Annotated in this window: 90 protein-coding genes and 2 pseudogenes (1 of these 92 running past the window's edge); 54 read left to right on the top strand and 38 right to left on the bottom strand. The window is 66.3% G+C overall.

The features are described from left to right. Positions 1-176 precede the first annotated feature (176 nt). Positions 177-1724 carry an adenylate/guanylate cyclase domain-containing protein gene (locus U0177_RS12460; RefSeq protein ID WP_409570960.1) on the bottom strand — a complete coding sequence of 516 codons (1548 nt, stop codon included), beginning with the start codon at positions 1722-1724 and terminating at the stop codon, positions 177-179. 298 nt (positions 1725-2022) lie between these two features. Between U0177_RS12460 and U0177_RS12465 the strand changes: the two genes are divergently transcribed. From U0177_RS12465 to U0177_RS12480, 4 genes are all read left to right on the top strand, one after another. Further along, entirely contained in the window at positions 2023-2148 is a 126-nt protein-coding gene (locus tag U0177_RS12465) for a hypothetical protein (RefSeq protein WP_409570961.1), read from the top strand. Between the two features lie 3 nt (positions 2149-2151). After that, on the top strand, positions 2152-2940 hold the full coding sequence (locus tag U0177_RS12470; protein ID WP_409570962.1) for a DUF5317 family protein: 789 nt from the start codon (positions 2152-2154) through the stop codon (positions 2938-2940). Between the two features lie 109 nt (positions 2941-3049). Further along, a complete protein-coding gene (locus U0177_RS12475; protein ID WP_409570963.1) occupies positions 3050-4204 on the top strand; it encodes an ATP-binding protein in 1155 nt (384 codons plus the stop codon). 150 nt (positions 4205-4354) lie between these two features. Next, positions 4355-5209: a YecA family protein gene (locus tag U0177_RS12480; protein WP_409570964.1), complete on the top strand. Its 855-nt coding sequence runs from the start codon at positions 4355-4357 to the stop codon at positions 5207-5209. 135 nt (positions 5210-5344) lie between these two features. On the opposite strand, the gene U0177_RS12485 is transcribed toward U0177_RS12480, so the two are convergent. Continuing rightward, entirely contained in the window at positions 5345-6445 is a 1101-nt protein-coding gene (locus tag U0177_RS12485) for an aminopeptidase (RefSeq protein WP_409570965.1), read from the bottom strand. 558 nt (positions 6446-7003) lie between these two features. On the opposite strand from U0177_RS12485, the gene U0177_RS12490 reads away from it, so the two are divergent. From U0177_RS12490 to U0177_RS12505, 4 genes are all read left to right on the top strand, one after another. Next, positions 7004-8860: an adenylate/guanylate cyclase domain-containing protein gene (locus U0177_RS12490; RefSeq protein ID WP_409570966.1), complete on the top strand. Its 1857-nt coding sequence runs from the start codon at positions 7004-7006 to the stop codon at positions 8858-8860. Then, the gene (locus tag U0177_RS12495; protein ID WP_409570967.1) at positions 8850-9707 is read left to right on the top strand and encodes a hypothetical protein; all 858 of its coding nucleotides are present in this window, start codon (positions 8850-8852) and stop codon (positions 9705-9707) included. The genes U0177_RS12490 and U0177_RS12495 overlap by 11 nt, the downstream gene beginning before the upstream one ends. A 275-nt stretch (positions 9708-9982) precedes the next feature. Then, positions 9983-11557, top strand: coding sequence for an HD domain-containing phosphohydrolase (locus U0177_RS12500; protein WP_409570968.1), 1575 nt, complete (start codon positions 9983-9985; stop codon positions 11555-11557). A gap of 174 nt (positions 11558-11731) precedes the next feature. After that, positions 11732-13330: an amidase family protein gene (locus U0177_RS12505; protein WP_409570969.1), complete on the top strand. Its 1599-nt coding sequence runs from the start codon at positions 11732-11734 to the stop codon at positions 13328-13330. Positions 13331-13488: 158 nt separating this feature from the next. Here the strand turns inward: U0177_RS12505 and U0177_RS12510 are convergent, their stop codons facing one another. The 6 genes from U0177_RS12510 to U0177_RS12535 all read right to left on the bottom strand — a co-directional run bounded on the left by U0177_RS12510 (position 13489) and on the right by U0177_RS12535 (position 19017). After that, complete coding sequence (locus U0177_RS12510) at positions 13489-13848, bottom strand: hypothetical protein (protein WP_409570970.1); 360 nt, start codon at positions 13846-13848, stop codon at positions 13489-13491. Next, the gene (locus U0177_RS12515; protein WP_409570971.1) at positions 13845-14315 is read right to left on the bottom strand and encodes a hypothetical protein; all 471 of its coding nucleotides are present in this window, start codon (positions 14313-14315) and stop codon (positions 13845-13847) included. The genes U0177_RS12510 and U0177_RS12515 overlap by 4 nt, the downstream gene beginning before the upstream one ends. A gap of 82 nt (positions 14316-14397) precedes the next feature. Then, on the bottom strand, positions 14398-15000 hold the full coding sequence (locus U0177_RS12520) for a hypothetical protein (protein ID WP_409570972.1): 603 nt from the start codon (positions 14998-15000) through the stop codon (positions 14398-14400). Between the two features lie 132 nt (positions 15001-15132). Beyond that, positions 15133-15684: a DUF4405 domain-containing protein gene (locus U0177_RS12525; RefSeq protein WP_409570973.1), complete on the bottom strand. Its 552-nt coding sequence runs from the start codon at positions 15682-15684 to the stop codon at positions 15133-15135. Between the two features lie 258 nt (positions 15685-15942). Continuing rightward, a complete protein-coding gene (ettA, locus tag U0177_RS12530; RefSeq protein ID WP_409570974.1) occupies positions 15943-17616 on the bottom strand; it encodes an energy-dependent translational throttle protein EttA in 1674 nt (557 codons plus the stop codon). A gap of 546 nt (positions 17617-18162) precedes the next feature. Then, the gene (locus tag U0177_RS12535; RefSeq protein WP_409570975.1) at positions 18163-19017 is read right to left on the bottom strand and encodes an aldo/keto reductase; all 855 of its coding nucleotides are present in this window, start codon (positions 19015-19017) and stop codon (positions 18163-18165) included. A 164-nt stretch (positions 19018-19181) separates the two neighbouring features. Here U0177_RS12535 and uraD point away from each other — a divergent pair, with 164 nt between their 5' ends. The 7 genes from uraD (at position 19182) to U0177_RS12570 (ending at position 25996) form a co-directional block, all read left to right on the top strand. Then, positions 19182-19703 carry a 2-oxo-4-hydroxy-4-carboxy-5-ureidoimidazoline decarboxylase gene (gene uraD, locus U0177_RS12540; protein WP_409570976.1) on the top strand — a complete coding sequence of 174 codons (522 nt, stop codon included), beginning with the start codon at positions 19182-19184 and terminating at the stop codon, positions 19701-19703. A 9-nt stretch (positions 19704-19712) separates the two neighbouring features. Then, a complete protein-coding gene (uraH, locus tag U0177_RS12545) occupies positions 19713-20072 on the top strand; it encodes a hydroxyisourate hydrolase (protein ID WP_409570977.1) in 360 nt (119 codons plus the stop codon). Between the two features lie 12 nt (positions 20073-20084). After that, positions 20085-21437, top strand: a complete 1353-nt coding sequence (locus U0177_RS12550) for an allantoinase (protein ID WP_409570978.1) — start codon at positions 20085-20087, stop codon at positions 21435-21437. A 245-nt stretch (positions 21438-21682) separates the two neighbouring features. Then, positions 21683-23518, top strand: a complete 1836-nt coding sequence (locus U0177_RS12555; protein WP_409570979.1) for a phosphoenolpyruvate carboxykinase (GTP) — start codon at positions 21683-21685, stop codon at positions 23516-23518. Between the two features lie 165 nt (positions 23519-23683). Beyond that, positions 23684-24109: a hypothetical protein gene (locus tag U0177_RS12560; RefSeq protein WP_409570980.1), complete on the top strand. Its 426-nt coding sequence runs from the start codon at positions 23684-23686 to the stop codon at positions 24107-24109. Between the two features lie 230 nt (positions 24110-24339). Next, positions 24340-25752 (top strand): hypothetical protein, encoded by a 1413-nt coding sequence (locus U0177_RS12565; RefSeq protein WP_409570981.1) that lies wholly within the window; start codon positions 24340-24342, stop codon positions 25750-25752. Positions 25753-25831: 79 nt separating this feature from the next. Then, a complete protein-coding gene (locus U0177_RS12570; RefSeq protein WP_409570982.1) occupies positions 25832-25996 on the top strand; it encodes a hypothetical protein in 165 nt (54 codons plus the stop codon). 56 nt (positions 25997-26052) lie between these two features. Here the strand turns inward: U0177_RS12570 and U0177_RS12575 are convergent. Next, positions 26053-28869, bottom strand: a pseudogene (locus tag U0177_RS12575) (CHAT domain-containing protein). Between the two features lie 250 nt (positions 28870-29119). On the opposite strand from U0177_RS12575, the gene U0177_RS12580 reads away from it, so the two are divergent. From U0177_RS12580 to U0177_RS12595, 4 genes are all read left to right on the top strand, one after another. Then, positions 29120-29905: an RNA polymerase sigma factor gene (locus tag U0177_RS12580; protein WP_409570983.1), complete on the top strand. Its 786-nt coding sequence runs from the start codon at positions 29120-29122 to the stop codon at positions 29903-29905. Then, a complete protein-coding gene (locus U0177_RS12585; protein WP_409570984.1) occupies positions 29877-30545 on the top strand; it encodes an anti-sigma factor in 669 nt (222 codons plus the stop codon). Before U0177_RS12580 ends, U0177_RS12585 begins: the two co-directional genes overlap by 29 nt. Before the next feature lie 254 nt (positions 30546-30799). Then, complete coding sequence (locus U0177_RS12590) at positions 30800-31603, top strand: sigma-70 family RNA polymerase sigma factor (RefSeq protein WP_409570985.1); 804 nt, start codon at positions 30800-30802, stop codon at positions 31601-31603. 427 nt (positions 31604-32030) lie between these two features. Further along, positions 32031-32732, top strand: coding sequence for a hypothetical protein (locus U0177_RS12595; protein WP_409570986.1), 702 nt, complete (start codon positions 32031-32033; stop codon positions 32730-32732). 32 nt (positions 32733-32764) lie between these two features. Here the strand turns inward: U0177_RS12595 and U0177_RS12600 are convergent, their stop codons facing one another. From U0177_RS12600 to U0177_RS12615, 4 genes are all read right to left on the bottom strand, one after another. Continuing rightward, positions 32765-34696 (bottom strand): glycoside hydrolase family 127 protein, encoded by a 1932-nt coding sequence (locus U0177_RS12600; RefSeq protein WP_409570987.1) that lies wholly within the window; start codon positions 34694-34696, stop codon positions 32765-32767. A gap of 72 nt (positions 34697-34768) precedes the next feature. Further along, on the bottom strand, positions 34769-35344 hold the full coding sequence (locus U0177_RS12605; protein ID WP_409570988.1) for a cysteine hydrolase family protein: 576 nt from the start codon (positions 35342-35344) through the stop codon (positions 34769-34771). A gap of 116 nt (positions 35345-35460) precedes the next feature. After that, positions 35461-36174, bottom strand: coding sequence for a Type 1 glutamine amidotransferase-like domain-containing protein (locus U0177_RS12610; protein WP_409570989.1), 714 nt, complete (start codon positions 36172-36174; stop codon positions 35461-35463). 4 nt (positions 36175-36178) lie between these two features. Next, complete coding sequence (locus tag U0177_RS12615) at positions 36179-36982, bottom strand: N-acyl homoserine lactonase family protein (RefSeq protein WP_409570990.1); 804 nt, start codon at positions 36980-36982, stop codon at positions 36179-36181. A gap of 437 nt (positions 36983-37419) precedes the next feature. On the opposite strand from U0177_RS12615, the gene U0177_RS12620 reads away from it, so the two are divergent. Next, positions 37420-39735: a hypothetical protein gene (locus tag U0177_RS12620; protein WP_409570991.1), complete on the top strand. Its 2316-nt coding sequence runs from the start codon at positions 37420-37422 to the stop codon at positions 39733-39735. Positions 39736-39808: 73 nt separating this feature from the next. Here the strand turns inward: U0177_RS12620 and U0177_RS12625 are convergent, their stop codons facing one another. The 6 genes from U0177_RS12625 to U0177_RS12650 all read right to left on the bottom strand — a co-directional run bounded on the left by U0177_RS12625 (position 39809) and on the right by U0177_RS12650 (position 47855). Beyond that, the gene (locus U0177_RS12625; RefSeq protein ID WP_409570992.1) at positions 39809-40237 is read right to left on the bottom strand and encodes a DUF1801 domain-containing protein; all 429 of its coding nucleotides are present in this window, start codon (positions 40235-40237) and stop codon (positions 39809-39811) included. 253 nt (positions 40238-40490) lie between these two features. Next, positions 40491-40847, bottom strand: a complete 357-nt coding sequence (locus U0177_RS12630; protein WP_409570993.1) for a VOC family protein — start codon at positions 40845-40847, stop codon at positions 40491-40493. A gap of 139 nt (positions 40848-40986) precedes the next feature. After that, positions 40987-41922 carry a GNAT family N-acetyltransferase gene (locus tag U0177_RS12635; protein WP_409570994.1) on the bottom strand — a complete coding sequence of 312 codons (936 nt, stop codon included), beginning with the start codon at positions 41920-41922 and terminating at the stop codon, positions 40987-40989. 445 nt (positions 41923-42367) lie between these two features. Further along, positions 42368-42757 (bottom strand): VOC family protein, encoded by a 390-nt coding sequence (locus U0177_RS12640; protein WP_409570995.1) that lies wholly within the window; start codon positions 42755-42757, stop codon positions 42368-42370. A gap of 474 nt (positions 42758-43231) precedes the next feature. Next, positions 43232-45832 carry an NACHT domain-containing protein gene (locus tag U0177_RS12645; RefSeq protein ID WP_409570996.1) on the bottom strand — a complete coding sequence of 867 codons (2601 nt, stop codon included), beginning with the start codon at positions 45830-45832 and terminating at the stop codon, positions 43232-43234. 436 nt (positions 45833-46268) lie between these two features. Beyond that, the gene (locus U0177_RS12650; protein WP_409570997.1) at positions 46269-47855 is read right to left on the bottom strand and encodes a DUF262 domain-containing protein; all 1587 of its coding nucleotides are present in this window, start codon (positions 47853-47855) and stop codon (positions 46269-46271) included. A gap of 1048 nt (positions 47856-48903) precedes the next feature. Here U0177_RS12650 and pgi point away from each other — a divergent pair. Next, the gene (gene pgi, locus U0177_RS12655; RefSeq protein ID WP_409570998.1) at positions 48904-50538 is read left to right on the top strand and encodes a glucose-6-phosphate isomerase; all 1635 of its coding nucleotides are present in this window, start codon (positions 48904-48906) and stop codon (positions 50536-50538) included. A 229-nt stretch (positions 50539-50767) separates the two neighbouring features. Continuing rightward, on the top strand, positions 50768-51376 hold the full coding sequence (locus U0177_RS12660; RefSeq protein WP_409570999.1) for a trimeric intracellular cation channel family protein: 609 nt from the start codon (positions 50768-50770) through the stop codon (positions 51374-51376). A gap of 147 nt (positions 51377-51523) precedes the next feature. Here the strand turns inward: U0177_RS12660 and U0177_RS12665 are convergent, their stop codons facing one another. Next, positions 51524-53260, bottom strand: a complete 1737-nt coding sequence (locus U0177_RS12665; protein ID WP_409571000.1) for a PAS domain-containing sensor histidine kinase — start codon at positions 53258-53260, stop codon at positions 51524-51526. A gap of 304 nt (positions 53261-53564) precedes the next feature. On the opposite strand from U0177_RS12665, the gene U0177_RS12670 reads away from it, so the two are divergent. Next, a complete protein-coding gene (locus U0177_RS12670; RefSeq protein WP_409571001.1) occupies positions 53565-54110 on the top strand; it encodes a hypothetical protein in 546 nt (181 codons plus the stop codon). Between the two features lie 66 nt (positions 54111-54176). On the opposite strand, the gene fdhD is transcribed toward U0177_RS12670, so the two are convergent. The 7 genes from fdhD to U0177_RS12705 all read right to left on the bottom strand — a co-directional run bounded on the left by fdhD (position 54177) and on the right by U0177_RS12705 (position 62325). Continuing rightward, positions 54177-55025, bottom strand: a complete 849-nt coding sequence (gene fdhD / locus U0177_RS12675) for a formate dehydrogenase accessory sulfurtransferase FdhD (protein WP_409571002.1) — start codon at positions 55023-55025, stop codon at positions 54177-54179. A 158-nt stretch (positions 55026-55183) separates the two neighbouring features. Further along, complete coding sequence (locus tag U0177_RS12680) at positions 55184-56050, bottom strand: formate dehydrogenase accessory protein FdhE (RefSeq protein WP_409571003.1); 867 nt, start codon at positions 56048-56050, stop codon at positions 55184-55186. Positions 56051-56368: 318 nt separating this feature from the next. Next, complete coding sequence (locus tag U0177_RS12685) at positions 56369-56707, bottom strand: hypothetical protein (protein ID WP_409571004.1); 339 nt, start codon at positions 56705-56707, stop codon at positions 56369-56371. Between the two features lie 25 nt (positions 56708-56732). Beyond that, the gene (locus U0177_RS12690; protein WP_409571005.1) at positions 56733-56909 is read right to left on the bottom strand and encodes a hypothetical protein; all 177 of its coding nucleotides are present in this window, start codon (positions 56907-56909) and stop codon (positions 56733-56735) included. A gap of 16 nt (positions 56910-56925) precedes the next feature. After that, on the bottom strand, positions 56926-57855 hold the full coding sequence (gene nrfD, locus U0177_RS12695; protein ID WP_409571006.1) for an NrfD/PsrC family molybdoenzyme membrane anchor subunit: 930 nt from the start codon (positions 57853-57855) through the stop codon (positions 56926-56928). Between the two features lie 78 nt (positions 57856-57933). Further along, positions 57934-58791, bottom strand: coding sequence for a 4Fe-4S dicluster domain-containing protein (locus tag U0177_RS12700; RefSeq protein WP_409571007.1), 858 nt, complete (start codon positions 58789-58791; stop codon positions 57934-57936). Positions 58792-58869: 78 nt separating this feature from the next. Beyond that, a complete protein-coding gene (locus U0177_RS12705) occupies positions 58870-62325 on the bottom strand; it encodes a molybdopterin-dependent oxidoreductase (RefSeq protein WP_409571008.1) in 3456 nt (1151 codons plus the stop codon). A gap of 484 nt (positions 62326-62809) precedes the next feature. On the opposite strand from U0177_RS12705, the gene U0177_RS12710 reads away from it, so the two are divergent. Further along, on the top strand, positions 62810-63010 hold the full coding sequence (locus U0177_RS12710; RefSeq protein WP_409571009.1) for a helix-turn-helix domain-containing protein: 201 nt from the start codon (positions 62810-62812) through the stop codon (positions 63008-63010). Position 63011: 1 nt separating this feature from the next. Here U0177_RS12710 and U0177_RS12715 read toward each other — a convergent pair whose 3' ends face one another. Continuing rightward, the gene (locus tag U0177_RS12715) at positions 63012-65063 is read right to left on the bottom strand and encodes a molybdopterin biosynthesis protein (RefSeq protein WP_409571010.1); all 2052 of its coding nucleotides are present in this window, start codon (positions 65061-65063) and stop codon (positions 63012-63014) included. Positions 65064-65190: 127 nt separating this feature from the next. Then, the gene (gene glp, locus U0177_RS12720) at positions 65191-66423 is read right to left on the bottom strand and encodes a gephyrin-like molybdotransferase Glp (RefSeq protein WP_409571011.1); all 1233 of its coding nucleotides are present in this window, start codon (positions 66421-66423) and stop codon (positions 65191-65193) included. 104 nt (positions 66424-66527) lie between these two features. On the opposite strand from glp, the gene U0177_RS12725 reads away from it, so the two are divergent. From U0177_RS12725 to U0177_RS12750, 6 genes are all read left to right on the top strand, one after another. Then, positions 66528-67211, top strand: a complete 684-nt coding sequence (locus tag U0177_RS12725; protein WP_409571012.1) for an O-methyltransferase — start codon at positions 66528-66530, stop codon at positions 67209-67211. Continuing rightward, entirely contained in the window at positions 67201-67590 is a 390-nt protein-coding gene (locus tag U0177_RS12730; RefSeq protein ID WP_409571013.1) for a hypothetical protein, read from the top strand. Before U0177_RS12725 ends, U0177_RS12730 begins: the two co-directional genes overlap by 11 nt. 224 nt (positions 67591-67814) lie before the next feature. Continuing rightward, positions 67815-68609, top strand: a complete 795-nt coding sequence (locus U0177_RS12735) for a DUF4397 domain-containing protein (protein WP_409571014.1) — start codon at positions 67815-67817, stop codon at positions 68607-68609. 515 nt (positions 68610-69124) lie between these two features. After that, positions 69125-70987, top strand: coding sequence for a peptide ABC transporter substrate-binding protein (locus U0177_RS12740; protein ID WP_409571015.1), 1863 nt, complete (start codon positions 69125-69127; stop codon positions 70985-70987). A 155-nt stretch (positions 70988-71142) separates the two neighbouring features. After that, positions 71143-72090, top strand: coding sequence for an ABC transporter permease (locus U0177_RS12745; protein WP_409571016.1), 948 nt, complete (start codon positions 71143-71145; stop codon positions 72088-72090). Continuing rightward, complete coding sequence (locus tag U0177_RS12750; protein ID WP_409571017.1) at positions 72087-73013, top strand: ABC transporter permease; 927 nt, start codon at positions 72087-72089, stop codon at positions 73011-73013. Before U0177_RS12745 ends, U0177_RS12750 begins: the two co-directional genes overlap by 4 nt. Before the next feature lie 1094 nt (positions 73014-74107). Here U0177_RS12750 and U0177_RS12755 read toward each other — a convergent pair. The 5 genes from U0177_RS12755 to U0177_RS12775 all read right to left on the bottom strand — a co-directional run bounded on the left by U0177_RS12755 (position 74108) and on the right by U0177_RS12775 (position 79045). Continuing rightward, on the bottom strand, positions 74108-74989 hold the full coding sequence (locus U0177_RS12755) for a TRM11 family SAM-dependent methyltransferase (RefSeq protein ID WP_409571018.1): 882 nt from the start codon (positions 74987-74989) through the stop codon (positions 74108-74110). 279 nt (positions 74990-75268) lie between these two features. After that, positions 75269-76741 (bottom strand): phospholipase D-like domain-containing protein, encoded by a 1473-nt coding sequence (locus U0177_RS12760; RefSeq protein ID WP_409571019.1) that lies wholly within the window; start codon positions 76739-76741, stop codon positions 75269-75271. Between the two features lie 20 nt (positions 76742-76761). Then, complete coding sequence (locus U0177_RS12765; protein WP_409571020.1) at positions 76762-77172, bottom strand: hypothetical protein; 411 nt, start codon at positions 77170-77172, stop codon at positions 76762-76764. A gap of 38 nt (positions 77173-77210) precedes the next feature. Next, complete coding sequence (locus tag U0177_RS12770) at positions 77211-77807, bottom strand: peroxiredoxin family protein (protein ID WP_409571021.1); 597 nt, start codon at positions 77805-77807, stop codon at positions 77211-77213. Then, entirely contained in the window at positions 77804-79045 is a 1242-nt protein-coding gene (locus tag U0177_RS12775) for an MFS transporter (RefSeq protein ID WP_409571022.1), read from the bottom strand. The genes U0177_RS12770 and U0177_RS12775 overlap by 4 nt, the downstream gene beginning before the upstream one ends. A 294-nt stretch (positions 79046-79339) precedes the next feature. On the opposite strand from U0177_RS12775, the gene U0177_RS12780 reads away from it, so the two are divergent. Then, positions 79340-80446 (top strand): glycosyltransferase, encoded by a 1107-nt coding sequence (locus tag U0177_RS12780; protein WP_409571023.1) that lies wholly within the window; start codon positions 79340-79342, stop codon positions 80444-80446. A gap of 22 nt (positions 80447-80468) precedes the next feature. On the opposite strand, the gene U0177_RS12785 is transcribed toward U0177_RS12780, so the two are convergent. Next, complete coding sequence (locus tag U0177_RS12785; RefSeq protein WP_409571024.1) at positions 80469-81350, bottom strand: tetratricopeptide repeat protein; 882 nt, start codon at positions 81348-81350, stop codon at positions 80469-80471. A 469-nt stretch (positions 81351-81819) separates the two neighbouring features. Between U0177_RS12785 and U0177_RS12790 the strand changes: the two are divergent. From U0177_RS12790 to U0177_RS12840, 11 genes and pseudogenes are all read left to right on the top strand, one after another. Further along, positions 81820-81936: pseudogene (locus U0177_RS12790) on the top strand (transposase DNA-binding-containing protein); the annotation flags it as partial. Between the two features lie 20 nt (positions 81937-81956). After that, positions 81957-82376, top strand: coding sequence for a hypothetical protein (locus tag U0177_RS12795; RefSeq protein ID WP_409571113.1), 420 nt, complete (start codon positions 81957-81959; stop codon positions 82374-82376). Next, complete coding sequence (locus tag U0177_RS12800; RefSeq protein WP_409571111.1) at positions 82315-83208, top strand: IS4 family transposase; 894 nt, start codon at positions 82315-82317, stop codon at positions 83206-83208. Before U0177_RS12795 ends, U0177_RS12800 begins: the two co-directional genes overlap by 62 nt. Positions 83209-83368: 160 nt before the next feature. Beyond that, positions 83369-84631, top strand: coding sequence for an ArgE/DapE family deacylase (locus tag U0177_RS12805; protein WP_409571025.1), 1263 nt, complete (start codon positions 83369-83371; stop codon positions 84629-84631). Between the two features lie 670 nt (positions 84632-85301). Continuing rightward, positions 85302-87719, top strand: a complete 2418-nt coding sequence (locus U0177_RS12810) for an immune inhibitor A domain-containing protein (RefSeq protein WP_409571026.1) — start codon at positions 85302-85304, stop codon at positions 87717-87719. Between the two features lie 457 nt (positions 87720-88176). Continuing rightward, positions 88177-89985 carry an ATP-binding protein gene (locus U0177_RS12815; RefSeq protein WP_409571027.1) on the top strand — a complete coding sequence of 603 codons (1809 nt, stop codon included), beginning with the start codon at positions 88177-88179 and terminating at the stop codon, positions 89983-89985. Between the two features lie 98 nt (positions 89986-90083). Then, a complete protein-coding gene (locus U0177_RS12820; RefSeq protein ID WP_409571028.1) occupies positions 90084-90521 on the top strand; it encodes a gluconate 2-dehydrogenase subunit 3 family protein in 438 nt (145 codons plus the stop codon). Then, a complete protein-coding gene (locus tag U0177_RS12825; RefSeq protein ID WP_409571029.1) occupies positions 90518-92146 on the top strand; it encodes a GMC family oxidoreductase in 1629 nt (542 codons plus the stop codon). Before U0177_RS12820 ends, U0177_RS12825 begins: the two co-directional genes overlap by 4 nt. Before the next feature lie 81 nt (positions 92147-92227). After that, entirely contained in the window at positions 92228-93130 is a 903-nt protein-coding gene (locus U0177_RS12830; protein ID WP_409571030.1) for an MBL fold metallo-hydrolase, read from the top strand. Further along, on the top strand, positions 93127-93576 hold the full coding sequence (locus tag U0177_RS12835) for a hypothetical protein (RefSeq protein ID WP_409571031.1): 450 nt from the start codon (positions 93127-93129) through the stop codon (positions 93574-93576). Before U0177_RS12830 ends, U0177_RS12835 begins: the two co-directional genes overlap by 4 nt. Positions 93577-93731: 155 nt before the next feature. After that, positions 93732-94937 (top strand): MFS transporter, encoded by a 1206-nt coding sequence (locus tag U0177_RS12840; RefSeq protein WP_409571032.1) that lies wholly within the window; start codon positions 93732-93734, stop codon positions 94935-94937. Positions 94938-94979: 42 nt separating this feature from the next. Here U0177_RS12840 and U0177_RS12845 read toward each other — a convergent pair whose 3' ends face one another. After that, on the bottom strand, positions 94980-95264 hold the full coding sequence (locus tag U0177_RS12845) for a hypothetical protein (protein ID WP_409571033.1): 285 nt from the start codon (positions 95262-95264) through the stop codon (positions 94980-94982). Between the two features lie 378 nt (positions 95265-95642). On the opposite strand from U0177_RS12845, the gene U0177_RS12850 reads away from it, so the two are divergent. The 6 genes from U0177_RS12850 (at position 95643) to U0177_RS12875 (ending at position 102523) form a co-directional block, all read left to right on the top strand. After that, positions 95643-98045 carry an Ig-like domain-containing protein gene (locus U0177_RS12850; protein ID WP_409571034.1) on the top strand — a complete coding sequence of 801 codons (2403 nt, stop codon included), beginning with the start codon at positions 95643-95645 and terminating at the stop codon, positions 98043-98045. 221 nt (positions 98046-98266) lie between these two features. Then, on the top strand, positions 98267-99274 hold the full coding sequence (locus U0177_RS12855; RefSeq protein ID WP_409571035.1) for a 2-hydroxyacid dehydrogenase: 1008 nt from the start codon (positions 98267-98269) through the stop codon (positions 99272-99274). Positions 99275-99289: 15 nt separating this feature from the next. Continuing rightward, a complete protein-coding gene (locus U0177_RS12860) occupies positions 99290-99823 on the top strand; it encodes a shikimate kinase (RefSeq protein WP_409571036.1) in 534 nt (177 codons plus the stop codon). A gap of 199 nt (positions 99824-100022) precedes the next feature. Next, on the top strand, positions 100023-100409 hold the full coding sequence (locus tag U0177_RS12865) for an SWIM zinc finger domain-containing protein (protein WP_409571037.1): 387 nt from the start codon (positions 100023-100025) through the stop codon (positions 100407-100409). A gap of 116 nt (positions 100410-100525) precedes the next feature. After that, positions 100526-101623 (top strand): 3-dehydroquinate synthase, encoded by a 1098-nt coding sequence (gene aroB, locus U0177_RS12870; protein WP_409571038.1) that lies wholly within the window; start codon positions 100526-100528, stop codon positions 101621-101623. 558 nt (positions 101624-102181) lie between these two features. Continuing rightward, a complete protein-coding gene (locus U0177_RS12875; RefSeq protein WP_409571039.1) occupies positions 102182-102523 on the top strand; it encodes a hypothetical protein in 342 nt (113 codons plus the stop codon). A gap of 7 nt (positions 102524-102530) precedes the next feature. Here U0177_RS12875 and U0177_RS12880 read toward each other — a convergent pair whose 3' ends face one another. Then, positions 102531-103382, bottom strand: coding sequence for a carbohydrate ABC transporter permease (locus U0177_RS12880; RefSeq protein ID WP_409571040.1), 852 nt, complete (start codon positions 103380-103382; stop codon positions 102531-102533). Next, positions 103375-105576 carry a carbohydrate ABC transporter permease gene (locus U0177_RS12885; protein WP_409571041.1) on the bottom strand — a complete coding sequence of 734 codons (2202 nt, stop codon included), beginning with the start codon at positions 105574-105576 and terminating at the stop codon, positions 103375-103377. Before U0177_RS12885 ends, U0177_RS12880 begins: the two co-directional genes overlap by 8 nt. Positions 105577-105812: 236 nt before the next feature. Here U0177_RS12885 and U0177_RS12890 point away from each other — a divergent pair, with 236 nt between their 5' ends. The 6 genes from U0177_RS12890 to U0177_RS12915 all read left to right on the top strand — a co-directional run. Further along, positions 105813-108005 carry a glycoside hydrolase family 15 protein gene (locus U0177_RS12890; RefSeq protein ID WP_409571042.1) on the top strand — a complete coding sequence of 731 codons (2193 nt, stop codon included), beginning with the start codon at positions 105813-105815 and terminating at the stop codon, positions 108003-108005. Positions 108006-108293: 288 nt separating this feature from the next. Then, positions 108294-111194, top strand: a complete 2901-nt coding sequence (locus tag U0177_RS12895) for an exo-alpha-sialidase (protein ID WP_409571043.1) — start codon at positions 108294-108296, stop codon at positions 111192-111194. Between the two features lie 437 nt (positions 111195-111631). After that, the gene (locus tag U0177_RS12900; RefSeq protein WP_409571044.1) at positions 111632-112525 is read left to right on the top strand and encodes an alpha/beta hydrolase; all 894 of its coding nucleotides are present in this window, start codon (positions 111632-111634) and stop codon (positions 112523-112525) included. 35 nt (positions 112526-112560) lie between these two features. Beyond that, positions 112561-113451: an alpha/beta fold hydrolase gene (locus tag U0177_RS12905; protein WP_409571045.1), complete on the top strand. Its 891-nt coding sequence runs from the start codon at positions 112561-112563 to the stop codon at positions 113449-113451. A 244-nt stretch (positions 113452-113695) separates the two neighbouring features. Beyond that, positions 113696-114283, top strand: coding sequence for an ECF transporter S component (locus U0177_RS12910; RefSeq protein WP_409571046.1), 588 nt, complete (start codon positions 113696-113698; stop codon positions 114281-114283). A 138-nt stretch (positions 114284-114421) separates the two neighbouring features. After that, positions 114422-115343 carry the 5' portion of an energy-coupling factor transporter ATPase gene (locus U0177_RS12915; protein WP_409571047.1) on the top strand. The gene runs 854 nt beyond the window's last position, so 922 of the gene's 1776 nt are visible here — the first part of the coding sequence; its start codon is at positions 114422-114424; the stop codon falls past the right edge of the window.

The following is a 115343-nucleotide window of genomic DNA, read 5'->3' on the forward strand; positions in this document are numbered from 1 at the left end:
CAAACCCCCACCAAGGCACCAAGGCACCAAGCGGTACGATGCGGAGAAGCACCAACACGACAGACACGATCTTGGTGTCTTCGTGTCTTGGTGGTTACTTCTCAGACAATTGCTAAGAGCGAGGGGGCACATGGGCTTGGGGCGGGGTGGCAGTGGCTAGCGGCGGGTTCGTGCCGCTATGCATCGGCGCGGCTGCTGGCGGCCAGCGCGTTGTGGCGGCCGAGCACCTTGTAGGTGTGCACCAGCTGGGCCTTGCCCTTGAGCTGGAACTCGCCCATCGCCTGCAGCTGGAAGGCATCGCCGACCAGCCGGCGCGTGGCCTCGCTGATCAGCGTGCTGTTGAGGTCGGCCTTACCCTCGAGCCGCGAGGCGGTGTTCACGGTATCGCCCATCACGGTATACTCGAGCCGCTGGCGCGTGCCGAAGAAGCCGGCGTACACCGGGCCGCTGTTGATGCCGATGCGGAACGCGAAAGCCTTGGCCGGGTCGAGCCGCTCGATCAGCCGCTGGTGTGCCGCGACCATGTCGAGCGCGGCGTTAACCGCCTGCGTGGCCGATTCCTCGGGGTCGATCGGCTTGGTGAGCTGCGGCGCGCCGAACACCGCCATGATCCCGTCGCCGATGTACTTGTCGAGCGTGCCATTGTGCCGGAAGATCACCTCGGTCATCTCGTGGAAGTACTCGTTCAGCAGATCCTGCACATCGCGCGGCGAGAGCCGCTCGGAGAGCGCGGTGAAGTCTTTCACGTCGGCGAATAGCACCGTCACGATTAGCTCCTGCGGCTCCCACAGCTGGCCGTGCTGCACGAAGTAGCTGGCCATCAGCTGGGCGACATTCGGCGACATAAAGCGCTCGAAGTTCTGGCGCAGCTGGGCCTGCTCGCGCAGCGCGTCGGTGAGCCGCGCGCGCTCGATGTGCGTGGCCGCCAGGTTCGCCACCGCCGCGAGCATGTCGCGCTGCTGCTCGTTGAACTGGTCGCGGCCGGCCGAGTCGACATAAATCAGGCCGCTAGCCGTGCCCTCGCTGATCAGCGGGGCGCAGATCGCCGAGCGGATGTTAGCGCTGATAATGCTCTGCGAGCCGGCGAAATCGAGCCGGGCGTCGCGCGTCAGCACCGCCTCGTTGGCGTCGACGGCCTTGCGCGTAATCGTCGAGCTGATCGCGAGGTCGCCCTGGCTGGCCGGGTGGATGATCATCGGCACCAGCTCGGTGCCTTTGCGCAGCAGCAGAATGCCGCGCTGGGCCGGAACCGTGCGCAGAACCTCTTCCATCACGGCGTCGAGCAGGCTGTGCAGATCGAGGATGCTGTTGAGGCGCTTGCTAATGCGGTAGAACTCGCGCAGGTCGATCGCCATATCGGGCAGCTCGCCCGATTTTATCTCGCGCGCTTCCGAGGCCAGCGGGAAGTACTGGTTATCGTCGAACACCACGCTCTGGGCGGCACGGTCCTCGTAGCGGATCTCGAACGGCCCGATCTGCAGCATGTCGCCGTCTTGCAGCTGCTCTTCTTTCACCCGCAGCCGGTTCACCGATATGCCATTGCGGCTGCCCAGGTCGATCGCCCAGGCCTCGCGCCCGCGCAGCGACACGTGCGCGTGGTGCCGCGAGACGATCACGTTGTTCAGCACAATGTCGTTGTCGAGCGCGCGGCCGATCTGGATGCCGCGTTCGGTGAGCGGGTAGTTGCGTTTTTCGCCGTTGATGGCGACGGACAGGCGAGCCATGCGCCGCTCCTTGGACGATATGCGTGGGCCATTGGTGTGCTGCGGGTCTGATTCAGTATAGCAGACGCGCTAGGCCGCGGCAAGCTACGCCCGCCGGCGGCGATACTATCGCCAAGAGCAGAGATAGCGATCCGGCGTGCGGATCCGGGCGTATCACGATGGCCGAGCGCTCTCGCTCCGCGCGCGCTATTGTGCGCCGCGCAGCCTGCGCGAGTCAACCGTATGTCAACGCTGAGTCAACGCCGGCCAGTATTGTGGCCCTAGTGCAGAAACATGTAGCGAAACAGGAGAAACACCAATGAAGACCAAGATCATGCGCGCAATTGCGGCGGCCCTGGTGATTGGCGGTTTGCTGCTGGCCGGCACCGCGCCGTACGGCCCTCCTGGAGTGCGCGGCTCGGCGCTGACGCTGAGCGGCAAGTAGCATATGGCCGTGCTGCTGCTGTACCTGGGCTGCGCGCTGGCGGGCGCGGTGCTGGCCGCCTGGCGCCCGCCGCGGATGCCGCGCTATAACCTGCTGCTGGCGATCGCCGCGGTGCCGCAGCTTGGCACGCTGCTCGACGTGCGCATTCCTGGCATGTTCTGGGTATCGGTGGCCGCCGTGCTGCTCTGGTGCTGGTCGAACCGCGCGATTGCCGGCGTGCCGGCCGCGGCGATCGGCGTGGCGATGAACCTGCTGGTGATGGCGCTGCACGGCGGGGCGATGCCGATACACAGCGCCACGCTGGCGCGGATCGGCATCGACGCCGCGCCAGGCATGCTGCTGAGCGGCTCGAAGGATGTGGTGGTGCAGACAGCGCTGCTGGGCCTGCTGGCCGACTGGATGGTGCTGCCGGCCGGCGCCGCGACGTTTGTGCTCAGCCCCGGCGATATTGTTGTGGCGATCGGCGTACTCTGGTGGCTGCTGTTCAGCCGCCATGAAAGGGTTAAATCGATGCTCAGCTTTCGTGCCGCCGCGCCAGAAGCGCGCGCGCGGCTCATCCCAGGGCAGAGCGCGCGGCCTGCCCTGACGCGCCTGGCGCTGCTGGCCGCCGCGAACCCATCGGTGGCCGAGTGCCTGCTGCGCGACCCGCTCGACGCCGAGGTGCTGCACCCGCACTATGCCTTCGCGCTTGACGCGCGCGACCGCGCCACGCTGGCCGATATCCGCGCGCGCGCCAGCACGGTCGGCGAGTTCCTGGCCGATCTGGCCGACGTGGTCGACGGCGCCGCCTGAAGCCGCGCAGCCCGCGCCGACCGGCGGCTGCGTTGGCTGTTACGATCGGAACTCTATGACAACCAGCTCGCACACACATACGTCCCGTGCTTTGGCCGATGTGGTTTCCTTGCTGAATGCGCTCGCCGAGGCGCCCGACAGCCGGGCGTTTTTCGCCGTGCTCTGCCGCGCGCTGCCGCGCCGGCTGCCCGCAACGCGCGTCGATCTGCTGGTGCGCGACTGGGCCGACGGCATGTGCCTGCCGCTGGCGGGCGACGCCGATGCGCCGGACGCGCCGGCCGACGCCGGCCAGGACGCGAATGTGTTTGCCGAGTGGCTGGCCGGCAGCGGCTATGCCTCGGTGGCCATGCAGCCGCTGAACGCGGCCGGGCAGCACCTGGGCTGGCTGGTGCTGGCGCGCCGCACGGCGGCGCTTGGCGCCGATGCGCTGGCGCTGGCCGGGCAGATCGCGCCGCTGGTGGCGCTGCGGCTGCTGCACGACCGATCTCGCGACGAGGTTGCCGCGCGCGACGATGCGATCGCCGCGCTTGAGCGCCAGCTGCGCTCGCACGAGGAGCTGCGGCTGCGCGCCACCATGGCGATCGGCACCGCCCACGATATCGGCAACCTGCTGGCGGCGGTGGTCGGGCACGCGCAGATGGTGCAGCGCGAGGCGCCCTCGGCGCTGCAGCGCGACCTGCAAACCATCCTGCGCGCCGCGCGCGACGGCAATGTGCTGCTGCGGCGGCTGATCGCGCTGAAATCGGGCGTCCACGCCGTCGCGATGCAGGCGCTCTCGCTGCCGGTGCTGGCGCGCGACGCCGTCGATCTGACCAGGCCGTTCTGGGATGCGCGCCAGGATATCATGCTGCGCCTGCAGCTTCAGCCAGTGCCGCCGGTGCGCGGCTCGGCCGCCGACGCGCGCGAGGTGCTGGTGAACCTGATCCTCAACGCGATCGGCGCGATGCCCGGCGGCGGCGTGCTGATACTGCGCAGCTTCAGCGACGACACGTACGGCTACCTCGAGGTGATCGATACGGGCCAGGGCATCGCCCCCGAGCAGCAGTCGCGGATCTTTCAGACGCTTGCCAGCTCGCGCGAGGAAGGCCACGGCCTGGGCCTGAGCATCAGCCGCGCGCTTGCCGAAAGCCACGGCGGCATGCTGACGGTGCGCAGCGCGCCTGGCGAGGGCGCCACCTTTACGCTGGCGCTGCCGCTGGCGCAGCCAGGCGAGCGCACCCTCGGCGAGCCGGTGGCGGCGGCTGCGACGCGCGCCGCCTGGTAGCCACCGCGCAATACCGGCGCTTTCGCCTCTCTCCCGCGCGCGGGAGAGAGTTTTTTTGTGCGCGGCTCCGGCGAGCCGCAGGGCATTTGCACGCGCGAAAAACCCTTGCTATTATGTACCCGGTTCCGCCCCGGCCACAATGGAGGTTCCATGCCCAAGATCGGACGAAACGACCCCTGCCCGTGCGGCAGCGGCAAAAAGTACAAGCACTGCCACCTGCCGATCGAAGAGGCTGCCCAGGCCGAGCAGCTGCGCCTGCGCCGCGCCGTCGATACGCTGGTGCCAAAGATCGCGGCGGCGGCTGAAGAGCAGACCGAGGCTATTCCTGCGGCGTACCAGCGCTTCTGGGACGGCAAGTATACGCTCGAGCAGATGGCCGAGCTGGATGACCTTGAGGGCCGCGGGGCCGAGCGCTTCCTGACATGGTTCGCGTTCGATTACCAGCTGGAGGGTGGCGCGACGCTGGTCGAGCGACTGGCGGCCGAACCCGAGCTGGGCGACTTCACGCCCGAAGAGCGCGCGCTGCTGGCCGAGTGGTCGGCAGTGCGGCTGCGGCCGTTTGTCGCCCAGGCCATCCACAAGGGCCGCGGCATCTCGGCGGCCGATCTGATCGACGGCACGCCGTTCGAGATCGTCGACCACGCCGCGTCGCTGCGCGTCGAGCAGGACGAGGTGGTGGTGGCCCACCTGCTGCCGGCCGGCAGCGGCTACTTCTTTGGCGGGGCGGCCGCGCACCTCACCGAAGACACGCGCTCGAAGCTGCGCGAGTTTATCGGCCTGCATCTCGAAGCCTTGCAGCGCGATCAGCCCGACGCCGAGTGGCGCGATCTGCTGCTCGCGCGCTCCGAGGTGCTGAACCACTTCGTGATGCAGCTGCCCGTCGAGGCGCCCAACCCTACGCTGCTCGAGAACATTATTATGCAGACGCGCGCGTCGCTGAAGCTGGCCGGCGAGTCGCTCGGCATCGGCCGAGGGCACGACGAACCGCCAGAAGAACACGAGTGATACCAATTTCGGCCGATGGCGTGCGTTCAGCCATCCTGGGCGAAGGCTGAAGCCAACCGCTGCTTTGCTGCCGCTCGGCATGGCAGCTCGCGTAAGCACCTACCCGAATAACGGATGTGCAGGCTGGCCCGCTGCTCAGTGGGCCAGCGCCAGCGCGTTCAGCAGGTATTCGCCCTGGTACACCAGCTGGTAGCGCCCCTGGTTGCCGTCGAACAGCGTTAGCTCGGCCACGTGGATCGGGCTTTCGCGGGCGTACACAAAATCCTGGTGCCAGATATGCCGCGGATCGTCGAAGGCATCCGGCCCGACGACGCCCCCCAAGTGCTCGCTGCGCCCCAGCGCGATATGCGGGCCGGCCTTTTCATCCTCGAGCACATTGCCCCACACGCGCGCGAGCGGGTTGCAGCCAAGCCCAAGCTCGGCCACATTGCGGCGCGCGCCGTCGAGCGTCAGAAAGTTGCGCAGATCGGCGGCGGCCTCGGTGCGCCCGAGGATCTCGACAATGCGGTTCTGGGCGACTTCGAGCCGAACAATGTCGTTGCGCCAGAACACCGGCAGCACGCCGCGCGTCTGGCTGGGGATGCCCTCGCGCTCGCCCTCGTAGGGGGCGATGTATGCCTCGCCGCTTGGCAAGTTCACGATCCGCGCACTGGCCTTATTCGGCCGCAGCTGGCCGTCGTCGACGCGCGGGCTGCGGAAGCGCAGGTCGAGCAGCAGCGTGTCGCCGTTCGAGAACTTGATCCGCGCGTACTGCGCGCCCTCGAGGTGCTGCCGCAGCGCCGCGCACGAGCGCGCGATCTCGCTGTAGTCGGCCGCTAGCGCGGTTTCTTCCATCGACGGCGCGATCAGGGGCATGGAGGCCACGCGCAGCCGTGGCAGGCGCTCCGTCCAGGCCACTAGCGGCGCCGAGGCCGAAAATTGCGTCAGCGCCAGCACCAGCGTGGCCTGCTCGGCCAGCTGATCGAGCGCGACAGCCTGGCCGTCGATGCTGGCTTCGGCCGGCAGCTGGCGGTTGTGTGCGCCGGTGGCGAGGTAGCTTGCCAGCGGCAGCACCTCGAAATGCCGTTGGGTGCCGAAATCTCGTAGCGCCGCATGCCACCTACGCGCCATCTCGCGTCGCTGGGCCCATTCTGGTGTGTCGAAGAGTTGATCGTGCGGTAGATCGATCAGTACCAGTGCGGTTTCGCCCGGTTGTGGGTCAAAGACGTCGGCGAAGAGCTTGCGCAAGTTAATCATGATCCATCCTCACAGGCCGTCGACGAGACAGTTTTCAAACGCCAGGAATCCAGGAAAAACAAGACACACCAGAGCAAGTTGCCCTGGTGTTTCAGCATGGACATCCCTCGGCGATACGAGCTAGTATAGTGCCTCATGCATGCGCCGTCAATGCGGACATTATTCATAGGCGCGGATGCAAAGGTTACAGTTTTTTCAGTTTTTGAAATGTCAGCGCGCCTCCGCTGGCAGCTTGGGGCAGGCCCGGCGACGTGCGCTCGCGCCTAGGGCGCACGCAAGGCGCGGGTGAGGCGTTATCGGCGCGGCGCATTGCGCCCGGCAAAACTACGATGCCCGAAACTGCCGGGCCACGAAAGTTTAAATGTCGAAAGACTTTCTTAACCGGCCGGAAAAGTTCATACCTTTCTCATATTCATTTACGACCATGTAACCAGCCAGTAATCAAAAGCGATTGCCCGGCATTCTGCTGGCGAGTACACTACATTTGGCAGAACACACTAGTCTCGATAGCAATAGTGCTGCGCCCGCAGTACAGCACTGGCCAGAACCGGAGTTTGTATGGTTGTGTCGCAACGCCGCATCTTCGCGCCGCGCCTGAGCTTTAAGATCACGCTGCCGTATGTGGCGCTGGCCATGGTGCTTGCCCTTGCGACGATCTACATCGTCGCGCGCGGCCAGGCGGATAAGGTGACGACCGAGTTTAGCCGCCAGCTGGCCGACGCGCGCGTGCGCGTGAGCGATAGCGTCGTGCAGACCGAGCGCGAGCAGATCGATAATGTGCGCACGCTGGCCCGCCTGAGCGGCCTGCCGCAGGCGCTGCGCAGCGGCGACACCCAGGCGTTGAAAGATTTGCTCTCGCCATTCGCGGTGAGCCAGCGGATCGAGCGGATTGTGCTGGTGAACGCCGCCGGCGAGCCGCTGGTGGGGATCATCAACCAGGGGCAGAATGTGCAGCCGCTGCCGCTCGACCCGAAGCTCGCCAGCCGGCCGGGCGTGGCGGCGGTGCTGCGGGGCGCGAGCGACACCAAAGGCGATAAGTATATCGACCTTGCGAACGACCCGGACGCCACCGTGCTGTATACGGTTGCGCCGGTGTACGATGGCGATGCGCTCGCCGGCGCGCTGCTGATTGGCTCAAGCGCGGGCGCGCTGGTCGAGCGCTGGCGCGGCGCGACGCTGGCCGACGTGACGCTGTACGGCACCGACGGCGCGCCGCTGGCTACGTCGCTCGGCTCGCAGCTGCCCAGAGGGCTGGACGAAAGCATCCGCGACGGGCGGCCGCAGTACCGTACGGTGGCGCTTGGCAGCCGCGATTACGGCGAGGTTGTGTCGCCGCTGCTGCTGCGCGGCGAGCTGCAGCCGCAGTTCATCGGCGTGGCGATCTCGACCGCCGGGCAGGCCGATCTGTTCGAGCAATCGCAGCTCAGCCTGCTGCCGATCTTCGGCCTGGGCCTGGTGGCGACGTTCCTGCTGGGCATTCTCCTGTCGCAGCGGATCACGCGCCCGATCACCGCGCTGGTTCACGCCGCCGAGGGCGTCGCCTCGGGCGATCTGAACCACGTGCTGCCGGTGACGACCACCGACGAGATCGGCGCGCTGACGACATCGTTCAACACCATGATCGATGGCCTGCGCGAGCGCGAACGCATGCACGACGTGTTTGGCCGCTTCGTGAGCCCGACGATCGCGCGCCTGGTGCTGAGCCAGCCGCTCGACCTGCGCGGCGAGACCAAAGAGCTGACCATTCTGTTCACCGATCTGCGCGATTTTACGGCGATGTCCGAGCAAGAAGACCCGGCGGTTGTCATTCGCGGCCTGAACGACTACTTTCAGATTGTCGTTGAGGCGGCCGACCGGTTTGGCGGCATTGTGAATAAATTCGGCGGCGACTCGACGCTGGTGCTGTTTGGCCTGGCCGATATTCAGACTGCTCAATCGAGCGCCGAGGCGGCTGTGCGCGCCGGGCTGGCCATCCGCGACGGCCTGCGCGAGCTCAACGCGCGCCGGCGCGACGAGCACCTGCCGCCGCTGATTGCCGGCATTGGCATCAACACTGGCGCGGTGATGGCCGGCCTGATCGGCACCCAGCGGCGCATGGAGTACACCGCCATTGGCGACGCGGTGAATTTGAGCGCGCGCATCCAAACGCTCAATCGCAGGCTCGGCACCGATATCCTGCTGAGCGAGGCCACGTATCTCGCGCTTGGCCAGGCCGAGTGGCTGCGCGTGGCCGATCAGGGTCTGCGGCGCTTTAAGGGCAAAAGCGTGCGCGTGCGGGTCTACTCGATCGAGAGCGATGTCGCGCAGGCGACCGAGGCGCCGGCCGAGACGCCAGCCGCCGACGCTGCCGCCGAGCCCGAGCCCTGGTTCGCCGAGCGCAGCCGGGCGCTTGGGGAGGTTCCCGATGCGGCGTGAATCAATGTGGATCAGCCCGCTGGTGTGGCTCGCTATGCTCGGCCTGGCGTTCGTGTGTGGCCTGGTGGTGATGAGCCAGGCGTTCGAGACGCACGTGTTTCTGCTCGACGACCGGGCGCTGCGCGTGAGCGCCGACTATGGCGCCGACCCGCGGATCGTGCAGGAGGCGCAGATCCCGCCGGTCGATAGCGCGGTGATCAGCGACACCGTGCGCGACCTGATTGCCGAGCAGGCCCAGGCGCCCCTGCTGAGCATGTTCCTCTCGACGCCAACCGTTGTGGCGTCGCCGAGCCCGGGCCGCACGCCAACTACAATGCTGGCACACCAGCCCAGCGTTACGCCCGTGGCTGCTCCGGTGACGGCAGTGGCAGCTTCGCCAACCAACACCGATCTGGGGCCGGGCCAGCTGCCCGCCGCCACGGCGACGCGCTCGGTTAATCGGCCGACGCGCACGCCGTTGCCAACCAGCACGCCGCTGCCGACGCGCACACCGCGCCCAACCAGTACGGCAACCCCGCGCCCGAGCGCGACGCCGACCGATGTGCCGACGGCGACGCCGACCGATGTGCCGACGGCGACGCCGACCGATGTGCCGACGGCGACGCCGACCGATGTGCCGACGGCGACGCCGACCGATGTGCCGACGGCGACGCCGACCGATGTGCCGACGGCGACGCCGACCGATGTGCCGACGGCGACGCCGACCGATGTGCCGACGGCGACGCCGACCGATGTGCCGACGCCGATACCAACCGACGCGCCGACGCCGATACAGGAAGCGCCGACAGCCGTGGCCTCGCCTCAGCAAGGGCCGACGCCCGCCGCGCCGCCAGAAGCGGGCGGGTAGCGCCACACGCGGGCCGATATAGCAGATCCATGCGGGAGGTTTGGGGGCATAGTACTCCAAACCTCTTTTCTTTTTGGCCAGTCGCGGCTGGTATTACGCCTGGGGGATACTACCAAATCCGGCTGATCACGTGCGCTATAGTGGAGGTTCGGGGCGGCAATGCCGCCCGAGATTTCGTTTTGTGATGCCCCGCCCAGCGAAGCTGGGCGCATCACAAAACGAAAGCGATCACACGAGCTGGTATAATGGCGAGCATCGTAGAAGGCAGGTAACGAGTGCAAGAGCAGCGCACACATGGCGACGCCATTGGCCTTGCCGAGCTTATGGCGGCGCTCTCGGTGGCGACCGACCTAGCCATGGGGCAGCCGCTCGAATATGCGCTGCACGCATGCGTAGTGGCTATGCGGCTCGCTGATGCGCTAGGCATGGGCGGCGGCGAGCTTGCCGAGGTGTACTACCAGGCGCTGCTGCGCTACATCGGCTGTAACGCCGAAACGTCGATGCTTGCCGCGATCGTCGGCGACGAGCTGGCGCTGCGCGCCGACTATGTGGCGATCGACAGTGCCAACCCGGCCGAGGTGATCGGCACGATTGTGCGGTTCATCCGGCAGGCCAACGCCGGTGCGACCGCGCTGCAGATGGCCCAGGCGGTGGTGAGCGGCGTGCTGGCATCGGCCCGAACCGTAGACGATTTCCTTGGCGGGCACTGCGAGGTTGCGCGCCGGCTGGGCGAGCGGATGGGGTTTGGCGAGCGGATTACGCGCGGGCTTGGGCAGCTGTACGCCCGCTGGGATGGCAAAGGCACACCGTCGATCAAAGGGCACGAAGTGATGCCGGCTGTGCTTGTGGTGACGCTGGCGCAGGACGTGGTGACGTTTCACCGGCTCGGCGGCCTCGAGGCGGCGGTAAAAGTGGCGCGCGAGCGCCGCGGCGCGGCCTACGCCCCCTGGATGGCCGACTGTTTCTGCGCCCGCGCCGCGCAGCTGCTAGCCGGGCTCGACGATCTGGGCTGGGCCGATGTGCTGGCGCTCGACCCTGAGCCGCGCGCGCAGCTGAGCGGCGCGCAGCTGGACGCGGCCTGCCTGGCGATCGCCGACTTTGCCGACATTAAGTCGCCGTATACGCTGGGCCACTCCAGCGGCGTGGCGCAATTGGCGGCCGAGGCCGCACGGTACGGCCGCCTGACCGCGCCCGACGTGGCTACAATCTACCGCGCCGGCCTGCTGCACGACATTGGTCGCGTCGGCGTGTCGGCCGGAGTGTGGGGCAAGCCCGGCCCGCTGTCGGATCGCGAGCGCGAAAAGGTGCGGCTACATACCTACTACACCGAGCGCGTGCTGGCACGCCCAGCAGGGCTGGCGCGGCTAGGCGCGCTGGCAGCGCTACACCACGAGCGGCTGGATGGCTCGGGCTACCATCGTGGCCTGCCTGCCACGCTACTCTCTCCGTCCGCGCGCCTCCTGGCCGCCGCCGATGTATACCACGCCCTATGCGAGCCGCGCCCGCACCGCCCGGCATTCGCGCCCGAGGCTGCAGCCGCCGAGCTACGGCGTGAAGTACGCGCTGGCCGCCTCGACGGCGACGCGGTGCAGTGTGTGCTGGCGGCGGCAGGCCACGCCACCGGCTCGGCTCGGCCCGAGCGCCCGGCAGGGCTGAGCGAGCGCGAGATCGAGGTGCTACGCCTGCTGGCGCGTGGCCATACCATGCAGCAGATCGCCGAGCGCCTGGTGATCTCGAAAAAAACCGTCGACAGCCATATCCAGCACATCTACACCAAGATCGGCGTTTCGACACGCGCCGGAGCCACGCTGTTCGCTATGGAGCAGCTGCTGCTCGATGCGACCGATTAAGGGTGTGCTGGCGGCAATCCGCCCGGGTGCCTCCCAACTTGCTCTTTGCTGGTCGCAGCCAAAAAAAGAAACAAAAACACTGCGGCTGATCAGGTGATCTCCCGATGCGCCATGCGCCTGGCTCGGGTATCGTAGCGCCAGAGCATACAGCACTATGGCGAAAGGAGATAGGCTATGACACCCGAGATGATCGCGACCGACCGCGTGGCCCGCCAGGTCGCCACGCCCACCCCCGCCGACCTTACCTCGATGCCAGCCACCGTGCTCGCCGCGCTCATTGCGCGCGGCGAGGTGTCGGCCAGCGAAGCCGTGGACGCGCATATCGAGCGGATCGAGCAGGTGAACCCGCAGCTCAACGCCGTGGTGTTGAAGCGCTACGATACCGCCCGCGCCGAGGCCCGTGCCGCCGACACGCTGCGCGCCCGCGGGATGGCGCTCGGGCCATTGCACGGCCTGCCGGTGACGGTGAAAGAAACGCTCGATCTGGCGGGCTTTCCCTCGTCGTTCGGCATCGAGTCGCGCGCGGAGACCGCCGCCGAGTGCGACGAGCGCCACGTGGCGCGGCTGCGGCAGGCTGGCGCGATTGTGCTGGGCAAAACAAATATGGCCCAGATGCTCCTATTTCTCGAAAGCGACAACCCGGTGTACGGCCGCACCAACAACCCTTGGAACCCCGATCGCAGTAGCGGCGGCAGCAGCGGCGGCGAGGCCGCGATGATCGCGGCGGGTGGATCGGCGCTGGGGCTGGGCAGCGACATTGGCGGCAGCCTGCGCGTGCCGGCCACGTTCTGTGGGATCGCCAGCCTGAAGCCGACGGCCGGGCGCTGCCCAGACATGGGCCGTTTCAGCGTGCCGTTGGGCCAACAGGCTATCGTTAGCCAGGTGGGGGTGCTGGCACGCACCACGGACGATGTGGCGCTGGGCATGAAGGTGATCGATAACGGCTCCGATATTCCGCTGGGCGACCCGGCGAGCGTAGACGTGTCGCGGCTGCGCGTGGCCTACTACACCGACGACGGTCGCTTTGCGGTGGCGCCGGCGGTAGCACGGGCGGTACGTGAGGCCGCCGCGTCGCTGCGCGACCGGGGCGCACAGGTAATCGAGTGGACGCCACCAGATATTGGCGCGACGCTTGACCTGGTCTTCCAGATCTTCAGCGCCGATGGCGGGCGATACTTCAACACTGCGCTGGGCAGAACCAAGCGTGATGTGCGGGTGGCGACGCTCGCGCTGCTGGGCGGGCGCTCGCACCGTACAACTGCCACACTGAGCCGGTTGCTGGCGGCGCTTGGCCAGCGCCAGCTCGCGAGTGTGGTGCGCAACTTCGGCTACAGCGACACCGCGCACTACTGGGAGTGCGTCGAGGCGCAGCTAGCCTACCGCCAGCGCTTCGCCGACGCGCTCGACCAGGCCGAGGGCGGGCCGCTCGACGTGATCCTTAGCCCGGCCTGCGCGCTGCCAGCCTTTACCCACGGCGCTAGCCAGGATCTTGGTACGGCGGGGAGCTACACCGTTCTGTACAATGCGCTGGGGTACCCGGCCGGCGTGGTGCCTTTTACGCGTGTTCGCCTCGGCGAAGAGGTTGGCCGCGCACCCAGCCGCGATCGCGTCGAGGAAGTAGCGCGGCGCGTCGAGCAAGGCAGCGCCGGGCTGCCGGTGGGTGTGCAGGTGGCGGCGCGGCCTTGGCGCGACCACGTGGCGCTGGCGGCTATGCGCGCGATCGAGCAGGCCGCATTGGCTCGGCCCGATTTCCCAGCGACGCCTCTGGTGTGATACCAAGTTCGCTTGATTATTTACACTTTGGTGAGGGTTTGGGGGCGGCGAAGCCGCCCCCAAACCCCATTTTGGTATGCCCTGCCCGGCTTTGCCAGGCAGGGCCTACCAAAAAGAAAGCGATCAAGCGGTTGCGCGAGCAGTTTTAAAGCGCGCTGCTACTCTTGCGCGGCGGGCGGCTGGTCGCGGCGGCGGCTGAGCGCGCCCGTCAGGGTAGTGACGACGGCGACAATGATGCCGATAATCGCCAGATCCTTGACGATCTCGCCGATGCCGAACAGGCTCGGCCCGCGGTCGCGGCCGCCCGGCCCGAACTCGCCGCGGCCGAACTCGCCGTGGCCAGCGCTCGGGTTGAAGCCCGGCTGGCCGGGATTTGTGGGCCGCGCGAAGCCGCCCGCCCGCTCGGCGAAACGGTCGCGGCCGCCGCCGGCAAAGCCCGATTGCACATAGGCGAAGGTGCCGCCGACGACCACCAGCGCGGCGGCGAGGATGATCAGCGTGCGACCGATGAGTTTCATAGCTGGCCCTCTTTCGAGATCAGCGCCGCACGGTTATGCCGTGCCAGCGCGGGATGGTAATATGTGGCTGAAATGGCGATCATAGCGGCCAGCGCCAGAATGCCCGGCGCGAGGAGCGGCGCGGCCCCGGTGAGCGTCTTCAGCAGCACAGTGCTTGTGGCAGCGCTCGGCTGCACTTCGCGCACCACTTCAAGGTTACCCTCAATATGCTCGTACACGCCAAGCAGGCTGCCCGCGACAAGCAGCGCCATGACGCCGCGTAGCGCCTGGATCACTGCGCGGCTTGGCCGGCGCCAGGCCAGAACTACCACCGCAATGCCCGCCACGCATAGTACAAACGGGAAAATCTGCATCGGCTTGTCGAAGTGTTTGGCGAGCAGCAGCTCGACAATCGTGCCCGCGCAGATAAAGCCGGCCAGCCCTAATAAGAAGTTTCTCAGCCGCTGCACAATTGTTGCGTCATTCATAGCCATTCCTTTTTGCCAGGGCAGAAGGGTGTAGGGGCATCTGGAGATTGATGCACGCCAATCTCCAGATGGGAACCAAGGGCTACTGAGCTGCCAGGAACGTTTCGGCCTGGGCGGTATCAGCGCCGGGTGCCAGCTCCTTTAGCTTGGCGATAAACGCGGCGTTGTTGGCATAGGGCCGCGCCGCAATCAGGCTGTCGGCTGTTGCCGCATCGACCCCCGAAATCTGCTGCAGCGTCGCGGCGTCGGCCTCGTTGACATTGACCGGCACATACACGTACTTCTCATACTCGGCTACCTGCGCCTGGTCGACATACTTGCCGATCTCGCGGCGAAACTGCTGAATGCTGGTGTACGGCCGGTACTCCATGAACTCGCGCACCATGCGATTGCCGAAGCCAGGAATGGCGCTCAGCAGCTGGTCGGCGGTGACTTCGTTCAGGTTGAGCTTGGCTGGCGCAGCGGCGACGGGTGTGGCAGTAGCAGCGGGTGCAGTAGCAGCGGCGGCGGGTGCGGCAGTAGCAGCGGCGGCGGGTGCAGTAGCAGCGGCGGCGGGTGCGGCAGTAGCAGCGGCGGCGGGTGCGCTGGTGCTTGCCGGCGTCGTGCTTGCGCCACAGGCCGCTAGCAGCAGCGCGCCTGCGAAAGCGCAAGCGCCCAGCCAGCGATTACGGGTAACGATCTTCATGTCCTCAGGGTTCCTTTCGTTGATTTCGCCAGGCGGAGCTACCATCTACGCCGCACTAGGGAGGTTCGGAGGGGATTTGCCCCTCCGGCCCCCCTACTTCCAAGCCTATTGAGCATCGAACATATCCGCGAGTTAGATTTCTTTGCGCACCGGCTGGGCGTTCAGCTTCAGCTCAGGGCTGGCACCCACGCTCAGCTGCGGCGCGCTGCGCGCGCTGAGCGGCGCCAGGATGAAGCGCTTGGTCATATTCACGATCCACTGCCAGTGCAGCGCCACGTGCAGGCCGGTCAGCAGCAGCGACAGGTCGGCGGCCGTGCCGTGGATGCCGCGCCAGGCCCCGCTGCTCGCGACAGTAATGCCCAGCGCGGGCAGCGCGCTTTGGGAGATCATCAGGCCGGTGAAGATGATCACGGTCACGTCGATGAACAGCAGCGCGTTCAGGATGTAGTTGATCCGCGCCGACGGCTGCACCTTGCCGAAGAAGCGCTTGGTTATCTCGACGATCCACTGCCAGTGCAGCAGCAGGTGCGTGATGATCGCGGCGCCGAAGCTGATGCCGAGCCACTCGTGGATGGCCAGGCCGCTGAAGCGCGGCGCCATCGCCACCAGGAATGCGCTGAAGATGGCCATATCGACGATCAGGTTGGTCTTGTTGCGATTGGATGGCTTGCGTGGCGTTTGCATATCGTGCCTCATCTCTACTGATGTGTTGTCGCTTTCGATGTCATGATGATAGCAAGAAGATTTTCAGAGATTGTTAAGAAGCAATGTGGAGATTATTGGGATGGTTTGGTGTTTCGGCACGACGCGCGGCTTCGCCGCGCGTCGTGCCGGGAATAAAAACTCGGGGGCGGCAGTGCCGCCCCCGAGCCCCCACTGTGGCGTAGCACGGTGTCGGCAGTGCCGCCCCCGAGCCCCCACGAGCCAGCGCGAGCCGCTGGCCTAGCGGTGCAGCTTGCGGTAGGTAATGCGGTGGGGAGTATCGGCGTCTTTGCCCAGGCGGCGCCTGCGCTCGTCCTCGTAGTCGGCGAAGTTGCCGATATGCCACGTCACCTGGCTCTCGCCCTCGAACGCCAGAATGTGGGTGGCCACCCGGTCGAGAAACCAGCGGTCGTGGCTCACCACGATCGCGCAGCCGGCGAACTGCTCGATCGCCTCCTCAAGCGCGCGCAGCGTGTTCACGTCAAGGTCGTTGGTCGGCTCGTCGAGCATGATCACATTCGCGCCAAGCTTGAGCATCTTGGCCAGCAATACGCGGTTACGCTCGCCGCCCGAGAGCACGCCGACCTTTTTCTGCTGGTCGGCGCCGAGGAAGTTGAAGCTGGCGACATACGCGCGCGACTGCATCTTGCGGCTGCCGAGCGCGAGGATCTCGTTCTTCTCGGAGATCTCTTCCCACACGCTCTTCTCGGCGTCGAGCGAGTCGCGCAGCTGCTCGACATACGCCAGCTGCACGGTCTCGCCGATCGTCACGCTGCCGGCGTCGGGCGTGTCGAGCCCGGCGATCAGCTTGAGCAGCGTGCTCTTGCCGGCGCCGTTCGGGCCGATAATGCCGACAATGCTGCCGGGCGGGATCGCGAGGTCGAGGCTGTCGAGCAGCAGCTTCTCGCCGAAGGCTTTGCTGACGCCCTTCAGCTCGATCACCGTGCTGCCGAGGCGCGGCCCCGGCGGGATGTAGATCTCGAGATCCTCGCGGCGGCGCTCGGTCTCCTGGTTCAGCAGGCTCTCGTAGGCGCTAACGCGGGCCTTGCCCTTGGCCACGCGCGCCTTGGGCGACATGCGGATCCACTCAAGCTCGCGCTCGAGCGTCTTCTGGCGCTTGCTGTCGGCCTTCTCCTCGAGCGCAAGGCGCTGCTGCTTCTGCTCGAGCCACGACGAGTAATTGCCCTTCCAGGGGATGCCGTGGCCGCGATCCAGCTCGAGGATCCAGCCGGCGACATTGTCGAGGAAGTAGCGGTCGTGCGTGACGGCGATGACCGTGCCTTTGTACTGCTGCAGGTGCTTCTCGAGCCACAGCACCGACTCGGCGTCGAGGTGGTTGGTTGGCTCGTCGAGCAGCAGGATGTCGGGCTCGGTGAGCAGCAGCCGGCACAGCGCCACGCGGCGGCGCTCGCCGCCCGAGAGCACGCCGATCGGGGTGTCGCCGGGCGGGCAACGCAGCGCGTCCATGGCCACCTCGAGGCGGCCGTCGAGGTTCCAGGCGTCGACGCGGTCGAGCTGATCTTGCAGCTCGGCCTGCTCGGCGATCAGCGCGTCGAAGTCGGCGTCGGGGTCGGCGAACTTTTCGTTGATCGCCTCGTAGCGCGCCAGCAGGTCGACGATCGGCTGCACGGCCTCCTCGACCACCTGGCGCACGGTTTTGGCCGCGTCGAGCTGCGGCTCCTGCGCGAGCAGGCCGACGCTGACGCCGGGCGACATAATGACCTCGCCGAGGTAGTCTTTGTCGATACCGGCCATGATCCGCAGCAGCGTGCTTTTGCCGGCGCCGTTGAGGCCCAGCACGCCGATCTTGGCGCCGTAGTAGAACGAGAGCGAGATGTCGCGGATGATCTCGCGGTTCGGCGGGACGATGCGCTTGACGCGCACCATCGAGAAGATGATTTTTGGCTCTGTCATAAAGGTTTGGGCTGTTCTTTCTTGTTTTTTGCGCAGGCGCTATGATACCAGATCTTTGGTTGTTTGCGCGTTCCCGCTGCACTCGGGGCCTGCGCGGCGCCGTGCCCCGCGCCACCAAACGCACTCGGGGCCTGCGCCCTCAAACGCACTCGGGGCCTGCGCGGCCCCGTGCCCCGCGCCCTCAAACGCACTCGGGGCCTGCGCGGCCCCGTGCCCCGCGCCAGGAGGCCGCCGCCGGCCTCCTGGACCTCGCCGCCGGGGCTTCGCCCCTGGACCCCATAAAGAATGCCGGTTTGGTTTTAACGCCAGTGGTGCATGCCTCGTGGTATAGAATGACCTGATGGCGTGCCCTGAGGCATGTGCGAATGACGTTCGTGCCGGCACTGCTTCTTTTGCTGGAGGGGTTTTAGGGGAACCGGCCTGGTTCCCCTAATCGGGGTGCGGGGCGAAGCGCCCGCAAAACGAAAGCGAAGCGCCCGCAAGATCAAAGCGAAGCGCCCGCAAGATCAAAGCGAAGCGCCCACAAAGGGATCGGGGCGCAGCCCACTACGTAAACAGCGGCGTGGGCGCGAGCGCCTCCATTGCCGGATCGAGCTCGCTCTGCGGCCCGGGCGTCAGGCGGCGTGCGGCGTCGAGCACCTTGGGCAGCAGGTGGATGTCGCCGGGGGTGTTGAGGAAAATGCCCGGCCGGCGCAGCACCCAGTGCACCGCCGTGTCGATCGCGGCCTGCTCGCTGAACGGCTCGTACCACGTAGCGGCGCTGTGCTCGTCGCCCGGCCACGGCCCGCGCGTGCACGACTTGATCGTCTGCACTGCGACATTGCGCGCCTGGCACAGCTGCACGAGCGCCTCGAAGTCGGCGCGGTAGGTCGGGTTCTGCATCATGGCGTAGTTGTAGGGCAGCAGCACCGAGTCGAAGTCGTAGCGCTCGAGGCTGCGCTTGTGCATCCAGCCAGCCACGGTGTAGTGGCCGGTGACGCCAATGAAGCGCGCCAGGCCCTGCTCTTTCGCCTCGATGAACGCCTCGAGCGCGCCGCCCGGCCCCATGGCCTGCTCCCACTGGTCGGGCTGCACCAGGCAGTGCATCTGCCACAGGTCGACATGGTCGGTGTGCAGCAGGTCGAGCGAGCGGTGCAGGTGCTCTTTGGCCTTGGCGTAGGTGCGCTCTTCGGTCTTGGTGGCCAGGAAGAATCGGTCGCGGTAGCGCCCGGTCCACGGGCCGAGCCGGCGCTCGGACTCGCCGTAGCTGTTGGCGGTGTCGATATGGTTGACATCGGCTGCGAGCAGCAGCTCCAGCGTGTGGTCGGCCTCGGCCTGCGTCACCCGGCCGAGCGCGGCGGCGCCGAAGATGGTGCAGGTGCTGTGGTGGCCGGTGCGGCCGAAGGGTCGTCGCTCGATCATTGTGTGCTCCTGGCGGCTAGCTGGCCCGGCGCGGCCGGGCGCGGGCGAACAGGGATGCGGATACTATACCCCAAAATGACGACGCGTGCCGGGATGCGCGGGTGATTGACACCGGCGCGCCAGCGCCGTATACTGGGCCATCGGCACGCCTGAAAGAGAACGCCATGACCTCCCAGCTCTTGACGATCGAGCAGATCAACGCGCTCGATCGCGGCCAGTTTGTCGAGCGCCTGGGGTTTGTGTTCGAGCGCTCGCCGTGGGTTGCCGAGGCGACATGGTCCGCGCGCCCGTTCGCCAACCTCGACGCGCTGCACGCCGCGCTGTGCGCCAGCATGCGCGCCGCCGCGCCCGAGCGGCAGCTGGAGCTGATCCGCGCGCACCCCGACCTTGCGGGCAAGGCGGCGGTCGCCAACGAGCTGACGCGCGAGTCGACGCGCGAGCAAGCTTCGGCCGGGCTGAACCGCCTGACACCCGGCGAGTTCGCGCGCTTCAACGCGCTGAACACGGCCTACCGCGAGCAGTTCGGCTTTCCGTTCATCATCTGCGTGCGCGAGCACACCAAGGCCAGCATTCTGGCAAGCTTCGAAGAGCGCCTGGCCCACGGCCGCGAGGCCGAGATCGACACCGCGCTGGGCGAGATCGCCAAGATCGCCCGGCTGCGCCTCGCCGACGCGGTAGCCAGCTAGCGGGGGAGTATGCCCGGACGCCTGACAACTCACGTGCTCGATACCGCGCAGGGCCGCCCGGCCGCCGGCGTGGCGATCGAGCTGTGGCGGCTCGAGGCCGACGGCGCGCGCCGGCTGATCGCCTCGGCCATCACCAACGCCGACGGCCGCACCGACGCGCCGCTGCTGGCCGGCGACGGCCTGGTGGCCGGCGGCTACGAGCTGCTGTTCGACGTAGGCGCGTATTTTGCCGCGCAGGGCCTGGCGCCGGCCAGCCCGCCGTTTCTCGGCCAGGTGCCGCTGCGCTTTGGTATCGCCGACGCCGGCGCGCACTACCACGTGCCGCTGCTGGTGTCGCCGTGGGCCTACAGCACCTACCGCGGCAGCTAGACGGAGCCGCCCATGCCCGACTACGACGTGATCATCCGCAATGGCACGCTGGTGATGCCAAACGGCGAGCTGCGCGCCGACCTCGCCGCCGCCGACGGGCAGATCGCCGCGATCGCGCCCGAGCTTGCCGGCGGCGCGCGCGAGACGATCGACGCTGCCGGCCTGCATGTGCTGCCTGGGGTGATCGACGCGCATGTGCACTTCAACGAGCCTGGCCGCGCCGAGTGGGAGGGCATCGCTAGCGGCACGCGCGCGCTTGTGGCCGGCGGCACCACGGCATTCTTCGACATGCCGCTGAACGCCCACCCGCCCACGCTCGACGCCGCGAGCTTCGATCTCAAGCTCGCGGCGATGCGCGCCTCGGCGCTGGCCGACTTCGCGCTGTGGGGCGGCCTGACGCCCGATAACCTCGACACGCTCGGCGAGCTGGCCGAGCGCGGCGTGATCGGCTTCAAGGCGTTCATGTCGAACAGCGGGATCGACGACTTCCACGCCGCCGACGACCTGACGCTCTACGAGGGCATGCGACGCGCCGCGCGGCTTGGCCGGATTGTGGCAGTGCACGCCGAGAGCGATGCGCTCACCGCCGCGCTGGCGCGGCGCGCGCTGGCCGAGGGCCGCGTGGGCGTGCGCGACTACCTCGCGTCGCGGCCGGTGGTGGCCGAGCTTGAGGCGATCGGCCGGGCGATCCTGTACGCGGGCGAGACCGGCTGCGCGCTGCATATTGTGCACGTCAGCAGCGGGCGCGGCGTGGCGCTGGTGGCCGAAGCGCGCGCTCGCGGCGTCGACGTGAGCTGCGAGACATGCGCGCACTACCTGGCGCTCACCGACGAAGACGCCGAGCGCATCGGGGCGCTGGCCAAGTGCGCCCCGCCGCTGCGCGGCCGCGACGAGCAGGCGGCGCTGTGGCAGCAGCTGCTCGACGGCACGCTGCCCATGGTTACCTCCGACCACTCGCCGGCCCCCGCCAGCATGAAAACCGGCGACGACTTCTTCAAGATCTGGGGCGGCATCTCGGGCTGCCAGTCGCTGCTGGCGGTGCTGCTGACCGAAGGCCACGCCCGGCGGCGCCTGCCGCTTGCCACGGTGGCCGCGAGCACGGCAGGCTACGTGGCGCAGCGCTTTGGGCTGGCCCCGCGCAAGGGCCGCATCGCCGAGGGCGCCGACGCCGACCTGGCGCTCGTCGACATGCGCCAGCGCTACCGTCTCGACGCCGCCGACCTGCAGTACCGCCACCGCCACAGCCCGTACGTCGGGCGCGAGTTCCACGGCCGTGTCGTGCGCACGCTGCTGCGCGGCGCGACGATCTTTCGCGATGGCAGGGCCGTGGCCGCCAAGCCCGCCGGCCAGCTGCTCACACCATAGCGGCTCGTATCTTGCAGCTGTTGTTTGTTTGAAGAAGCCCTCTGAAAGCTGTAAGATACACGATATTCACTCCCCGTTGCTAGATCACAACTGCCTCCACGTACCGCTCTGGTATCGTGATGATGGTGTTAGAAGGATTGAGTCAGCGTCGATTCAGACACTTGTAACTTGCCTGCAGAGTGCGCCGCATACAATAACGTCATGCCCGAAACAAACGCAGGCTAATCGTCATAATGGAGGTAGCAATGGAATTCCCAGCCTATGTCAAGCATGCCCAGCTACGTGCGTGGGTGGAAGAGATGGCGGCGCTGTGTAAGCCCGACGACGTGCACTGGTGTGATGGCTCGCAGGAAGAGTACAACGACCTGTGCAACCAGATGGTCGAGGCCGGCACATTTCTGCGGCTGAACCCGGCCAAGCGGCCGAATAGCTTCCTGGCCCGCTCGGATCCCAGCGATGTGGCGCGCGTCGAGGATCGCACGTTTATCTGCAGCTTGAGCAAGACTGACGCCGGGCCGACCAACAACTGGATGGCGCCGCGCGAGATGAAAGACAAGCTCACCAACCTCTTCGACGGCAGCATGCGCGGCCGCACCATGTATGTCATACCCTTCAGCATGGGCCCGCTGGGCTCGAACATCGCGCACATCGGCGTCGAGCTGAGCGACTCGCCGTACGTGGCCGTGAGCATGAAGATCATGACGCGCATGGGCCGGGCGGTGTACGACGTGCTGGGCGACGAGGGCGAGTTCATCCCCTGCCTGCACTCGGTGGGCGCGCCGCTGGCGCCCGGCCAGAAAGACGTGGCCTGGCCGTGCAACCGCGACGAGAAGTACATCGTGCACTTCCCCGAAGAGCGCTCGATCTGGAGCTACGGCTCGGGCTACGGCGGCAACGCGCTGCTGGGCAAGAAATGCTTCGCGCTGCGCATCGCCTCGGTGCTGGCGCGCGACGAGGGCTGGCTGGCCGAGCACATGCTGATCCTCGGCGTCGAGTCGCCCAAGGGCGAGAAGACCTACGTCGGGGCGGCGTTCCCGAGCGCCTGCGGCAAGACGAACTTCGCCATGCTCATCCCGCCGAAGTCGTTCGACGGCTGGAAGATCACCACCGTCGGCGACGATATCGCCTGGATCAAGCCCGGCGCCGACGGCAAGCTGTACGCGATCAACCCCGAGAACGGCTTCTTTGGCGTGGCCCCCGGCACCTCCGAGAAGTCGAACCCGAACGCGATGGCGTCGATCACCAAGAACACGATCTTCACCAACGTGGCGCTCACCGACGACGGCGATGTCTGGTGGGAGGGCATGACCAAAGAAAAGCCGGCGCACCTGATCGACTGGAAGGGCAAGGACTGGACGCCCGAGAGCACCACACCGGCCGCGCACGCCAACGCGCGCTTCACCGCGCCGATCAGCCAGTGCCCGGTGATCGACGCCGCCGCCGACGACCCGAAGGGTGTGAAGATCTCGGCGTTTATTTTCGGCGGGCGGCGCAGCAATGTGGTGCCGCTGGTGTACCAGTCGTTCAACTGGACGTTTGGCGTGTACGCCGCCGCGACCATGGGCTCGGAGATGACCGCGGCTGCTGCGGGCAAGCTGGGCGAAGTGCGGCGCGACCCGTTCGCGATGCTGCCGTTCTGCGGCTACCACATGGCCGACTACTTCAACCACTGGCTGAACTTCGGCCGGCAGATCAACAACCCGCCGAGGATTTTCAACGTCAACTGGTTCCGCCGCGATGCCGACGGCAATTTCCTGTGGCCGGGCTTTGGCGAGAACATGCGCATTCTGAAGTGGATCGTCGAGCGCGCGCGCGGCCGGGCGGTCAGCATCGAGAGCCCGCTTGGCTGGGTGCCGCGCTACGAGGATATCGACTGGACCGGGCTGGAGGGCTTCAGCAAAGAGCAATTCGACGCGCTGATGTCGGTCGACCGCGACGTGTGGCAGCAGGAGCTGCTCTCGCACGACGAGCTGTTCGGCCGGCTGTACGATAAGCTGCCGAAGGAGTTTATCTTCATGCGCGAGCTGATCCTTTCGAGCCTGTGGCGCGCCCCCGAGCACTGGGAGCTGGCGCCCGAGTAGCCCATAGCGCGCTTGCGCGCGGCGCGGCGGTGGCCCACTGGGCCGCCGCCGCGCTTTTTTATGCCCAACTGGCAGTATTTGGCACCTTTTTTCATTGCCATGGCAGCTGCGCCGGGGCTACACTCGCGCCATCGAACCGCCCGAAGATTGAAAGTGAGGAACTCGATGGCAGCTCAAACCTTTGGCGCATCCGTGGCGCAGCACGACCCAGCCCGCCTGCTGCGGCGCACGCTGTTCGCCGATGCACTCTTCTCGACCCTTGGCGGCGCGGGCATGCTGCTGGCGGCCGGGCCGATCGCTGCCTGGCTCGGCCTCGGCGCCGGCTGGCCGATCGCGCTGATCGGGCTCGATGTGCTGATCCTCGGCGTGTGGATCGGCTACGAGGCGCGCCGCACGCCGATCGCCGCCGGCCGTGTGCGCCTGATGCTGGCGCTGAATATTGCCTGGGTAGTCGCAAGTGTGCTCTTGCTGCTCTTCGACCCGTTCGGGCTAACCACCGCTGGTAAGTGGGCGGTGGCCGGCCTCGCCGATGCGGCGGCGGTTGTCGCGCTGCTCGAGTACCTCGGGCTGCGCCGGCTGAGCCGCGCCTAGCCGGTATTCGGGCAGAGGTGCGCTGATCACTTGTCGTATGTGGCGGTTCGGGGGCGGTGAAGCCGCCCCCGAAATTTCGCTGTATGCGGTTTTTCTGCGCGGAGCGCGGAAAAACCGCTCTGCCGAAGGCAGAGGGCACCAACTGCGTTTGCCCTAGATTTGACGGATCTGCCGCCATCGTTTATACCTCTCGCGGGCCTGTGGTGTTTCATCTGCCCGCGTGTGTGTATATGATCGCTGTCGATGTTGTGACATTTGGCCTGGCGTGGTGGCTCGGCTTGTATGTGCTGGTGCGGAACCCGCGCAAGCCGCTGCTGCGCCGCGCCGGGCTTGGCCTGCTGCTGTACGCATTGGCGCTGGCCGCCGCCACGCTCAGCCGCGCGGCCGGGCCGGGGTTTGCGGGCGCGGCGCTGGCGCGGCTGCACTGGCTGCTGATCTTCTTCCCGGCGCTGCTGTGGTCGGGGGCGCTGCTGCAGCTGCTGCCCGAGGCCTGGCCGCCGCGCGCCGCGCTCGATCGCGGCTGGCGCTGGGGCTGCGCGCCGCTGGCGGCGCTGGTTGGCTGGCTGGCGGCGCGCGGCAACCTGGCCGCAGCCGATGCTGCGGGCGGGCCGCCGGCGGGTGCCGGCTACGCGCTGGCGGTGCTGCTCGCGATCGTGCCGCTTGCTGGCGCGCTGGGGCTGGTGCTTGCGCAGCGCCGGGCGATCCGGCCCAGCGGCCAGATCGGGCTGCTGCTTGCGGCCGGGCTGTTCTTTGGCCTGGGCGTCGGCCTGCTGCTGTTCCCGCTGCCGGCGCTGCCGCATGCCGCCAAGCTGCTGATGATCGAGACCGACCTGGTGCTTCTAGGCATTGCGATTGCGCTGTTCGACGCGCTCGACGAGGGCGAAACGCTGCGGCGCGACATTCTGCGCTCGGCGGTGGCTGCGGGCCTGGTGGCGCTGCTGTTTGGCGCGCAGGTGGCGCTGGCTGGCACGCTTGGCGCTGGCGCGGCGCTGCCCATGCGGCTGCTGCTGCTCGCGGTGGTGGCGCTGGCGATTGCGCTCGCCACCTGCGCCGACCCGCTGACCGGCTGGCTTGACCGGCTGGTGTTCGCGGGCGCCCCGGCGCTACGGCGCGAGCGCGCCGAGCTACGCGGCGCGGCCACGGCGCTTTCGCGCCAGAACACCGACCTGGCGGCCGAGCAGATCGACGAAGACGAGTTCGCGCGGCTGACGCGCCGCGCGCTGAGCCACTATGGCGACCTGGCGCGGCTGGCGAGCAGCCCGCTCACCCAGCTGCCGCTGATCTCGCAGCGCCTGGCCGCGCGCGGCGCCCCCGACGACGCGCTCGAGCGCGCCGCCGAGCTGAAAATGCTGCTGGCCGAGTGTGTGGCGCGGCTGAAGCCACGCGGCGCGTCCGAGTTCGGCACCTCCGACGAGTGGCGCTACTATAATGCGCTGTTCTTTCCATACATGGCCGGCCTGAAGCCATATAGCCGGCGCGCCGACCTCGACGGCGCGCCCAGGCCGCTGCGTGAGGCGTTTGACTGGTTTCGCGCGGCGGTGCCTGAGCGCACGCTCTACAACTGGCAGAGCGCCGGGGCGCGGCTGATCGCGCGCGACCTGCGCGCCCGCGCGACCGCGCCGGCCGCCAGCTGGCCGGAATAGTGCTGGGTTAAAATGATACGTTTTTCGCCCACAGCCCTCTTCTCTTGTGATATTGGCATACACACGAGCGAGGGAAACCATGCGAAAGCGTTTCGTTCAGCAGTTGGCGGGCGGCATAGCCGCCTTGATGGTCGGCGTAAACCTGGCATTTGGCGGCTGGCACGCGCCGGCAATCGGCGCCGGGGCGCCACCGCAGGCCAACAGCAACCCTGGCACGGGCGGCAGCGGCACCGGGGGCGGCTAGAGCGACACAGACGGCGGTGCGAGCGGGGCTTCGGCCTCACTCGCACCGTCGCCGTTTTAGCTGCCGATCGCGACGAAGCCGCCCCATCCGATCGGCGTGCCGGCCTCGCCGTCGCCGGCGCCGGCCAGCAGGGCACGCTGCGCCAACGCGAGGGCGCGCGCCGCGTCGGAGTGCTCGCGCAGCTCGCTGTAGAGCGCGGCGGTCAGGCCGAGCGCCGCCTGGTTCGAGATCGGCTATACGCTGGCGATCACCGCGCGCGCGCCGGCCGCGAGCAGCGCTCCGTTCAGGCTTAGCACCTCCTCGCCGGGCAGTGCGTCGGGGGCGGCGCCATCGCAGGTGGCCAGCACCACCAGCGCGCCGTCCAGGCCGAGCGCGGCGACTTCGGGCAGCAGCAGATCGTCGTCCCACAGCTTGATGTGCGCCGCCAGGCCACGGTGTGGCAGCAGCTGCGCGTGGGTTGCGAAGTGAATAAGCTGGTACTGGCGCAGCGCGCCGCGCGCCGCGCGATCGAGCAGCGTCGCGCGGGTGGCCTGCGCGTCGATCAGGCTGTCGTACGCGCCGGGCCAGCGCGCGCCGATCAGCGCGGCCTCCTCGCTTGCCAGGATTGCCCCGGCGCGTGCGCCGAACTCGTTGCAGCCGACGATCAGCGCGCGCTGGCCAGCCGGCGGCGGGCGCTCGGCCAGGAGCTGCCAGGCGCTGAGCGATGGCGTGAGCTGGATGATCGCGCGCTCGGCGAGCCAGGCATTGCCGAGCCGCAGCGCCGCCCAGGGCAGCCGGTGCAGCGGCCCGGCCGGCACGATCAGCAGGCGATGGTTGGGGTGCAGGCGCGTGCGCAGCTCGCGGGGCAGCAGCAGATCGCCGCGCGCGCGCGGCCGCTCCCAGGGATGCCGGCTGAGACCCTGCCGGTACGAGGAGTCGCGGTAGGTGAGGTAGCGAAACATCGGCAGGCTCGCCCGGTCGACCAGCTGCTGAAACGCGTGGCCGGCGGCGATTTCGTAGAGTTGCAGGCCATCGGGCGTGAGCATGTGCAGCAGCAGCGATGCGCCGTGCTGGGTGTAGCACAGCGCGGTCCAGTCGTCGCCGTAGGCGGCGCACAGGCTGGCGCGCGCGCGGCCAAGCTCGAAGGCGGCCGCGGGCTCGAGCGTGTGGCTGGGCGTGGTGCTGTGGCGCGCGTGCAGCAGCAGCTCGCCGTACTCGGCCAGCGCGCGGTCGATCTCGGCGCCGGGTGGCAGGTTGGCGATCTGCGCGCGCAGCGCGTCGTGGCGCTGGGCGAAGGCGGGCGGCAGCGTGGCGGCCGGCTGGCGGATCAGGCGCCGCAGCACCAGGGCGCGCTGGTTTTCGGCAATGCCTAGCGCGGTGTCGATCGCGCCCTGGCGTATTGCCAGCCGCAGTGCGTCGGCGTGCAGCGTGGCGGCCTGGGTGTAGACGCTGCTTGAGATCGCTTCGCTGAACAGCCGCGCGCGCAGCTCGGCCACGGTGGCGAGCGCGGCCTGGAACGAGCGCAGGGCTGAAGCGTCATCGCCGCGCGCCTCGGCGCAGCGCGCGAGCCCTGACTCGGCGCGCCAGCGATGGTAGGGGTGCTGGCTAAGGTCTGGCGCGGCGCGTTGAAAATGTTTGAGCGCTTGGTCGGCGCGACCGCGCGCGAGCGCCAGCTCGCCTAGGCCGATCGCGCAGTCGGCGGCGCCCAGCAGCTGGCCGGCGGCAAGAAACGCGCGCCGGGCGCGACGGTAGCCCGCCAGCGCCTGGCGCACGTGGCCGCGCGCGGCCATGATGCCGGCCTGCTCCATCCAGATCGCGGCCAGCTCGGCCTTGCTCTCCAGCGCGCTGGCCTGCGCTTCGAGGCCAGCCAGCAGCGCGTCGGCGTCGTCGAGGCGCCCCTGAGCGCGGTAGACCAGCGCGGAGTTGCGCCATGCCGTAAGTGCCTGGCTGGCCGCGCCGGCCGCGCCGAGGCTGCTGGCGCTGCGGGCATAGCTCGCGAGCGCGGCGGCCCACTGGCCGGTGAAGAAGTACAGATTGCCAAGCTCGAGCTGGCATAGGGCAATGCCGCGCGCGTGCTGGTATCGCTGGAATTGCTCAAGCGCGGCGAGGAGCTGAGGGAGCGCGCCGCTGTAATCGCCCGTGCGCGTCAGCAGCGCGCCCAGCCCCTGGTGGCACCAGGCGGCGCGCAGGGGCATACGCAGGTGCTCGAACGCGCGGCTGGCGCTGTGATAGTGGCTGCGGGCAAGCTCGAGCTGCTCGGCCTGCAGCGCGCACGCGGCGAGCTCGCCCTGGCACTTCGCGCGCTCCAGCTGGCTGCGCGCGCCGGCGAAGATTGCGCTGGCCTGGCCGAGCAGCCTGGCCGCCTCGCGGTAGTCGCCGCGCTGCATAGCGGCTGCGCCGCGCACCCGCAGCCAGCGGCCGGTGTCGGCGGGTGGTGCGTGGGCCAGCGCCGGCTCGACCGCCTGCAGCAGCGCCTCGGCGTCGGGCGCGCGGCCGGCAAGGTTGTAGAGCACGGCCTGGTAGATCCGCGCGCGCGCCGCGTCGGCGGTGGCGCCAGCCGCATCGAGCTGGGCGGCAAGCTCGGCGAAATCGGGCTCGAGTGTGAGGTCGGCGTACTGTAGCAGCCCGGCCAGCAGCAGCGCGTAGCGGCAGCGCAGCGCGAGCATGCCGCCGAGCAGGGGCAGGGCGGCGCTCAGGTAGGCGCGCGCCTCGTCGAACTGTTCCCAGCACAACAGCGCCCAGCCGAGCGTATACTCGGCGGCGGCGCGTGTGGCTGGCTCGCTCCAGCGGGCATGGCAGCGGCGAGCCAGGGCCACAGCCCGGCGCGGGTCGCGCTCGGCGAGCGCGCAAACGCGGCCCAAACCGGCGACAGCATGGTCGAAGGCAAGCGACATGGCGACTTATTCTACCATACTAGGGCGTACGTGGTTGCTCCCGTGTAGCTCCTGCGCTATGCGAGATCTAGCAAGTTTGGCACAACGTCTTTCGACTTTCGACCTCATCCCCTGCCCCCTCCCCTGCCAAGGGAGGGGGAACAATGTTGGTGTCGTGGTACGGGCACCGCGAGATCCATGCCAACCATTGACGCCGCCTTTGATCGTGTGGTACCATTGCCTGGCAGCATTGTCAGGAAAGGATCACGCTGTGCCGCAGCTCAGTATTGCTGAGGTACAGGCCGCGTGGCTGCGGCTGTCGCAACGCTATGGTTGGGCGCTGCTCGAAGAAGAGACAGCGCTATTCGAGCGTGCGCTGGCTGAGGCCGACATAATTGGTGCAAGCTCGGCGCAGCAGCAGCTGGCCACAGTGTGCGTCTGGCGGGCCTATGGCGCGGCGCTGTACGAGGGGCTGCGCCAGCGTGATGAGCGCGCGGCGAGCCAGCTGTGGCGCATATGCATAGGCAAGGCGCGGCGCGATTACCCGTCCGACGAGGCCGAAGACCTGGCGCAGGAGACAATCGCGCGGGTGCTGCTCAAGCTGGATACACTGAAGTCGCCTGCCAGCCTGCTCACCTGGGTGTTGCAGGTATTTCGCAGCGTGGCGCGCGAGCTGCGGGAGTCCAGCGCCGCGCAGCCCTATGCTGCTGCTGAAAGCGATGCCGAGCCGGCCGACGCGCGCGATATCGCGGCCGAGATCGAGCGGCGCGTGATCGCGGAGCTGCTGCGCGATCGACTAGAGGCGCTGCTGCCCAACCCGCTCGAGCGCGAGACGCTGGCGCGGGTGGTATTATTAGGCGAGAAGCCGCGCGACGTGGCGCGCGATCTGGGCCTGCCGCTCCACCGCACACGGCTCGCCAAACATCGCGCGCTCGAGCGCGTGCGCCAGGATCCCGAATTCCTCGCGCTGCTGCGCGATCTGGCCGGGCGCGAGGACCTCGATGCGCCTGGCCCAGGAGCTGACGATCATGACCGCTCAACCCCCGAACTCGAATGAAGCCGCCGCGCGCCTGCTGCGCGCCCTCGATACGCCCGACGACCTCGATTGCGAGCAGGCGCGGGCGCTGCTGCCCGATCTTGTCGACGCCGAAGCAGCTGGCGTCGATGTCGATACGCTGCCACAGTATGCTGCGCTGCTGCGGCACCTCGATACATGCGCCGACTGTATGGCGCTGTACACCGAGCTGGCGGCCGATCTGGAGCAGATGCTCGGCGATGCCGAGCCCGCCACGCCGCTGCCCGCGCCGCCGGGTTTGCTTGCGCCGGCGCGGCAGGCTGGCGGCCTGGTGCTGCGCGTGCTGGGCAGGCTGCGGCGCGCCTTCGAGCTTGAGCTGCCGGTGATGTTGCCGCAGCCCGGAACGCTCAGCAGCGCGAGCCTGTTCGCCGATACGCTGCCCGAGGTCAGCGGCGCGCCACTGTTCACGCTCTCGCTGGCGCTTGGCGCTGGCGCCGCGCCCGACCTGATTGTGTCGGTGGGCGAGGCCGGCGCGGCGCGCTGGGAGGTGCGCGTGGCCGCAGGCGCCGAAACCCGCGCCGCCACAACCGACGAGCAGGGCATCGCGCGGTTCGCCGGCCTCGCGCTTGCCGACGGCCAGCTGCTGCGGGTTACCTGCGAGCCTCAGCCGAGCGATGCGTAGTGCGGCGTTGCGGCCTGCAAACTACAGCGCTGGGCGGACGGCGAATTGTTTGTGCATATATTCATTATATTCTTACAGAGATAGTTGTGCAGCGTACTATTGACGGTACATTGTTTGAATAGGCCAATACTATTGGTCTAAAAAGGCTTGTGCTTATCGCCGATATACGCTATGATGTATGGTACCTTCCCAGAAGTATATGTGCGGTGCGGAGTGAGTGTATGGCTTTCTACTGAGAGGTGGTAGGTGGTTACATGCTCGATGACACCGAATTGGGGCGTTGGCTGGCACTGGCGCGATTGCTGAACCAGGATCCGGCCTGGCGATTGCCCGACGCCGATCTAGAAAGGTATGCCCGAGCAATGGGTTCCGACGCCGGCATGCCTGAGAAGCAACGGCGGGCGAAGTTGCAGAACTATCATCTCGACCATCGGCAGGTACAGGCGCTGCTCAACCAATCCGACCCAAGCTACAACATCGTGTGGGCGGATCTTTCCGACCGCGTACGAGAGCTGCTGAAGCTCAAGATCGGCTCAGCGTATGGGTACGAAGATAGCGCTACTGTGATCGATGAGCTGGCACAAACCGTGCTTACCAATATCTTCGAGAATCTCGCGCAATTTCGCTATGCCAGCCGGCTCCATACCTGGATCTTTGCGATCGTCAGCAATCATATCACGCACTACTACCGTAGGCAAGGCACCAAGAAGCGCGGCGGTCAAAGCGACATTGTCTCGCTCGAACAGCAGATCGAGCAGGGCAATTCGGCGTATGACGCCTTCCATCCAGCGCCGTCGATCGAGGACAATACCCTCGATCGTATGCTCAGGGCAGCCGTCGAGCGCGTACTCAGCGAGCACCCCGATGCGCGCCTGCGGCCGATCTTTGTTTTGAACGTCTTTGAAGATCGGACTTTGCGCGAGATCGGCGAACAGTTTACTCTCAGCCAGGCACGCATACATGCCTTGCTGCAGCGGGCAGTTACACTGCTACGCCAACATCCCAAGCTGCTAGAGTGGTTCAGCGATGAAGCCGGCTTGTCGGATGAAGAAGGCTAGCGCTGCTGGATACACCTGGCCCGCGCGTTTGCCCCATTCCGTATGGAGTGGGGCTTTTCTTTTTTAACGCACTGTGTAATTGGCGATGTTGCACGCTGTGCAACGGACGTTATTAACATGATCGGCGCGGTCGGCGCTTTTTGCCTTTGGCAGAGCGGTGCTTTTCGTGTATGGTACTCATATTTTGGCACCAACCGACAAAATATGAACACAGGCATCAGAAAGTACCTTGCTGCCGCAGGCGGAATAAGCTCATGACGCAGGCCGCCGTGTAAGTCGTTTTATCTGAGAATCTTATACCATCAGTCTGGTATCCGACGATTTTGCAAGAAGTGAATAAAATTCTCCGTTTAGCCTCTAATAGTATGATATGATTTATCGCTTTGGCGGAAGTTGAATTTGTTCGTAAGTAGAGGTTGCAGCCAGTATGATAACCAAGATACGCGAGTGCGACGATGCGCTGGTTGAGCTGAGGGCGGTGTTGTTTGAGCCGGCCCTTGGCGTGCCGAACGTCACGCTGCTACAACACTTGAACACATGCCGCAGCTGCCGTGCGATCTTGCTGTTGCTGATGGCCGAAACGCAACCAGATGGCGTGCCGCCCGCCAGCTGCGCCGAGTGCCTGGCCGACCTTGCCGCGTTCATCGATGTTGTGCGCGCCAACCCATCCGCCGCCAGCGAGTACCCGGCCGTCTGGTGGCACCTGTGGCTGTGCCCTAGATGCAGCGAGACATACCAGCTCACGCTGGAGCTGCTCGACGCGCAGCCGCGCGATCTGGCCACGCTGGCGCCGATACGGCTGGAAGGGTCGCTGGTGCACGAGCTGCTGCAGCGCCGCACGGTGCCTCTGCTGGCGGCGCGTGGCGCCGACGACCAGCACGTGCTCTTCGACGCGGTGATAGGCGCTGATCTGCCGCGCCTGTGTACGATTGTGCTGGATGCCGGCGACGACGCGGGGCTCCGCGTGGTTGTGCAGCTCGACCCCGCCAGCGCCGGTGTGGTCGAGCTGCGCTGTGGCGAGCTGTGCCTGCACGGTGTGTTCAGCGGGGGCCAGGCGGTGCTGGCGCCGCTGCCGGCCGATCTGCTGGATGCGCCGGATCGCGCCGATATACAGCTGTTTTTCTCCTGACACGAGCGCCGCCACTTCTGCCGCAAAGCGGGCTACGGCGCCGACGGCAGCCACACGCGCATTGCGCCGGGCGCCCGGTGATCCCAGGCGTAGTACGGTATCGCCGTAAGCGCGCATGGCCGCAGCGCTGGGCGCTCGGCGCGGTATAGCCCTTCGTCCCACCCCTCGTGGCTGGCAGCAAGCGCGGCGCCGCTGATCACCGCGACGCCGCCCAGCAGCTCGGCGTGAAACGCCTGGCTCAGCTCGGCCGTGTCGGGCAGCACAATCCGCTCGATCGGCACGGCGTGGTCGGCCTGCTCGATGCAGTACAGCAGCGGCCCACGCCGCAGCGCCACGCACCCCAAGTCGGCGGCGATGCGCGGGTCGGCGTACAGCCGCTCGATCGGCATGGGCAGCTCGAGCGCCACCTCGTCGCCATTGCGCCACTCCCGCTCGATGCGCAGGTAGCCGTGCTCGGCGGGGGCGTTGAGTGGGCCGCCGTTCAGCGCGACTTGCGGCGCGGCGCACCAGCCCGGCAGCCGCAGCCGCAGCGCGAAGCGCACAGGCTGCGCCGCAGCCACGCGCACAACCACGCGCCCATCCCATGGGTAGTCGGTTTGCACCTGCAATGTCACTGGCGCGCCGCCGAAATGAAACTGCGCGCTGCCCTGGGCGTACAGGTGCACCACGGCCTCGCTCTCGCCCTGGGCATAGGCATACGCGCCCAGCGAGGCGACCAAGCGCGCCAGGTTGGGCGGGCAGCACGGGCAGCTGAACCACGGCTCGCGATGGTGGCGGCCGCGGCTGGCGAGCGGGTTCTCGTAGAAAAAGGCGTCGCCGCCGAGCGATACGCCGCTGAGCGCCGCGTTGTACAGCGCCAGCTCGAGCACATCGGCGTAGCGGCGGTCGAGCCCGAGCTGCAGCATGCGCCTGGCCCAGAAGATCAGCCCGATCGCCGCGCACGTCTCGGCGTAGGCGCTCTCGTTCGGCAGGTCGTAGTCGCTGGTGAAGCCCTCGTTTGTGCCCGACGTGCCGATGCCGCCCATCACGTACATGCGCCGGCCGGTGAGGTGGCGCCACAGCCGCGCGCAGGCGTCGCCCAGCGCCGCGTCGCCGTCGATCGCGGCGAGGTCGGCCATGGCGCTGTAGAGGTACATCGCGCGCACGGCGTGGCCCACCGCCTCGTGCTGCTCGCGCACGGGCAGGTGCGACTGGTTGTACTCGTGCGAGCCGGCCCAGAACTCGGCCGGGTCGGCGCCGCGCGCCAGCGCCTCCTGGTCGAAGTAGTGCGGCTGGCGGCCGCGCTCGTTCACGAAGTAGCGGCTCAGCGCCATGTAGCGCGGCTCGCCGGTGGCCTGCGCCAGGCGGATCAGCGCCAGCTCGATCTCGGGGTGGCCGCAGTAGCCGCGGCGCTGGCCCGGCGCGGCGCCAAACGTCGCGCCGATGTAGTCGGCGTAGCGGCAGAGCACGTCGAGCAGCGCGCGCTTGCCGGTGGCCTCGTAGTGCGCCACTGCGGCCTCGATCAGGTGGCCAGCGCAGTACAGCTCGTGCCAGTCGCGCAGGTTGCTCCAGCGCCCGGCCGGGTCGATGTGCGTGAACCATGTGTTCAGGTAGCCGTCGGGCTGCTGGATCCCGGCGATCGTCGCGATCAGCGCGTCGAGCTGTGCGTCGAGCTGCGGGTCGGGGTCGGTGGCCAGGCTGTAGGCGGCGGCCTCGATCCACTTGGCCACGTCGGAGTCCCAGAACATCACCGCCGAGCCCTGCCAGCGGCCGTTGCGCTGGGCGTGCTCGGGCGCGGGCTGCCAGTCGCGCCGAAACGCGTCGATGCGGCCGGTGGCGGCGCACTGGGCGTAGATATGCGGGAGCGTACGATCGCGGTTGACGCGCCGGCGCGGCGCCCAGAACTGATCGTCGAACGAAACCGCCGGCAGCGGCAGCGGGGCGTACAGCTGGCGCGGCGCGGTTGGTTCAGAGGGGTGGGTCATGGTTGCACCTTCGTACATTCTACGACTTACGCAGCTGGCGCGTTCAGCCTTTGGCAGAGCGATATTATACGCCTATTGCGCGCCGCCGGGGATCGCGAAGTTGACGTGTTCGGCAGGTGCGGTGCCGTTCTTCCGCCCCGGATACGCAAGCCATTGCATGGCGATGTTGAGCTCTCGAATGACATCTGCCGCTTCGATCGCCTCGCCGCTTTGAAGCTGGATCGTCTCGGTCGTGTGCGCGTCGCTCAGCAGGGTGACGTCGTAACCGCGCTCGAGCGCGCCATAGGCTGTGGCGCGAATGCACCAGTTGGTCGCAGCCCCGGCAAGCACAACGTGCGAGACACCCAGCGTTGCCAGCTCGCTCTGCAGGTTGGTCTGTTCAAACGACGAATTAAACTGCTTGTGGACGCGCGGCTCGCCTTCAGCTGGCACAAGCTCCGGCACCCACTGCCACTGCGGGCTTTCGGCGGGCAGCTCGTCGTCGGCGTGCTGCACCCAAATCACCGGAACGTGTTCAGCGCGGGCACGCTCCACAGCGCGAGCGACGTTTCCGATGACGCGTGGGGCATCCCACGCCTCGCGCATGACGCCCACCTGCACGTCGACCACCACCAGTGCGGCTTTGTTGCCTTCGCGGACTGTTGCCATTGCTTCCTCCTTTGGAGCAGCTTGGGAGTAGGAGAACGTGAGAGCCTGCCTGCAAGGCTGCAGGCGCGTATTGGATGCGCCTGCGCTGAGAGGCGCCGCTCTCCAGAGTCCTATCGTTACGGCTTGCCGAAGAATTTCCACTTCCCCTGAGAAACCACTGCGACGTTGCCATCGACAACTTTCAAGGCCGACTGATCGTCCAGCGCATAGAGCGGGTACTCAGCTTTTGCTGCCCATTTTTCGGCAGCCTCTACAGTTGCTTGGGGAAAATAGCCGGCCTCCAGATGCGGGCGGATGCCAAAATTCACCAGGCCGAGCGTCTCGGCGCTGCCGGCGTGCGACGGCATGCTTTCGTCAAATTCATCGTCGAAGTAGACGCCGGTGTTTTGAAGCTGGTCGCGATTGAAGTTAAGCCCGGGCGTGACGAGCATGCTTCCGGCGCTGGCGCCGATATAGAGCTTGCCTTGGGCGATGAGCCGAGGCAATATGCCAAACAGCCCGGACTGCTGCATCCAATAGCTGAGATAGAACTTGTTGCCCCCGCCGACGAAGATGGCGTCCACTGCCTCGATCTGCGGGAGCCAAAGCTCTTGCGGTAGGCTGGGCAAGGCCGTTAACTCCAGCACGCCCAATGCTTTCCAGCCTAATTCGCCCGGCCCTTTCATCAGTTGCCAGGCGTGCTGTATGCCCTGAGGGTACGCGTAGATTGCTGTGGGAACGAATAGCGCGCTTGCCTCGCTGATCGGCTTGCCAAGGAGATCGGCAAGGGCGGATTGGATGTGATCGTTGGTGATGCCGGACGAGGTGAGCAGTAATTTGCCTTGTGCCATGCTTTTATTCGTAAAACTCAGGCGCTTTTTTGAGCGTTTCCCACTGCTCCGCGTCGTGGCCGAAAATCACTAGCCCGATATGCTCGCGCTCGACCAGATCAAGCAGCTTGATCGTGCTGGCGCGGGTGTCCTCGGCGTTTGGGTTGCCTTCGTCGCCCTGCTCGTCGCGGGTAAAGCCCTCGGCGAAGGGCACTGCGTCGATCGGCAGCAACACCGCGCCGGTGTTAGGCAGCCGCACCAGCACCGACTGATGCCCCGGCACATGCCCGCTCGTCTCTATCAGCTCCAGCCCCGGCAGCAGCTCCGTGTCGCCGTCGACCAGCCGGATGCGCTCGATTGGCTGATCCCACTGGGGGCGATTGGCGGCAAAGCGCGGGTTGCTCGCCGCATCCGCGTGATGCACGCGCTGCACAATATAGCGCGCCTTCGTGAATGCCGCGTGCCTTCCGGCATGGTCGATATCGTAGTGCGTCGAGATGACGGTATCAATATCGCCCGGTGTTACGCCAATGCTGGCCAGCTGCTCGATAACGTCGCGCCCATTCTCGAACTCTGTTTCCTCTTCGGGCATGATCTCCGGTAGACCGCTGTCAATCAGGATGTTCTTGCCGTCGCCCGTCTGCACCAGGTAGCACACAATTGGAATCTGGTATTCCGGCATGGATCCAACCTGCATGAGATAAAGGCGCTGCGGAGCATTCTGGCTCATGGTTATTTCCCCCCACAATGATCTGGCGGATGTGCTGGCCACCGAAACAGCCGCCGCACAACTACGGGAGATCAGGCAAATTTTGGTATGGGCTGCCATTATACCATGCCATTGCGTAGAATAGTTCATCTGTGCTAATTGTTTCAGGGCTGGTGCAAAGTCGGCCCTCGCCCCCTTTCCCCGTCTCCCGCATGTGGGAGAGGCGGATTATTGTTGGCTGTGTGGTGCGGTCGCCGCCGCGGCCGCACACAGCCAGATGTGTCACCCCCTCCTCTGTCAGGGGAGGGGGTAGGGGGAGGGCTCGAAAGACGTTGCACGAGCACTGGCTCCAGCGCCGAATCTCCGGCGCGACAGGTATGGTATGCTATGGGCCTAAGCTCAAACCTGGTGACGAGAGCGATACGCCGTGCTGCGCCATTCGCGCGGTGAGCCTTGCGCGCGCCGCGCCGCGCTTTGCCGGTATTGGCGCGGCTGGCCGGGATCTGGTTGTTTCGCAACAGCCCAGCGCAGTGGGCAGAGGAGGATAGCAGGAAGGTATGGCCCCACAATCACAGCGCCAATCCACCAGTATGCTCGCCCGCAGGCCTGGCTGGCTCTGGCTGGCCGCGCTGCTCACGCTCTGCTACGTGCTGATCCCGGCTTATTGGATGGCCAACAGCCTGGCGGTTTTGAGCAGTTCAGGCTTTGCGGCCGGGCTGAGCAGCTTGCTGCGCGTAAGCGCCGCAGCGGTGGCGCTCACGCTGCTGCTCGGCGCTGCCGCCGCGTATGCGCTGGGGCGGCCAGAAGCTCGCGGCCGGGGGATGCGCTACGCGGCGCTGGCGCTGGTCGCGCTGCCGCAGATTGCGCTGATCGGCGCGCTGCACCTGCTGTTCAGCAATTCGTGCGAGGTGTCTGCTGGGGCGTGCGGCGATCGGCAGCTGTACACTACGCCCTGGCCGCTGATTGTTCCCTACGTGCTTCTGACGCTGCCGCTGACGGTGGCGCTGCTAGCCGCAGGCTTCCGCGATCTTGCCGGCGCACAGGTGGCGGAAGCCGACGCCGCCAGCCAGTTGCCGCTCCGGATCTACGGCCGCACGATCCTGCCGCTGGCCGCGCCGGCCCTGGCGGCGGCTGGGCTGATCGGGTTCATCGCCGGCTGGAATGGGTTTCTTTCCGCCGTCGGCTTTACCAGCGCGAGCAAGTACCGTGCTGCGCCAATTGCGCTCTCGCTGTTTGGCAACATTGGCTTTGGCGTGGTGGTGGCCCTGGCGGCCGCGCTGATCGTCAGCGGGCCGCTGGCGCTGCTCGCGCTGGCGCTGCAGCGCCAGCTTGCGGCCGGCGCGGATGCGCCGGCAGATCGGCGCGCCAGCTCGCGGCGGCTGCGGCGGCTGCAGCAGGCCTGGCTGGATCTGAGCGGCCCAGCGCGGGTGCTGCTGGTAGTGCTGGCGCTCAGCGCATATGTGTTTGCGGCCGAGGGCTGGCGGGTGCTGGCTTTCCCCTACGCGCTGGACTACGGTGAGGCGCCGCTGCTCGACCAGACGATGCGGCTAGCTCACGGCCAGAGCATCTACCGGGCCGACCTGCAGCTGGCGCCTTTCACGATCGCCAACTATCCGCCGCTTTACCTGCTCGCTCAGGTGCCGCTGGCCTGGCTGTTTGGCCCGGCCTTCTGGTATGGCCGGCTGCTCTCGTGGCTGGCGATGATCGGCGCGGCGCTGTTCGCCGGCCTGATCCTGCGCGCGCTGACGGGCGACCGCCTGGCCGCGCTGGTCGGCGGGCTCACGCTGCTGGCGCTGCCGTACACTCGCTACTGGGGGCCGCTGTACCGCGTCGACGCGCTGGCGCTGTGTCTTAGCCTGGCGGCGCTGTGGCTAACGGTGCGCTTCTTCGCCGCTCCCGCCGGCGGCGCAGAGGAAGCTCGACCGCACGCTGATCGGCGGGGGCGGCCCGCGCTGGCGCTCGTGGCGGTGGCGCTGCTGCTGGTGGCCGCCGTGTACGCGCGCCAATCCTACGGGCTGGCCGCGCCGCTGGCGGCGTTCGTGTGGCTGTGGATGCAGCGGCTGCGGCGGCAGGCGCTCGCGCTGGCCGGGCTGGTGGCCGGCCTTGGCCTGGGCCTGTTCGTGCTGCTGAACCTCGCGACCGGCGGGGGCTTCTTCTTCAACATCGTCACCGCCAACGTCAACGAGGTGAAGGGCGAGCTGCTCCGGCAGTACCTCGGCGAGCTGGGGATGTTTATGCCGATCCTCGTGCTGATCACCGCGCTGTTTGCGCTGCTGGCGGCGCGGGAGCGCTCCTGGCGGCTGCTGCTGCCTTACGCGGTGGGCGCGGCGCTCTCGGGCCTGACGATCGGCAAGGTCGGGTCAAATATCAACTACCTGCTGGAGTTCTGCGCGGCAATGAGCTTGGCCGCCGGCGCGGCGCTGGCCTGGCTGCGCCGCGCCCCGCGCATCCGCCACGCGCTGATGCTGGCGCTGGCGCTGCAGGTCTTTCTGCTGCTGCCAGGCCTGAGCTACCAGCTTTTCTCGCAGTTCCGGCTCGACTCGCGCGCCGACATGGCGCTCGTCGGGGAGCGCATCCGCGCCGCCGACGGGCCGGTGCTGGCCGATGAGGATATCGGCCAGCTGGTGCTCGCCGGGCGGCCGCTGCTGTTCCAGCCGTTCGAGCTGACGCAGCTCGCCCGAGTGGGCAAGTGGAACCAGGCGCCGCTGCTCGAGGCGATCGAGCGCCAGGAGTACGCGCTGATTCTGATCTTTAAGTTCCCGGGCCTGCCGCTCGATCGCGATCGCTGGACCGACCAGATGCGCGCTGCGATCGAGCGGCGCTACGCCGAGGTGGAGCAGATCGGCTTCACGGTGGTGTACCGCCCGAGGTAGTCGGCAGGCGAAGCGGAGCGCGGGAAAACCGCACACAGCTACAGACAGGCGTGAATAGGCACAGCGCGAATCGTCACGCGCTGGTGCGCGCAACCCCGTCGCGGATCGCCGCCTCGAGCACGGCGAGGTTGATGTTGCGCAGCGTGCTGAACTTGATGCAGTACCCGGTCACGCTCGCCTTGCCGAGCGCAGCGCCGTAGGTCTCGGCCAGGTATGTCTTGTCGTCGAGCCCCATGATGTAGACCGAGATCCCGGTTGTGTTGGCGCTCAGGCCGATCTGATAGAACTCGCGCGTGCGCCCATCGGCGTAGACTCTGGCCAGGAGGCCATACCCGATGTTCGGGTTGGAGACCGTTCGGCCGGCCTCGTCCTTGCCATCCAGAAACCACAGCCGGCCGCCGGGCATCAGCCTCACGATCATGTCGTGCAGTGCCTGCATGTCGCCGCGCTTGCGCTCCGGCTGGGCGGCCAGATAGTCGCTAATCTGCGTGTGTACATCCACGGGTCGCTCCGTTCCTCCAATATATGGCCACCAGCCCATGTACCGACAGCGGCCGGAATGGGCCGCTCGCGACATCACAGCCAGATGTGTTACCCCCTCCCCTGTCAGGGTAGGGGGATAGGGGGAGGGGTCGAAAGACATTGCACGAGCCCTGCGCGTTACCTGGGCTCCCTTGACATCTTGCAAAAATTCCTTTCTTTTATCGCTAGCCACAAAGGCACAAAGACGCGCTGTTGCTATCCGAAGCGCTTTTTTACTCCACACCGTCTGAAAACCGAAAATAATGGAAGCGGTAGCCATTCAGGTCTTCGAGCGTGAATTGCCGGTACCCCCAAGGCTTATCTTCGGGCTGCTCGACAATGGTTGCGCCACGGTCTTGAAATGATTGGCACAATTCGTCAACCTCGTCGACGAAGACAGAATAGCTGGCGGGAAAGGATGCATCGGATTTACGGATGTAGAAGTTTACACGCCCTCGAAGAACCGAGCCAAAATAGTCTTCTGTTTGGCCCTCAATACTGTAGCCAAGAACATCGCGATACCAGTTGAGCGTGGCGATGACATCAGGCACAGCAAGCTCTGGAATAACGCTGTGAAATGTATTTGGCATCTTCTCTCCTTCGTTCTTCACACGAGTTACGCGGTGCGCGTTTTTGCCTTCGGCAGAGCGGTACTGTTTCAGAATGGTGCTGAGATGTTGGCGCAAAGCGCCAGCATCTCAGCACAAAAGAAAGCGAAGTACTACCTTATCAGACTTCTTTTTGAGGAAAGGTAAAATATGATGATGCTCGAAACCCCATCGACGTATAGAGTGCAAGCGCGGATCGATTGCTCGGATCAAAACCGACGACCGCCTGTCGCATGCCGGCAGCTTTCATGCAGCGCAGCCCTTCGGCCATTACAGCCTTGCCCAGATCCCGGCCCTGAAAATCCGGATGCGTACCCACCGGCTCAAACAGGCCCACGCCATTCACTGCATCGAACCAGATCGTACACGCTGACGCGCCGTGCCCATCGGGTGAGCGCACAAACAGATCTCGCGCACCGTCATACACGGCAGAGTCCATAAAGCGCGCATACTCCGCCGCGTATGCCTCCCAATCGTCGTTGGGATGGAATGCGCCGTGGGTCGCTTGCGCCCGCAGCCGGCCATCTTCCCGATTGCGTACCCCCTGTACAGTAAAGCCTTCTGGCAGCTGAATCGTGGGCAGCTCGTCGAGTGTCCGTTCGAAAAGCGGAGCCGGCAGACCAATGGGGCCGGCAACAAAGCCACGCGCCTGCAGCAGCCGTATCAAAACCGTGTCGTAGTCCATCGCCCAGAATGGCCAAAGCTTGTTCAGGCCAACGGCACGAGCGCGTGTCTCAGCCCACGCCACATACTCATCCATGATGCGCTCGTGCAGCGGCGTGCCATGCAGGGTGGGATGTACAAACAGATCAAAACTCCCCTCGTTATGCGCAAAAATCGCCCACGCCACGAGAGTTGGCGGATCTACATCGGCGTCTTCCCATACGCGCAAGTTGTGATGGATGGCCTGGTCAGCGGGCGGGTAGTGCGTTGCCCAGTCCAAATAGCCGGGGTGCATGTACGAAGCGGGAATAGTGGCCTGGCGTCCGACCATAACTAGGTATCGCATGGAGGCAAGATCGGCGAGATCGCGATACGGGCGCGCCTGTATGTTCATGGTTGTATATACCCCCGGATACATAGTCGAACGCGTCGAGGCCGAAGCGAATTAGGTGCCATGCGAGAGCGTGGCATCGCTGCCTACAAGATCGAGCGACCGGACTAGCCGTTCATTTGTTGCTTGATTCGTGATTGCCTTGCGGATCAACGATTGCGCATCAGCTGCCGCGAGCGCGCCGCACCTGATTGGTGAAATCGCTAGGATCTCGCGCGCGAAGCGGCCGGGTGCAGCGCGTGTTCGCCCGCAGCCGATGATTTTCCAGGAAGGTGCATGACAGCAGAGCTGGGTGTTCCCCGAATGTGATACCAAATTCGCTTGATGACTTACACTTTGGTGGGGGGTTGGGGGCGGCGAAGCCGCCCCCAAATTTCTTTTCTGTAGGAGCCCGGCGTGCCGGGCGCCGCACAAGAAAACACAAGTAATCAAACGGAGTTGGTATGAGTTAGGCTCCTGGCTGCACCAGGTTGATCAAATTCCCACAACCGTCTTCAAACAACACTGCCGTGATTGGACCCATACTCGTCGGTTCGCCACGGAATGTGACCCCACGCTCCTTGAGGCGCTGGTATTCAGCAGCAATGTCAGCGGATATGAAGGCTGTGGCCGGTATCCCAGCGTCAAACAGCGCTTTCTGGTAGAGCAGCGCGGGCGGAAAACCGAGTGGCTCTAACACAAGCTCAACACCGTATGCGCCTTCAGGTGAGGAGACGGTGAGCCAGCGGAATGTACCCATGGGGAGGTCATTCTTCTTTTCGAAGCCGAGTACCGTGGTATAGAAGTGCAAGGCCTGCTCTTGATCGTTGACCAGTATGCTTGTGAGTGTGATCTGCATGCGTCTCTCCTCAATTGCCGGGTGTCGCAACACACAATCCCAAGAATCTCCGCACCAATTCGAGTGCTGGAATAGTAACATACATTGGGAACATCTCACGAAGCGGAGATACGGGATAGTTCGAGCGGATTGCAAAACGTCCGACCAGTAAGCACAGGCGGTTGGCGTTCGCTGACCAGCTAACCGGTAGGATAACCGTATACCAGGGTAGCGGCCCAATACTTTGGCGTTCAGTTGCCGCGAGCGCGCTGCATAGGCTCTTTCTGACAATCCGGTTTCGGATTAAAAAGAGCCTGAGATTAGCAGCGATATTGGCATTTCAAGAAGCAATTCGATATAAGAATGGCTGCAAAATACGGCTAGTGTCTACACGATTTCGAATTATCAGAAAGAGCCTAAGATGGCTTCAAAAAGGCCCGATCTCGCTCGACGCCTAGCGGCGTTGGCTGCACGCGTTTGTTCGGTGGTTAATAATCATCGGTATGTCATTTTTCGACGACAAAAATCGATTTTGCTTCGGAATTGGTCCGCAAAATGTGTTGGGAAGTGGACGATTGCAAATTCACAAATTTCGATGGCCTCGCCGTATCTATTTAACCTGATATTAACATTCGCGTACTGGTATAAAGCTGAAACTATATTCTGTCGCGCTCCAGAAGTTAGTCGCTGAATATCTTCCATTTGTCTTAGTGCTCGAAAAAAATACGTACCATGTTGATGGCAGATATCAAAAAGTAAGTTCTTTATTTTAAGATTCTCTTCATCATACTCTCCCAATGTTATTTCTTCGAAACGTCTCTTTTCCTTTAATTCTTCCTTTCTTTGAATAGCATCAAGTGATCGATATGTGATTAATAGTCCGGTTAATTCAAACCTGATATTTCTATCTTCTTGATATTGCATTGGTTTTCTTGCACAATATTCAGAAAGGATTTGAATACTTTCCTCCTTCCTTCCAGTCGCCCAGGAATAAGTTGCATATAGGCGAGAAAAAGCATGCTCTTCATTGAATAAGTGCTCGTGATCTTTTAATAATTTCACAGCCTCGTCTTTCTTGCCTCTGCTATTAAAGAGATAGTCTGCTAGATTTGTGATGGCTTGCAGTCTAATCTTAAAAGCACTATTTGATCTATTGATAATGCCTCTATAAAGACTTATAACTTCTTGCTCAGTGCGAGAGACGCGAGCAGTGTTTGCATTTAGTAATAGCGCTTGGTCATTATCCAGTTTTCTGTCCTTGGTTACATGGGGTATTCTAGAAATAGTATTTCGGCGAAAAGTATCATTTCTATTGTCAAAATATAGAGACATGGTCTGCAGAATCTCTTTCGAGTATACTCGAAAGAATTTCGACTCCACAACCTCTATAATGCGCAGTTTTTCTAATTCTCGAATTCCGTCATTAAATCGATCATTATTTTCCTGATTAAGAATATATCTCACCTTTTCTATGAGATTAGTTAAGTCACTGTCAGTAACAATCTGTCCCATGATCACAAAAATATCTTTGGCAAGAGGAGATAAATAATCATATATACGTCCATATAGAAAATCAATTGCAGATTTTTCTTGCTTAATATTTCTTGCTAGTGCGGACTCAATTGTTCCACTTTGCATCCAAATATATGCAAATTGATACACGAACAGAGGCCTACCATTTGTGATTTCATGCACTAGTTTGTGGCGGTCGTTTGTCCCCAAGTCGGCCTCCAGATTCTGTACATGATCGTTAGTAAATTCAGATCGAAGAATCTCAATAAGAAATGCACGTGTTTCGTCTAGGTCAAGCTCATTGGTTTGAAACTCATCGCCAATGATAAGATTTGCTCTAGTTGTAACAAGAACTTTGTGTCGATTAATATCAAGTTTTCTGATAAAATCCTCAATCTTTTTTTTCTCCTCGCTAGGGAATGTCTCGAAGTCATCAACAACTAGTAGCGTTTTACTTTGGTTAGTAATAATAAGACTTTCATCTGGTGTATCTTGATTACAGATCACACAGTTAATGTGCCTAATAAAGGCCTCGTATGTTTCAGTGTTTTCCTCAATTTCCTGAATATTACCAGTGAAATAATTGTAAAATCTATCTTTTGCAGATGTAAATACTATATAATCAAATCGTTTGGTTGAACCGTTCGCCAGATCCTCGCATATACTCTGAACAGTTGCTGTTTTCCCAACACCACCGTGGCCCCATATTGTTGCACATACAGATGCACGATCTTTCAAGAGAAAATTTGTAATTTTCTTTTTCATTGTTCCTACTTCGATGTATTTCTTATAGTTTTTATTCAAAACACTAATAATAGTTCCATTAATACTTTTCCTGCGGAAATTTGTGGTTTCGATAGAGACATTGCTTAACTCACTCCAGTCAAGCATTATATTTACTGTTCGAAAGATCTGATTATATTGAACTCTTCCTGACAGAATTTCAGTAATGTTCCGAAATATAAAGAATTCCTCTTCACTAGTGCCATAGATAAAAGGTGAAATTCTATAGTAGAATTTCTGATCTGAAAATAGGTAAAAACTTCCTACTTGGAAAGAAGCTATTTGTTTAGGACAAGCCCAAGGTTTATAATTGACCCCATCTGCTTTATAATTAATGCCAGTGTATTTTGTTTCATCTTGATCAAGCACAACAATAATGTCATGTTGCTGTCGAAAAAGGGGTGCTGCATCAGTGAGTGAATTTGCCAGAGATGAAATACTGCGGACATATGATTCCTCTGAGTCCTGAAAAGTATAACCATGTCCGACTCTGTCATTTCGGATTGTTGGGTAGCTATTTATTGTATTATTAAATTTTTTATTTAAGAAAAGTTCCTTTTGAATGTCGAGACGACGAGAAACGTCGATTACTGTGCCAATAGATGGATTTTGTATTTTCTCGAAAACGTAAGATTTGGTATCTGAGTCAATATTATTTATATTCTCATTCCATAGATATCCCAAAGCTAAAAACAAGCAATATTCTACTTTAACGCGATAATACTCCGTAAGTTCTCGGGATTTTTTTGTTGCGGTGTAGAAATTAATTTTCTTGTTGATATTCTGAAGAATATAATCCATGATGTTCTCCTAGATATTGTAACGAGCGTGATCAAGAGGTATTGTGATTAGAGTGGATGACAAAAATGTCAGTTCTGACGTACGAGTTGCAGTAGCGAATTGCCACCGAACGATCGCGCATCAGCCGCGCCGCCACGATAGATCGGGAAAGCACTCACGCCATATCCAACGTTAAAAATCGTCCCGATCTTGTCGACGCGCAGCGGCGTCGGGCTGCATACGCTTGTTCGGCCGTAGCCGCTATAAGGCTTTTAATTTGCTCGCCTGTTACACGTTACAGACTGAAATAAGCCTTAGGCTCTTTCTGACAATCCGGTTTCGGATTAAAAAGAGCCTGAGATTAGCAGCGATATTGGCATTTCAAGAAGCAATTCGATATAAGAATGGCTGCAAAATACGGCTAGTGTCTACACGGTTTCGAATTATCAGAAAGAGCCTAACTCATTAATTCGTTGCCGATATTGGCAAGTAGTTGAGCACGCTCATCTATGAATGGCTCAAATTTGTCTTCAAAGAGCGATGTTGGGCACAAGTCGTGCTGTAGGATTTCATTCACGATAGCCATATTACTAGGCATTTTTGCTTTATATATACTCGGTGCCACACCACCAAGCGCATTATTATCAGCTCGCGACATAAAACTGAAGTTAGCTAGGCAGTTTGGATCATATGGCAATGTCCCCTGGTTCTTTAGGAATGAGCGCGGAAATAGATGATGAAATTCATTTCTGTTGTAGTCGCGCAAGACGCTCTGAAGAGATATAGCGTTGCCACTGATAAAACTGCGCGGAAGACTTTGTGCAAGCATTAGAACAAAAGTCTTGGTGCTAACATTGTTGACTCGAAAGAGATCATGACGAAACGAATCAGCATTCAAAGGGGTGTAGCTGAAGTTGCCAAGGTCCGTAGGTTGGCCTTCACGAAGTTTGATTATAGAGTCGATATCCGCTTGCACAGTCTTAATAGGCTGACTATTATATCGCTTTGTAAAGCACACACGCCAGAACCATCGAAGAATTGTGCTACGCTGGTCGTTGCTCATACGTACTTGTTGGTTGCCAGGGGTCGCGAAGAACACTGAAAGTGGTACTAGTAAATATGGATATGGAAGGTTATCTAATGAGAATATGTGTAAATTTGATCGAAGAAAATCAATAGCTCCTTTTAATCCATTGATTACTTCTGCAAATCGAGTGCGAACTGTAGATCCATTAAGCGTAATCAGAGTTTCTATAGAAGCATCTCTCGATAGGACAGCAGAGCAGCACCTTAGTAGAAGGTTGCTATCTTCGCCAACATCATCAAACCCAAATGGTTTTAAATCTGCTGTTAGATCGTCAAATTGCTGCTGGAGATGGAAGTCTTGGCTCCAAGTCCAAGCGGTTAACAGTTGGAGTGTATCTAATGGGACTCCACGACGATTAACACGCTCAAATACTATAGCTACAGTGGTCTTGTCATCCGTCGAAATCATCTGATGAGGTATTCTTGCTTCCTTAAAACGCGTTTGAATCTTATCAACTTGCTCGGCGAGAGCGTCGTCCAGGTCACGAGTTGCTTTGCGATACGCGACTGTATCAAATAAAGTCTTAAGGGGGAAATATCGCGATGGATCTGCCTCTCCAGGGTTGAGTGCGACAAACTGAGATTCCTGTGCATTTAAGCCAGCCCTTAGATCGTAAAATATATTCATCCAAGGGGAGTCATTATCAATATCTTGAGGGATATCTGTTTGAAAAACTCCAAAGATAGAAGTAACACGCTGCTGACCATCGAGAATATAATCCACAGGGTAGTCAACATCAGGCTCAGGTAGTGAGAATGGCCCGAGTTTTCGTTCGAACTTCAGCCTCTCTTTGGTACGCCAAAGAAGAAGCGAGCCGATTGGATATCCTTTATAGATACTATCCATTAAAAATGCGACTTTATCTGCATCCCACACAAATCCTCTTTGGAAAGTTGGAATGCGGATGCTTCCACTCTTGACCATATTTAAGATTGCCCGAATCGTTAGATCTTCCATATCGGTTTTCTCCAAACTAATATGATATCTGTCGCGGCTGATAGTACCATAGATTTGTGACATGCATTGTCATATTGATACGTGATCGGGGTTTGATTGCGAACCAACTCATTATTAGACTGACAATTATACCTTTTATCTGAGCAGCTATGACTATTACGTACACGTGTGTACAAGTATATACAACTGCGCCCCGCTCCAAACAGCGATCCTCCCATATACTCTCGCTCGGCAAGCGAAAAGTATGCGCTCAAAAGTGGTGGCACATCGGGTGAAGAAGCATATGGCGCGACCCTCCTGCTGGCATGGTGGTCGAGCAAATCATAGCACAGATTCGCGAAGTGGCAAGGGGTACGGCGTAAAGCTTTGCGAATAGGCGCATAGCTGCCGATGCCTGCGAGCGTGGCAGGATTAATCGCTGTTGCTATCTATAGCTGAGCCTTCGGCAGATCTGCTGAACTGTGGCCGATCGCCGCCGCGCCAGCCCCGCCTGGCCCTCGCTCACCAGCCACGGGTAGGCCGTTCGTCCACAGATTGCTCCGATTGCACAGCGGGCGGCTGGGTCTCCGCCAGCGATTGGCCTGGATTATACAAGAGGTATGCGAAGCTATGGGCCGCGCCGGCCGGCCAGGAGTTTTGTGTGGGCTTGCCTTCCAAACATGTAGGCTTGCCTTCCAAACATGTAGGCTTGTCTTCCAAAGAAGTTGGCGTCTGTTTCAAAGAAGTTGGCGCCCGTTTCAAACGTATCGCGCTGCTCATCAGAGCGTGTAGGCGAGCCATGATCATTGGGGCGCGCGCGGCACACTGCGGCGGGCGGCGGCTTTGAGCAGGCAGGTGGGGCAAAGCCGCAACCGCCACCTGCCGTGTGTTCTCCCGCTTCTTTCAGGAGAGGGGGCGCGGGGGTGAGGCCGAACGCCGGTGCCGCCCGCACAGAAACAGGTTTTGTAGCGCGCGCGATTTCGCTCTATACTATGCGGGCTGTGGCCCAGGGTATGCAGAGTGCCACACCGTGAGATGCACGCCGATCCGCCTGCACGAGGAGGAACCAATGCCAGATACACCCGCCGGCCTGACAGAGCGACCAGCCTGGAAGGCGCTCCAGGCGCACTACGATACGATCGGGGCGGCGCATTTGCGCCAGCTGTTCGCCGAAGACCCGCAGCGCGGCGAGCGCATGACGCTTGAAGCGCTGGGGCTGTACTTCGACTACTCGAAGAACCGCCTGACCGACGAGACAATCGGGTTGCTGCTGCGCCTGGCCGACGAGATCGGCCTGCGCGAGCAGATCGACGCGATGTTCCGTGGCGAGAAGATCAATCGCACCGAGAACCGCGCGGTGCTGCACGTTGCGCTGCGCGCGCCCAAAGGCGCCCAGATCGTCGTCGACGGCGCCGACGTGGTGCCCGAGGTGCATGCCGTGCTCGAGCGTATGGCGCGCTTCGCCGACCAGGTGCGCGGCGGCGGCTGGCTGGGCTTCACCGGCCGGCGCATCCGCAACGTGGTGAATATTGGCATCGGCGGCTCGGACCTCGGCCCGGTGATGGCCTACGAGGCGCTCAAGCACTACAGCCAGCGCGACATGACCTTTCGCTTTGTGTCGAATGTCGACGGCAGCGACTTCGCCGAGGCCACGCGCGACCTCGACCCGGCCGAGACGCTGTTTGTTATCTCGTCGAAGACCTTCACGACGATCGAGACCATGACCAACGCCACCAGCGCGCGCGAGTGGCTGCTGGCGGCGCTGGGCGACGCGGCGGCGGTGGCCCGGCACTTCGTGGCCGTGTCGACGAATGCCAAAGCAGTGCAGGCGTTCGGCATCGACACCGACAATATGTTCGGCTTCTGGGATTGGGTCGGCGGGCGCTACTCGATGACCTCGGCGATCGGGCTTTCGACCATGATCGCGCTTGGCCCCGAGAACTTCCGCGCGATGCTGGCGGGCTTCCACGCCATGGACGAGCACTTCCGCACCGCGCCGTTTGCGCGCAACCTGCCGGTGCTGCTCGGCCTGATTACGCTGTGGTACAACAACTTCTTCGGCGCGCAGACGGTGGCCATCCTGCCGTACGACAACTACCTGAAGCGCTTCCCGGCCTACCTCCAGCAGCTGACGATGGAAAGCAACGGCAAGAGCGTCACGCTCGACGGCCGCCAGGTGAGCTATCAGACCGGGCCGATCTACTGGGGCGAGCCGGGCACCAACGGCCAGCACTCGTTCTACCAGCTGATCCACCAGGGCACCAAGCTCATCCCCGCCGATTTCATCGGCTTCGCGCGCTCGCTCAACCCGCTCGGCCGCCACCACGACCTGCTGATGGCGAATATGTTCGCGCAGACCGAGGCGCTGGCGTTTGGCAAGACGGCCGACGAGGTGCGCGCCGAGGGCACCGCCGAGGATCTGGTGCCGCACCGCACCTTCGCCGGCAACCACCCGACCAACAGCCTGCTCGCCGACGAGCTCACGCCCGAGATGCTTGGCAAGCTGGTGGCGCTGTACGAGCACAGCGTGTTCACGCAGGGCGCGGTGTGGGGCATCGGCCCATTCGACCAGTGGGGCGTCGAGCTGGGCAAGCAGCTGGCCAACCGCATCGTGCCCGAGCTTGAGGCGGCCGAGGCGCCCACACTGGCGCACGACAGCTCGACAAATACGCTGATCGCGCGCTACCGCGCGCGCAAGCGCTAGAAAAACAGCGCTGATTTGTCCTGAAAACTCGGATCGAGCCAGCGGTAGCCTGTACTAATACGCTGTTCGCTTGATCATGTATCGATTGTGTTGCACAACGTGGCTTCGCCACGTTGTGCAACACAATAAGAAATGGGGCGGGCGAAGCCGCCCCAAACCCCCACCAAAGTGTCAGTAATCAAGCGAATTTGGTGTAAGCACCAATCTGTTTGGCATACTGAGGCATCGTGTGATTCTTTACTACCTCGATCTTGTAGGTGTTGCCGTCTTCGCGGCGAGCGGTGTGCTGGCTGCGCGTAGCCGGGGGCTGGATCTGCTCGGGGTCGTTGTTATTGCGGCCATTACGGCGATCGGGGGAGGCACGCTCCGCGATCTGCTCTTGAATCGGCATCCAATCTTCTGGATCACCGACGCACACTACCTGCTGGTGATCATGGCGTCAGCTTTGCTGACCGTTGGCTATGTGCGGGTAGCTTCACTGCCAGGCAATGCGCTTCTCGTGGCCGATGCCCTGGGATTGGCGCTGTTTGCGCTGTCTGGCGCCCAGGTAGCAGAGGCGGCGCTGTGCCCGCCGATCATCGTGGTGCTGATGGGTACGATGACCGGCGCAGCCGGAGGGATGCTGCGGGATGTGATTACGGCGCAGGTGCCGCTCATCCTGCGGCGAGATATTTACGCCACTGCCGCAATCGTGGGCATCGTTTGCTACCTACTCTTGCAAGCGTTGGGGCTGCAGCGCTCGTACGCGTTTGGGGTCGGCATCGTTGTGGTGGTTGCGCTGCGGCTGTTTGCTATTTGGCGAGGGTTGCAGCTGCCGATCTTTCGCATACCCGAGTGATAGATGGAAGACGTACGCAGTTGGCGCGCTGAGCCTTCGGCAGAGCGGTACTTGCTTCGGTATCTCTATTCTTTATTCTTTTTGCGATGCTCTGCCCGGCGAAGCCGGGCAGAGCATCGCAAAAACAAAGCAATCAAACGGAGTGTACTACAGCCGCGCCGGCCCGATCGCGTCGGGCAGGTGTACGGTGAACGTCGAGCCGACGCCGGGCTGGCTTTCGACGGTGATCGCCGCGCCGAGCAGCTCGCACAGGCGCCGGCTAAGCGCCAGGCCCAGGCCGGTGCCGCCGCGCACGCTGGCGATGCCGCCATTGATCTGCTGGAAATCCTGGAACAGCAGGTGCATATCCTCGGGCGCGATGCCGATGCCAGTGTCGGACACGCGCAGCCGCCAGCGGCGATTTTGCTCGTCGGCGTGCTCATCGACGGCGATCGTGACGGCGCCGTGCTCGGTGAATTTGGCGGCGTTGCTCACCAGGTTGATCAGCACCTGGCGCAGCTTGACGGCGTCGGTGTAGATCTTAGCGTTTGCCGCGCTGGCCGCCAGGCACAAGCGGTTATGCTGGCGCTCGACCACCGGCCGCATGGCGGTGGCGACATCCTCGACAAGCTGAGCGAGGTCGCACGGGCCGATCTGCAGGTCGACCTTGCCGGCTTCGATCTTGCTCAGGTCGAGCACGTCGTTGATCAGCTGGAGCAGGTGCTGGCCGGCGTTCTGGATCTTGCCGAGGTCGTCGTGCAGCCGGGAGTTCTGGCCGACCTCGGTTTCGAGCAGCTCGCTGTAGCCGATGATCGCCGTGAGCGGCGTGCGCAGCTCGTGGCTCATGTTTGCCAGAAAGGCGCTCTTGGCGCGGCTGGCGGCCTCGGCGGCGTCTTTGGCCCGGTACAGCGCCTGCTCGGTGCGCTTGCGCTCGGTGATATCGCGGCACACTGCGAGCGTCGCGATCCAGGCGCTGTCGTCGCCAATCGGCAGCACCGTAACCTCGCACACCCCCCACGTACCATCCTGGCGCATGAATGGCAGCTCGCCGCTCCACTGAGCGCCGGGCGCCAGCGCCGCCACCACGTGCGCGAACGGCAGCACGGCCACGCCGCGCGGCGTAACCGCAGGCGGCCCGATCAGCTCGGCGCGCGAGTGGCCGAAGAGCTGCTCGGCTGCCCGGTTGCAGTCGATCACCCAGCCGGCCTGGTCGAGCACAACCACGCCATCGGAGATATGCGCGAACGTCAGGGCCTGGCGGCGCAGCGTATCCTCGCGCTGGCGCAGCGTCTCGAGCGCCCTGGCCAGCTCGCCGGCGCGCGCCTGCTCGCGCTGGTGCAGGCGCTCCATGCGCAGGTGAGTGCGCAGCCGTACCAGCAGGATCAGCAGCGACAGCAGCGTAGCCTGGCCGAGCATAAACCCGAAGTGCACCCAGTCGGCCGAGGGCGGCGCCTGCCAGACGATCGCGCCCCAGCCCACAAGCGTCAGCGCGGCGATTCCGGCAAACCAGGGCAGCGAGAGGAACAGGCTGCCGATGCCAACCATTAGCAGGGCGATGTTTGTCGACTGCTTGGGCTCGGGGATGAGCGCCATGTGCAGCAGGCTATTGAACAGGATCACGCCGGCGATGCCCGCGCTGATCGGGTGGGCCAGCCAGGTCGGCGGCGTGACGCGGCGCAGCAGCCACCATAGCCCCGCCAGCAGCAGCGCCGAGGCAAGCGCGGTGGACACCATAAACGTGCGGGCGGGCGGCTGGAGCAGCAGGCTGTGGCTCAGCGCCAGCAGCACATACAGCACGCTCAGGCCGAGCGCCACCGGCGGAAGATTTGTGCGCAGCGTTCTATTGAGGATCTCGCGCCTGCCGGCACGGGTGCTCAGGTCGATCGGATCATCCCATGCGTGCATAATTGCCTAACGTTCTTCACACAGCAGCCTCGCCTACAATGCATTCGCATGCATGTTTATTGTACCGCTTTCTGAACCATTCCATGTATTGGGTTCCGGTTAAAAATAGCTTCTACGATACCGTATCACGAGGCGCCACGCCACAATCAGGCTGAGTACTCTACTCAGCCGCAAGGCTGACCCAGCCCCGTCGAAATATTGAAGCGCAGATCGAACGTTTGGCACATGCCCCTGCGTGTGCGTGCTGCTAGACTGATGGTGCCGGAATGTGGCCGGCGGCAGGGGTTGTGGAAGGAGCGCTTCAATGTTTGAGATCTACCGCAGTGGTGCCCAGGCCGGGCTGCCGCTCCCCGGCGTCGAGCGCGATCTCATCCTGCAGACGCACATCCAGGTGATCGAGCTGTACCGCCGGCAGCTAGTGCGCAGCCGGGCGCGCGCGATCTGGTCGCGGCTTCTGCGGCGCTCGAATCGCCTGCGCCAGCTGCCGGCGCGGCACGGCGGCCACCAGCCGGTGCGCGACCCGGCAGTGCGGCCGGTGCCGCTGGCGAGGATTGTGGGCAGCGAGGATCGCATGCGCGATTTTGACCATGCGTTCGCGCCGCTGCAGGAGTATACGCGGGCGCGCTGGCTGAGCGTGGCCACCGCCTGGGCGCTGGGCCATGCGCTTCCGGCGGTCGAGCTGATCCAAATCGGCGACGACTACTACGTGCGCGATGGGCACCACCGCATCTCGGTGGCGCGCGCGTTCGGCCAGGGCGCGATCGACGCGTCGGTGACGGTGTGGCAGCCCGCCGAGGCGGCCGAGCAGCTGGCCGACGCAGTGCTGGCCTGCGCGCCGGCCGGCGACTAGGCGCACCTGCAGGCACACACAACGCGCGGGGCGGCATCGCCGCCCCGCGCGTTGTGTGTGCCGGGGCTAGCGGAACAGCACGCGCTCGGCGCCGGTGTAGACGCGCATCTGGCGGCCGCGCACATAGCCGATCAGCGTCATGTTCCAGCGCTGCGCCAGCCGGATCGAAGCGATCGTCGGCGACGTGCGCGAGATAACGATCGGCACCTCCATCTTGCGCGCCTTGGTGATCATCTCGGTGGAGATGCGCCCGCTGCTGAGCAGCAGGTGGTCGCGGGTGGGCTGGCCGCGCAGCAGGCACGCGCCGCGGATCTTGTCGAGCGTGTTGTGGCGGCCGACATCTTCGGCCTGCACCAGCAGGCGCTCGGCGCTGGCGAGGCCCGAGGTATGCACGCCGCGGCTGGCGCGGTACAGCGTGGCGCCCTGGTTCAGCTGGTGCATCAGCTCGCCGATCTGCGAGGCGCTGACCTGCACGTCGCCGCGCAGCGGCGGCCTTTCGCCCGAGAGGTCGTCGAAGGTGACGCCGCCGCCGCAGCCCGAGGTAAGGATGCGCTTTTCGGGGCGCGCGGCGAGCGGGGCGCGCAGGCGCACGTCGATGCTGCCGGTCGCCTCGGCGCACGTCGGCATCGCCAGCTCGCCGTCGAGCCCGGCCTCGGGGAAGAACATATACACGCGATCTTCGTCGAGGTATACCTTAAGCTGCCACACGTCGCCCAGCTCGGCGATGACGCCCTCGGACACCAGGAAGCCGAGCGCGAGCTGGTGCAGCCCCACCGGCGAGCACATAAAAGTCAGCAGCTCGCGCCGGTTGACATACAGCACCCAGGGCGTCTCGGCGATCACCGGGCGGGCGACGCGCGTGGCGCGCTCGCCGTCGAACTCGATATAGTCTAGCTCGGAGATTGGATCTGGCATAGGCGGCATTGTAGTTTGCAAAGCGCAAATTGTAAATGGTAGAGCTGCTTCTACCAGAGCTCGTGCAACGTCCTCCCCTGTCAGGGAGGGAAAACACATCTGGCTTTGTGGTGCGGTCGCCGTCGCGACCGCACCACAAAGCCAGAGCTGATTCTACACTAGAGGGTGATATAGCCGCGCTCGAGCGCAACCAGGTCGAGCGGCAGCGTCTCGATGTCGGCGACGAGCAGATCGAGCGGTGCGAGCGGGCCGAGCGTGGCCAGCACCTTGAGGTAGCTAAGGCACTGCTCGCAGGTGCTGGCGCGGCGCTGCTCGTCGCCCTCGACATGGAGGTAGCCGAGGTGCTCGTGCTCGCGGGTGCCGCAGTGCGGGCACCACAGCCGGTCGACCGGCCACGCGCTCGCGCACAGCCCGCAGCGCAGGTAGCGGCGCTGCTCGAGGCCGCGGTGCTCGCCGAGCAGCGGCGCGCTACCGCAGAGCGGGCAGAAACCCTGGCCCCAGGCCGCCACCTCGATCGTGGGCGCGAGCTGGGCCGCCAGGCGGGTGAGCGCGGGAAACAGGCTGAAGCGCAGCAGTGTGCTCAGCAGATCGCCGCTGAGGTGTAGCTCGTCGGCGCGCTGGCGTACCGTGTTGGCGTCGCCGCCGAGCGCGGCGCGCGCCAGCGCGGCTCCATCGAGCGTGCCCGCGCGGACGGCGGCGGCGATACTGGCGGCTGCGCCGGGCTCGGCGTAGCTGGCGATGGCGCCGGCCAGCCGGGGCAGCTGCCTGGCGACTGCGGCCAGGTCGATCGGCGCCGCTTCGCCGTGCAGCAGCGGCGTGCCGCCGGCCAGCTTGGCGGCGGCGTGCTCGGCCGTGAGCCCGAACACGCCAACCTCGGCGGGATCGGCGTAGCAGGCGCGCAGCAGCGTGCCCTGAAGCGTGGCGGCGTCGCGCAGGGCCGGCACTGCTTCGGCGAGCTGGGCCAGGCGGCTGAGTGCGTCGGCCAGCTCTGGCGTGTCGGGCTTGGGTCGGCGGAATAGGTGCATAGTTTTGAACCTACCTGCTTCAAACCAGCTTTCCAGTGCGGTACGATCCTGTTTATTACAGGGCTTACGCGGTGCGCGTTTTTGCCTTCGGCAGAGCGGTACTTTTTTATGGATGGTGCTGGGAAGGTGGCGCTTTGCGCCACCTTCCCAGGACAAAAGAAAGCGAAGTACCATGCCGCCGCAGGCAGAAGGAGCCGATATCGCAGGCGACCGCGTAAGTCCTGTTTATTACACGAGTTGCGCGGTGGGGGGGCGGCTTTGCCGCCCTCCGAGCCTCCCACGCGAGAGGACGGCGCGTAAACTCGTGTTTATGAGGCTTCATCGACGCTGCTGCGGCGCTGCCCCCTCGCGCAGCGCCTCGTCGATCAACCAGGCCAGCAGCTCGGGCGTGGCGGCTGTGTCGGCCAGCTCGTCGCGCACAAGGGCGCAGATCGCGCGCGCCGGGCCCGATGGTGGCCCCAGCTCGTGCGCGATACGCATGAGCGCAGCCTCAAGCTCGGCGGGCGGCGGGTCGTACGACACCACCATGTCGAGCACGCGGCGCTTGATCGCCAGGCCCGCCAGGTCGGCCTGCTGGTCGCGCGCGCGCTGGCGTGGCAGCAGGTCGCCAGAGGCGAGCAGGAATGTGGCGATGTCGGCTGGGCGAAGTTCGGCCATATGTTTCAGCTGCACCTCCCTGGCGCTACGGCGTTCCGGGCACCGGCTCGTCGAACACCTTGCTTTTCGGCTGCATAACCGCGGGCTTGTTGTTTGCGTCGCCGCCGCTGCCGCCGCCGCGCGCCCGGCCGTCTTCCGGCCCACAGGCCGCCAGCAGGGCCAGCGCAAGCAGCGCCAGCGCGATCCGTCGTTGTGTCGGCACGGTATGCTCCTCTCGGCTAGCGCCCCGCCAGCGCCGCGTACTGCCCGGCCATGACGATCGCATAGCGCAGCGCCAGGCCGCCCAGCAGCGCCAGGCCGGCGCCCACCGCCGTGCTGCGCGCGCCAAGCAGGCGCGGGCGCCAGCTCAGCAGCAGCGGCAGCAGCACGCCGAGCACCAGCGTCCCGCCGATCAGCAGCAGCCCGTAGGGGCTAGCCAGCAGCGCGGGCGCCAGGCCGCCGAGCGAGAGCAAAAAGGCGATCAGCAGCACCAGCTCAAGCAGCATGGCCCAGCGGTCGGTGCGCTCGAGGCTGGCAATCGAGTCGCGCGGGGCCGGGCTGCGCGTGAGCAGCAGCAGCAGCAGCAGCGCGGCCATACCCGTCGAGGCCGCCGACGCGAGGAACAGCGGCGCGATCCACGGGCTGTCGCTCCAGAACGGCATGTTGGTGGCGCTGAGCAGCGCGCCGGTGTACGAGGCGATGAAGAAGCCGACGGCGGTGCCGGCCAGCTGAAACAGTGCGCCGACGGGGCCGTGGTGCAGGCGCGCGGCCAGGCCGCCGAAGCGCCCAAGGCCAAAGCGCGCATCCTCGGCCAGCGCGCCCACGAACGACGCCCCGCTGAACAGGCCGAACAGCAGCAGCGCCCACACGCCCACCGACATTGGCGACCAGTACTTGAACATTGGCCAGCCGGTGTTCGACTGGATCATCATGTGCCAGAAGCGCTCGGGGCGGCTGAGGTCGACGATCAGCAGGATGCCGCAGACGGCGATCAGCGGCGCGGCGATATAGAAGGCCATGCGCGCGATCGGCAGGTCGCGCTCGTCGTGGCCTACCAGGTCGATCAGCGTGCCGACGAAGTATGCGCCGGCGGCGATGCCGCCGAGGTAGAAGTAGAGAACGATCCACCAGCCCCAATCCGGGTTAGCGGCGATGCGGCCGACTTCCATATCACCTCTCCTTGACAGGACTTATGCGGTGTCCTCGCTGCCGCAGGCGAGGCGCTGCGCGCCAGCAGAAGCAAGCGATTATTCGGACGAATTAAGTGGGGCGTCGTCGCCGTGCAGCTGGTTGACGCGCCGCACACGAAACGAGAACAGCGCGGCCAGGCCCACCGCGATCGCCGTGCCAATGCTCAGCAGCGACGAAGGCAGCACGCTGCGGCTGGGCAGCTTGGGATGCTCGGGCAGGCCATAGACCGGCGGGCGATCCATCAGCAGGTAGAACGAGTTCAGCCCGCCGAGGATCGTCTCGTCGGCGCCGTACAGCTGGGCTTTGGCAAAGCCCTCGCCGTGCAGCTGCTGCAGCCGCGCGTCGGCGCGCTTGCGCAGCTCGGCGATCGGGCCAAACTGGATCGACTCGGTTGGGCAGGCCTGGGCGCAGGCCGGCGTCAGGTTGTGCTGGAGCCGGTCGTAGCACAGCGTACACTTCTTGGCGGTGCCTTTGCCGCTGTTCTCGGCGCCGGCCATGTGGATCACGCCGAATGGGCAGGCGCCAACGCAGTCGCGGCAGCCGTTGCACACCGGCTCCTGGATGTACACCGTGTCGAACTCGGTGCGGATGATCGCGCCGGTAGGGCAGACCTCGAGGCACGGCGCGTTGACGCAGTGCTTGCACACGTCCGACATCATGAGCCAGGCGGTCTCGCTGCGCTCGGGGTTGATCTGCTCGATGAACTTCACGTGCCGCCAGTTGTTGGCCGTGAGCGAGCCGGTGTTGTCGTACGACGCGCCGGTGAGCGCGCGCGTGCGGCCAGGCTCGTCCTCGCCGGGCTGCTGCTCAAGGTCGGCCGGCAGGGCATTCCACTGGTGGCAGGCCACCTGGCAGGCCTTGCAGCCGATGCAGACGCTGGTGTCGGTGTAGAAGCCGACGGGAACCTGGGCCATTGTATTCTCCCAAGAACCAAGAACCGAGAACCAAGAACCGCTCCAAGCTAAACGGTTCTTGGTTCTTGGTTCTTGGTTCTATGCCTTCTTCACGTTGCACACAAACACCTTGGCCTCGTGGATGCTGACGTTTGGGTCGCCGATCATTGCCGAGAGGTTGTTCACCACGTCGCCGACGGCGATGCCTTTGTAGCCCCAATGCCAGGGCATTCCGACATAGTGCACGCGCTTGCCGCCGATCGTGTACGGGCGCACGCGCCGCGTCACCAGCGCCTTGGCGGTGATGCTGCCGCGCGGCGTGCTGATGGTGATCGGCTGGGTGTTGGCCACGCCCAGCTCCTCGGCGTGCTCGGGGCTGATCTCGGCGAACAGCTCGGGCTGTAGCTCGGCCAGCCAGGGCAGCCAGCGGCTCATGGTGCCGCTGAGGTGGTGCTCGGTGAGCCGGTAGGTCGAGAGGATATGCGGGAATTCGGCCGAGCCGACGCCGGCCAGCCGCTCCTGCGGCTCCCAGACCTTGGTGGCCGGGTTGGCCTGCTGCTTGTACACCGCGTTCGCCACCGGCGACTCGAATGGCTCGTAGTGGGCCGGCAGCGGGCCATCCACCAGGCCGCTGGGCGCGAACAGCCAGCCCTTGCCGTCGCCCTTCATAATGAACGGCGACGCGCCGTCGTGGAAGTCCAGCCCGATGCCGTTGGGCTTGGCCGCCGCGTCGGGCCGCTTGCTGATCGGGAAGTCGGGCACGTCGAGGCCGACCCACTTGCCGGTGATGGCGTTGCCCTGCGCGTCTTTTCCCGCGTCGGCGGCTGCGTCGAAGTACACATACCCCTTGGCCTTGCCGCCGCTGAACTGCTGCGCCAGCCGGGCTTCTTTGGGCCACGGGTTGCCGGCCGGGTCGGCCGAGGCGCGGTTGTACATCTGGCGGCGGTTGGCCGGCCAGGCGAATCCCCAGCCGAGCGCCACCCAATCGTCGCCCTGGCGCGCGGCGGCGCGGTTGACGCCATTGGGGTGCTGGTCGTCGGGGGCGTAGATGCCCGAGTAGATCCAGGCGCCGCAGGCGGTGCTGCCGTCGTCCTTCAGGTCGGCGAAGCTCTTGAGCGGCTTTTTGTCGGCCCAGGTGTAGCCGTTGATCTCGCGCATGATCCGGTCGGCCGAGGGCTCGTCGGCAATCTGCCAGCCGGCGGCGCGGTTCTCGGCTTCGTCGATGTAGTCCCAGGTCAGGTTGAGCAGGCCCTGGTCGCGCGCGGCGGTGCTGCCCTGGTACAGCTGTTTCAGGCGCAGGCCGAGGTGCACGGTGAACCAGATATCGCTGCGGCAGTCGCCGGGCGGGTCGGCGGCCTTTTCGTGCCACTGCACCAGCCGCTGCGTGTTGGTGTAGCTGCCGTCCATCTCGGGCACGGCGGCGGCGGGCAGGAAAAACACCTCGGTCTGAATGTCGGCGGGGTTGAGCTTGCCGCTCTTGACCTCGGGGCTATCCTTCCAGAAGCTGGCGGTTTCGGTCTCGAACAGGTCGCGCACCACCAGCCACTTGAGCTTGGCGAGCGCCTTGCGCTGGAAGCCGGCGTTCTGGCCGCCCACGGCGGGGTTCTGGCCCATGGCGAACATGCCCTCGACGGCGCCCTTGTCCATCTCGACGAACATGGGCATGTGGCTGTGGTCGCCTTTGATCTTGGGCAGCCAGTCGTAGCCGAAGGCGTTTTCGGGCGTGGCCGCGTCGCCGTACCAGGCCTTGAGCTGGCTGACAATGAACTTGGGGAAGTTGCTCCAGTAAGCCGTCGGCGTCACCTCGGTCTCGATATAGTCGCCGAGCGTGTCGTGCTTGCGGTTGACGTTCGGCGTATTCAGGTAGCCGGGGTGCAGGTTGTAGAGCGTGGCGATGTCGGTGCTGCCCTGGATGGTGGCGTGGCCGCGCAGCGCGAGGATGCCGCCGCCGGGACGGCCGATGTTGCCGAGCAGCAGCTGCACCAGCGTCGAGGTGCGGATGAGCTGCACGCCGGTGGTGTGCTGGGTCCAGCCCACGGCGTAGCAGATCGCGCTGGTTTTGTCGGGGCCGCTGTTAGCCAGCAGCGTCTCGGCCACCTGCACAAACACGTCGCGCGGCGTGCCGCACACCTGCTCGACCAGCTCGGGCGTGTAGCGGGCGTAGTGCCGCTTCATGATCTGGAAGACCGTGTTCGGGTCCTGCAGCGTGCGGTCTTGCAGCGGCGGCGGGCCTACCAGCTTGCCGACGCGCGCGGCGAAGCTCTGGGCGTCGTCGCCGGGCTGGTTTGGCTGGGTGCTGGGCGTGCCGGGCTGGCCGGTCGGCGGGCCCTGGCCCTGCTGGCCACCCGCTGTCGGGTTGTTCGTCGGCTGGCCGCCGGGCTGCTGCTGCGCGCCGGTGCCGTTTTGCTGGCTGCCCTGGCCGGGCGGCGTGTTCGAGGGCAGTCCCTGGCCCTGGCTCTGCTGCGACTGGCCGTCGCGGCCGGGGTTTGGGAGCGACTCGCTCTGGTAGGCCCAGCTGGCGGTGTTGTAGCGCTTGGCCTGCGCGTCCCAGCCGCTGAACAGGCCCTCGAGATCTTCGGGGCCACGGTAGTCGGGGTTGATCAGCGTCGGCGCGTTGGTATAGCTGGCGACATACTGCTTGAAGAACGGCTCCTCGTTCCAGCGCCTGCTGTTGATAATATAGTTCACCAGCGCGCCTAGGAACACAATGTCGGTGCCGGCGCGCACCGGCGCGTAGGTGTTCGCCATCGCGCTCGTGCGCGTGAAGCGCGGGTCGACGTGGATGAGCTTGGCGCCCTTCGCCTTGGCCTTCATGGGCCAGCGGAAGGCCACGGGATGGCACTCGGCCATGTTCGAGCCCATGATCATGATCGCGTCGGAGTGCTGCAGATCCATCGAGAAGGTAGTGGCGCCGCCACGACCCAGCGAAGTGCCCAGACCGGGCACGGTGGAGCTGTGTCAGATGCGCGCCTGGTTCTCGATCGCCACCACGCCCAGGCCGCGCAGCAGCTTGAGCTGCGCGTAGTTCCACTCGTTGTCCATGGTCGCGCCGCCCAGCGAGAAGATGCCGAGCGTGTGGTTGGCCTTTTTCTGCACGTCGTTGCCGTCGGCGTCTTTGGCCGTAACCGTCTCGACGAACGTGGCGTCGCGGGTCTGCTTCACGCGCTCGGCGATCATGTCCATGGCCTTGCCCAGCTCGATCGGCTCCCACTCGGCGGCGCCGGGGCGGCGGTACAGCGCGCGCTTGCTGCGCAGCGGGTTCACCGCCAGCTGGAAGCTGGCCGCGCCCTTGGGGCAGAGCGTGCCGCGGTTGATCGGGCTGTCGGGGTTGCCCTCGATATTGATCACCTGGCCATCTTTGAGGCTGATCAGCGTGCCGCAGCCGACGGCGCAGTAGGGGCAGACGCTCGGCACCTCTTTGGCGCCGGCTATTTTCAGGCTTTGGGCGTGGCTGGCGATCGGGCGCAGGCTCATGCCGAGCGCCAGGGCGCCGCCCAGGCCGGCGCCAGCTTTCAAGAACTGCCGGCGGCTGATCGCGCTGTGCTGCTGATCCATCGGGTTCTCCTTGCTGGCGCGATCTGGCAGGCCATAGCCGCGCGCCGGTGTGAGCTATGGCACAGCAAGAAGCATACCTGTAGGCTGGCGCGGCGGGTGTGGCACAGGCCGTGCTATGCTCAGGGCTGGTGCACGTGTATCGACCAGCCCGCTTGCCTGCTCCTGAGCAGAGGCGGGAATCTTCAGTGTGCGTTTTTCCGCGCGGAGCGTGGAAAAACGCACACGAAAAACAGGACAGTCCCGCTCTGCCGAAGGCAGGGCACGCCGACTGCGTACGTCCTAAAAGTTTACTCAATAGACACGAGTTACATGGTAGGGGTTCGGGGGGCGGCAAAGCCACCCCCGAAAACTTCCTTTTTGGCCGGTCGCGGCCACCGCCGTGGCCGCGACCGGCCAAAAAGAGATGATTTTGGAGGGCTTGCGCCCTCCAAGCCTCCCACGCCGGAGGACACCGCGTAACTCGTGTCAATAGAAAGGGCGAAACATGTACGAGGAATGGCTAACGCTCGAAGATGCCGCACGCATGCTGCAGATCGAGGCCGCCACGGTGCGCGCGTGGCTTGGCGAGGGGCTGGCGCACGTTGAGGATCCTGACGGCGGCGTACGCATCCAGCGGCGCGACCTCGACGCGTTTCTGGCGCAATTGGGGCAGGGCGCGGCGCGCGACGCCGCCAGCGAGACCTAGCCTACGTCATCTCGCGGCCCATGTCGCGCACGTCGTAGCCGCCGAGCGCGGTGACGGCGGTGCGGTACGCGGGGCTGGCCAGCGCCTGCCGCAGTGGCGCGAGCAGATCGCCCTCCCAGAACCGGCGCGGGATGGCCAGGTCGTAGCGCTCCTGGAACAGTGGCACGAACGCCAGGCCAAGCGCCTGTGCCGCCGCGCGGATGCCCAGGCCGGCATCGGCCGCGCCGCCGAGCACGGCGGCGGCCACGGCCATATGCGTAAACTCCTCGTGGCCGTAGCCCGCAATCGCGGCCGGGTCGATCGCCGCGCGGCGCAGGTGGTAATCGAGCAGCACGCGCGTGCCCGAGCCCTTCTGGCGGTTCACAAAGCGCACGCCGGGGCGCGCCAGGTCGGCCAGCGCCGCCAGGCCGCGCGGGTTGCCGGGCGGCAGCACGAAACCCTGGTCGCGGTAGGCCAGGTTCACCAGCACGATCTCTTCATCGGGCAGCAGGCGGGCCACAAAGGCGCGGTTATACTCGCCGCTGGCTTCGTCGAGCAGGTGCGTGCCGGCGAGGTGCGCGTCGCCGCGCCGCAGCGCCGTAAGGCCGCCGAGGCTGCCGACATTGGCCGAGGTGAGGCGCACTGCCGGGGCGAAGCGGCGGATGTGGCCGGCGAGCAGGTCGAGCGCGAGGTCGTGGCTGCCGATCGCCACGATCGTATGCTCGATCTCGTCGAGCGGGCGCAGCAGCTCGGCGCGCACCTCGGCGCCGGCGTGGATGCCCTCGGAGAAGCGCGGCACCAGCACGATGCCGTCGGCGCGCACCAGCGACATGACCACGCCGGCGCCGCGCGTCAGCGGCGTGGCAATCAGCCGATCGCCGACGCGCCCGAGCGCCACGCGCACGAACTCGTCTTCGCCGATCGGCGAGAGCAGCTTGCGGCTGAACACCGCCGTCGCCGCCGGGCGAGGTGGCGGAAGCTGGCCCTGCAGGCGGTAGATCAGCGGCTGCAGAAACAGCTCGGCGGTGAGCGCGGCCGACACCGGGTAGCCCGGCAGGCCCAGCAGCGGCCGGCCGCGCGCCGCGCCCAGGATGGCCGGGTGGCCGGGGCGAATCGCCACGCCGTGCACCGCCACCTCGCCCAGCTCGGCCACCACCACAGCGGTGTAGTCCTCGGAGCCGGCCGAGGAGCCGGCATTCACCACGACGATATCGTGATCGGCCAGCGCGCGCTCGACCGCCGCGCGCAGCAGCTCGCGCCTGTCGGGCACGGGCGCCAGGCGCGTGGGCACGCCGCCCCACTCGGCCACCTGCCCGGCGAGGATCAGCGAGTTGAACTCGATGATCTCACCGGGCTTCAGGCTAGGATGAAGAACCAAGGACGAAGGATAAAGGTCGCTCGTATCAGGGTCGAGCACGTCACTGTTCAGCCCACCGCTACTATCCATCACAATCGTGCTTTCGCCTTTCGTCCTTGGTCTTTCGTTGGGTCGGTCGTCGGTGGTGGGGAGAGAGACCAGCTCGGTGCCGGTCGGGATGATCGCCACGCGCGGGCGGCGGCGCACCTCGACATCGGCGTGCCCTGCGGCGGCGATCGCGCCCAGGTCGTAGGGGCGCAGCAGGTGGTTCTCGGGCAGCACCAGCTCGGTGGCGACGATATCTTCGCCAAGCGGGCGGACGTGCTGCCAGGGCGCCACGGCGGCCATGATCGCGATCTCATCGCCCAGCTCGTGCACGTGCTCGGCCATCACCACCGCGTCGCTGCCGGGCGGCAGCGGGTCGCCGGTGTCGACCCAGGTGGCCTGTGCGCCGAGCCGCAGCCGCAGCGGGCTGGCCTCGCTGGCGCCGGCGGTATCGGCGGCGCGCACGGCTACGCCGTCCATGGCGGCGGCGTGGTAGTGCGGCGACGAGACCCTGGCCCACACCGGGGCGGCGGTGACGCGCCCGAGCGCTTCGGCGAGCGGTACGCGCTCGCCCGGCAGCGGCTCCGCGCCGCCCACGCGCGCCAGCAGCGCGTCGAAGCGCGCGCGGGCATCGTCGAGCGCGCGGTCTTCGAGGTAGTATTTTCGCGGCATGAGCTTCTCCCCAGATTTCACCACAGAGGCACCGAGAGCACCGAGAAATTGCCTGAGAGGCTGTTTGAAAAGGGGTGCGCGAGGGGCTATGCCCTCGCACTTCCCTTTGTGCCTCGGCGGTGAAAACCTAAAACACGCGCACGCTCACCTGCTCGCCGGCATATAGCCCGGCCAGGTCGAGCGGCACGCGCAGCAGGCCGTCGGCGTGGGCCATGGTATAGATCAGGTTCGACTTGCCAAATACCGGGTCGGCCCACAGCGCGCCGTCGCGCGCCGCGAGGCGCACCGGCACGAAGTCCTCGCGGCCGGGGCGCGAGGCGACATTGCGCGCCAGGCGGGCCTGCACGCTCGCACCGCGCCCGGCCGACTCGTCGCCCAGCAGCCGCAGCAGCGCCGGCGCCACGAACAGATCGAACGCGATCATCGTCGAGACCGGGTTGCCGGGCAGGCCAAACACCGGCTTCGCGCCAACGAGCGCCAGGATTGTCGGCTTGCCGGGGTGGATCGACACGCCGTGCACCAGCACGCCGGGCTGGCCGAGCGCGGCGATCACCTGCACGGTCATGTCGCGGGTGCTCACCGAGCTGCCAGCCGAGATCACCAGCGCGTCGGCGTCGGCGAGCGCCTGCTGGGCCACGGCGTGCAGCTGCGCCGCGTCGTCGGGCGCGATGCCGGCGAGCAGCGGCTGGGCTCCGGCTTGCGCGGCGAGCGCGGCCACGGTGTAGCTGTTGATGTCGCGCACCTGGCCCGGCTGCGGTCGAGCGCTGGGCGGCACCACCTCGTCGCCGGTGGCCAGGATCGCCAGGCGCGGCTGCGCCGCCACCGCCACCTCGTCGATGCCCAACCCGGCGAGGCCGCCGAGATCTTGCGGGCGCAGCCGGTGCCCGCGCGCAAACAGCAGCTCGCCGGCGCGCACGTCTTCGCCGATCGGAATGACATTCTCGCCGACCGCGACCGGGCGCAGCACCTCGAGCGTGCCGGCGTCGAGCAGCTGGGTGTTCTCGACCATCACCACCGCGTCGGCGCCGGGTGGCAGCATGCCGCCGGTGTGCACGCGCGCGGCCTGGTTGGGCTGAACCGCCAGCCCGGCGGCGCGGCCCATCGGCACCTCGCCGCAGAGCTGCAGGTAGGCCGGCAGCGCCTCGCCGGCGCCGTAGGTGTCGGCCGCGCGCACCGCAAAGCCATCCATCGTCGAGCGCGGGAACGCCGGCAGATCGACCGGCGCGCGCAGCTCGGCGGCGCTGACGCGGCCAAGCGCCGCGAGCAGCGGCACGCGCTCGGCGCGGCCCAGCGGCTGAAGGTGCGGCAGCAGGCGGCCGAGCGCCTGCGCAACGGTGACAACCTGAAAAAGCTCGGGCATAACCTGGCTTTCCGCTCGTATGCTGGCCGGGATTCTACCACATTGGCGGCGCGCGCAGGGCCGGCGTGGTATACTCTGCGCGAGCATAGGTACAAAGGAACGTCATGTCGCAACAACAATGGTCTGATGTCGATGCATATATTGCCGGGCGGCTGATACCCGCCGATCCGGCGCTTGACGCCGCGCTGGCGGCCACGGCGGCTGCGGGCATGCCGATGATCAACGTGGCAGCGAACCAGGGCATGCTGCTGCAGGTGCTGGCGCTGGCGGTGGGCGCGCGCGCGATCCTCGAGATCGGCACGCTGGCGGGCTACAGCACGATCTGGCTGGCGCGCGCGCTGCCCGCGGGCGGGCGGCTGATCTCGCTGGAGTTCGACCCGCGGCACGCCGACGTGGCGCGCGCCAACCTCGCGCAGGCCGGGCTGGCCGGCGTCGCCGAGGTGCGGGTGGGGCCGGCGCTGAGCACGCTGCCGCAGCTGGCGGCCGAGGGCGCCGGCCCATTCGACCTGGTGTTCATCGACGCCGACAAGCAGAACACGCTGCCGTACTTCAGGTGGGCGCTGCAGCTGGCCCGGCCGGGCAGCCTGATCGTGGTCGACAATGTCGTGCGCGACGGCGCGGTGATCGACGCCGGCAGCGCCGACGCGAGCGTGCGCGGCGTGCGCAGCTTCTTCGACGCGCTGGCCGCCGAGCCGCGCGTGGCCGCCACCGCCATCCAGACGGTGGGCGACAAAGGGTACGATGGGTTGGCGATAGCGGTTGTGCGCGAGGTTGCCGATGACCGATGACTATACCTTTGACTGGGTTGCGCTCGCGGCGATTGAGCCGGTGGCGGCGCTGGCCGAGCAGTGCTGCGCCGAGCAGGGCCTGGGCGGCACGTGGTACTCCAGCGCGCCCGGCGGCATCGAGGTGAAGGGCTGCCGGATCAGCGCCGACGGGCGCACCACGCTGGCCGTGCTGACGCTGCAAGCCTTCCAGCCCGGCCAGACGCACCTGCGCCTGCAGCCGGCCGCGCGCGCCGCCGACCCGGCGCGCGTGGCACAGCTGGCCAACGCGCTGTTCGCCGCGCTGCGCGCGCGCGGCTGGGCGCCCGGCGACTCGCCGCTGCTCGGCCACACCCCGCGCTTTATGCGCCCCACTGGCTTCACGCCGCGCCCCGGCGAGTAGCTGCCGGCGCCCGCGCACCCCCCCCGCCGATCGGCAGGCTGGCCGCAAACCTGTGCAACGCTGCGTGGGCGAGCCGGCGCCAAATTGGCCCGCCACATAAAATTCCTCTCCAACACCACATCCGTTTTTGCCACACGTGCGTAGAAAAGAATGAGTAGTGCAAAGGAGATGCACAGCACGGGCTGTGGTCGCTGCTCGACGGCAAATGGCAGAGGAGAGAAAACATGCGCAAGACGATGACGTGGCTAAGGGTCATGCTGGGCGGCATGCTGGCGCTGGCGGTGGTATCGGCGGCGTTCGCGCAGGGCAACGCCAAGGTGCGGGTGGTGCACGCCTCGCCCGACGCCCCGGCGGTGGACGTGTACGTAGACGGCAACAAGGTGCTGACAAATGTGCCATTCTTCACCGCGAGCGACTACCTGGACCTGCCGGCGGGCGAGCACCGCTTCCAGGTGACGCCCACCGGCCAGCCGGCCGACAAGGCGGTGATCGACGCCAAGGCCACGGTTGAGGCCGGCAAGGCCTACACCGTCGCGGCCACCGGCAAGGTCGCCGATATCAAGCCGACGATCCTGGCCGACAACCTGGCCGCCCCGGCGGCCGGCAAGGCGCACGTGCGGGTGGTGCACGCCTCGCCCGACGCCCCGGCGGTGGATATCAAGGTGAAGGGCGGGCCGGCGCTGATCTCGAACCTGGCGTTTCCGAAAGACAGCGGCTACCTGCCGGTCGACGCCGGCAGCTACGACCTGACGGTGAACGTCGCCGGCACCGACACGGTGGCGCTGGACCTGCCGGGCACCAAGCTCGAGGCGGGCAAGATCTACGATATCTTCGCGGTGGGCCTGCTGGCCGACAAGACGCTGACCGTAAAGGTGACGACGCCGGCCCCGCTGGCGGCGGCACCTGCCCCGGCGCAGCTGCCGAAGACCAGCGGCGAGGAGCTACCGCTGGCGGTGTTCGCGGCGATGGCGGCGCTGCTGCTGGGCGGCGGCCTGCTCATTCGCCGGCGCGCGCGCTAGTTTCCCGACGAGGAGAAGGAGATCGGGAAGCGAGGGGAGGGTTCGCGGGGCGGCAATGCCGCCCCGCGAACTTTTTTATTGCCCGGCGTATGCCGCGCCTCGCGAGCGCGTACGCAGGCCGGCGAAACCGGCGAGCCAAGCCCCGGCAAGGATTGACAATCGGATCATCTGATGCTATCATCTCGCGCCAGCAACCCCATATCAACAAAGCACATACATCGTAGCCTTGCCGGCTAGATTGCGCCACACCAGGCCCCAGCGATGCGAATCGAGGCCGGCCTCTGGCGCCTGGGCTTGCTTTTTGCACCCGCCGAGGTGCCAGCTGCCTGTTTGTTGCCACAGCTGAGCACGCCGGCTTTTCGCCGCTGGCTCCCATAGCCCGGAGGTGCGCGTGCCGGGTATCGAAAGGAGGTGGAGGGCTGGCTAGCCGGCCCACGGCTGTTTGGTCTTGACGCATCAGATCCACGTGAGATCTGAGCTGACACCGCCCGTCAGAGCGAACACAGGAGGCCTCCATGCGTTTCAGATTCTCCCGATCGTACCCAGCCTTTGCCGCACTGCTGCTGCTGACGCTGCTGCTCGCCGCGTGTGGCGGCGGCGCACCTGCCGCGCCCCAGCCCACCGCCGCGCCTGCCGCGCCCCAGGCTACCGCCGCGCCCGCCGCCCCCGAGCCCACCGCCGCACCTGCCGCCCCCGAGCCCACCGCTGCCCCCGCCGCCGAGCCGGCCGCCGGCGCAACGCTGAACGGCGTAACGCTCCCGGCCGATGCCGCGCCGGCCGACCAGCAGGTGTACATTACCCACTACGACAACTCGCTGAACTTCACCACGCTCGACTTCTGGCAGTCGGTGTACGAGCGCGGCGGGGCAATCGCCGACGTGCTGACCGAACCGCTGGTGCGGCTCGACAAGAACTTCCAGATCGTGCCAGCCGCCGCCACCGAGTGGAGCGTCGACTCGAGCGGGCTGGTGTGGACGTTTAAGCTCGACCCGAACCTGATCTGGTCGGACGACACGCCGCTCACGGCCGACGATTATGTGGCCACGTTCCGCTACGGCGCCGACCCCAAGCACGCCTGGGACTTCACCTGGTTCTTCAATGGCGTGATCAAAAACTGGGACGACGTGGTGGCCGGCAAGATACCGACCGACCAGCTTGGCGTCAAGGCCATCGACGCGCATACCCTGCAGATCGAGACCCAGACGCCCGCGCCCTACATCCCGGCGATGATGCTGTACAGCCAGGCGCTCCAGAAAAAAGCGCTTGAGGCCCACGGCGGCCTGTACAACTCCGACGTGGCGACCTCGGTTTCGGCCGGGCCGTACATCCTGAAAGAGTGGCGCAAGGGCGACCGCGTGATCTACGAGGCCAACCCCAAGTACAAGGGCAAAAACAAGCCGTTCATCCAAAAAGTGATCAGCATCGGCTCGGCGCCCTCGACCGACTTCGCCGCCTACCAGAACGGCGAGATCGACTTCATCGGCGGCGGCAACCTGTCGCCGGCCGACAACGACATCATCGCGGCCGACACGGCACTCTCCAAAGAGGTGCACCCGCACTACGGCGACTTCCGCACGCACTACCTGTTCTTCGATACCAAAAAGCCGCCGTTCGATAACCTGAAGGTTCGCCAGGCGTTCAGCCACGTGATCGACCGCGACTCGATCATCAAGGAGATCATCAAGCCCTCGCAGGGCATCCCGGCCTACTCGTTCCTTATGCCCGGCTTTCCGGCCGCCAACTCCGACGGCCTGAAGGACATCCAGAGCTACGACGTGGCCAAGGCCAAGCAGCTGCTCGCCGAGGCCGGCTTCCCCGACGGCAAGGGCTTCCCCAAGCTGACGCTGTGGCTGCGCAACGAGCCGCCGGTGCGCCAGGCGATGGCGCAGGCGATCGCCGCGTCGATCAAGCAAAACCTGGGCATCGACGTCGAGGTGTCGAACAAGGACCAGAAGATCTTCACGGCCGCGATGAACGCCAAGCCGACTGAGATCCAGTTTGGCATGGTCTCGTACGGCTTCGACTTCCTCGACCCGTTCAACATGCTGGGCGTGTGGCTCGGCGGCGGGCGGCACAACTGGAACAACGCCCAGTTCGACGACATGGTGAAAAAGGCCGCCTCGTTCACCGGCGACCCGGCCGAGCGCACCAAGATGTTCCAGGACGCCGAGAAGCTGCTGGTGAGCGACGTTGGCGGTATCTTCATCTACCACCAGACGGTGAGCGACCTGTACAAGCCCTACCTGAAGGGCAGCGAGCTCGAGCCCGACAAAAACGGCTTTGCGGCGCTGCACTGGCCGGGCTTCGCGAACATGAGCACGTCGATCGGCTCGATCTACATCTCCAAGGACGCCGGCGATCGGCAGATCCCGCAGTAGGCGGCTGCCTACGGCGATCGGCTGTTCTGTTTGAGCGTGGCGAGGCCTGCTGGCCTCGTCACACCTCGCCAGGTGGGCGCGCGGCCGGCAATCTTCGCCGCCCCGAGCGCCCACCCCCATGGCTGGTTCGCGAGAACCACGGCGAAGGAACGCATATGGCGCGCTACTTAATTGGCCGGATTCTCGGCATGGTCGTAGTGTTTGTGCTTGTCTCGATCGTCGCGTTTCTGCTGATGCACTCGGTGCCGGGCGGCCCATTCGACGAGGAAAAATCGCCGCTGCCGCCGGCGGCGCGCGCCAACATTCTGCGCAAGTACGGCCTCGACCAGCCGCTGTACGTGCAGTACCTGCGCTACATGGGCAATGCCCTGCGCGGCGATTTCGGCATCTCGTATCAAAGCCCCACCGAAAGCGTGCTGCAGCTGATCGGGCGCGCCTGGCCGGTGAGCATCAAGCTCGGCGGCATGGCGATCGTGGTGGCGTTCAGCAGCGGCCTGCTGTTCGGCATCCTCGCCGCCGTCAAGCAGAACAGCATGCTCGACTACGTGGTGACGTTTATCTCGACGCTCGGCCTCACCGTGCCCAGCTTCGTGATCGCGATCTGGCTGCTGCTCTTGTTTGCGGTGCGGCTGCGCTGGCTGCCGACCGGCGGCTGGCCTAGCGGCGGCAGCGGCGACTGGAAGACCATGATCATGCCGGTGATCACGCTGGCGCTCGGGCCTTCGGCGCTGGTGGCGCGCTACACTCGCTCCAGCCTGGTCGAGGTGATCCACGCCGACTACATCCGCACCGCGCGCGCCAAGGGCCTCTCGGAGACGGTGGTGGTGATGCGCCACGCCCTGAAAAACGCGCTGATCCCGCTGATCACCGTGTTTGGCCCGCAGATCCCTAACCTGATCACCGGCACGATTTTTGTCGAGGTGATCTACCGTGTGCCGGGCCTGGGCAAGTTCTTTGTGTCGAGCATCTACCTGCGCGACTACCCCATGATCATGGCCACCATGCTGCTGGTAGCGACGCTGTGGAGCTTCACCTACCTGCTGAGCGACATTTTGTACACGCTGGTCGACCCGCGTGTGCGGCTGTATGGAGATGAGCGATGAGTGCGATAGCCGACGAATCGGCGCTGATCGCGCTGTCGGAGCCGCAGCGCAGGCCAGCCAATCTGTGGCGCGACGCGTGGCGGCGCTTTTTCAAGAACAAGCTGGCGGTGGGCGCGCTGGTGGTGATGCTGCTGCTGGTGGTGCTGGCGGTGGGCGCCGACGTGATCGCGCCCGCGCGCTACGACTACTCGGTGCTGTCCGAGGCCAACCAGTTCCCGTTTCGCAGCGCCAAGCACGTGCTCGGCACCGACAGCGTTGGCCGTGATTTTCTGAGCCGCCTGATCTACGGCGCGCGCGTCTCGCTGCTGGTGGGCTTTTCGGTGCAGGCGATCGCCGTGGTGATCGGCATGTCGCTCGGCACGCTCGCGGGCATGTTTGGCGGCTGGGTCGACTACATCGTGATGCGCTGGGTCGAGGTGCTCACGTCGATCCCGATCTGGCTGTTCGCGCTGTTTCTGATCTCGATCTGGCGCGGCTCCGACCAGGACAGCGGCAGCGGGGTGCTGAAGGTGATCGTGGCGATCGGGCTGATCGGCTGGGTCGATATCTGCCGGCTCACGCGCGCGCAGCTGCTGTCGCTGCGGCAGAAGGATTATGTGCTGGCGGCGCGGGCGATCGGCGCGACGCCGCTGCAGATCGCGCTGCGGCACCTGCTGCCAAACGCGCTCGCGCCGCTGATTGTGGCGATCACGCTGGGCGTGCCGACGGCGATGTTCACCGAGGCTGGGCTGAGCTTCCTTGGCTTTGGGATCAACGATCCGCTGCCGAGCTGGGGCAAGATGGTGGCCGACGCGAACGCCTATATCCGGGTGTACTGGCACCTCGGCCTGTTCCCAACGCTCTTGATCGCGCTGACGATGCTGTCGTTCTCGTTTGTGGGCGATGGCCTGCGCGACGCGCTCGACCCGCGCACGAGCAAGTAGCCGCCAGAGCGTTTGAGCGAATGAGCGTAGAGAGTTTGAGCGTTTGAGCGGGGAGCGCATTGCCCGGTGTAGGGCGCGCATGGTGCGCGCCCCCATAGGCAAAGAAGGCTATGCCACCACTAACGCCGTGCGCTCATGCCTCAGGGCAAATCTACACCCGTGCCCGTGCCACAAGGCATGCGCCACCGGCATAGCGAGAGTGGCGGCATTCTTTTACAGGGGCTGGGGCGCGAAGCCCCGGCTCACCCCGAGAGGGAGAAGGCGCGGACGATGCGCACCCTACGGGACGAAGGCTGTGCCAGTGGCAATGCCGTGCGCTCATGCCTCAGGGCAAACCCACACCCGTGCCCGCCCCCACGAGGCATGCGCCACCGGCGTCGCTCAAGCGGCGGCATTCTTTTACGGGGTCTGGGGCACGAAGGCCCCGGCTCACCCGTAAGGGAGAAGGCGCGGACGATGCGCGCCCTACGGGACGAAGGCCGTGCCAGTGGCAGTGCCGTGCGCTCATGCCTCGGGGCAAACCCACACCCGTGCCCGCCCCCACAAGGCATGCGCCACCGGCATAGCGAGAGTGGCGGCATTCTTTTACGGGGTCTGGGGCGCGAAGCCCCGGCTCACCCGGAAGGGAGAAGGCGCGCACGATGCGCGCCCTACGGGACGAAGGCCGTGCCACCATCAACGCCGTACGCTCATGCCTCAGGGCAAATCTACACCCGTGCCCGTGCCACGAGACATACGCCACTGGCGTCGCTCAAGCGGCGGCATTCTTTTACGGGGTCTGGGGCGCGAGCCCGCTCACCCCGAGAGGGAGAAGGCGCGGACGATGCGCGCCCTACGGGACGAAGGCCGTGCCAGTGGCAGATGCCGTGCGCCATGCCCAGCAAACCCACACCCGGCCGCGCCACGAGGCGGCCACCGGCGTCGCTCGCGGCGGCACTTTTAGGGGTCTGGGGCGCGGCCCTGCGGGGAGGCGGCGGGCGCCCTGCCGGGGCACGGGGGCGCGAAGCCCCCGAGAGCCCTCTGCTGCAGAGCAGGGCACGGGGGCGCGCAGCCCCCGAAAGTCCTGGTGGGGCGAGAGCGCAGAGCGAGCGATTTTATGATGCGGGCGGCTCCTTGCGGAAGACCAGAATGAACTGGTGCACCTGGTTGGACACAAACGCGAAAGGGTAGCCGAACGGGTACAGGTTCTGGCCCTGGTCGTGCCAGATCCGGTAGCCGCGAAACGTCAGGCCGGGCAGCTGCGCCAGCTCGGCCACGATGTCGGCGTGGAGCATGTTGTGGTGCTCGCGGGTGGGCTGCATGTCCTTGGTGAACAGCACCAGGTAGCCGCGCGGCTTCAGGTGCGCCAGCGCGCCCGCCAGCACATCGCGCAGCGCCGCCAGGAACTCGCGGTAGCCGAGGTTGCCGAGGTCGGCCGGGTCGGCGGTGAAGGGCGTGGCGTCGGCGCGGCCCTGCTTTTTGCGCTCGCCGGTTTTTGGGCGCGCCATCATCTGGGCGTAGGGCGGGTCGGTGAGGATCAGGTCGAACGGCGCGGCTGCGACGGCGGGGTACTCGGCCAGGCGGCGCGCGTCGCCGACGACGAGCTGCTGCCGGGCGAGGCCCAGCGCGTCGGCGGCCTGGGCATAGATCGCGGCGTACTCGGCCGCGAGCTCGACGCCGACGCCCTCGCGGTCCTCGAGCGCGCAGGCTAGCAGCGTGCCGCCGACGCCGGCGAATGGGTCGAGCACGCGGCCGCCGGCCTTGGTGAAGAAGCGGATCAGCTCGGCCATGAGCTGCGGCGGCTTGGGCGAAGGGTGGGCGCGGCGCAGCGCGTGGGCGTAGGCCTCGGGGCCGCTGGTGGGGTAGCGCGTGCTGATCACCGAGCGCAGTGCGTACGTCCACTCGCGGCCGGTCAGGTCGTTCAGCGTGTTGCGCGGGTCGGGCGCCGGCGCGCCGCCGGAGTCGCCAGGCGCGCGCGCCTCGTCGCGGTCGTTCATGCTTTGCCGTTGCGGGGCGGCCGGGCAGCCGCGCGGATGCCGATGCGCTGCATCATACCATATTCTGGCGGCCGGGGCATCGTGGCGGCGCGGCTATGGCAGGGCTGGTGCAATGTCTTTCGACCCCTCCCCCCTACCCCCTCCCCTGTCAGGGAAAGGGGTGACACATCTGGCTGTGTGGTGCGGTCGCCGCCGCGACCGCACCACAGCCAACAATCCCCTCTCCCGCGTGCGGGAGAGGGTAAGGGGTGAGGGCCGACGTTGCACCAGCCTTGGTGGCTATGGGTAGCTGAATGTGCTCACCACCGTGCCCTGGGCATCGCGCAGCGTCGCGGTGTCGCCGCCGTTGTTCCACACCGGCTGGCCGCGGCCCCAGTACAGGTTGGCCGCGTCGTCGGCGCCGGCCTTGACCCACACGCGCACCTCGGCGCCGGCCGCCAGCGTGAACGCCGGGAATGTGTAGGTGGTGTTTGCCGCGTCGCTGAGCGTGTAGCCGCCCATCGCCAGCGCCGCGCCGCCGACATTGCGGATCAGCACGGACTCGTCGAGCGCGACAGGCGGCGCGGCGTCGATCGCCACAATCCGCGCCTGGCCCTGCGCGGGCGGCGGGTCGCCAAGCGCCAGCGGGATGAACTGCACGTGCTCGGGCGCCGGGTTCGGGCCGGCGTTGCACACAAACGCGCCGGCGCCGATCGCCCCGCGCAGCCGGGCGAAGTCGCTCGCGAACGCGCCGGCCACTGCGGCACTGTGCACGATCAGCATGTTCTCGTCGTTCGCCGAAACGGCGCTGCTGGTCCAGTTGGTGCTGCCGGTGATGATCTGCGGATCGCTGGCGGTGCCGGCGTCGATCACCGCGTACTTGTCGTGCAGCTTGGGCTGCCAATCCTCCACGCGCACCGTCACGCCTGCGGCGCATAGCGCGTCGCGCTGGCTGAACTGGCTCGCGGCCGAGGCGGTTTCGAGCAGCACCTCGACTGCGACGCCGCGGCTGTGCGCCGCGATCAGCGCCTGGGCCAGCGGCGCGCTGGTGAAGGTGAACATGGCCACCCCGATCGACGTTTGGGCGCTGTTCAGCGCGGCGACCATGCGGCTCTCGACGTTGTCGGTGGGGGCGAAGGCTACCTCGACGGCGCTGCCGGCCACGCTGGCGCTGTGCGCGGTGTTGTCGGTCTTCTGGTTGTGGAACTTGCCGCCGAACATCTCGGCGAACTCGGCGCCGTAGATATCGGCCACCACGGTCGAGGTGATCACCACCACGTTCTCGCCGTTGCGCACAAAGGCGTTGTCGGAAAAGTTGGCGCTGCCGGTCCATGTGACGCTGCGGTCGAACACGGCGAACTTGTTGTGCATCAGGCTGTCGCTGGCGTCGGTGACCACCGGGATGCCGGCGCTGGCGACGGCCTGGTAGTAGGCCGAGTACGCGGGGTCGGCGGCGTCGAGGTTATCGCCAACCAGGCGAACGGCGAGGCCGCGCGCCTTTGCGGCGATCAGGGCGTCGCGCACGCTGGCGCGGTTAAAGTCGTACAGCGCGATGTCGATGCTGCTTGTCGCCTGCGCGGCCAGCGCGCTGAACAGCCGGTCGGCCGGGGTGACGGTGGCGGTATCGGAGTTTTGCAGGCTGCCCAGCAGCAGCGGCGTGATGCCCTCGGCTGCGGCGGCGGCGCGGGGCGGCGCCGCGAGGCCGCCCGACCAGCAGCACAGGGCGGCCAGCAGCCAGACACAGAGCCGATAGCGGCGTAGCGATGCGCGCATAGCTGTTTCCTTTTTTGCCGTCATATCATTTGAACGGCGCCGGGCCGCAAAATTGCGTAGCTTGCCGCCAGCACCAGCCACAGCAGTGCCAGCGCGGGCAGCGCCAGCGGCAGGATCTCGTCGAGCGCGATATGAAACAGAAACACGTCCATCCAGTCGCGGTGGTATGTTCCGCCGATGTACAGCAGGTCGGGCATGTTCGCCCACAGCGCCAGCGCCAGCGGGGCCAGGCCGTCCCAGCGTGCGGGTGCACGGCCGAAGTAGCTGCCGATCAGCAGGCCTAGCAGCGCCACGTCCCAGCCGGTGAGCGTGTGCAGCAGGAAGTGCTGCAGCGCGCCGAACTGCGCCTCGACCAGCAGCAGCGGCGCCAGCAGCGCCGAGGGCAGCAGCGCCAGCGCCAGCCGCGCCAGGATGACTCGTGTTCGGGCCATTGTTTGCCTCGCGATCGTGTCTGGAGCCGGGCGGCGGGCTACTGCTGCCCGCCCAGGCCGCGCGCCACAAACTCGCTGATCTGCGCCGCGCCGAGGCCGCCGTTGATCTGCACCGTCACCGCGCGCACCACGCCCGCGCCGTCGATCAGCACCAGCGCATTGCTCTCGACCGGCCCGGCGATGCTGTCGGTCTGGTGGTACAGGCCATAGGCCGAGCCGACCGGGTGCCGCCCGGCGATCGACGCTTCGGAGAGCAGCGTGAAGCTGAGGCCAAGCGAGCGCGCGTAGGCGCGCTGCACTGCCGGCAGGTCGGTCGAGATCGCCAGCACGGCACAGCCGTGACGGCTTAGCTCGGGCAGGGCCGCCTGCAGCGCGCGCAGCTGCTCGCGGCAGATCGCGCAGTTCACCGAGGGCACAAACGCCAGCAGCGCCGGGCGGCCGCGAAAATCGGCCAGCGACACCGGCGCGCCGCTGGGCGAGGGCAGCTGCCACTCGGGGGCGGCCTGGCCCACCCACACCAGCGGCGTGCGCGCCCGGCGCTCGACGAACACGCCGAACGCTGTGAGCGCGGCCAGCGCCAGCGCGCACCCGGCGATCACCGCGCCCAGCAGGCGCCGCGAGGCCACGGCGCTCACTGGGGCGCCTCGGCGCCAGCAGCCGGCAGCAGCCCGAGCGACGCCAGCGCTAGCGCCGCCAACGCGGCGGTGCCGAGCACCAGGCCATTCAGCGCCAGCTCGCGCGCCAGCGCGCCGCCCAGGCCCGCGCCAAGCGCGCTGCCCAGGCCCAGCAGCAGCGTGTAGATGCCCATGGCCGCGCCGCGCCCCTCGCTGCGCCCGGCCACGTCGGCCAGGTAGGCCAACCCGGCCGGCGTGAAGCCGCTCTCGGCCACGATCGCCAGCGCCAGCAGCGCGGTGACGCCCCAGCGCAGCGCGGGCGGCCAGCCCGCAGAAGTGTTCAGCAGGTAGATCAGCAGGCAGGCGCCGAGCATCGCGGCGATCGTGATCCGCAGGGCGCGCACGCGCGCGACCCGCGCCAGCAGAAAGCCCCAGAGCGTGACGCCGGCCGCGAATACCAGCGCGTAGCCCAGCAGGATCGCGCCAACCTGGCCGGGCGAGAAGCGGCCGACGAGATACTGGCCCACGGCAGGCGGGCCGCTGAGCTGAAACGCGATATGCGTCAGCCACAGCCCGATGATCGCGTTCATCGCGAGCCACGCCGGCGCGAGCCGCCGCAGCAGCGGGTCGGCGAGCGCGCGCCACAGCCCGGCCAGCGGCGCCGCTGCCGCGCCCGGCGCCTGGGTGCCGCCGCCCGCGCCCCAGCCGAACAGCGCCGCCGCCAGCAGGTACGCCGCCGCCAGCATGCTGAACGCCAGCGTGGCGAAGCGCTCCCATAGCTGCCCGCCCACCAGCCCGCCGAGCGCGAGTCCGGCCAGCAGCGACAGCTCGTAGAAGCTCATGATGCGCCCGCGCCGCGCCGTGTCGCCGCGCGATACGTCGGTGAGGTGCGCCAGCAGCGCCGGGCCGCCGGCGGCGGTGGCCACCCCCTGCAGCGCGCGGGCCAGGTAGAACAGCGGCACCAGCGCGCCTAGCCCAAACACCTGCGTGGCGGCGGCGCCGAGCAGCGCGCCCAGCACCAGCAGCGCCCGTGGCGACCAGCGGTCGGCCAGCAGGCCGACCGGCAGCGCGCCAGCCACCTCAGCCACGTTCACCACCACGCCGAGCGCGCCTACCAGCCCGGCGTCGAACGGCCGGCCGGCGCGGGCCAGCGCGGCCAGGTAGAAGCCGATCAGCGCGCCGCCCGCCGACGACGCGATGCGCAGCAGGCCGTTGGCGATCAGCACGGCCAGCAGCCGGCCGGCGCCGGGTTGTGTCATGGCGTTGCTCTGCTTCAGGTCGAACTGGCGCTATTCTAGCAGAGATCGCTGCGCGCTGCTGGGGCGTGCCAGTGGGGCGGAAGAAGCGTGGTTCCAGCGGCAGCGCCCTGCGGCTATGCCTCAGGGCAGCGCGAGGGCTCGTGCAGCACCACGAGGCATGCGCCACGGCGGCTGAGCGCGAGGCGGCATTCTTTTGCAAAGATCGGCAACCCTGCCCCAGGCTGCGCCAGCAGCCAGACTCGTGCTACACTAGCAGCAGGCTCGCAATCGGCGCGCCAGGCGCGCGAGGCATCTATGCATATTCTCCAGATCTACAAAGACTACGCCCCGGTGCTCGGCGGCATCGAGAACCACGTGCGCGACCTGGGCGAGGGCCTGGCGGCGCGCGGCCACCGTGTTACCGTGCTGGTCACCAGCCTCGGGCGGCGCACCAGTGTCGAGCAGCCGCTGCCCGGCCTGACGGTGATCAAGGCCGCGCGCGCGCTGCACCTGGCCTCGACGCCGCTGAGCCTGGCGATGCCGCGCCTGGCCCGCGCGCTGCGCCCCGACGTAGTGCACCTGCACTTCCCCTACCCGCCCGGCGACATGGTGTACTGGCAGATGCCCGAGCGCGCGCCGCTGGTGGTCACATACCACAGCGATATTGTGCGCCAGCGCGCGCTGCTGCGCGTCTACCGGCCGCTGCTTGGCCTGACGCTGCGCCGGGCCGCGCGCATCCTGCCAACCAGCCCGAACTACCTGGCGTCGTCGCCGTTTTTGCGCCGCCACGCCGCGCGTTGCAGCGTGGTGCCGCTGGGCATCGACACCGGCCGCTTCGCCGTGCCCGAGCCGCGCAAGGCCGGCGGCTTCCGCGCGCGCTTTCCCGGCCCGCGCCTGCTGTTCGTCGGGCGGCTGCGCTACTACAAGGGCCTGCACGTGCTGCTCGACGCCATGCCCGCGCTGCGCGCCGAGCTGCTGATCGGCGGCAGCGGCCCCGAGCGCGCCAACCTCGAAGCCCAGGCACAGCGCCTGGGCCTCGCGAGCCGTGTGCACTTTCTGGGCGATGTGCCCGACGAGGACCTGCCGGCGCTGTTTCAGGCCGCCGACGTGTTCGTGATGCCGGCGCACTTGCGCGCCGAGGCGCTGGGGCTGGCGCAGATCGAGGCGCTGGCCAGCGGCCTGCCGTGCGTCAGCACCGAGCTTGGCACCGGCACGAGCTACGCCAACCTGCACGGCGTCACCGGGCTGGTGGTTCCGCCCGGCGACGCGGCCGCGCTGGCTGCGGCGATCAGCACGCTGCTGGCCGACCCCGCGCTGCGCGCCCGGTTTGGCGCGGCCGGCCGCCAGCGCGCCGCCGAGCTGTTCTCGCGCCAGCGCATGCTCGACCTCGTCGAGGCGGTGTATCGCGATGTGTTGACATAAAGCAGGCGCGCTTCAAACGCGGCTAGAACAGCAGGTTTGCGAGCTTGCGCCGGGCTGGCGCCACCAGCGGGTCTTGGTCGCCGAGTGCAGCGAACAGCGCCAGCAGCGCCTTGCGCGCGCCGTCGTCGCGGAACGCGCGGTTGCGCCCGACGATCGCCAGCAGATGGTCGATCGCCTCCTCGTTCTGGCGTGCGCGCGCCAGCAGCGCGGCGAGCTTGTAGCGCGCGTCCACGTCGTTGGGCGTGGCCGCCACCTGGGCCTTCAGCGCATCGAGCTTGCTGGTGCGCGCCTCGCCAAAGAACTCGGCCAGCGCCAGCCATGCCTGCGCGGCGGCGTGCTGCGGCGTGCCGCTGGGCACCTGGCGCAGTGCCTCGACGCCCTCGGCCTCGCCTTGCAGCACCAGCACGCGCCCCAGCGCCAGCAGCGCCTCGTGGTCGTCGGGGTTCTGGCCGAGCGCCAGGCGGTAGCGCGCGGCCGCCTCGGCCGGGTCGCGATCCTCAAGCTCGCGCGCCGCGCCGAACGGGTCGTTCGCCTGCGCCGGCAGCACGCGCTTCAGCCAGGCGCGCACCTGCGACTCGGGCAGCGCGCCCTCGAACTGATCGGCCAGCTTGCCGTCGCGGAAGGCCTTGACGGCGGGGATGCCCTGCACGCGGAACATCTGCGCCAGGCGCGGGTTGTTGTCGACATTCACCTTGGCCAGCACGAACGCGCCCTTCGACTCGTTCGCCAGCTTCTCGAGCGTCGGCCCGAGCACGCGGCATGGGCCGCACCACGGCGCCCAGAAATCGACCACCACCGGCGTCGTGCGCGAGCGCTCGAGCACCTGCGCCTGAAACGTGCGCTCGTCCACGTCGAACACTGCGGCCGGCTTGCTCGCGGCCTGCCCTAGTATCTGTGTTGCCATCGATCGTGCCTCTGCTTTGCCACGCAAGGATCTTTTTGAGAACTGCCATTGCTGTGTGGTGTATGATACCACGACCAGCGCGGTTAGTTGTGGCAACGCCGCCGCCAGCATATAATAGGCTCTCGGGCGTGGGTAGGCACGGTGCGGGCGCGATCCATCGCGCCGCTAGGTTCCGGCTTGAGCCATGCCTGTTATTGGAAATGAGGACTTACGCGGTGCCCTCGCGCGTGGGAGGCTTGGAGGGCGCAAGCCCTCCAAAATCACTCTTTTGGCTGGTCGCGGCCACCGCCGTGGCCTCGACACACCAGGGCTCGTGCAACGTCTTTCGACCCCTCCCCCTACCCCCTCCCCTGTCACTAATCTTTACCCACATTTTTCCTCGGCTACGATGTGGTGGTACGATAGGAGCAGATGTTGTCGATCGGTGCGCGAACGGAGGCTCAGTATGGATGTTGTTGATGTCACGCTGATGGATTCGTGGGCGGAGGAGGAATTCGCTGCCGCTGACTTGGGTGATGCGCGCCGCACCAAGCGCTTGATCGCCTTGGCCGATACCTTTGCTCGCCGTCCCTCCGCCTCCTTGCCCCAGGCTGCCCAGATCCCGCCATGCTCAAGGCCGCCTATCGCTTCTTTGACACCGATGCGATTGAACCTGACGCCATGCTCGCCAGTCATTGTACTGCCACTCACGACCGTTGTAGCAGTGTGCCGCTGGTGCTGGCCGTGCAGGATACCTCCGAACTCGATTGGAGCCACCATCCGGCCACCACCGATCTTGGCCCGATCCATACCAAAAAGCACCTCGGCTTGCTGATGCATACCACTCTGGCGATCACTCCTGAGGCAGTACCGCTGGGCATTCTGCAGCAGTATGTGTGGGCACGCGACCAGACGACCTTCGGTGAACTGCCTGATCCGCATACACGCCCGTTTGAAGACAAAGAGCTATCGCTGGGCGCAGGGCTTGAAGGCAATCAATGCCGCGCGCGAGGCCTGTCCGACCACACAGTTCGTCCTGGTCGCTGATGCCGAGGCCGATATCTACGACCTGATGGTCGCCGAACGGCACGCCGGGGTTGATCTGCTCATTCGTGCTGGTCAGGATCGGCGTGTTGAGCACCCCGAGGCTCGTCGGCTGTGGCAGGCACTGCCGCTGGGAACGCGGGTGGGCAAACGCGTGGTGCATATTCCCGCTCGTGATGGCAAAGCGGCGCGCACGGCAGAGGTCACGATTTGGTTTCAGACCGTGATACTGCGGCCACCTCAGCGGTGTGCCAAGGAGAAGCTCACGCCGGTGAGCCTGACAGCGGTTTGGGCGATTGAGGAGACGCCACCGCCTGGCGTGGAGGCGCTCGAATGGCTGTTGCTGACCAGCGTTGCGGTTGAGCGCGCCGCGCAGGCGCTGACGGTGCTGGAGTGGTATTGTCGACGCTGGGGGGTTGAGATCTGGCATAAAACGCTGAAAAGTGGCTGCGCGATCGAGACGCGGCAGTTGGAGACGGCAGATCGGCTGCGGCGCTGTCTGGCGCTGTTCAGTGTGATTGCGTGGCGGGTGATGTTCAGCACAATGCTGGCGCGCGCCGTGCCGGATGTGTCGTGTACGGCGGTGTTGGACACGGCGGAATGGCAGGCGCTGTATTGTCACATCCATCGGACGCTGATACTGCCGGGCAAGACACCCGGTCTGCACGACGCGGTCGGCTGGATTGCGCGATTGGGCGGCTTCCAAGGGCGCAAGGGTGATGGCGAACCAGGCGTCACCGTGATGTGGAGAGGATTTCAACATCTGGCCGATCTGACCTCCATGTACTGCCTGTTCCGTCGTTCGCTCAACAACGAACATGTGGGTAAAGATTAGTCCCCTGTCAGGGGAGGAAACACATCTGGCTTTGTGGTGCGGTCGCGGCGGCGACCCGCCACAAAGCCAACAACCATCCCCTCTCCCGCGCGGGAGAGGGGGCGAAGAGGGTGAGGGCCGACGTTGCACAAGCCCTGCTCGACACACAAAGGAAACAGCCATGAACGAAACCGAACAGCGCGTGCTCGACGCGATCGATATGGAGGGCCTGGTAGCGCTGCTGTGCGAGCTGATCGCCATCCCCAGCCTCGACGGCAGCGACGCCGAGGTGGCGGTGCAGCAGCACGTGGCCGCGTGGATGCGCCAGAGCGGCTTCGAGGTGGACGTGTGGGATCTCGATTTCGACACGCTCCAGCGCCACCCCGACTGCTCGTGGGAGGTCGAGCGCGCGCGCGGGCTGGGCGTCGCCGGCACGATCGGCGACGAGCGCGGCGGGCGCAGCCTGATCTTCAATGGCCACACCGACGTGGTGCCGGCCGGCGACCTGGCCAACTGGCGCTTCCCGCCGTTCGCCGGCACCGTGGCCGACGGGCGGGTGTATGGCCGTGGCTCGGTAGACATGAAAGGCGGCCTGTGCTGCGCGCTGTTCGCGGCCAAGGCGCTGCACGACGCCGGCGTGCGCCTCAAGGGCCGCCTGATCGTCGAGAGCGTGATCGGCGAGGAAGACGGCGGCATCGGCACGCTGGCGGCGGTGCTGCGCGGCTACCGCGCCGATGGCGCAGTGATCATCGAGCCGACCGAGCTGCGCGTGGCGCCGGCGCAGGCCGGGGCCTTAAACTTCCGGCTGACGATCCCTGGCCTGGCGGCCCACGGCTGCGTGCGCGAAGAGGGCGTCAGCGCGATCGAGAAGTTCTACCCGGTGTACGCCGCGCTGATCGAGCTCGAGCGCGAGCGCAACAGCCGCGCGCGCGACCCGCTGTACGCGCGCTACGCGCTGCCCTACGCGATCTGCGTCGGCACGCTGCGCGCCGGCACCTGGGCCTCGAGCGTGGCCGAGAGCCTCGTGTGTGAGGGCCGCTATGGCCTGGCGGTCGGCGAAGACATCGCGGCGGCGCGGCAGCAGCTCGAGCAGGCGGTGGCGCGCGCCGCACAGGCCGACGCCTGGCTCAGCCAGCATCCGCCGATTGTCGAGTGGTGGGGCGGCCGCTTCGAGCCGGCTGGCATCGCAGTAGATCACCCGATCGCCACCAGCGTGGCCGGCGCGTTCGCCAGCACTACCGGCGCTGCCGCAACGCTGGAGGGCATGACCTACGGCGCCGATATGCGCCTGCTGGTGAACACCGGCCAGACGCCGACGGTGATGTTCGGCCCCGGCGATGTGCGCGTGGCCCACCGCCCCGACGAGTTTGTGCCGCTCGCGGATCTCGCCACCGTCACTCGCACGCTCGCGCTGGCCGCGCTGCGCTTCTGCGGCTACGATTGATGCCAACTTTGTTTAAATCGTAAGTAATCAAGCGAATTTGGTAGAGATGCCCTGCGCGGCGAAGCCGCGCAGGGCATCTCTACGAGAAATTTCGAGGCTCGCGAAGCCGCCCCCGAACCCTCACCATACAGCAATCGACCAGCCGGATTTGGTTTGTAGCGGGTAATTGGCGCTTGTACGACCAGAAGCATTACATTTCATTCATAAACTTTGACAAATTTTACACAGATTACTATAATCGGTTTGTCTCATGACAAAAGGAATCTATAGGGTAAGGCGGTAGCCCAACATTTCCCTGGCAAGGCGGCTTGCCTGCGCAGCTGAGGCATGCGCAAGGTTTAGCCAATGCCAGCCGGGGTTACTTTGGCGTGCCTTGCTCTTCTGAACCGTGTAAGCAGCGCCGCTTGCACCTGCGAGCCGATGGCGCGGCCGGCGCATGCGCCTGGCCATCGGCTGCGCGTGCTGTGTCGCGCCGCGTTTTGGGCACAGCCATGCGCTACTGATTCGACATCACGATGCCAGATTCCCCGATCCTATGCCATGCCCGCAGGATCGGCTTTTTATTGCTGCAACAGAAGGAGGGAGTATATCAGTGACACGCCCGCAAAACGACCGATACCCTGGCAGATATCGTCCGTAATCGGGATCGCTTGTAAGGAAGGATGAAAGCATGTTTCTCAGGCGACGAACGTTTCTTGGGCTCGTGTTCACCTTGGCAATTGCTGCCAGCCTGATAGCGCCGGCAGCCTTTGCCGCGCCGCGCGGGCCGGGAGCGGGGGGCAAGGATAACCAGGGCCAGGGCGACAACCTTAAGGGCCCGCTCAGCACTCGCCAGAACGCGCTGCGCCAGGCCGCGCTGCAGGCCCGGCTCAAGGGCCAGGCCGATGGCAATGTCGTTCAGGTGAGCAAAAACAAGTATATCGAGCTGGCGCGCGAAAAAACCGACAAGGTTTTCGTGATTATCGCCGAGTTCGGCAATACGCGCCATGCCTCGTACCCCGACACCAACCCCGACGGTACGCCGGCCAGCGATGCGCAGACATTCGACGGCCCGCTGCACAATAGCATCCCTAAGCCTGATCGCACGCAGGACAACTCGACGCTGTGGCAGCCCGACTACACTACGGCGCACTACGAGGACATGTACTTCAACCGCATGGCGAAGTACTGGGAGTCGCAGTCGTCGGGCCGCTACTCGGTCGATGGCAGCGTTACCGAGTGGGTCAAGGTGCCGTTCAACGAGGCGCGCTACGGCCGCAACATCTGCGGCAGTATTGTGTGCAGCAACACCTGGTTCCTGATCCGCGACGCCATGGCGTTCTGGGTGGATCAGCAGCTGGCCGCCGGCAAGACGCAGGACGAGATCAAAGCCTACCTGCAGACCTTCGACCAGTGGGATCGCTACGACTACGATAACGACGGCAACTTCAACGAGCCGGACGGCTACATCGATCACTTCCAGATCGTGCACGCCGGCGGCGACGAGGCGGCTGGCGCGCCGCAGCAGGGCACCGACGCGATCTGGAGCCACCGCTGGTATGCGCAGCTCAACCCGTTTGGCACCAGCGGCCCGGCCGGCCTGGCGCAGTTTGGCGGCGTCAATGCCGGCGCGGGCGGCGTCTCCTCGGGCGTTACCATCCCCTCGAACCCGACCGACGTGTGGATCGGCGACTACACCATCCAGCCCGAGAACGGCGGCCTGGGCGTGTTCGCCCACGAGTACGGCCACGACCTCGGCCTGCCCGACCTGTACGACACCTCGGGCAACACCGGCGGCGCCGAGAACTCGACTGGCTTCTGGACGCTGTACTCGAGCGGTTCGTATGGCAACCACCGCGGCACCGACGGCATCGGCGACGACCCGACCGACCTGGGCGTGTGGGAAAAGTTCCAGCTCGGCTGGCTCGGCTGCAATAGCTGCGCGGGCGGCCGCTTCTACGACGTTGCGTTTGCCGGCGAGAAGTCGAAGCACAAGATCGGCCCGGCCAACGGCGCCACGAAAAATGCTCAGGCGCTGTTTGTTGTGCTGCCCGACAAGCAGGTCAGTGTCGATCTCGGCGCGCCCTTCGCCGGCAGCAATTTCTACTACAGCGGCTCGGGCAACGACCTTGATACGGTGATGTACAAGCAGGTGACGCTGCCGGCGAATGCATCGCTCACCGCCAAGGTGCGCTACCAGATCGAGCAGGACTGGGACTACGCCTACGTCATCGTCTCGACCGACGGCGGCGCGACGTGGACGGGCGTTCCCACCAACCTTTCGACCGACACCGACCCGAACGGCCAGAACTTCGGCCACGGCATCACCGGCAGCAGCGCGGGCAACTGGGTCGATCTCAACGCCGACCTGGCGGGCTACAGCGGCAGCGTGCTGATCGGCTTCCGGTATTGGACCGACGGGGCGACGGTTGAGCCAGGCTTTGCGATCGACGAGCTTTCGATCGCCGGCGACGCGACCGACGGCGCCGAGGCCGACGGCGGCTGGACGTATAGCCCGGCTACGGGCGGCTTCCACGTCACCAGCGGCATCGAGACGAGCTCGTACTTCAACGCGTACGTGGCCGAGAACCGGGGCTACCGCGGCTACGACAAGTCGCTGCGCAACGCCTACAACTTCGGCTTCCTGAACACGCGGCCCGACTGGGTCGAGTTCTTCCGCTACCAGGATGGCCTGCTGATCAGCTACTGGGACGAATCGTACTCCGACAACAACGTCGGCGACCACCCTGGCGGCGGCCTGATCCTGCCGATCGACGCGCATCCCCAGCCGCTGCACTGGTCGGATGGTACGCTCATGCGCCCGCGCATCCAGTCGTACGACTCGCCCTTTGGGCTCGCGCGCACCGACAAGATTACGCTGCACAAGAATGGCGTTCCCACGACGATCGAGTCGCAGCCGGCCGTGCGCACATTCAACGATCTGAAGACCTGGTGGTACGCCAGCGATGGCCACGACCCGGCCAGCCACGGCCGCTTCCAGGTGGGCTGGAGCGGCGTCGACGTGCCGAAAACCGGCACGGAGATCCGCATCAAGGATATTAATTCGGCCGGCAATGTGATCGAGGTCGAGGTTCGGCCGGTTCACTAGGAATCTGTCTAAAAGGGGTGCGCGAGGGGTATAGCCCCTTGCGCACCCCTTTTTCAAACAGGCTCTCATAATGTACACGAGTTACGCGGTGTCCTCCCGCGTGGGAGGCTTGGGGGCACCGCGACACGGTTCGCCGACAGGATTGGGCGGTGTCCTCCCGCGTGGGAGGCTTGGAGGGCGCAAGCCCTCCAAAATCATCTCTTTTTGGCCGGTCGCGGCCACCGCCGTGGCCGCGACCGGCCAAAAGGAATTTTCGGGGGCGGCGAAGCCGCCCCGAACCCCCACCGCGTAACTCGTGTAATTTGTAGAACGTGTGTGCGATTAACTCTTTACACTGGTTTGCATAACCTCTTGATCTTTCCGCACATCGGTGCTATACTCCGAACATTCGTTTCGCAAGTTTGTTCGGGGTAATATCGCCAGAGAAACCAGCGCGAGTAGAGAGAGAGGCGGGCGCATGCGACACATCCGCGAGAGCCAGGAGCCGACGCCGAACCGGGCCGCCGCGCCCGCAGGCACGCTGGCCGTTCCGCCCGCCATTGCCGCGCCGATCGCGGTGATCGGCAGCCCGAACTCGACCACCACCTTCACCGTCGACATCCTCGAGGCCGCGCGCGACCGCGCGCTCGACCACGCCTGGGTCACGTTCGAGGTGACCGAGCGCTTCAACGGGCGCACCTACCGCAAGCGCGCGCTCTGCCAGCTGGGCGGGATCGTCACGCGCAACCGCTGGCACGAAGACCCAGTGATCCGCGCGGTGATCAAGCACCAGGGCGCGCTGCCGGCGCTCTCGGGCGAGAGCGACCTGACATCGGCGCAGCTTGGCGCGCTGGGCGTGTTTCTGCTCGACGACGGCGGGCGCGTGCTGCGGCGCACCACGCTCTCGACGCCGCCGCCCTCGGGCACGCCGGTGTACCCCGCCGACGCCGCCACGCTCCAGGATCTGGTGCATACCGAGCCGGGGATCTTCTACGCCGGCCAGTCGCCTGGCGATGGCCTGCCGGTGCCGCTGACGCTGCGCCACTTCGGCAGCACCGAGTCGGGCGGCTTTGGCGAGGCGGTGATGCTCGGCATCTTCGGCCAGACGCGCAGCGGCAAGAGCATTCTGGCGGCGCAGGTGCTGGCCGGCTTCGCGGCCAACCGCGACCTCGGCATCCTGGTGCTCGACCCGCAGGGCGAGTTCGGGCGCGACCGCTTCGCCGCCGGCGATCACCGCGTCGACTTCAGCATCCGGCGCATGATCGGCGGACTGCGCGTCAAGCGCGACCTGAGCGTGCTCACCACCGACGACGTGGCGCTCGAGGGCAGCGAGGCCTTCACCGAGCTGCTGCGCCGCGCCGGCTTCTTTGAAAGCCTGGGCTTCAAGGGCGCGAACAAAGAGCGCGAGGCCGCCGAGCGCCTGGCTGGCCTGCTTGGCGAGCTGACCGACGGCCACGGCAAGCGCCGGCCCATCCGCGACTTGCGCGCCGCCGATATGGCCGCGCTGGTGAAAGACCTCGCGCGCTTCGCCGATGTGATCTACGCCACCCGTCCCGGCACTACTCCCGGCGAGGGCCAGCGCGCCGCCGACGTGCTGGCGCGCTACAACCTCGACGAGGCGCGGCTGCGGCGGCTGTGGGACGAGGCGCTGCGCCGCTTCCGCACCGACGCGCCTGGCGGGCAGGGGCGCGTGCTGCTCTCGGATCTGATCGGGCGCGTGCTGAACGAGCGCGCGGTGGTGGTGCTGTCGTTTGCCCAAGAGGGCGCCGACGAGACGCCGTACTTCCTGCTGAACGAGATTCTGACGCGCCTGCGCTATGTGATCCACCGCTCGTTTCAGAACGGCCAGACCTCGAACGCGCTGGTGCTGCTCGACGAGGCGCACCTGTTTGCCGGCGAGCATGCCGCCGAAACCAGCGACGGCACGCGCACGCGCAGCCTGCTGGCCCAGAGCATCCGCATGACCGGCAAGTACGGCGTGGGCTGGATGTTCGTGACCCAGACGCTGCACGACTTCGACAAGACCATTCTGCGCCAGCTGCAGGTGAAGATGTTCGGCCAGGGCTTCAAGCTCGGCGCCGACCGCGAGTATGTTGAGACCGAGCTGGGCAAAGAGGGCTTCGCGCGCTACTGCTCGCTGCCCGACCCCAAGCGCACCGGCCGCTACACCTTCATGCTCACCGGCCCGATCGTCGCGCTTGGCAGCCTCGGCACGCCGCTGGTGCTGCAAGGCTTTCGCGGCGCCGACGACCTGATCCGCGCCAACCCGCACTGCTTCGAGGGCTAGCTGCGGGTGTAGGCTCAAACCACCACTGGTTGAAGTTCAGCCGCGCGCCAAAGCTGTAGTAATATATCCCAACATCCGCCTTGATGATTGGGTGAATCATGGACGACCCTACGCCCGCGCGCGCGCCGCTCTCTGAGCGCCAGCTCGCCACGCTGCGCGCGCTGATCGACCGGCTCATCCCACCCGACGATGTTTCCGGCGGCTGGGAGGCCGGCGCGGGCGAGTACCTGCTGCGCCAGCTCGCCGGCGACCTGCGGCCGATCCTGTCGGTGTACCAGGCTGGCCTCGACGCGCTCGACGCCGAGGCGCGCGCTTCCGGCGCGGCCGGCTTCGCCGAGCTGCCGCTGGCGCGCCAGGACGAGCTGCTCGGCGCGGTTGAGCGCGGCGCCGTGGTGGCCGAGTGGCCAATCGACCCGGCCGCGTTCTTCAGCGCCGCCGTGGCCCACGCTGCGGAAGGCTTCTACGCCGACCCGGCCAACGGCGGCAATCGCGGCGCGCTGGCGTGGCGCATGGTCGGCTTCGAGGTGCGCGGATGAGCGAGTACGATGTGATCATCGTTGGCGCAGGCGCTGGCGGTGGGGTGGCCGCCGGCGTACTGGCCGAGGCCGGCAGGCGCGTGCTGCTGCTCGAGCGCGGCGGCCACGTAACCTTCGCGAACGAGCCGCGCGACCACCTGCGCCACCACCGCTTCACGCGCTATGGCCACAACACCGGCCCCGACCTGGCCGGCAACCCGCGCGTGCTCGTGCAGCCCGACGGCGCCGCGCACGTCGTGCCGCCGCACGACGACATGTACCACAGCAACGCGGCCGCCGTGGGCGGTGGCACTGCGGTGTACGGCGCGCAGTCGTGGCGCTTCCTGCCCGCCGACTTCGCCATGGCCAGCGCGTACGGCGTGCCGCCCGGCAGCTCGCTGGCCGACTGGCCGATCGGCTACGGCGAGCTGGCGCCGTACTACGATCGCGCCGAGTGGGAGATCGGCGTGGCTGGCGAGAGCGCAGCCAGCGCCGCGATCTGGCCGCGCGCCAGGGGCTACCCCATGCCGCCGCTGCCGGTCAATCGCGAGGGCGCGCTCCTGCGCGCGGGCGCAGCGGCGCTGGGCTGGCCGACGCTGGCGGTGCCGGTGTTGATCAACACGGCAGAGTATGGCGGCCGGCCGGCCTGCATCGCCTGCCAGCACTGCGTTGGCTTCGCATGCCCGGTGGATGCCAAGAATGGCACGCACAACACGCTCATCCCGCGCGCGCTGGCCAGCGGCCGCTGCGACCTTGTGACCGGCGCGATGGTCGAGCGCATCGACACCGACAGCGACGGCCGGGTGCTCGGCGTTTCGTACTACGGCGCGGATGGCCGGCGTCACAGCCCGCGCGCGGCGGCGGTGGTGTGCGCCGCCGGAGCGATCGAGACCGCGCGGCTGCTGCTGAACTCGCGCTCGCCGCAGCACCCTGCGGGCCTCGGCAACCAGCACGACCAGGTTGGGCGCAACTTGCAGGGCCACTACTACCCGGCGGCGTTTGGCCTGATGCCCGAGCCGGTGTACGACGGCCAGGGCCCGGGCGTGTCGGCCGCGACCTGCCGCTTCAACCACGGCAACCCCGGCCTGGTGGGCGGCGGCATGCTGGCGAACGAGTTCATCGCGCTGCCGATCATCTTCTGGGCGCGCTACCTGCCGCCCGACGTGCCGCGCTGGGGCGCCGAGAACAAGCGCTTCATGCGCGAGAGCTACCGCCGCGTGATCCGCATCACCGGCCCGGTGCAGGAGATCCCCAGCCCCGACGCGCGCGTGACGCTCGACCCGCGCGTGCGCGACCGCTGGGGCATCCCGGTGGCGCGGCTCGCGGGCACGACGCACCCCGAGACACTCCGCACCGCCGCGTTCATGGCCGAGCGGGCCCACGAGTGGCTGCGCGCCGCCGGGGCCACGCGCACCTGGGGCAAACCGCCGCGCCTGCAGCTCAGCGCTGGGCAGCACCAGGCCGGCACCTGCCGCATGGGCGACGACCCGCGCACCTCGGTGGTCGATCGCTGGGGCCGCGTGCACGGCCACGACAACCTGTACGTCGCCGACGGATCGGTGCACGTGACCAACGGCGGGTTCAACCCGGTGCTGACGATCATGGCGCTGGCGTTTCGAACGGCCGGCGCTATCGCGGGGAGCTGAAGCCGCTCAGCTTCTGCCTTCCTCATATAGCGTGGAGCGAGCAGGGGGCGCCGCAGCAGCGGGGTACAAGAGGAGCCCGACATGGCCGATGAAGTGACACTGCGCCCAAACGGCGGCTGGGATCCGCGCATCCTGGTGTGCGCCTGCGGCGACTTGGTCGACGTGTTCGTCGTACTCACCGAGCGCTACGCGGTGATCGTCGACACGCTGATCAACCGCGCCACCGCGAGCGCGCTGCTGGCGATCGCCCGCGAGCACGGGGGGCGCCGCCAGCTGCTGGCGATCAACACCCACGCCGACTGGGATCACGCCTGGGGCAACCACGCGCTCGCCGGCGCCGGCGCGCCGGAGCAGGTGCCGATCATCGCCAGCCGGCGCTGCGCGCAGCGCCTGCGCGCCCGCGAGACGCGCGCCGAGCTCGCGGCCAAGCGCGCGGCCGAGCCAGGCCGCTTCGACGACGTGCTGCTGACCGCGCCGACGCTGCTGTTCGACGAGACGCTGGCGATCGTTGGCGGCGACCTGACGCTGCAGCTGTTTGCTACGCCCGGCCATACCGCCGACCACATCTCGGTGTTCATCCCGCAGATCGGCACGCTGCTGGCCGGCGACGCGGCCGAGCTGCCGTTCCCGTTCGCCGCGTCGGCCGCAGCCCTGCCGCAGCTGCGCCAGTCGCTCGAGCGCATGCAGGCGCTCGACCCGGCGGCGGCGCTGTTCTGCCACGCGCCGGTGGCGGCCGGGCCGGAGGTGCTGAAGCAGAACCGCGCCTACTTCGACACGCTCGAGCACCACTGCCGTGCCGCGCTGGCCGCTGGCGCGCCGGCCCGCCCGCCGGCCGGCGCCGATCTCGAGGCGCTGGTGGGCTTCCCCTACGCCCTCGCCGTGCCGATCGACATGGACGCCGACGCGCTGGCCGGGTTCTACCGGCCCGGCCACCAGGCCGCCATCCGCATGATGCTCGAGCACCTCGGCGGGGGCCAGCCATGACGCAGCAATATCTTTCCGTGGCGCCCTGGCGCCGCGCGCTGGCCTACTGGTGGTACGCCTGGGGCCTGAGCTGGTGCTACTGGGGCATTCGCGGCGCCAGCCAGCCATTCTTCCGCGCCGGCGTTCGCGCGTTCGACCGGGCGCTGCGGCTGTGGCCGGGCTTCGCGCAGGCGCACTACCGGCGCGGCCTCATCCGCGGGCGCGAGCTGAGCGACCTGCCTGGCGCGCTCGCTGACCTGTCCGGCGCAATTGCGCTCGCGCCCGATTGGCCCGACCCGTACCTGCAGCGTGGGCTGTTCCAGCGCTTCCACGGCGACCAGCGCGCCGCGCTGGAGGATCTCGGCCGCTACCTGGAGCTGGCGCACGACGCGTTTTGGCGCGCCGAGGCTGAGCGCCAGATCGCCATGATTCGCGCCGAGCTTGGCGAGGGCTCGTTCGAAAGTTAGCCATTGTTCAGCTGAACCTGCCACGTTTCGGCGGCGCGCAGCTTGCCACTGTGCGGGCGCGATCTCTCACGCCCGCTACGCTAGTATGCGGGCAATACACTGGAAAACTCTACAGGCGCGATCTATCGCGCCTGCTACGCATCCGGGGCAATAACGTGGAATCTACACCCATCAACACCAGCCCGACGCTTGGGCAAGCCGATACGCTCACCAGCGGCCAGCTCGCCGCCGTCACGCTCGGGCGCCTGGCGCTGAACGTAGCCTACCGGATCGTCTACCCGCTGCAGCCGTTCCTGGCCGGGCGCCTGCACGTCGACCTGCGCACGGTCAGCGCGCTGGTGACGGTGCAGGTGCTGGCGTCGGTGGCCGGGCCGCTGGGCGGCGCCCTGGCCGATGCTCGCGGCGAGCGCACGATCATGGCCGCCGGGCTGGTGCTGCTGTGCTGCGGCGCGGCGCTGTGCACGCTCTCGACGACGTTCGGCGGCTTTCTGGCAGGCTATGCGCTGATCGGCCTGGCGGTGGCGCTGTACCAGCCCTCGGCGCAGGCCTACCTGAGCGCGCGCACCAGCTACGCCCGGCGCGGCCGGGCGCTGGGCGTGTTCGAAACCTCGTGGGCCGGTGCGGCACTGCTGGGCGTGGCGCCGCTGATGCAGCTGGTGCAGGCCACCGGCGACACGAGCTGGTCGTTTGGCGTGATCTTTCTGGCGGCGCTGTGCTCGCTGGCGCTGGTGCGCTTTGGCCTGCCGCAGGCGCCACCACATCCGCCCGGCACGGTGCGGCCGCGAACCGACTGGCGCGCGCTGCGGGCGCCCAGCGTCCTGGGCATGCTGGCGCTGCTGTTCTGCAGCGCGCTGGGCGTCGACCTGGTGTTCATAGTGCAGGGCGCCTGGCTCAAAACGAGCTTTGGCGCCACCGAGGGCCAGCTCGGGCAGGTGTTTGCGTTGCTGGGCGTGGCCGAGCTTGGCGGCTCGCTCGGCTCGACCGCGCTGGTCGACCGGGTGGGCAAAAAGCGCGCGGTGCTGGCGGGCTACACGCTTACCGCCGTCAGCGCGGCGCTGCTGCCGCTGAGCGATGGCCGCTGGCTGCTGTTTCTGCCGCTGTTCTTCCTGTTCGACCTGTGCTTCGAGTTCTCGATTGTCTCGGCCTTCCCGCTGGCTTCGGGCGTGGCGCCGGCGCTGCGCGGCACGGTGCTGGCGCTGTGCGTGCTGATGAGCGGCACCGGCCGCGCGACAGGCTCGCAGCTGGCCGAGCCGCTATGGCAGTCGCGCGGCATCTGGGCCACCGGCCTGCTGAGCGCGGCCGCGACGCTGCTGGGCGTGGCGCTGTGCTGGCTGCTGGTGCGCGAGGCGGAAGAGAGCTGAGCGCCACCGCTGGCGCGTGCTGCGGCGATCGGATCGCGCGCTTCAGGGGAAAAAGGCGTCGGGGGGCAGTGGAAACGCGCCCTCGACGATCACATGCAGCCAGCCCGGCTCGCGGCGCACCTCGGCCACGTTGGCCTGCACCCGGCGCTCACCATCGCGCCAGCGCACAACGTCGCCGGGCCGGATGTCGATCCGCTCGGGGCGCATGTAGGCGCCGGTGAAATCGATCGAAAAACCCTCGCGCGTCAGTACGTCGACCGGCAGCTCGGTATAGCGCCGCCCATAGCCGCGCCGCTCGACATCCACGGTCAAATACGGTCGATCCATTCGATTACGCCTGCTGCAAGCCGTAGAAAGGCAGTTCGCCAGGCCGGGCACACCGCCTGGCATCACGAGATTATACCACGACTGCCGGCGCGCTCGGGCTGCACAGCCAGATGTGTCACCCCTCCCCTGACACCAGCAACTACGAGATCAATGTCGAAATTGTGGATGAGGATGTGGCCTCCACTGATCGCAATCCGCCGCGAAACGACCAGGTGTCGTTTCGCGGCGGCTTTTGTGCGGCGATGAACGGATTGATCGCCAGATCGCGCGGGTATGAACAAAATGTTACCTAGTTAGGCGCCCTACACTGGTATCATGGCTGAGATATGCGCTGTAAGAAGACTGTGATTGGCGATAGTAAACGCTCGGGAGCTGTAAATGAAACGTGTTTTCGCTGTGGTATTGGCGTTTCTGTGCGTGGCTATGTTGGCGGGCGCGCCGGGTGGGCTGAGCGCCGCTAACCAGAATGTCGGCTATGTCGACTTTTCGTTCGGCAGCGCGCCGGGCACCGACCCGACCGCCGACAAGCCGCAGAGCAAGCTGTGGTTCAACGACGGCCTGTGGTGGGCCACGATGTTCCACTCCGGCAGCGGCACCTGGCACATCTATAAGCTCAACTGGCCGAGCCAGTGGGTTGACACCGGTACGGTGATCGACACCCGCGCCACCTCGCGCGCCGACGCGCTGTGGGACGACGGCGCCAAGAAGCTGTATATCGCCTCGCTGGTGCGCTTTGATACCAGCAACCAGGGCCAATTCTCGCGCTACAGCTACGACTCCACCAGCAAAACCTACACGCTCGACGGCGGCTTCCCCAAGGTGATGATGACCGGCAGCGCCGAGACGCTGGCCATGGATAAAGACTCGACCGGCCAGTTCTGGATCACCTTCACCCAGAGCAAGCGCGTCTATGTGAATCGGACCGTCGACAGCAGCCTGAACTGGGGCACGCCGTTTATTGTGCCCGGCCCTGCTGCCGCCACCACGCTGAACGCCGACGATATCTCGTCGCTGGTGGCTTACACCGACCAGGACGGTAGCAGCATTGGCGTGCTGTGGAGCAACCACAACACGCCGTCGACCATGTACTTCACGCATCACCGCGACAGCGACGACGACACCGCCTGGCCGGCGAATGTCGATTCGATCTACGCCGCAACCTGCGCCGCCGACGACCATATCAACCTCAAGTCGCTGCAATCCGACGCGAGCGGCGCGATCTATGCGGCTGTGAAAACCTCGTTCGGCGATGCCGGCTGCGGCGGCACCAGCACCTCGCCGCTGCTCCGCCTGGTGGTGCGCAAGCCCGACAATACCTGGCGGGTCGCGACTTTTAGCACCGTCGGCGACGACGAGACCCGGCCGCAGGTGCTGCTCGACACCACTAACCGCAAGGTGTACATGTTCGCGACTTCGCCGACCAGCTGCGGCGTGATCTACATGAAGTCGACGAGCATGGATAACCCGAGCTTCTCGGCGGGCAAGGGTACGCCGTTCGTCAGCAGCAGTACCTACACCTGCCTCAACAACGTGACCTCGACCAAGCAGACGGTGAACGCGGCCTCTGGCCTGGTGGTGATGGCCAGCGACGAGAGCAAGCTGTTCTACATGCACAACACGCTCGATCTCGGCGCGCCGCCCAGCGACACCACGCCGCCGATAGTCACGGGCAAAGCGCCGGCCGCAAACGCGCAGAACGTGGCGCTGAACACCAGCGTGACGGCGACGTTCAGCGAGGCGGTGACGGGCGTGAGTGGCACGAGCTTCACGCTGACGCCGGCGAATGGCACTGCCGTGGCCGCGACGGTGACCTACAACAGCGCGAACAAGACCGCGACGCTGACGCCGGGCGCGGCGCTGGCAGCCAACACGACCTACACCGCGAACCTGACGCCGGCGATCGTCGACGCGGCGAACAACCCGCTGGCCGCCACCAGCTGGAGCTTCACCACCGTCGCCGCACCGCCGGCCGACACCACGCCGCCGATCGTGACGGCGACGGTGCCGGCCGCCAATGCCACGGGCGTGAGCACCGGCGCGAGCGTGACGGCGACGTTCAGCGAGGCGGTGACGGGCGTGAGCGGCAGCACGTTCACGCTGAGCGGGCCGGGTGGCGTGGTCGCGGCGAGCGTGAGCTACGACAGCGCGAGCAAGACCGCGACGCTGGCGCCAGGCGCGGCGCTGGCGGCCAACACGACCTACACCGCGAACCTGACCGCCGGCATCGCCGACGCGGCGAACAACCCGCTGGCCGCCACCAGCTGGAGCTTCACCACCGCCGCCGCACCGCCGGCCGGCAGTACCGTCACCTTCTCGCCAGTGACCGATACCTACGTGAGCCAGGCGGCCCCGACCAGCGCCTACGGCACCAGCACGTCGTTCTCGATCGTCGACGGCGCGACAACCGCCAAGCAGGCGTTTCTGCGCTTCACCGTCAGCGGGCTGCCGGCCGGCGCTACGATCGCATCGGCCAAGCTGCGGCTGTACGTGACCAACGACTCGACCAGCGGCGGCATTATCAAGCAGGTGACCGACACCAGCTGGCCTGAGGCGCTGACCTGGAACACCAAGCCGGCGATCGACGGCCCGACCGTGGCCACCGTCGGCGTGGCTGGGGTCAACGCCACGATCGAGGCCGACCTGACCAGCGCGATCACCGGCAACGGCACCTACAGCTTTGCGATCGTGATGCCGGCGGGCAACAGCAACACGCTGGGCTACGCGTCGCGCGAGTTCGCCACCGTCAGCCAGCGCCCGCAGCTGGTGATTACCACGAACTAATACCAACTCCGTTTGCTCTCTTTCTTTTTGCGATGGCCAGGCAGGCCATCGCAAAAAGAATTTTCGGGGGCGGCGAAGCCACCAGATCAGCAAGGCCCTCTTGTGGCAACAGGAGGGCCTTGCTGTGCCTCGGGCGCGGCGTTCGCGGGATTGCGCCAAACCCCAACCTCTGCTACCATAGGCGCTCGCGAACACCACCTGCTTGCGCCAAGGAGCCCGCCATGAGTGAACGCCCCCGCGTGTATGTGACGCGCCGGATGCCTCAGCCCGTGCTCGACCTGCTCGCCCAGCACGTGCAGCTGGCCGTGTGGCCGGGCGAGCTGCCGCCGCCACGCGCCGTGCTGCTGAAGGAAGTGGCCGAGATCGATGGCCTGCTGGCGCTGCTGACCGACCGCGTCGATACGGCGCTGCTCGAGGCCGCGCCGCATCTGCGGGTGGTGAGCAACTACGCGGTAGGCTACGATAATGTCGACCTCCCGGCGGCCACGCGGCGCGGCGTGCTGGTGACGAACACGCCCGACGTGCTGACCGAAACCAGCGCCGATTTCGCGCTGGCGCTGATCCTCGCCGCGGCGCGGCGCGTGGTCGAGAGCGAGCAGTATGTCAAGGCCGGGCGCTGGCGTACCTGGGGCCCCGAGATCCTGCTCGGCCGCGATGTGTACGGCGCGACGCTCGGCATCGTCGGCATGGGCCGGATCGGCCAGGCGGTGGCGCGGCGCGCCCAGGGCTTCGGCATGCAGATCCTCTACAGCGGCGCGCACCGCAAGCCCGAGGCCGAGCAGGCCACCGGCGCGCGCTATGTCGCCCTCGCAGAGCTGCTGGCGCAGAGCGATATCGTGTCGCTGCACTGCCCGCTGAACGACGAAACCTACCACCTGATCGACCGCGACGCGCTGGCGCTGATGAAGCCCGACGCGATTCTGGTGAACACCGCGCGCGGCCCGGTCGTCGATACGCGCGCGCTGCTCGACGCGCTGCGCGCCCGGCCCACGTTTGTGGCCGCGCTCGATGTGACCGACCCCGAGCCGCTGCCGGCCGACCACGCGCTGCTGAGCCTGCCAAACGCGCTGGTGACGCCGCACGTCGCTAGCGCTACCACCGCCACGCGCACGCGCATGGGCCTGATCGCCGCGCGTAACCTGATCGCCGCGCTCAACGGCGAGCGCCCGCCGTTTCTTGTGAACGCCAGCCTGTGGGACGCAAAAGTGATCTCGCTAGGCGCTCGGTAGCCGTTGGCCACGCCTATGTCGAAACAGATCATTGCGCTTGTCGGCCTGAGCGGCGCTGGTAAGTCGAGCGTCGGCCGGCTGCTGGCCGAGCGGCTGGGCTGGCCGCTGCTCGACACCGATGCGCTGATCGCCGAGGCCGCCGGGCGCGGCGTGCCGCAGATCTTCGCCGAGGACGGCGAGGCGCGCTTCCGCGACCTCGAGGCCGCCGCGCTGCGCGCCGCGCTCGGCCGCGCCCCCGCGATCGTTGCCACTGGCGGCGGCATTGTGCTGCGCGCCGAGAACCGCGCCCTGCTGCGCGAGCGCGCCTTCTGCGTGTGGCTCGACGCGCCGGTGGCCGCGCTGGTAGCGCGCCTGCGCGCCCACGACGAGCAGCGCCCGCTGCTCGAGGGCGATATGGCCGCGCGGCTGGCAGCGCTGCGCGCGGCCCGCGCCGCGCTCTACGCCGAAGCCGCCGACGCCCGTATCGATACCGAGGCGCGCTCGGCCGAGGAAGTGGCCGAGCGCGTGCTGCTGGCTGGCGGCATCACTGTGGTTTCTGATTTGTCATAACGCGTGAAATGTGGTATACTATACCTGCGTCGATCGGCTTCCTAATCGCAAATTCGCCACTCGGCGCGGCGCACGGGAACCACACAGCCAGCCTACGATCAACCAGCCCGGCGGCTGGTTTTATTGTGAATATGGTACCGCCCTGCCGAAGGCCGAGCACGTTAACAGCGTAAGTCCTATATGAATACAAGGTACTGCCATGATCCACGAGACGAGCATTCCGCCGCTGCCGCGGAATATTGTGAATATCAAGCGCCTGCAGCACGACAGCCGCGAGCTGCTGGTGATCCCGCGCGACCCCGACCACGGCCGCTACTGGGTCGAGAGCGCCAGCCAGCCCGACAGGCACTACGAGGTGGCCCTGCAGCCGGCGGCGCTCGCCGGCCACTGCACCTGCGAGTGGGCGCGCCACGGCGGGATCAACTGCAAGCACGTGCTCGCTGCGCTGCAGGCCAGCTACGCGCCCAACGGCGCACTTTCGTTCTGGGCCACACCCGACGCGGCGGCGCGCCAGCATCGGCGCGTGCTGCTCGGCGAGCGGCTCTACGCTACGCTGCGCCCGCGCGGCCAGCCACACAGTCGGTAGAGCGATCAGATACAGGCGTGCAGCCCACGCCAATCGCTGTAGTAGACATAATCATCATCTGTGTCATCTGTGGATGATCGCACATCGGTCTGGCTCGGGCTTTTGATAGGACAACGATGATACCAAACCAACAGCTGACCATCACCACCCCCGCCGGAAGCTACCCGATCGTGGTCGGGCCGGGGCTGCTGCGCGAGCTGCCGGCGCGCCTGGCCGAGCTGGGCCTGCGCGGCCGGCTCTGGCTGATCAGCGATAGCGCGGTGTTCCCGCACTACGGCCCGCGCCTCCTGGGCGAGCTGCGTGCGGCCGGCTACACCGCCGATAGCCACGTGGTGCCCTCGGGCGAGGCCAGCAAGGATCTGGCGATCGTATCTGGCTGCTACGACTGGATGATCGGCGGCAATGTCGAGCGCCGCGACGCGGTGCTGGCGCTGGGCGGCGGCGTGGTCGGCGACCTGGCGGGCTTTGTGGCCGCCACGGTGCTGCGCGGCATCGCGCTCGTTCAGCTGCCCACCACCCTGCTGGCCATGGTCGATAGCGCGCTCGGCGGCAAGACCGGCGTCAACCACCCGCTTGGCAAAAACCTGATCGGCGCGTTTCACCAGCCGCGCCTGGTGCTCAGCGACACCGATACGCTCGGCACGCTGGCGCCGCGCGAGCTGCGCGCCGGGTGGGCCGAGGTGATCAAGCACGGCGTGATCCGCGACGCCGGGCTGTTCGAGATGCTCGAGAGCCAGGCATCCGCGCCGCCGGCTTCTGGCTCGGGGCTCTCGGCTCTTCCCCAGATCATCCACCGCGCCGCCAAGGTGAAGGTCGACGTGGTGAATGCCGACGAGCGCGAGACCGGCGAGCGCATGCTGCTGAACTATGGCCACACGCTCGGCCATGCCGTCGAGGCCGCCGGCGGCTACGGCGCGCTGCTGCACGGCGAGGCGGTGGCGATCGGCATGGATCTGGCCGCGCAGATTGCCCAACGCATGGGCATATGGGGCGCCGCCGCTGTCGAGCGCCAGCGCCGGCTGCTGCAGGCCTATGGCTTGCCCACCGCTATCCCCGCGGGCATGGATCCCGAGGATCTGATCGAGCGCACGCTGCGCGACAAGAAGGTGCGCGCCGGGCGGGTGCGCTGGGTGCTGCCTACCGCGATAGGCCAGGCGCTGGTGCGCGACGACGTGCCCGAATCGCTGGTGTACGCCGTCGTCACCGGTAGCTGAAGCACCATCGGCCATTTCGTGTCGCTCCGCATCCGCCTGAGCACCTGCCATATGTGGCGGTTCGGGGCGGCGAAGCCGCCCCCGAAATTTCCTTTTGCAATGCCCTGCCCGGCTTTGCCGAGCAGGGCATTGCAGTTGGTTAGGGCTTACGCAGTTGGCGTGCTCTGCCGCAGGCTCAATCGCGTACCGTGAGGAAGCCGAATCACGCAAGTGCGTAACTCCTATAGGACCTACGCAGTTGGCACCCTCAGCCTTCGGCAGAGCGGTACTCTTCTCCGTATCGTGTGCAGTTTTTCCGCGCTCCGCGCGGAAAAACTGCACACAGAAGATGAACACGTACCATGCTGCCGCAGGCTCAATCGTGTAGCCTGAGGAAGCCGAATCACGCAAGTGCGTAACTCCTATCCTATTGGTATGAGCCTAGGCTGTCGCACCGGCCCTGCCAAATGTACGCCACCCGATGGGGACTATCGTACCGCTTGAAGCGTGCGCCGCCGCGTGCTAGACTTAGCATGAGATAACAAATTTTTAACTTTGGCCCTTCCTAGGAGCGGAGCAATGCAGTCTTTATCCATCCCAACCGATCCGCTTGCCAGCATCGAGCACCACCTGCTGAGCATCGAGCAGCGCCTCGACCAGCAATCGATCGCGCTTGCGGCGCTGCGCGACGAGCTGGCCGACGCCAACCGCCGGGCCGAATGGTATCACGTGCAGTTCAGCGAAATGCTGCGGGTGCTCGCGCGCGACCTGCACGAGCTGCGCGCCACGCTGATCTGCTCGGTGGTGAGCGAGGGGCCGATCAGCGCGCAGGTGATCCAGTCGCTGCTCCGCGAGTCGCCCGGCGACGACCGCGAGGTCGAGCTGAGCGCCCAGCCGCGCGCCGGCAATCGCGGCAACTAGCGCCGGGCTACTCGCCGGCCGTTCCCAGCGTCAGGCCGCTCAGCAGGTAGCGGCCAAGCAGGTAGAACAGCACCAGCACCGGCAGCGCCACCATCAGCGCGGTGGCGCTCAGCAGCCCCCAGGCGATCGAGCTGGTGCCGCGCATGGTATACAGGCCCATCGCCAGCGTCACCCGCTCGGGGTCGCTGATCAGGCCCCAGCCAAGCGCAAACTCCGACCACGCCAGCAAGAATGCGATGAACAGCGCCACCGCCAGCGCTGGCGTGATCTGCGGCACGATCACCTGCGCAAAGATCCGCAGCCGCGATGCGCCCTCCAGCATCGCCGCCTCGTCTTGCTCGGTCGGGATGCTCTGCACGGCGTTGCGTACCGTCCAGATTGCGAACGGTAGCGCGATCGCACAGTACGCGCCGATCAGCCCCAGCAGCGAGCCGCGCAGCCCCAGCGACAGCAAGAAGATAAAGTATGGCGCGGTGAATCCGGCCGGCGGCAGCATCAGCATCACCAGTGTGGCGAGCAGGCCGGCGCGCTGGCCGGTGAAACGGTAGCGCGCAAAGGCGTACGCCGCGCTGGCGCCAAATATCAGCGCCACCAGCGCGGTGCTGCCGGCCACCAGCAGGCTATTGCCCAGCAGGTGCGCGAACGAGTAGTTCGAGGTAGGCGCGGCCCACGCCTGCGCGAAAAAATCGAGCGTTGGCTTTGCCGGCAGCAGCCGCGCGTCGCCGGGGCGCGAGGCTACCGCGCCGTCGAACGCCAGCCGCAGCATCCAGGCGATCGGCAGTAGCACAAAGAGCCCGGCCAGCGCCAGGCTCGCCTGCGTAGCGATCTGCCGCCGCCAGCCCATGGGTCGCTCAAACATACTGCACCCCCTCGGCCACCTGCGTGCGCCGGTTGAATAGCCACACCAGCGCGATTGCCAGGCCCAGCACCACCGTGTTGATCAGCGCGGCCAGCGTGTAGTCCGAGTCGTAGCGAATCACAAAGTAGCCGACCATCGCTAGCGGCACGGCGCCGGGGCGCTGCGGGTCGCTGAACAGCATCAGCGGGATGTGGAAGGCGTTAAACAGCAGGATGCCGCGCAGCAGCATGCCCGAAAGCACAGCGGGCCGGATCAGCGGCCAGGTCATGCTGCGCCAGAGCGTCCAGCCCTCGGCGCCGTCCACGCGCGCAGCGTCGAGCACTTCGGCCGGGATTCCGCGCAGCGCCGCAGTGCTGATCAGCATCATGAAAGGAAACGCCACCCACACGCTCACCAGTACCAGCACCAGAAAGCCTTTGGTGGGGCTGAGCGCGCTGCCGATAAAGCCAAGCGTTTCGCTGAACGGCGCTAGGTGCCACGCCGCCAGCCGGTCGGTCAGCGGGCGTAGCCAGCCGGCGATATTCACCAGCGGCGCGGTGTCGTCCAGCCAGTTGGTCGAGCGGCCGGTCAGCAGGTTGACCGGGCCGAACTGATCGTCGAAGATCGTACTCCACACCAGCGCGCCGACGAACTCGGGGATGGCCCACGGCAGAATAAACAGCATGCGCCAGAGCGTGCGCCCGCGCAGGCCGCGGCGCGCGAGCAGCGTCGCCAACCACACGCCCAGCGCGCTGGCCAGCAGCATGGTTGTGGCCACCCAGGTAATATTAAAGCGCACAACGTTCAAGAATTCAGGCCAGCTCAGCAGAAACGTGATGCCGCCCAGGCCGTTGTAGGCCGGGGCGTTTGGCGCGGCCGGCGGCAGCCCAATGATCCCGCGCAGCCAGCCGCCCCACAGCCCCAGCGCGCCGCCGCGCAAGTTTCTGACGCTGAACGACGTAGTGGCCAGCGCGGTCTGCAGCAGCAGCGGATATACGCCGATCAGGCCGAACAGCAGCAGCGTTGGCAGCAGCCATAGCAGCGCGCCGCGCGGCACCCGGCCCCGCCGGCGCAATGCCGCGCGCAGCCGTGGCCCCATCCGGCCGAGCGGCACCGCGGCCGCCAGCCCGATCGGCGCGCTGAGCGCCAGCGTGTACTGCGGCCACTTGGTGGGCCAGAAGAACAGGAACAGCAGGTTCACCGCGAACCACAGCGCGGCCAGCGGCTCGGCGCGCAGCACCTGCCGCCAGCTCAGCAGCGCCAGCGCCAGAAACAGCCCGTCGAGCATCAGCGGGAACACGCCGGGGTGCCATGGCACCGCGCCGAGCAGCCACACCAGCTGGTAGGCCCAGCCGAAGCCGGTGTCGCTGACCTGCTTGCCGGTGGTGTAGCTTACGTTGAACAGCAGCGAGGCGCGCAGCCGGCCGATCGGATCGGGCCACAGCGCCGGGTCGAGCGCGTAGAACATCACGAGCGCGGCCAGCCCCCAGGCCGCTGCTAGCGCCCAGGTGCGCGCGGTCGTGCGCCCGGCCGCGCGGCCGCGCCACAGCGTCCATACGATCGCCGCGGCGCCGCCGACGCCGTACAGGTACTTGCCTGCGGCGGCGGCGCCGAGCGCCAGCGCCGCGCCCCACCACCAGGCGTCGCCGTTGCGGCCCGAGCGGCGCAGCAGCAGCAGCGCGAGCGTGGCCAGCAGGCACGGCAGCGCTTCGAGCATCGCCTGGCTGGTGTACTTGATATGCCACGAGTTGAGCGCCACCAGCAGCCCGGCCAGCGGGTTGGCTATGGCCACCAGCCCGGCGGTGAGCGCGCCCACCACCGCGCCAAAGAGCCGCAGCGAGCGCGCTTGCGCCGCAACCGCCGGTTTCGCGGGCGTGTCGCCGCTGCCGGCCGCCACCGGGGTGGCGTAGGCGCCGGGCGGCTGGGTTGCGTACAGCACCGCGCCAAACGCCAGCTTGCTCATTGGCGGGTGCTCGTAGTTCTCGCGCTCGTTCACAATTGCGGCGATGTCGCCCGCCGCGATATGCTGCGCGTACAGCTGGCCGGCGCGCAGGTAGTCGTCTTCGTCGAAATCCGCCGGCAGCACGAGTGCCGCGCGCGCCCGCAGCAGCAGCGCCAGCAGCGTCACCGCCGCGACCGCGCCGGCACGCAGGCTCATCCGTACGCGCACCCGGCGCCGCTCGGCCGGCAGCGCTGGCGCAAGCGATTGGTTCATGGTGCCTCCATCGGCTAAGGGGCTTGGAAATCGGTCATCATCCAAGTCCCTAAACTGGTTTTAGTGTAATATGACCCGCCTGAACGTGCCATCGGGCCAGCGGCCGAGCTTGCAGCAGCCGAAACCGCCACACTGCCTTTTATTCACCCTGGCGGGAATGGCCGCCGGTTGGCGTAGATCGTTGCTCTTGGCGTATACTGAGGCACGGCCCGTAAGCAAGTGAAGGACACAACCACATGCGCCTGCTTGTTCGCTTTGGTACGCTGCTGTGGCTGGCTGCGCTGCTGAGCGCCTGCGCCAGCGCTGCTGCGCCAACCATTCCTACCGTGGTGCCCACCGTCGCGCCGCAGCCTACCGCGCAGCCACCTACGGCCGCGCCGCAGCCCACCGCCGCGCCGCCCAGCAGCGGCGACGCACCCGGCCGGCCTTTCGGCCTGGACGTGTGGACGCCGGGCAACAAGCAGGCCGTCGGCACTGCCTTCACCTACGACCAGCCGCCCGGCGACGCAAACCCGTCGCGCGTGTGGTTCGGCATCACCAATGGCGCGATCACCGAAGGGCTGTACCCCGACGTGTCGCAGGCCAACTTGAAGTCGCTCGGCGTGCTGGTGACCGACGGCAAGAGCTTTCTGGCCGACGAGATGACCGACGCGACCACCGAGGTCGCGCGGATCGACGGCCGCACGCCGGCCTTTCGCGTCACTTCAACCGACAAGCAGGGCCGCTGGGCGGTGGTGAAGCAGGTGGTGGCCGATCCGCAGGCCAACACAATTCTGTTCACCGTGGCGTTTCAGGCGCTGCGCGGCAAGCCCGGCGATTACCGGCTGTTTCTGCAGTATACGCCGCGCATCGGCCAGAGCGGCGCGGGCGACCTGAGCCGTGTGTCGGGCGGGGTGGCCGAGGCATGGGATGCCGACGCGGGCGTGTACACCGCGCTGGAGAGCAGCCCGACGCCTGCACTGCTCGCCACTGGCTACACCCGCAAGAACGACCTGAAGACCGACCTTGCCGACTTCAAGGTCGACGCGGCTTACAGCGCCACTACCACGCCCGGCCGGCTTTCGATCGGCGCCGAGCTGCCCACCGCCGGTGTTTCGACCGTGGCACTTGGGTTTGGCCCCAGCCACGACGCCGCGCGCGCCGCCGCGGCCGGCAGCCTCGAGCGCGGCTTTGCCGCAGTGTCGCAGGCGTATATACAGGGCTGGGCCAGCTACCTGGACGCAATGCCGCCACCCTACCCGCTGCTGCCGCTCTACGACGAAAGCGTCGGCGTGCTGAAAACACACGAGGACAAAACGCACTACGGCGCGTTTGTGGCCTCGCTCTCGATCCCGTGGGGCCAGCACGTCACCGACGACGACCCGCGGCGCAAGCGCGGCTACCGCTACGTCTGGGCGCGCGACCTGTACCACATCGCCACTGCGCTGCGCCTGGCTGGCGATGTGCAGGCTGCCCGCGATACGCTGGCGTTCATGGACGATCGGCTCCAGATGCCCGACGGCGGCTTCCCGCAGACCGCGTTCCCCGACGGGACGCCCAACACGCTGGGCGTGCAGCTCGATCAAAGCGCCACGCCGATTCTGCTGGCCTGGCAGCTGGGCGCGGTCGAGCGCTACGCCAGCCTGGTGAAGCCCGCCGCCGACTTCATCCAGCGCACCGGCCCGCGCACCCAGCAAGAGCGCTGGGAAGAGATCGGCGGCTACTCGCCGGCCACGCTCGCCGCCGAGGTAGCCGCGCTGGTGTGCGCGGCCGATCTGGCCACGCGCGCCGGCGATAGCGCCAGCGCTGCCGCCTACCTCAAGACCGCCGACGAGTGGAATGCCAACATCGAGCGCTGGACGCTCACCAGCAGCGGGCCGCTCGCCAAAGGCCGCTACTACTTGCGCATCAGCAGCGGCGACCCAAACAGCGCCGAAGTGCTTACGATCGCCAACAACGGCGGCAGCTACGATCAGCGCGCGATCGTCGACTCGAGCTTTCTCGAGCTGGTGCGGCTGGGCCTGCGCCGCGCCGACGACCCGAACATCGTCGCGACGCTGGCGCTGGCCGGGGAGGTGCTCAAGGTCGGCACGCCCAAGGGCGAGCTATACTATCGCTACAACCACGACGGCTACGGCGAAAGCAAGCTCGGCGACGCCCCCGACGGCCACGGCAACCCCTGGCCGCTGCTGGTGGGCGAGTATAGCGTCTACCAGGTGGCGCTGACGCACTCCGAGCACCCGGCCAGCTGGTACCTGCCCACAATCTCGGGGCTGGCCAACGCCGGCGGCATGCTGCCCGAGCAGGTGTTCCCCGATGGCTCCGGCAGCGGCTCGGCTACGCCGCTGGCCTGGGCCCACGCCGAGTACGTGGTGTTCGCCCACGCCGTGAAGCAGGGCGGCGTTCCGGATATGCCGGCGGTGGTGGCCCAGCGCTACGCGCGCCCGTAGGCTAGGGAGGGAAGGGGGGTGAGGGCCGACATTGCACGAGCCTGCTGGCTATCGACGCGCCTCTTGATCGAAGCGCGTCTCGGTGCTATAGTATCCGCAACACCACGCAAGCAAAACTGATACTCAGGCGCTGGCCGAGCTTTGGGGCGGCCGGGCGGCTGGCTATACTTCGGCACCACCGAGCGTTGTCGCAGCGCATCTCGAGCTTCTCGGGGGTACATATTCGCGATCGTCCTATCTTGTCGACGCTCGAAGCGAGCGCCCGGTCGATGCACAAGGGAGAGTGGTATGTCGACACTACGTCACGCCCGCATGATTCGTGTGCTGAGCGGATGTGTTGCGGTGATGCTGATCACTGCAGGCGCCCTGGCTATGGCCTGGCGCGCGCCGCAGCTCGCAGGCGGCGAGCGCAACTTTGCGACGTTCAGGCGCGAGCAGGGTCTGCGCAACCCGCGTATGCCGATCGCGTTTGTGCGTGAGAAGCTTGAGAAAGGCGCCGAGGCCAGCCGCGAGGTGATCTCCGGCCCGGCCCAGGAAGCCTACGATAACCGTGCCTACCCCAGCAGCTTCATCAGCCTCGACCAGAGCATGGCCGCGGCACAGGCGTATAACGCGGTCGATCAGCGCACCCGCGCGCGGCCCGACGCCAGCTCGATCCAATCCGGCTCGACATGGAAAGAGCTTGGGCCGATCACGCCGAATGTGCCCGCGCCGGTGACGTACACCGGCCGCCCAACCACCAACTCGGGCCGCGTTACGTCGCTGGCAGTGGCCCCCGGCTGCAGCGCTGGCAGCTGCACGCTGTATGTCGGCGCGGCCGGCGGCGGCATCTGGAAGACCAGCAACGCGCTGGCGGCCAAGCCGAGCTGGAAGCCCAGCTCGAATGGCATCGCCTCGAACGCGATCGGCGTCGTGATCGTCGACCCGACCGACAGCACCGGCAAGACGCTGTATGTCGGCACCGGCGAGCCGAATGGCTCGAGCGACTCCGAGGCCGGCGTCGGCCTGTATAAGTCGACCGACGCGGGCGCGAGCTGGTCGCTGGTGGCTGGCAGCCTGGCGGTGGCCAAGGACCGCGCGATCGGCGCGGTGGCGATCGACCCGACCGACGCCAAGCATATCTACATCGGCACCGCCGTGGCGCGCCACGGCTCGTCGTCGGTGAATGGCGGGCGCTTCACCCCGCCCGACGCCCCGCAGATTGGCGTGTACGAGAGCACCGACGGCGGCGCGACGTTTACGCTGGCGTTTAGCCAGGAGGGCGATACGGTGAACCCCGGCTCGCCGAACGGCTCGGACTTCTTCAGCGGCGGCGTGACCGACATCGAGCTCGACCCGCGCGACCCGGCCACAGTGTACGCAGGTCTGTTCAACTACGGCCTGTGGCGCCGCTCGGCTCGCCTCGACGGCAACACCGAATTCCACCAGGTATTCGCGGCCGTCGCGCCCGACCTGTTTGGCGAGCGGATTGAGTTCGCGCTGGCCGAGAAGGGCCCGGCGACGCGGATCTACCTCGGCGCTGGCTCGGCCGAGGAAACCGACGACCAGGGCAATGTCACCTCGGGCGCGACGTTCTGGCGCGTCGACGACGCCAATGTGCCGGCCGCCAGCCTGAGCGACGGCACCACCAACGCCGGCTGGACCGAGCTTTCAAACTCGGCGAACGGCACCCCCGGCTTCGCCTCGTTCGATTTCTGCAGCGGCCAGTGCTCGTACGACATGTTTGTGGCCAGCCCTCCCGGGCACCCCGACGAGGTGTGGATCGGCGGCCAGATGCAGTATGGTGAGCTGGTGGCGTTTGGCTCGCCGGTGGCGCGCTCGAATGGCCGCGCGGTACAGCGCTCGACCGACGCCGGCGTGAACTTCACCGACATGACCGACGACAGCCGCTCGCCGGCCGAGGGCATGCACCCCGACCAGCACGCGATTGCGTTCGCGCCCGGCGACTCGGGCGTCGCGTTTGTCGGCTCCGACGGCGGCGTGGTACGCACCAACGGCAAGTATGTCGACCGCTCGAGCGAGTGCGCGGCGCGCGGCCTTTCCGCCGCCGACCTCGCCGACTGCACCAGCTGGCTCAAAGTGGTGCCCGAGCGCACTGACAGCCTAAACGACGGCCTCGCGACCCTGCAGTTCCAGAGCGTGTCGGTGAATGCGCGCAACGCGCCGAACGACGTGCTTGGCGGCACCCAGGACAATGGCACCTGGGCGTTCAGCGGCTCGCCGGCCTGGTTCGAGTCGGTTGGCGGCGACGGCGGCCAGTCGGGCATCGACGTCGAGAACCCCAAGATCCGCATGCACTCGTACTACGACGCCCAGCACGACGTAAACTTCCGCGGCACCGACCCGTTTGGCTGGAACTGGATCTCCGACCCGCTGCTGATCAGCGGTGAGGCCCAGTCGTTCTACGTGCCGCTGATCAACGATCCGCGCGTCGGCGGCAGCTGGTTCGTGGGCCTGCAGCACGTCTGGCGCACCACCGACAACGGCGGCGACCAGGCGTTCCTCGAGCAGCACTGCAACGAGGCTACCGGCGACTTCACGGTGAGCTGCGGCGACTGGGAGGCGCTCGGCGGCGAGGCCGGCCCCGGCACCAGCGGCGACCTTGTGAGCCCGCTGTATGGCTCGGACAAGCGCGGCTCGTATGTGGTTGCGGTCGAGCGCTCGCGCTCCGACAAGGGCACGCTGTGGGCGGCCACCCGGCGCGGGCGCCTGTTCATCAGCAAGAACGCCGATGCCGCCAAGGCCGCCGACGTGACCTTTACGCGCATCGACACGCCGAATACGCCCACGCGCTTCATCAGCGGCATCGCGATCGACCGCGATAACCCGAACCACGCCTGGGTCTCGTTCTCGGGCTACGACGCGTACGCCCAGGCCGCCGGCACCGCGACGGGCCACGTGTTTGACGTGACGTACGACCCGGCCGCCGGCACTGCCAGCTGGAAGGATATCAGCTTCGACCTGGGCGACCAGCCGATCACTGATATTGCGCGCGACCAGAACACCGGCGACCTGTTCGCCAGCACCGACTTCGGCGTGCTGTACCTGACCAACGGCAGCTCGAGCTGGGCCACCGCCGCGCCGGGCCTGCCGCCGGTGGCAGTGTACGGCCTGACGGTATCGCCGGCCTCGCGCACGCTCTTCGCCGCGACGCACGGCCGTGGCGTGTGGCGGCTGCGGCTCAAATAGCGCTCGCCGGCACCGATCGTGCGGGGTGTGGCGGCGTTGCCGCTACACCCTTTCTTTATGCCGGGCCAGACGTGGTATAGTAGCGCAAATACACCAAGGCTCAATAGAATATAAGACTTACGCGGCTGGCGTGATCAGCCTTCGGCAGAGCTGTTCGCTTGATCGCGTATAGATTATGCTGCACGACGTGGCTTCGCCACGTAGTGCAGCATAATAAGAGCCTGTTTAAAGGGGTGCGCGAGGGGCTATGCCTCGGCTTCCTTCTGGGCGGCCACATTCGTGGCCGCCACCCGCCAGAAAAAGGGGATACTGGAGGGACTTCGTCCCTCCAAACCACCTTTTCAAACAGCTTTAAGAAATTTGGGGGCGGCGAAGCCGCCCCCAAACCCCCAACAAAGTGTAGGTAATCAAGCGAATTTGGTATAAGATAGCCGATCATGTATACCTGGTATAGCTACACCGAGCAGCGCATGCTGCACACCGTCGTGGGCGACCTGCGCGTGGCCGACGCGGTGTATAGCCCACAGCTCCATAATCGCCGCAAGCTCTACGCGCTGCTGCCGCGCTCGTACGCGGCCGACGCGGCGCGGCGCTACCCGGTGATCTATATGCAGGATGGGCAGAACCTATTCGATCAGCTGCTCAGCTACGCCGGCGAGTGGCGCGTCGACGAGACCATGGCCGCGCTCGCGGGCGAAGGCTTCGAGGCGATTGTGGTGGGCATTCCGAATATGGGCGTGCGGCGGATCGACGAGTACAGCCCGTTCAAAGACAGCCGGCTGCGGCGCGGCGGGCGCGGCGACTGGTACGTGGCGTTTATGGCCGAAACCGTCAAGCCGCTGATCGACGCGACCTTCCGCACCATGCCCGAGCGCGAGCACACCGCGGTGATTGGCTCGTCGATGGGTGGCCTGATCAGCCTGTACGCTTTTTTCAGCCGCCCCGACGTGTTCGGCATGGCCGGGGTGATGAGCCCGTCGCTGTGGTTTGCGCAAGAGGCGATCTTCCCGTTTGTCGAGCAGGCGCCCTTCCGCCCCAGCCGCCTGTACATCGACGTTGGCACGCACGAAGGCGCCGATACCCGGCTGGCGCGCCGCCCGCCTCATACCTATACTAGCCGCTACCTCACGGCGGCGCGGCGCCTGCGCGACATGCTGCTGGCCAAGGGCTACCTGGTCGGCACCTACCTGCGCTACGACGAAGAAGAGCTGGCTACCCACAACGAGGCCGCCTGGGCGCGGCGATTGCCCGAGGCGCTGCGCTTTCTGCTGGCGGGCCACCGCCAGGGCGCCGGCACCCCAGCACTGGCCGAGCGCTGGTGGGAGTTTTGACCGCATCGCAGTATCGTGAAATACGAGGCGCTTTCATGACCCGACCTGACACAATGCCGCCGCCACCCGAGCTGCAGCCATACGCCCGCTCCGTCCAGGCCGGCGGGCTGCGGCTGCACGTCTACGACACTGGCCCGCGCGACGGGCTGCCGGTGCTGCTGGTTCACGGCCTGGGCGACGAGGCCGACACCTGGCGGCACATCCTGCCGGCGCTGGCGCGCCACCGCCGGGTGATCGCCTTCGACCTGCCGGGGTTTGGCCGCAGCCAGCATCCGCGCCGCGCCTATACCGGCGCGTTTTTCGCCAGCACCGCCGCGAACCTGCTGGGAGCGCTCGATATTCGGCGCGCCGCGCTGGTGGGCCACTCGATGGGCGCGGCCATCGTGCAGCGCCTGGCGCTGGCTGCGCCCGCGCTGGCCGACCGGCTCATCCTGATCGGCGGCGGGCTGCCGGTGGCGGCGAGCCGCCCGCCCGCGCAGCTGTGGCTGTTTCTTGCGCCTGGGCTGGGCGAGGCGCTGTATACCAGCCTGCGCCGCTCGCAGGCCGAGGCATACGCCACCCTGCGGCCCTACTACGCCAACCTTGAGGGCCTGCCCGAGGCCGACCAAGCGTTCCTGCGCCAGCGCGTGTGGGCGCGGGTGTGGAGCAGCGGCCAGCGCCGCGCGTTTTTCTCGGCGCTGCGCTGGATGGCCGCCGACCAGGCGGTGCGCGCCCAGGGCTTTCGCGCGCGGCTGGCGGCGGCGCCAACGCCGACGCGACTGATCTGGGGCGAGCGCGACCAGATCGTGCCGCGCGCGCTGGGCGACACGCTGGCGCAGCTCGTGCCGGGCGCAAGGCTCGACGCGGTGCCCGAGAGCGGGCACCTGCCGCACCAGGAACAGCCGGCGCGCGTGCTTGAGCTGCTCGAAGAAGCCTTGACAAAATGATCCCGCGATGCTACTATTCTGCATCCAAAATTCTGCCGGCATACCGTACCACTGCGCTTTGTGCCAGGCACCAAGCGCCGCAATGCCGCCTCGGTCCGCGAGTTGCACCATTCCACCACTGCGTCGTCACACAGGGCCAGGCTGGTTCGCCAGCTTGGGAGAAACACACCGAATATTTTGGCCCGCGCGGCGGGCGCGCACGCAACCGTAACGGACCAGGGAAATAGCAGAAAGGAGCCAGCGTATGGCAACTATGTCGCAGGATCGCCCAACCACGCTGAACACGCGGCGGATCGTCGTGGCCGGGGTGCTGGGGGCCATCGCGATTGTGCTGGGCGTGACGCGGCTGGGCTTCATCCCGGTGCCGAATGTCAGCGGCAACGCCACGATCATGCACGTTCCGGCGATCATTGGCGCCGTGCTCGAGGGGCCGATCGTCGGCGTGCTGGCCGGCGGCATCTTCGGCGTCTTCAGCATGCTGCAAGATACGACCGGCCTGTTCACCAACCCGCTGGTGTCGGTGCTGCCGCGCCTGCTGATCGGCCTGTTTGCGTGGCTGGCCTACCGCAGCCTGGCCGGCCGCAACGCCGACCTGGCCGCCGCAGTGGCTGGCGTGGTCGGCACGCTCACCAACACGATCTTCGTGGTCGGCGCGCTGCTGATCTTTGGCCTGATCCCGTTCGCGGTGGTGCCAACCATCATTCCACAGGCGCTCGCCGAGGTCGTCATCGCCGCGGTGCTTACGCCACTGGTGGTGCGCGGCGTCGCCCTGGTGCGCTCGGGCCGCACTTCCGCAACCGATACCACCCCGCGCGATAAATCCTCTTTCTGATGAGCTTTGCGTGCTGAGCTTTGCGCTTTGATCTGGCAGCCGCCATTCAAGGCGCAAAGCTTTCTCCTACTTCGGGCGGCCAGCCGCCCCGTGCCCCCACCAGCTGTCAAGCTTGTTTGCAACAGCCTTCTCAAAACTATGCTCGACGTCGCCAACCTCTCGTTCGCCTATAACGCCGAACGCCCTGACGCGATTGTGGCGCTGCGCGAGGTGAGCCTGCGCGTGGCCCCCGGCGAGCTGGTGGCGATCATCGGCCACAATGGCAGCGGCAAAAGCACGCTGGCCAAGCTGCTGGCGGCGATCCTCGAGCCGACCAGCGGGGCGATCACGGTCGACGGCTTCCCCGCGACGCCGGCCAATGTCTGGGAGATCCGCCGCCGCGTCGGGATGGTGTTCCAGCGCCCCGACGACCAGCTGATCGCCAACACAGTGATCGACGACGTAGCCTTCGGCCCCGAGAACCTGGGCCTGCCGCGCGACGAGATCGAGCGCCGCGTGCGCGAGTCGCTTGGCGCGCTTGGCCTGCTCGATATGCGCCACGCCCAGATCAGCGAGCTTTCGGGCGGCGAGAAGCAGCGCGTGGCGATCGCCGGCGTGCTGGCGATGCAGCCGAACTACCTGATCCTCGACGAGCCGACGACCATGATCGTGCCGGCGCTGGCGCGCAAGCTGATCGCGCTGGCCCACGAGCTGCGCGAGCGGCTCGGGCTGGCGGTGCTGCACATCACCCACTTCATGCACGAGATCGTCGGCTTCGACCGCGTGCTGGTGATGGACTCGGGGCGCGTGCTGATGCAGGGCACGCCGCGCGAGGTGTTCGCCCGCGCCGACGAGCTGCACGCGATTGGCCTGGCTACGCCGCTGGTGACGCAGCTGGGCAGCCGCCTGCGCGCGCGCGGCGTCAGCCTTCCCGAGGTCGTGCTGACCACCGACGAGCTGGCCGAGGCGCTCGGCGCGGGCGACGCTGGGCGCAGGCTGGAGGCCGGGGGGCACGCGAGCGCGCCTGAGGCCGCAGAGAACCCTCAGCGCGCCGCCAGCGCGCCGCCCCTGCTCGACGTGC

Origin of the sequence: Kouleothrix sp. (assembly GCF_046328425.1) — a bacterium.
Classification (GTDB): domain Bacteria; phylum Chloroflexota; class Chloroflexia; order Chloroflexales; family Roseiflexaceae; genus Kouleothrix.

What these genes read in the sequence shown, in the direction of transcription:
- U0177_RS12560 (WP_409570980.1), top strand. Translation starts at nt 23,684, where the DNA reads ATGGCAGCTCAAACCTTTGGCGCATCCGTGGCGCAGCACGACCCAGCC.
- U0177_RS12630 (WP_409570993.1), bottom strand. Translation starts at nt 40,847, where the DNA reads ATGCCAAATACATTTCACAGCGTTATTCCAGAGCTTGCTGTGCCTGAT.
- U0177_RS12835 (WP_409571031.1), top strand. Translation starts at nt 93,127, where the DNA reads ATGACGCAGCAATATCTTTCCGTGGCGCCCTGGCGCCGCGCGCTGGCC.
- U0177_RS12815 (WP_409571027.1), top strand. Translation starts at nt 88,177, where the DNA reads ATGCGACACATCCGCGAGAGCCAGGAGCCGACGCCGAACCGGGCCGCC.
- uraH (WP_409570977.1), top strand. Translation starts at nt 19,713, where the DNA reads ATGCCCGGACGCCTGACAACTCACGTGCTCGATACCGCGCAGGGCCGC.
- nrfD (WP_409571006.1), bottom strand. Translation starts at nt 57,855, where the DNA reads ATGGAAGTCGGCCGCATCGCCGCTAACCCGGATTGGGGCTGGTGGATC.
- U0177_RS12740 (WP_409571015.1), top strand. Translation starts at nt 69,125, where the DNA reads ATGCGTTTCAGATTCTCCCGATCGTACCCAGCCTTTGCCGCACTGCTG.
- aroB (WP_409571038.1), top strand. Translation starts at nt 100,526, where the DNA reads ATGATACCAAACCAACAGCTGACCATCACCACCCCCGCCGGAAGCTAC.
- U0177_RS12665 (WP_409571000.1), bottom strand. Translation starts at nt 53,260, where the DNA reads ATGCACGCATGGGATGATCCGATCGACCTGAGCACCCGTGCCGGCAGG.
- U0177_RS12520 (WP_409570972.1), bottom strand. Translation starts at nt 15,000, where the DNA reads ATGAAGATCGTTACCCGTAATCGCTGGCTGGGCGCTTGCGCTTTCGCA.
- U0177_RS12785 (WP_409571024.1), bottom strand. Translation starts at nt 81,350, where the DNA reads ATGGCAACACAGATACTAGGGCAGGCCGCGAGCAAGCCGGCCGCAGTG.
- U0177_RS12745 (WP_409571016.1), top strand. Translation starts at nt 71,143, where the DNA reads ATGGCGCGCTACTTAATTGGCCGGATTCTCGGCATGGTCGTAGTGTTT.
- U0177_RS12775 (WP_409571022.1), bottom strand. Translation starts at nt 79,045, where the DNA reads ATGACACAACCCGGCGCCGGCCGGCTGCTGGCCGTGCTGATCGCCAAC.
- U0177_RS12735 (WP_409571014.1), top strand. Translation starts at nt 67,815, where the DNA reads ATGCGCAAGACGATGACGTGGCTAAGGGTCATGCTGGGCGGCATGCTG.
- U0177_RS12555 (WP_409570979.1), top strand. Translation starts at nt 21,683, where the DNA reads ATGGAATTCCCAGCCTATGTCAAGCATGCCCAGCTACGTGCGTGGGTG.
- U0177_RS12595 (WP_409570986.1), top strand. Translation starts at nt 32,031, where the DNA reads ATGATAACCAAGATACGCGAGTGCGACGATGCGCTGGTTGAGCTGAGG.
- U0177_RS12570 (WP_409570982.1), top strand. Translation starts at nt 25,832, where the DNA reads ATGCGAAAGCGTTTCGTTCAGCAGTTGGCGGGCGGCATAGCCGCCTTG.
- U0177_RS12845 (WP_409571033.1), bottom strand. Translation starts at nt 95,264, where the DNA reads ATGGATCGACCGTATTTGACCGTGGATGTCGAGCGGCGCGGCTATGGG.
- U0177_RS12640 (WP_409570995.1), bottom strand. Translation starts at nt 42,757, where the DNA reads ATGCAGATCACACTCACAAGCATACTGGTCAACGATCAAGAGCAGGCC.
- U0177_RS12565 (WP_409570981.1), top strand. Translation starts at nt 24,340, where the DNA reads ATGATCGCTGTCGATGTTGTGACATTTGGCCTGGCGTGGTGGCTCGGC.
- U0177_RS12730 (WP_409571013.1), top strand. Translation starts at nt 67,201, where the DNA reads ATGACCGATGACTATACCTTTGACTGGGTTGCGCTCGCGGCGATTGAG.
- U0177_RS12535 (WP_409570975.1), bottom strand. Translation starts at nt 19,017, where the DNA reads ATGATCGAGCGACGACCCTTCGGCCGCACCGGCCACCACAGCACCTGC.
- U0177_RS12485 (WP_409570965.1), bottom strand. Translation starts at nt 6,445, where the DNA reads ATGATTAACTTGCGCAAGCTCTTCGCCGACGTCTTTGACCCACAACCG.
- U0177_RS12855 (WP_409571035.1), top strand. Translation starts at nt 98,267, where the DNA reads ATGAGTGAACGCCCCCGCGTGTATGTGACGCGCCGGATGCCTCAGCCC.
- U0177_RS12850 (WP_409571034.1), top strand. Translation starts at nt 95,643, where the DNA reads ATGAAACGTGTTTTCGCTGTGGTATTGGCGTTTCTGTGCGTGGCTATG.
- U0177_RS12830 (WP_409571030.1), top strand. Translation starts at nt 92,228, where the DNA reads ATGGCCGATGAAGTGACACTGCGCCCAAACGGCGGCTGGGATCCGCGC.
- U0177_RS12645 (WP_409570996.1), bottom strand. Translation starts at nt 45,832, where the DNA reads ATGGATTATATTCTTCAGAATATCAACAAGAAAATTAATTTCTACACC.
- U0177_RS12905 (WP_409571045.1), top strand. Translation starts at nt 112,561, where the DNA reads ATGACCCGACCTGACACAATGCCGCCGCCACCCGAGCTGCAGCCATAC.
- U0177_RS12750 (WP_409571017.1), top strand. Translation starts at nt 72,087, where the DNA reads ATGAGTGCGATAGCCGACGAATCGGCGCTGATCGCGCTGTCGGAGCCG.
- U0177_RS12700 (WP_409571007.1), bottom strand. Translation starts at nt 58,791, where the DNA reads ATGGCCCAGGTTCCCGTCGGCTTCTACACCGACACCAGCGTCTGCATC.
- U0177_RS12685 (WP_409571004.1), bottom strand. Translation starts at nt 56,707, where the DNA reads ATGGCCGAACTTCGCCCAGCCGACATCGCCACATTCCTGCTCGCCTCT.
- ettA (WP_409570974.1), bottom strand. Translation starts at nt 17,616, where the DNA reads ATGACAGAGCCAAAAATCATCTTCTCGATGGTGCGCGTCAAGCGCATC.
- glp (WP_409571011.1), bottom strand. Translation starts at nt 66,423, where the DNA reads ATGCCCGAGCTTTTTCAGGTTGTCACCGTTGCGCAGGCGCTCGGCCGC.
- U0177_RS12780 (WP_409571023.1), top strand. Translation starts at nt 79,340, where the DNA reads ATGCATATTCTCCAGATCTACAAAGACTACGCCCCGGTGCTCGGCGGC.
- U0177_RS12825 (WP_409571029.1), top strand. Translation starts at nt 90,518, where the DNA reads ATGAGCGAGTACGATGTGATCATCGTTGGCGCAGGCGCTGGCGGTGGG.
- U0177_RS12480 (WP_409570964.1), top strand. Translation starts at nt 4,355, where the DNA reads ATGCCCAAGATCGGACGAAACGACCCCTGCCCGTGCGGCAGCGGCAAA.
- U0177_RS12515 (WP_409570971.1), bottom strand. Translation starts at nt 14,315, where the DNA reads ATGAATGACGCAACAATTGTGCAGCGGCTGAGAAACTTCTTATTAGGG.
- U0177_RS12885 (WP_409571041.1), bottom strand. Translation starts at nt 105,576, where the DNA reads ATGAACCAATCGCTTGCGCCAGCGCTGCCGGCCGAGCGGCGCCGGGTG.
- U0177_RS12610 (WP_409570989.1), bottom strand. Translation starts at nt 36,174, where the DNA reads ATGGCACAAGGCAAATTACTGCTCACCTCGTCCGGCATCACCAACGAT.
- U0177_RS12465 (WP_409570961.1), top strand. Translation starts at nt 2,023, where the DNA reads ATGAAGACCAAGATCATGCGCGCAATTGCGGCGGCCCTGGTGATTGGC.
- U0177_RS12490 (WP_409570966.1), top strand. Translation starts at nt 7,004, where the DNA reads ATGGTTGTGTCGCAACGCCGCATCTTCGCGCCGCGCCTGAGCTTTAAG.
- U0177_RS12550 (WP_409570978.1), top strand. Translation starts at nt 20,085, where the DNA reads ATGCCCGACTACGACGTGATCATCCGCAATGGCACGCTGGTGATGCCA.
- U0177_RS12820 (WP_409571028.1), top strand. Translation starts at nt 90,084, where the DNA reads ATGGACGACCCTACGCCCGCGCGCGCGCCGCTCTCTGAGCGCCAGCTC.
- U0177_RS12805 (WP_409571025.1), top strand. Translation starts at nt 83,369, where the DNA reads ATGAACGAAACCGAACAGCGCGTGCTCGACGCGATCGATATGGAGGGC.
- U0177_RS12590 (WP_409570985.1), top strand. Translation starts at nt 30,800, where the DNA reads ATGCTCGATGACACCGAATTGGGGCGTTGGCTGGCACTGGCGCGATTG.
- U0177_RS12620 (WP_409570991.1), top strand. Translation starts at nt 37,420, where the DNA reads ATGGCCCCACAATCACAGCGCCAATCCACCAGTATGCTCGCCCGCAGG.
- U0177_RS12900 (WP_409571044.1), top strand. Translation starts at nt 111,632, where the DNA reads ATGTATACCTGGTATAGCTACACCGAGCAGCGCATGCTGCACACCGTC.
- U0177_RS12760 (WP_409571019.1), bottom strand. Translation starts at nt 76,741, where the DNA reads ATGCGCGCATCGCTACGCCGCTATCGGCTCTGTGTCTGGCTGCTGGCC.
- U0177_RS12670 (WP_409571001.1), top strand. Translation starts at nt 53,565, where the DNA reads ATGTTTGAGATCTACCGCAGTGGTGCCCAGGCCGGGCTGCCGCTCCCC.
- U0177_RS12470 (WP_409570962.1), top strand. Translation starts at nt 2,152, where the DNA reads ATGGCCGTGCTGCTGCTGTACCTGGGCTGCGCGCTGGCGGGCGCGGTG.
- U0177_RS12755 (WP_409571018.1), bottom strand. Translation starts at nt 74,989, where the DNA reads ATGAACGACCGCGACGAGGCGCGCGCGCCTGGCGACTCCGGCGGCGCG.
- uraD (WP_409570976.1), top strand. Translation starts at nt 19,182, where the DNA reads ATGACCTCCCAGCTCTTGACGATCGAGCAGATCAACGCGCTCGATCGC.
- U0177_RS12605 (WP_409570988.1), bottom strand. Translation starts at nt 35,344, where the DNA reads ATGGCAACAGTCCGCGAAGGCAACAAAGCCGCACTGGTGGTGGTCGAC.
- U0177_RS12865 (WP_409571037.1), top strand. Translation starts at nt 100,023, where the DNA reads ATGATCCACGAGACGAGCATTCCGCCGCTGCCGCGGAATATTGTGAAT.
- U0177_RS12880 (WP_409571040.1), bottom strand. Translation starts at nt 103,382, where the DNA reads ATGTTTGAGCGACCCATGGGCTGGCGGCGGCAGATCGCTACGCAGGCG.
- U0177_RS12585 (WP_409570984.1), top strand. Translation starts at nt 29,877, where the DNA reads ATGACCGCTCAACCCCCGAACTCGAATGAAGCCGCCGCGCGCCTGCTG.
- U0177_RS12715 (WP_409571010.1), bottom strand. Translation starts at nt 65,063, where the DNA reads ATGCCGCGAAAATACTACCTCGAAGACCGCGCGCTCGACGATGCCCGC.
- U0177_RS12710 (WP_409571009.1), top strand. Translation starts at nt 62,810, where the DNA reads ATGTACGAGGAATGGCTAACGCTCGAAGATGCCGCACGCATGCTGCAG.
- U0177_RS12495 (WP_409570967.1), top strand. Translation starts at nt 8,850, where the DNA reads ATGCGGCGTGAATCAATGTGGATCAGCCCGCTGGTGTGGCTCGCTATG.
- U0177_RS12795 (WP_409571113.1), top strand. Translation starts at nt 81,957, where the DNA reads ATGCTCAAGGCCGCCTATCGCTTCTTTGACACCGATGCGATTGAACCT.
- U0177_RS12765 (WP_409571020.1), bottom strand. Translation starts at nt 77,172, where the DNA reads ATGGCCCGAACACGAGTCATCCTGGCGCGGCTGGCGCTGGCGCTGCTG.
- U0177_RS12680 (WP_409571003.1), bottom strand. Translation starts at nt 56,050, where the DNA reads ATGCACCTATTCCGCCGACCCAAGCCCGACACGCCAGAGCTGGCCGAC.
- U0177_RS12895 (WP_409571043.1), top strand. Translation starts at nt 108,294, where the DNA reads ATGTCGACACTACGTCACGCCCGCATGATTCGTGTGCTGAGCGGATGT.
- U0177_RS12650 (WP_409570997.1), bottom strand. Translation starts at nt 47,855, where the DNA reads ATGGAAGATCTAACGATTCGGGCAATCTTAAATATGGTCAAGAGTGGA.
- U0177_RS12725 (WP_409571012.1), top strand. Translation starts at nt 66,528, where the DNA reads ATGTCGCAACAACAATGGTCTGATGTCGATGCATATATTGCCGGGCGG.
- U0177_RS12505 (WP_409570969.1), top strand. Translation starts at nt 11,732, where the DNA reads ATGACACCCGAGATGATCGCGACCGACCGCGTGGCCCGCCAGGTCGCC.
- U0177_RS12910 (WP_409571046.1), top strand. Translation starts at nt 113,696, where the DNA reads ATGGCAACTATGTCGCAGGATCGCCCAACCACGCTGAACACGCGGCGG.
- U0177_RS12635 (WP_409570994.1), bottom strand. Translation starts at nt 41,922, where the DNA reads ATGAACATACAGGCGCGCCCGTATCGCGATCTCGCCGATCTTGCCTCC.
- U0177_RS12875 (WP_409571039.1), top strand. Translation starts at nt 102,182, where the DNA reads ATGCAGTCTTTATCCATCCCAACCGATCCGCTTGCCAGCATCGAGCAC.
- U0177_RS12860 (WP_409571036.1), top strand. Translation starts at nt 99,290, where the DNA reads ATGTCGAAACAGATCATTGCGCTTGTCGGCCTGAGCGGCGCTGGTAAG.
- U0177_RS12600 (WP_409570987.1), bottom strand. Translation starts at nt 34,696, where the DNA reads ATGACCCACCCCTCTGAACCAACCGCGCCGCGCCAGCTGTACGCCCCG.
- U0177_RS12890 (WP_409571042.1), top strand. Translation starts at nt 105,813, where the DNA reads ATGCGCCTGCTTGTTCGCTTTGGTACGCTGCTGTGGCTGGCTGCGCTG.
- U0177_RS12460 (WP_409570960.1), bottom strand. Translation starts at nt 1,724, where the DNA reads ATGGCTCGCCTGTCCGTCGCCATCAACGGCGAAAAACGCAACTACCCG.
- U0177_RS12510 (WP_409570970.1), bottom strand. Translation starts at nt 13,848, where the DNA reads ATGAAACTCATCGGTCGCACGCTGATCATCCTCGCCGCCGCGCTGGTG.
- U0177_RS12615 (WP_409570990.1), bottom strand. Translation starts at nt 36,982, where the DNA reads ATGGCAGCCCATACCAAAATTTGCCTGATCTCCCGTAGTTGTGCGGCG.
- U0177_RS12525 (WP_409570973.1), bottom strand. Translation starts at nt 15,684, where the DNA reads ATGCAAACGCCACGCAAGCCATCCAATCGCAACAAGACCAACCTGATC.
- fdhD (WP_409571002.1), bottom strand. Translation starts at nt 55,025, where the DNA reads ATGCCAGATCCAATCTCCGAGCTAGACTATATCGAGTTCGACGGCGAG.
- pgi (WP_409570998.1), top strand. Translation starts at nt 48,904, where the DNA reads ATGCCAGATACACCCGCCGGCCTGACAGAGCGACCAGCCTGGAAGGCG.
- U0177_RS12810 (WP_409571026.1), top strand. Translation starts at nt 85,302, where the DNA reads ATGTTTCTCAGGCGACGAACGTTTCTTGGGCTCGTGTTCACCTTGGCA.